This window comes from Edwardsiella piscicida, assembly GCF_001896205.1.
Taxonomy (GTDB): Bacteria; Pseudomonadota; Gammaproteobacteria; order Enterobacterales; family Enterobacteriaceae; genus Edwardsiella; species Edwardsiella piscicida.
This window is the reverse complement of the sequence record NZ_MPNU01000001.1, coordinates 1,064,289-1,179,631: the sequence shown is the minus strand read 5'-3', so window position 1 is coordinate 1,179,631 and position 115,343 is coordinate 1,064,289. Positions and strand designations below refer to the sequence as shown.

General features: G+C 61.9%; 91 protein-coding genes and 1 pseudogene (2 of these 92 cut by a window edge). 45 read left to right on the top strand and 47 right to left on the bottom strand.

Going from position 1 to position 115,343, the window contains the following annotated elements; genetic code table 11:
- Positions 1 to 235: the 3' end of a 2-dehydropantoate 2-reductase gene (gene panE, locus BRD58_RS05330; RefSeq protein ID WP_012847848.1), read on the top strand. It extends 683 nt beyond the left edge of the window; only the last 235 of its 918 coding nucleotides appear in the window; the start codon falls outside the window, past its left edge; it ends in the stop codon at positions 233 to 235.
- Positions 195 to 788 carry a protein deglycase YajL gene (gene yajL, locus BRD58_RS05325; RefSeq protein WP_012847847.1) on the top strand — a complete coding sequence of 198 codons (594 nt, stop codon included), beginning with the start codon at positions 195 to 197 and terminating at the stop codon, positions 786 to 788. The genes panE and yajL overlap by 41 nt, the downstream gene beginning before the upstream one ends.
- A gap of 45 nt (positions 789 to 833) precedes the next feature.
- On the opposite strand, the gene thiI is transcribed toward yajL, so the two are convergent.
- A complete protein-coding gene (gene thiI, locus BRD58_RS05320; RefSeq protein ID WP_069578322.1) occupies positions 834 to 2,282 on the bottom strand; it encodes a tRNA uracil 4-sulfurtransferase ThiI in 1,449 nt (482 codons plus the stop codon).
- Between the two features lie 213 nt (positions 2,283 to 2,495).
- Between thiI and xseB the strand changes: the two genes are divergently transcribed.
- The 3 genes from xseB (at position 2,496) to dxs (ending at position 5,588) form a co-directional block, all read left to right on the top strand.
- Complete coding sequence (gene xseB, locus BRD58_RS05315; RefSeq protein WP_012847845.1) at positions 2,496 to 2,738, top strand: exodeoxyribonuclease VII small subunit; 243 nt, start codon at positions 2,496 to 2,498, stop codon at positions 2,736 to 2,738.
- Between the two features lie 3 nt (positions 2,739 to 2,741).
- Entirely contained in the window at positions 2,742 to 3,647 is a 906-nt protein-coding gene (gene ispA, locus BRD58_RS05310) for a (2E,6E)-farnesyl diphosphate synthase (RefSeq protein WP_012847844.1), read from the top strand.
- A 75-nt stretch (positions 3,648 to 3,722) separates the two neighbouring features.
- Positions 3,723 to 5,588, top strand: coding sequence for a 1-deoxy-D-xylulose-5-phosphate synthase (dxs, locus tag BRD58_RS05305; protein ID WP_012847843.1), 1,866 nt, complete (start codon positions 3,723 to 3,725; stop codon positions 5,586 to 5,588).
- A gap of 80 nt (positions 5,589 to 5,668) precedes the next feature.
- On the opposite strand, the gene pgpA is transcribed toward dxs, so the two are convergent.
- From pgpA to nrdR, 6 genes are all read right to left on the bottom strand, one after another.
- Complete coding sequence (gene pgpA, locus BRD58_RS05300; RefSeq protein WP_015461114.1) at positions 5,669 to 6,169, bottom strand: phosphatidylglycerophosphatase A; 501 nt, start codon at positions 6,167 to 6,169, stop codon at positions 5,669 to 5,671.
- A gap of 1 nt (position 6,170) precedes the next feature.
- Entirely contained in the window at positions 6,171 to 7,142 is a 972-nt protein-coding gene (gene thiL, locus BRD58_RS05295) for a thiamine-phosphate kinase (RefSeq protein ID WP_012847841.1), read from the bottom strand.
- Positions 7,143 to 7,251: 109 nt separating this feature from the next.
- Positions 7,252 to 7,671: a transcription antitermination factor NusB gene (nusB, locus tag BRD58_RS05290; protein ID WP_012847840.1), complete on the bottom strand. Its 420-nt coding sequence runs from the start codon at positions 7,669 to 7,671 to the stop codon at positions 7,252 to 7,254.
- A gap of 21 nt (positions 7,672 to 7,692) precedes the next feature.
- Entirely contained in the window at positions 7,693 to 8,163 is a 471-nt protein-coding gene (gene ribH / locus BRD58_RS05285; protein WP_012847839.1) for a 6,7-dimethyl-8-ribityllumazine synthase, read from the bottom strand.
- A 155-nt stretch (positions 8,164 to 8,318) separates the two neighbouring features.
- Complete coding sequence (gene ribD, locus BRD58_RS05280; RefSeq protein WP_012847838.1) at positions 8,319 to 9,440, bottom strand: bifunctional diaminohydroxyphosphoribosylaminopyrimidine deaminase/5-amino-6-(5-phosphoribosylamino)uracil reductase RibD; 1,122 nt, start codon at positions 9,438 to 9,440, stop codon at positions 8,319 to 8,321.
- Positions 9,441 to 9,462: 22 nt separating this feature from the next.
- On the bottom strand, positions 9,463 to 9,912 hold the full coding sequence (gene nrdR, locus BRD58_RS05275; protein WP_012847837.1) for a transcriptional regulator NrdR: 450 nt from the start codon (positions 9,910 to 9,912) through the stop codon (positions 9,463 to 9,465).
- A gap of 361 nt (positions 9,913 to 10,273) precedes the next feature.
- Between nrdR and BRD58_RS05270 the strand changes: the two genes are divergently transcribed.
- The 3 genes from BRD58_RS05270 (at position 10,274) to BRD58_RS05260 (ending at position 15,074) form a co-directional block, all read left to right on the top strand.
- Positions 10,274 to 11,458 (top strand): MalY/PatB family protein, encoded by a 1,185-nt coding sequence (locus BRD58_RS05270; protein WP_015461113.1) that lies wholly within the window; start codon positions 10,274 to 10,276, stop codon positions 11,456 to 11,458.
- 70 nt (positions 11,459 to 11,528) lie between these two features.
- Complete coding sequence (locus BRD58_RS05265; protein WP_225857583.1) at positions 11,529 to 12,953, top strand: APC family permease; 1,425 nt, start codon at positions 11,529 to 11,531, stop codon at positions 12,951 to 12,953.
- A gap of 69 nt (positions 12,954 to 13,022) precedes the next feature.
- Positions 13,023 to 15,074 (top strand): oxidoreductase, encoded by a 2,052-nt coding sequence (locus tag BRD58_RS05260; RefSeq protein WP_073381907.1) that lies wholly within the window; start codon positions 13,023 to 13,025, stop codon positions 15,072 to 15,074.
- A 78-nt stretch (positions 15,075 to 15,152) separates the two neighbouring features.
- Here BRD58_RS05260 and BRD58_RS05255 read toward each other — a convergent pair whose 3' ends face one another.
- Positions 15,153 to 17,219, bottom strand: coding sequence for an NAD(P)/FAD-dependent oxidoreductase (locus tag BRD58_RS05255; protein ID WP_073381901.1), 2,067 nt, complete (start codon positions 17,217 to 17,219; stop codon positions 15,153 to 15,155).
- A gap of 374 nt (positions 17,220 to 17,593) precedes the next feature.
- On the opposite strand from BRD58_RS05255, the gene BRD58_RS05250 reads away from it, so the two are divergent.
- From BRD58_RS05250 to BRD58_RS05225, 6 genes are all read left to right on the top strand, one after another.
- Positions 17,594 to 18,343 carry an SDR family NAD(P)-dependent oxidoreductase gene (locus BRD58_RS05250; RefSeq protein WP_069578318.1) on the top strand — a complete coding sequence of 250 codons (750 nt, stop codon included), beginning with the start codon at positions 17,594 to 17,596 and terminating at the stop codon, positions 18,341 to 18,343.
- Positions 18,344 to 18,369: 26 nt separating this feature from the next.
- Positions 18,370 to 19,116: an SDR family NAD(P)-dependent oxidoreductase gene (locus BRD58_RS05245; protein ID WP_015461109.1), complete on the top strand. Its 747-nt coding sequence runs from the start codon at positions 18,370 to 18,372 to the stop codon at positions 19,114 to 19,116.
- Between the two features lie 23 nt (positions 19,117 to 19,139).
- Complete coding sequence (locus tag BRD58_RS05240; RefSeq protein WP_069578317.1) at positions 19,140 to 19,856, top strand: EthD family reductase; 717 nt, start codon at positions 19,140 to 19,142, stop codon at positions 19,854 to 19,856.
- Positions 19,853 to 20,536: an EthD family reductase gene (locus BRD58_RS05235; protein WP_069578316.1), complete on the top strand. Its 684-nt coding sequence runs from the start codon at positions 19,853 to 19,855 to the stop codon at positions 20,534 to 20,536. Before BRD58_RS05240 ends, BRD58_RS05235 begins: the two co-directional genes overlap by 4 nt.
- A gap of 37 nt (positions 20,537 to 20,573) precedes the next feature.
- Positions 20,574 to 21,782 carry an OFA family MFS transporter gene (locus tag BRD58_RS05230; protein ID WP_069578315.1) on the top strand — a complete coding sequence of 403 codons (1,209 nt, stop codon included), beginning with the start codon at positions 20,574 to 20,576 and terminating at the stop codon, positions 21,780 to 21,782.
- A gap of 400 nt (positions 21,783 to 22,182) precedes the next feature.
- A complete protein-coding gene (locus tag BRD58_RS05225) occupies positions 22,183 to 23,328 on the top strand; it encodes a sigma-54 interaction domain-containing protein (protein ID WP_236721573.1) in 1,146 nt (381 codons plus the stop codon).
- A gap of 50 nt (positions 23,329 to 23,378) precedes the next feature.
- Here BRD58_RS05225 and secF read toward each other — a convergent pair whose 3' ends face one another.
- The 5 genes from secF to queA all read right to left on the bottom strand — a co-directional run bounded on the left by secF (position 23,379) and on the right by queA (position 29,075).
- Entirely contained in the window at positions 23,379 to 24,347 is a 969-nt protein-coding gene (gene secF / locus BRD58_RS05220) for a protein translocase subunit SecF (RefSeq protein WP_012847826.1), read from the bottom strand.
- Between the two features lie 11 nt (positions 24,348 to 24,358).
- Complete coding sequence (gene secD / locus BRD58_RS05215; RefSeq protein WP_071890259.1) at positions 24,359 to 26,215, bottom strand: protein translocase subunit SecD; 1,857 nt, start codon at positions 26,213 to 26,215, stop codon at positions 24,359 to 24,361.
- A 27-nt stretch (positions 26,216 to 26,242) separates the two neighbouring features.
- Positions 26,243 to 26,575: a preprotein translocase subunit YajC gene (gene yajC, locus BRD58_RS05210; protein WP_012847824.1), complete on the bottom strand. Its 333-nt coding sequence runs from the start codon at positions 26,573 to 26,575 to the stop codon at positions 26,243 to 26,245.
- A gap of 140 nt (positions 26,576 to 26,715) precedes the next feature.
- Positions 26,716 to 27,855: a tRNA guanosine(34) transglycosylase Tgt gene (tgt, locus tag BRD58_RS05205; protein ID WP_012847823.1), complete on the bottom strand. Its 1,140-nt coding sequence runs from the start codon at positions 27,853 to 27,855 to the stop codon at positions 26,716 to 26,718.
- Positions 27,856 to 28,001: 146 nt separating this feature from the next.
- Positions 28,002 to 29,075, bottom strand: a complete 1,074-nt coding sequence (gene queA, locus BRD58_RS05200) for a tRNA preQ1(34) S-adenosylmethionine ribosyltransferase-isomerase QueA (RefSeq protein ID WP_073381896.1) — start codon at positions 29,073 to 29,075, stop codon at positions 28,002 to 28,004.
- Positions 29,076 to 29,320: 245 nt separating this feature from the next.
- Here queA and BRD58_RS05195 point away from each other — a divergent pair, with 245 nt between their 5' ends.
- Together BRD58_RS05195 and BRD58_RS05190 are read left to right on the top strand one after the other, a co-directional pair.
- A complete protein-coding gene (locus BRD58_RS05195; protein WP_073381892.1) occupies positions 29,321 to 29,902 on the top strand; it encodes an ACP phosphodiesterase in 582 nt (193 codons plus the stop codon).
- Between the two features lie 260 nt (positions 29,903 to 30,162).
- The gene (locus BRD58_RS05190; protein WP_012847820.1) at positions 30,163 to 30,765 is read left to right on the top strand and encodes a peroxiredoxin C; all 603 of its coding nucleotides are present in this window, start codon (positions 30,163 to 30,165) and stop codon (positions 30,763 to 30,765) included.
- A 54-nt stretch (positions 30,766 to 30,819) separates the two neighbouring features.
- Here the strand turns inward: BRD58_RS05190 and malZ are convergent, their stop codons facing one another.
- Positions 30,820 to 32,610: a maltodextrin glucosidase gene (gene malZ, locus BRD58_RS05185; RefSeq protein WP_073381888.1), complete on the bottom strand. Its 1,791-nt coding sequence runs from the start codon at positions 32,608 to 32,610 to the stop codon at positions 30,820 to 30,822.
- Positions 32,611 to 32,897: 287 nt separating this feature from the next.
- Here malZ and BRD58_RS05180 point away from each other — a divergent pair, with 287 nt between their 5' ends.
- Both BRD58_RS05180 and BRD58_RS05175 read left to right on the top strand, forming a co-directional pair.
- A complete protein-coding gene (locus BRD58_RS05180) occupies positions 32,898 to 34,175 on the top strand; it encodes a mechanosensitive ion channel family protein (RefSeq protein ID WP_041692718.1) in 1,278 nt (425 codons plus the stop codon).
- 131 nt (positions 34,176 to 34,306) lie between these two features.
- Entirely contained in the window at positions 34,307 to 34,573 is a 267-nt protein-coding gene (locus BRD58_RS05175; RefSeq protein ID WP_012847817.1) for a hypothetical protein, read from the top strand.
- 86 nt (positions 34,574 to 34,659) lie between these two features.
- Here the strand turns inward: BRD58_RS05175 and proY are convergent, their stop codons facing one another.
- From proY to BRD58_RS05160, 3 genes are all read right to left on the bottom strand, one after another.
- Positions 34,660 to 36,057 carry a proline-specific permease ProY gene (gene proY / locus BRD58_RS05170; RefSeq protein ID WP_012847816.1) on the bottom strand — a complete coding sequence of 466 codons (1,398 nt, stop codon included), beginning with the start codon at positions 36,055 to 36,057 and terminating at the stop codon, positions 34,660 to 34,662.
- A gap of 138 nt (positions 36,058 to 36,195) precedes the next feature.
- Entirely contained in the window at positions 36,196 to 37,503 is a 1,308-nt protein-coding gene (brnQ, locus tag BRD58_RS05165; protein ID WP_015461100.1) for a branched-chain amino acid transport system II carrier protein, read from the bottom strand.
- A 678-nt stretch (positions 37,504 to 38,181) separates the two neighbouring features.
- Positions 38,182 to 40,407 carry an EAL domain-containing protein gene (locus BRD58_RS05160; protein WP_073381884.1) on the bottom strand — a complete coding sequence of 742 codons (2,226 nt, stop codon included), beginning with the start codon at positions 40,405 to 40,407 and terminating at the stop codon, positions 38,182 to 38,184.
- Between the two features lie 361 nt (positions 40,408 to 40,768).
- Between BRD58_RS05160 and BRD58_RS05155 the strand changes: the two genes are divergently transcribed.
- The 5 genes from BRD58_RS05155 to BRD58_RS05130 all read left to right on the top strand — a co-directional run bounded on the left by BRD58_RS05155 (position 40,769) and on the right by BRD58_RS05130 (position 49,100).
- A complete protein-coding gene (locus BRD58_RS05155) occupies positions 40,769 to 40,948 on the top strand; it encodes a YfgG family protein (RefSeq protein ID WP_225857575.1) in 180 nt (59 codons plus the stop codon).
- Between the two features lie 128 nt (positions 40,949 to 41,076).
- On the top strand, positions 41,077 to 42,528 hold the full coding sequence (locus BRD58_RS05150) for a magnesium transporter MgtE N-terminal domain-containing protein (protein WP_012847811.1): 1,452 nt from the start codon (positions 41,077 to 41,079) through the stop codon (positions 42,526 to 42,528).
- 177 nt (positions 42,529 to 42,705) lie between these two features.
- The gene (locus BRD58_RS05145; protein ID WP_073381880.1) at positions 42,706 to 45,735 is read left to right on the top strand and encodes a diguanylate cyclase domain-containing protein; all 3,030 of its coding nucleotides are present in this window, start codon (positions 42,706 to 42,708) and stop codon (positions 45,733 to 45,735) included.
- A gap of 33 nt (positions 45,736 to 45,768) precedes the next feature.
- Entirely contained in the window at positions 45,769 to 47,121 is a 1,353-nt protein-coding gene (gene yegD, locus BRD58_RS05140; protein WP_012847809.1) for a molecular chaperone, read from the top strand.
- Between the two features lie 611 nt (positions 47,122 to 47,732).
- Positions 47,733 to 49,100, top strand: a complete 1,368-nt coding sequence (locus tag BRD58_RS05130; RefSeq protein ID WP_012847807.1) for an APC family permease — start codon at positions 47,733 to 47,735, stop codon at positions 49,098 to 49,100.
- 112 nt (positions 49,101 to 49,212) lie between these two features.
- On the opposite strand, the gene BRD58_RS05125 is transcribed toward BRD58_RS05130, so the two are convergent.
- Both BRD58_RS05125 and BRD58_RS05120 read right to left on the bottom strand, forming a co-directional pair.
- Positions 49,213 to 49,641 (bottom strand): TOBE domain-containing protein, encoded by a 429-nt coding sequence (locus tag BRD58_RS05125; protein WP_012847806.1) that lies wholly within the window; start codon positions 49,639 to 49,641, stop codon positions 49,213 to 49,215.
- 103 nt (positions 49,642 to 49,744) lie between these two features.
- Positions 49,745 to 50,032, bottom strand: a complete 288-nt coding sequence (locus BRD58_RS05120) for a DUF2623 family protein (protein ID WP_012847805.1) — start codon at positions 50,030 to 50,032, stop codon at positions 49,745 to 49,747.
- A 176-nt stretch (positions 50,033 to 50,208) separates the two neighbouring features.
- Here BRD58_RS05120 and BRD58_RS05115 point away from each other — a divergent pair, with 176 nt between their 5' ends.
- Complete coding sequence (locus BRD58_RS05115) at positions 50,209 to 50,412, top strand: hypothetical protein (RefSeq protein ID WP_005296746.1); 204 nt, start codon at positions 50,209 to 50,211, stop codon at positions 50,410 to 50,412.
- A gap of 216 nt (positions 50,413 to 50,628) precedes the next feature.
- Here BRD58_RS05115 and yjjG read toward each other — a convergent pair whose 3' ends face one another.
- Positions 50,629 to 51,303, bottom strand: coding sequence for a pyrimidine 5'-nucleotidase (yjjG, locus tag BRD58_RS05110; RefSeq protein ID WP_012847804.1), 675 nt, complete (start codon positions 51,301 to 51,303; stop codon positions 50,629 to 50,631).
- A 609-nt stretch (positions 51,304 to 51,912) separates the two neighbouring features.
- Here yjjG and BRD58_RS05105 point away from each other — a divergent pair.
- Positions 51,913 to 52,227 carry a hypothetical protein gene (locus BRD58_RS05105; RefSeq protein WP_012847802.1) on the top strand — a complete coding sequence of 105 codons (315 nt, stop codon included), beginning with the start codon at positions 51,913 to 51,915 and terminating at the stop codon, positions 52,225 to 52,227.
- On the opposite strand, the gene BRD58_RS05100 is transcribed toward BRD58_RS05105, so the two are convergent.
- Genes BRD58_RS05100 through BRD58_RS05090 form a run of 3 tightly spaced genes read right to left on the bottom strand, consistent with a single transcriptional unit; the run spans position 52,224 to position 55,342 of the window.
- Entirely contained in the window at positions 52,224 to 54,224 is a 2,001-nt protein-coding gene (locus BRD58_RS05100; RefSeq protein WP_069578304.1) for an FUSC family protein, read from the bottom strand. The two genes, BRD58_RS05105 and BRD58_RS05100, sit on opposite strands and share 4 nt — an antisense overlap.
- A 14-nt stretch (positions 54,225 to 54,238) precedes the next feature.
- The gene (locus BRD58_RS05095; protein ID WP_015461095.1) at positions 54,239 to 55,096 is read right to left on the bottom strand and encodes an efflux RND transporter periplasmic adaptor subunit; all 858 of its coding nucleotides are present in this window, start codon (positions 55,094 to 55,096) and stop codon (positions 54,239 to 54,241) included.
- 6 nt (positions 55,097 to 55,102) lie between these two features.
- Entirely contained in the window at positions 55,103 to 55,342 is a 240-nt protein-coding gene (locus tag BRD58_RS05090; protein ID WP_015461094.1) for a DUF1656 domain-containing protein, read from the bottom strand.
- 314 nt (positions 55,343 to 55,656) lie between these two features.
- On the opposite strand from BRD58_RS05090, the gene BRD58_RS05085 reads away from it, so the two are divergent.
- The 5 genes from BRD58_RS05085 to BRD58_RS05065 all read left to right on the top strand — a co-directional run bounded on the left by BRD58_RS05085 (position 55,657) and on the right by BRD58_RS05065 (position 61,556).
- Complete coding sequence (locus BRD58_RS05085) at positions 55,657 to 56,814, top strand: N-acetylneuraminate epimerase (protein ID WP_012847797.1); 1,158 nt, start codon at positions 55,657 to 55,659, stop codon at positions 56,812 to 56,814.
- Between the two features lie 112 nt (positions 56,815 to 56,926).
- Positions 56,927 to 57,622, top strand: a complete 696-nt coding sequence (locus BRD58_RS05080) for an oligogalacturonate-specific porin KdgM family protein (RefSeq protein WP_012847796.1) — start codon at positions 56,927 to 56,929, stop codon at positions 57,620 to 57,622.
- 357 nt (positions 57,623 to 57,979) lie between these two features.
- Entirely contained in the window at positions 57,980 to 59,461 is a 1,482-nt protein-coding gene (locus BRD58_RS05075) for a sodium:solute symporter (RefSeq protein ID WP_012847795.1), read from the top strand.
- A 143-nt stretch (positions 59,462 to 59,604) separates the two neighbouring features.
- The gene (locus tag BRD58_RS05070) at positions 59,605 to 60,495 is read left to right on the top strand and encodes a MurR/RpiR family transcriptional regulator (RefSeq protein WP_012847794.1); all 891 of its coding nucleotides are present in this window, start codon (positions 59,605 to 59,607) and stop codon (positions 60,493 to 60,495) included.
- Between the two features lie 170 nt (positions 60,496 to 60,665).
- On the top strand, positions 60,666 to 61,556 hold the full coding sequence (locus BRD58_RS05065) for a dihydrodipicolinate synthase family protein (RefSeq protein ID WP_012847793.1): 891 nt from the start codon (positions 60,666 to 60,668) through the stop codon (positions 61,554 to 61,556).
- A 12-nt stretch (positions 61,557 to 61,568) separates the two neighbouring features.
- On the opposite strand, the gene BRD58_RS05060 is transcribed toward BRD58_RS05065, so the two are convergent.
- From BRD58_RS05060 to BRD58_RS05040, 5 genes are all read right to left on the bottom strand, one after another.
- On the bottom strand, positions 61,569 to 62,213 hold the full coding sequence (locus BRD58_RS05060; RefSeq protein ID WP_173790604.1) for a YoaK family protein: 645 nt from the start codon (positions 62,211 to 62,213) through the stop codon (positions 61,569 to 61,571).
- A 126-nt stretch (positions 62,214 to 62,339) separates the two neighbouring features.
- The gene (locus BRD58_RS05055) at positions 62,340 to 62,960 is read right to left on the bottom strand and encodes an ABC transporter ATP-binding protein (protein ID WP_012847791.1); all 621 of its coding nucleotides are present in this window, start codon (positions 62,958 to 62,960) and stop codon (positions 62,340 to 62,342) included.
- On the bottom strand, positions 62,947 to 63,735 hold the full coding sequence (locus BRD58_RS05050) for an ABC transporter permease (protein WP_073381876.1): 789 nt from the start codon (positions 63,733 to 63,735) through the stop codon (positions 62,947 to 62,949). Before BRD58_RS05050 ends, BRD58_RS05055 begins: the two co-directional genes overlap by 14 nt.
- Positions 63,736 to 63,741: 6 nt before the next feature.
- Complete coding sequence (modA, locus tag BRD58_RS05045; protein ID WP_034168624.1) at positions 63,742 to 64,488, bottom strand: molybdate ABC transporter substrate-binding protein; 747 nt, start codon at positions 64,486 to 64,488, stop codon at positions 63,742 to 63,744.
- A 230-nt stretch (positions 64,489 to 64,718) separates the two neighbouring features.
- Entirely contained in the window at positions 64,719 to 64,964 is a 246-nt protein-coding gene (locus BRD58_RS05040) for a DinI-like family protein (protein ID WP_012847788.1), read from the bottom strand.
- A 457-nt stretch (positions 64,965 to 65,421) separates the two neighbouring features.
- Between BRD58_RS05040 and cuyB the strand changes: the two genes are divergently transcribed.
- On the top strand, positions 65,422 to 66,141 hold the full coding sequence (gene cuyB, locus BRD58_RS05035; RefSeq protein WP_034168623.1) for a cysteate racemase: 720 nt from the start codon (positions 65,422 to 65,424) through the stop codon (positions 66,139 to 66,141).
- A gap of 76 nt (positions 66,142 to 66,217) precedes the next feature.
- On the top strand, positions 66,218 to 67,519 hold the full coding sequence (locus tag BRD58_RS05030) for an anaerobic C4-dicarboxylate transporter (RefSeq protein ID WP_012847785.1): 1,302 nt from the start codon (positions 66,218 to 66,220) through the stop codon (positions 67,517 to 67,519).
- Between the two features lie 42 nt (positions 67,520 to 67,561).
- Here the strand turns inward: BRD58_RS05030 and hypT are convergent, their stop codons facing one another.
- Positions 67,562 to 68,488 (bottom strand): hypochlorite stress DNA-binding transcriptional regulator HypT, encoded by a 927-nt coding sequence (gene hypT, locus BRD58_RS05025; RefSeq protein ID WP_012847784.1) that lies wholly within the window; start codon positions 68,486 to 68,488, stop codon positions 67,562 to 67,564.
- A gap of 193 nt (positions 68,489 to 68,681) precedes the next feature.
- On the opposite strand from hypT, the gene murQ reads away from it, so the two are divergent.
- Entirely contained in the window at positions 68,682 to 69,590 is a 909-nt protein-coding gene (murQ, locus tag BRD58_RS05020) for an N-acetylmuramic acid 6-phosphate etherase (RefSeq protein ID WP_015461089.1), read from the top strand.
- A 45-nt stretch (positions 69,591 to 69,635) separates the two neighbouring features.
- Here the strand turns inward: murQ and BRD58_RS05015 are convergent, their stop codons facing one another.
- Together BRD58_RS05015 and nfsB are read right to left on the bottom strand one after the other, a co-directional pair.
- Positions 69,636 to 70,124, bottom strand: coding sequence for a hypothetical protein (locus BRD58_RS05015; RefSeq protein ID WP_012847782.1), 489 nt, complete (start codon positions 70,122 to 70,124; stop codon positions 69,636 to 69,638).
- 173 nt (positions 70,125 to 70,297) lie between these two features.
- Positions 70,298 to 70,951 (bottom strand): oxygen-insensitive NAD(P)H nitroreductase, encoded by a 654-nt coding sequence (nfsB, locus tag BRD58_RS05010; protein WP_073381873.1) that lies wholly within the window; start codon positions 70,949 to 70,951, stop codon positions 70,298 to 70,300.
- A gap of 219 nt (positions 70,952 to 71,170) precedes the next feature.
- Here nfsB and BRD58_RS05005 point away from each other — a divergent pair, with 219 nt between their 5' ends.
- Positions 71,171 to 71,998, top strand: coding sequence for a helix-turn-helix transcriptional regulator (locus BRD58_RS05005; protein ID WP_012847780.1), 828 nt, complete (start codon positions 71,171 to 71,173; stop codon positions 71,996 to 71,998).
- Positions 71,999 to 72,015: 17 nt separating this feature from the next.
- Here the strand turns inward: BRD58_RS05005 and BRD58_RS05000 are convergent, their stop codons facing one another.
- The 5 genes from BRD58_RS05000 to BRD58_RS04980 all read right to left on the bottom strand — a co-directional run bounded on the left by BRD58_RS05000 (position 72,016) and on the right by BRD58_RS04980 (position 83,440).
- Complete coding sequence (locus tag BRD58_RS05000) at positions 72,016 to 72,891, bottom strand: [formate-C-acetyltransferase]-activating enzyme (protein ID WP_073381870.1); 876 nt, start codon at positions 72,889 to 72,891, stop codon at positions 72,016 to 72,018.
- A complete protein-coding gene (locus BRD58_RS04995; RefSeq protein WP_073381867.1) occupies positions 72,857 to 75,154 on the bottom strand; it encodes a formate C-acetyltransferase in 2,298 nt (765 codons plus the stop codon). The genes BRD58_RS05000 and BRD58_RS04995 overlap by 35 nt, the downstream gene beginning before the upstream one ends.
- Positions 75,155 to 75,375: 221 nt before the next feature.
- Positions 75,376 to 76,539, bottom strand: a complete 1,164-nt coding sequence (locus BRD58_RS04990) for a serine hydrolase (protein WP_012847777.1) — start codon at positions 76,537 to 76,539, stop codon at positions 75,376 to 75,378.
- Positions 76,540 to 76,876: 337 nt separating this feature from the next.
- On the bottom strand, positions 76,877 to 81,718 hold the full coding sequence (locus BRD58_RS04985) for a hemagglutinin repeat-containing protein (protein ID WP_073381864.1): 4,842 nt from the start codon (positions 81,716 to 81,718) through the stop codon (positions 76,877 to 76,879).
- A gap of 42 nt (positions 81,719 to 81,760) precedes the next feature.
- The gene (locus BRD58_RS04980) at positions 81,761 to 83,440 is read right to left on the bottom strand and encodes a ShlB/FhaC/HecB family hemolysin secretion/activation protein (RefSeq protein WP_073381859.1); all 1,680 of its coding nucleotides are present in this window, start codon (positions 83,438 to 83,440) and stop codon (positions 81,761 to 81,763) included.
- A gap of 560 nt (positions 83,441 to 84,000) precedes the next feature.
- Between BRD58_RS04980 and BRD58_RS04975 the strand changes: the two genes are divergently transcribed.
- From BRD58_RS04975 to BRD58_RS04950, 6 genes are all read left to right on the top strand, one after another.
- Positions 84,001 to 84,411: a hypothetical protein gene (locus BRD58_RS04975; RefSeq protein ID WP_012847773.1), complete on the top strand. Its 411-nt coding sequence runs from the start codon at positions 84,001 to 84,003 to the stop codon at positions 84,409 to 84,411.
- 156 nt (positions 84,412 to 84,567) lie between these two features.
- A complete protein-coding gene (locus BRD58_RS04970; protein ID WP_073381855.1) occupies positions 84,568 to 85,665 on the top strand; it encodes an ABC transporter ATP-binding protein in 1,098 nt (365 codons plus the stop codon).
- A gap of 30 nt (positions 85,666 to 85,695) precedes the next feature.
- The gene (locus BRD58_RS04965) at positions 85,696 to 86,970 is read left to right on the top strand and encodes an ABC transporter substrate-binding protein (RefSeq protein WP_015461082.1); all 1,275 of its coding nucleotides are present in this window, start codon (positions 85,696 to 85,698) and stop codon (positions 86,968 to 86,970) included.
- A 12-nt stretch (positions 86,971 to 86,982) separates the two neighbouring features.
- Positions 86,983 to 87,876, top strand: coding sequence for a carbohydrate ABC transporter permease (locus BRD58_RS04960; protein ID WP_015461081.1), 894 nt, complete (start codon positions 86,983 to 86,985; stop codon positions 87,874 to 87,876).
- Positions 87,873 to 88,721, top strand: coding sequence for a carbohydrate ABC transporter permease (locus BRD58_RS04955; RefSeq protein ID WP_012847769.1), 849 nt, complete (start codon positions 87,873 to 87,875; stop codon positions 88,719 to 88,721). The genes BRD58_RS04960 and BRD58_RS04955 overlap by 4 nt, the downstream gene beginning before the upstream one ends.
- Entirely contained in the window at positions 88,721 to 89,635 is a 915-nt protein-coding gene (locus tag BRD58_RS04950; protein WP_073381852.1) for a metallophosphoesterase, read from the top strand. Before BRD58_RS04955 ends, BRD58_RS04950 begins: the two co-directional genes overlap by 1 nt.
- A gap of 188 nt (positions 89,636 to 89,823) precedes the next feature.
- On the opposite strand, the gene traT is transcribed toward BRD58_RS04950, so the two are convergent.
- The gene (gene traT / locus BRD58_RS04945) at positions 89,824 to 90,561 is read right to left on the bottom strand and encodes a complement resistance protein TraT (protein WP_015461079.1); all 738 of its coding nucleotides are present in this window, start codon (positions 90,559 to 90,561) and stop codon (positions 89,824 to 89,826) included.
- A 951-nt stretch (positions 90,562 to 91,512) separates the two neighbouring features.
- Between traT and BRD58_RS04940 the strand changes: the two genes are divergently transcribed.
- The 3 genes from BRD58_RS04940 to BRD58_RS04920 all read left to right on the top strand — a co-directional run bounded on the left by BRD58_RS04940 (position 91,513) and on the right by BRD58_RS04920 (position 94,899).
- On the top strand, positions 91,513 to 92,274 hold the full coding sequence (locus tag BRD58_RS04940) for a substrate-binding domain-containing protein (RefSeq protein ID WP_073381847.1): 762 nt from the start codon (positions 91,513 to 91,515) through the stop codon (positions 92,272 to 92,274).
- Positions 92,275 to 92,806: 532 nt separating this feature from the next.
- Complete coding sequence (locus BRD58_RS04930) at positions 92,807 to 93,907, top strand: glycerol dehydrogenase (protein ID WP_015461077.1); 1,101 nt, start codon at positions 92,807 to 92,809, stop codon at positions 93,905 to 93,907.
- A 356-nt stretch (positions 93,908 to 94,263) separates the two neighbouring features.
- Positions 94,264 to 94,899, top strand: a complete 636-nt coding sequence (locus BRD58_RS04920) for a hypothetical protein (RefSeq protein ID WP_073381844.1) — start codon at positions 94,264 to 94,266, stop codon at positions 94,897 to 94,899.
- Positions 94,900 to 94,933: 34 nt separating this feature from the next.
- Here BRD58_RS04920 and pflB read toward each other — a convergent pair whose 3' ends face one another.
- The 5 genes and pseudogenes from pflB to tdcA form a co-directional block, all read right to left on the bottom strand.
- Entirely contained in the window at positions 94,934 to 97,228 is a 2,295-nt protein-coding gene (pflB, locus tag BRD58_RS04915) for a formate C-acetyltransferase (protein ID WP_012847762.1), read from the bottom strand.
- 32 nt (positions 97,229 to 97,260) lie between these two features.
- The gene (gene tdcD / locus BRD58_RS04910; protein ID WP_069578291.1) at positions 97,261 to 98,469 is read right to left on the bottom strand and encodes a propionate kinase; all 1,209 of its coding nucleotides are present in this window, start codon (positions 98,467 to 98,469) and stop codon (positions 97,261 to 97,263) included.
- Between the two features lie 29 nt (positions 98,470 to 98,498).
- Positions 98,499 to 99,830 carry a threonine/serine transporter TdcC gene (gene tdcC, locus BRD58_RS04905; RefSeq protein WP_015461075.1) on the bottom strand — a complete coding sequence of 444 codons (1,332 nt, stop codon included), beginning with the start codon at positions 99,828 to 99,830 and terminating at the stop codon, positions 98,499 to 98,501.
- A gap of 21 nt (positions 99,831 to 99,851) precedes the next feature.
- Positions 99,852 to 100,840 (bottom strand): annotated as a pseudogene (gene tdcB / locus BRD58_RS04900) (bifunctional threonine ammonia-lyase/L-serine ammonia-lyase TdcB).
- Positions 100,841 to 100,936: 96 nt separating this feature from the next.
- Positions 100,937 to 101,878 carry a transcriptional regulator TdcA gene (tdcA, locus tag BRD58_RS04895; RefSeq protein ID WP_015461074.1) on the bottom strand — a complete coding sequence of 314 codons (942 nt, stop codon included), beginning with the start codon at positions 101,876 to 101,878 and terminating at the stop codon, positions 100,937 to 100,939.
- Between the two features lie 903 nt (positions 101,879 to 102,781).
- Between tdcA and katG the strand changes: the two genes are divergently transcribed.
- Positions 102,782 to 104,956, top strand: a complete 2,175-nt coding sequence (gene katG, locus BRD58_RS04890) for a catalase/peroxidase HPI (RefSeq protein WP_073381840.1) — start codon at positions 102,782 to 102,784, stop codon at positions 104,954 to 104,956.
- 129 nt (positions 104,957 to 105,085) lie between these two features.
- Here katG and eseJ read toward each other — a convergent pair whose 3' ends face one another.
- Positions 105,086 to 109,165 carry a type III secretion system effector EseJ gene (gene eseJ, locus BRD58_RS04885; RefSeq protein WP_073381836.1) on the bottom strand — a complete coding sequence of 1,360 codons (4,080 nt, stop codon included), beginning with the start codon at positions 109,163 to 109,165 and terminating at the stop codon, positions 105,086 to 105,088.
- Between the two features lie 625 nt (positions 109,166 to 109,790).
- On the opposite strand from eseJ, the gene BRD58_RS04880 reads away from it, so the two are divergent.
- Complete coding sequence (locus BRD58_RS04880) at positions 109,791 to 110,420, top strand: two component system response regulator (protein ID WP_196796971.1); 630 nt, start codon at positions 109,791 to 109,793, stop codon at positions 110,418 to 110,420.
- Here the strand turns inward: BRD58_RS04880 and BRD58_RS04875 are convergent.
- The 4 genes in view from BRD58_RS04875 to sctT are tightly spaced (at most 11 nt apart) and all read right to left on the bottom strand, a layout consistent with a single transcriptional unit that may run on beyond the window.
- The gene (locus tag BRD58_RS04875) at positions 110,417 to 113,152 is read right to left on the bottom strand and encodes a two component system sensor kinase (protein WP_034168269.1); all 2,736 of its coding nucleotides are present in this window, start codon (positions 113,150 to 113,152) and stop codon (positions 110,417 to 110,419) included. The genes BRD58_RS04880 and BRD58_RS04875 overlap by 4 nt on opposite strands.
- Positions 113,153 to 113,163: 11 nt before the next feature.
- On the bottom strand, positions 113,164 to 113,814 hold the full coding sequence (locus BRD58_RS04870) for a lytic transglycosylase domain-containing protein (protein ID WP_015461070.1): 651 nt from the start codon (positions 113,812 to 113,814) through the stop codon (positions 113,164 to 113,166).
- A complete protein-coding gene (locus BRD58_RS04865) occupies positions 113,807 to 114,865 on the bottom strand; it encodes an EscU/YscU/HrcU family type III secretion system export apparatus switch protein (RefSeq protein ID WP_012847748.1) in 1,059 nt (352 codons plus the stop codon). Before BRD58_RS04865 ends, BRD58_RS04870 begins: the two co-directional genes overlap by 8 nt.
- Positions 114,862 to 115,343, bottom strand: partial view of a type III secretion system export apparatus subunit SctT gene (gene sctT / locus BRD58_RS04860; RefSeq protein ID WP_015683273.1) — the 3' portion only. The gene runs 298 nt beyond the window's last position; the window shows 482 of its 780 coding nt (coding positions 299-780); its start codon lies beyond the right edge, outside the window; the stop codon is at positions 114,862 to 114,864. The genes BRD58_RS04865 and sctT overlap by 4 nt, the downstream gene beginning before the upstream one ends.

Here is a 115,343-nt window from a genome sequence, read left to right as displayed (position 1 = left end):
GCACAGCTACGTGATGCAGGTGATTAACCTCACCGCCGATAACCACTCCTCGATGCTGCAGGACGTTCAGGCCCAGCGCCATACCGAAATCGACTACATCACTGGCCATCTGATCCGCTGTGGCCGTAGCCACGGCCTGGCGCTGCCGGAAAACCGTCAACTTTTTGATCTGATAAAACGAAAGGAACAAACCTATGAGCGTATCGGCCTTGGTGTGTCTGGCACCTGGCAGTGAAGAGACCGAAGTGGTCACCACCCACGATCTGCTGGTGCGCGCCGGTATTCGCGTCGTCAGCGCCAGCGCCGCGCCGGACGGCAGCCGGGAGATCGTCTGCTCGCGCGGCGTGCGCCTGCTGGCGGACACGACGCTGGTTCAGGTGGCCGATGAGCCCTTCGATGCGCTGATCCTGCCCGGTGGCGTGGCCGGCGCCGAGTGCCTGCGCGATAGCGATCTGGTGATCGAAAAGATCCGCCAGATGCATCTGGAGGGGCGCCTGATCGCCGCCATCTGCGCCGCCCCAGCGCTGATCCTACAGCACCACAACCTGTTTCCCATCGCCAACATGACCGGCTATCCCGGTATGAAATCGGCCATTCCGGCGGAGAAGTGGATGGATAAGCGGGCCTACTATGACGAGCGGGTACGCCTGCTGACCAGCCAAGGGCCGGGCACCAGTATCGATTTTGCACTGAAGATCATTGATATTCTGCTGGGCAGAGAGAACGCGGCCGCCGTCGCGGCGCAGCTGGTCACCGCCGCCGGCATTCATCAGTATCAGGATGCCTGACGCGATGCGCAGGGGCCGCCGCGGCGGCCCCTGTGGGAACGGCGTTTACGGGCGGTAAACGCGTACGTTATCGTAGCCCTGCTCTTTCAGATACAGCGCCTGCAGGCGACTCATCACCCCGCGATCGCAGTACAGTACATAACTGCGGCGCTGATCCAGATCGCCGAAGGCGTTGGCCAGCTTATAGAACGGCAGACAGATCACCTCGCTGTCCGCCAGCTGAAGCGGTTTTGCCTCCTGCTCATCCGGCGCGCGGATATCCAGCACCACATCGCCCTGCTCCAGCGACGCGATGGTCTCGACCTCCACCACCTCGGCCTCGGTCTGACGCGCGATATCGCGGATATCCAGCGTCTGCGCCTCATCGACCACCCGCTCCAGGATCGCGAAATCGAAGTGGGTCTCCTCCGCCTCGATCTTCGCCTTCACCGCTTTCACGGTCGGGCTCTTCGAGATCACCCCGCAGAACTCCGGCATGGTCTTGGCGAAGTCCTCGGTACCGATCTGGCGCGCCAGGCGGATGATATGCTCTTTGTCGTGGGCGATCAGCGGGCGCAGCACCAGCGTATCGCTCACGCCGTCGATCAGGCGCAGGTTGGTCAAGGTCTGACTGGAGACCTGTCCCAGCGCCTCCCCGGTCACCAGCGCCTGAATGCCGTAGCGCTCGGCGACCCGCGACGCGGCGCGCACCATCATGCGCTTCAGCACCACGCCCATCTGGCCGTCGTCCACCTTCTCCAGGATCTCGCCGACCACCGGTGCAAAGTCGATGGCGACAAAGCGCACCCGGTGGGAGCTGCCGAACCGGTTCCACAGGTAGTGCGCCACCTGCTTCACGCCGATCTCATGCGCCGAACCGCCCAGATTAAAGAAGCAGTAGTGCACCCGGCAACCGCGGCGCATCAGCATGTAGCTGGAAACCCCGGAGTCAAAGCCGCCGGAGATCAGCGACAGCACATCTTCCTGGGTGCCGATGGGGTAGCCCCCCTGGCCTTCAAAGCGACCGCGCACCAGCAGCAGGCGATCGTCTTCAATCTCCAGATTCACCGTCACCTCCGGGTGGTTCAGACGAACCCGGGCGCTGGGAATATTCTGATTCAGGCCGCCGCCGACATAGCGCTCCACCTCAATCGAGGTGAACGCATGCTTGCCGCGGCGCTTAACGCGCACGCAGAAGGTTTTATCTTCCAGCTGCTCGCGGTACATCGCCAGCGTCTGCTCAAAGATGTCGTGCATGTCGGTGTAAGGATGATCCTCCACCTCTAAAATGTGATGAATACCCGGGATCCGGGTTAAGGCATCGCGAACCAGGTCGCGGCGGCTTTCCTCTTTGGCCCGAACTTCGATATGATCCCAATGGCGCGTTACCGCCACATCTTCAACCAACGGTTTCAACACGTTGCGGATATTCCCGGTCAGGATTTTAATAAAGCGCAGACGTACGGACTGGCTTTTAATGGTGATTTCCGGGAATAATTTAATGATAAACTTCATGGCGGTCGTGGCTAATAGTCGTCGAGATATGCGTTAAAAGGGCTTACACTGCACGGGCGCGCTTTCTGTCGAATGCGGCGCCGTGCCGAGCACAGGGCGCGCAGTATACCACTAAGTTAGCCAAAACGGTGCGAACATGTACATCAGCAGATGCAGAATCTTGTCGCGCCACGGACCCGTCCACCGTTTTGCCAGCAACCAAGTAAAGAGAATATGGCCAAGAAAGCACCCGCCGCACCGGCATTTGAACAGGCACTTAGCGAACTGGAACAGATAGTGGTACGCCTCGAGTCCGGCGATCTGCCGCTGGAGGAGGCGCTCAGCGAGTTCGAGCGCGGCGTCGGCCTGGCCCGCCAGGGACAGCAGACCCTGCAGCAGGCAGAACAGCGCGTTAAGATCCTGCTCAGCGACGATCAGGATGCCCCGCTCTCGCCTTTCAATGCGGAACAAGAGTAAGCCATGGCATCTTTTGAACAACAGATGAAAACCTGCCGCCAGCGGGCGGATGCGGCGCTGATCCAGGCGCTGGACACCCTGCCCTTTGCCGACGGACCGCTGGTGGGCGCCATGCGCTACGGCGCCCTGCTGGGCGGCAAGCGCCTGCGCCCCTATCTGGTGTACGCCACCGGTGGCCTGTTTGGCTGCTCGCCGACGGCGCTGGACGCGCCGGCCGCCGCCGTGGAATGCATTCACGCCTACTCGCTGCTGCACGACGATCTGCCCGCGATGGACGATGACGATCTGCGCCGCGGCCAGCCGACCTGCCATATCAAGTTTGGCGAGGCCCATGCCATACTGGCCGGCGACGCGCTGCAGACCCTGGCCTTTTCCATTCTGGCCGACGGCCCGATGCCCGGCGTTGCCGATCGCGACCGCCTACAGATGCTGAGCGAGCTGGCCCACGCCAGCGGCGTCGCCGGCATGTGCGGCGGCCAGGCGCTCGATCTGGAGGCCGAGGGGCGACACGTCGCGCTGGCGGCGCTGGAGCAGATCCATCGCCATAAAACCGGGGCGCTGATCCGCTGCGCGGTGCGCATGGGGGCCCTGGCCGGCGGCGATGCGGGACGGCGCGCCCTCCCGGCCCTCGACCGCTACGCCGCCGCCATCGGCCTGGCGTTCCAGGTACAGGATGACATTTTGGACGTGGTGGGCGACAGCAGCAAAACCGGCAAGCGCCAGGGGGCGGATCAGCAGCTGGACAAGAGCACCTATCCAGCCCTGCTCGGCCTGGATCAGGCCCGGCAGAAGGCCGCGACGCTGCTGGATGAAGCGCTGCAGGCGTTGGCAGAGCTTGAACAACGCCACAACCTGGATACGCAGGCGCTAAAATCCTTAGCCAGTTTTATCGTTGAGCGCGATAATTAACGCCATAATAACAATCTCCGTCGGCCCGTGCGCTCGGCGGGCGTTGTCACACGAATACGCAGACATGAGCCGCTAATGAGTTTTGATATTGCCAAATACCCAACGCTGGCGCTGGTGCAGGATCCCGACGATCTGCGCCTGTTGCCCAAAGAGAGTTTGCCGACGCTGTGCGATGAGCTGCGCCAGTATCTGCTGAACAGCGTCAGCCGCTCCAGCGGGCACTTCGCCTCCGGCCTGGGGGCCGTCGAGCTGACCGTGGCACTGCACTATGTCTATAACACGCCGTTCGACTCGCTGATCTGGGACGTGGGGCATCAGGCCTACCCGCACAAGATCCTGACCGGACGGCGCGACCGCATTGCCACCATCCGCCAAAAGGGCGGGCTGCACCCGTTCCCCTGGCGAGACGAGAGCGAATATGACGTGCTGAGCGTCGGCCACTCGTCGACCTCCATCAGCGCCGGGCTGGGCATGGCCGTCGCCGCCGAGCGCGAAGGGCTGAGCCGCCGTACCGTCTGCGTCATCGGCGATGGCGCCATGACCGCGGGGATGGCCTTTGAGGCCATGAACCACGCCGGCGATATCAAGGCCGACATGCTGGTGGTGCTGAACGACAATGAAATGTCGATCTCCGAAAACGTCGGCGCCCTGAACAACCACCTGGCCCAGCTGCTGTCCGGCAAGCTGTACGCCAGCCTGCGCGAAGGCGGCAAGAAAGTCCTGTCCGGGCTGCCGCCGATCAAAGAGCTGGTCAAGCGTACCGAAGAGCACCTCAAAGGCATGGTGGTGCCGGGCACCCTGTTTGAAGAGCTGGGCTTTAACTACATCGGCCCGGTGGATGGCCATGATGTGCAGGCGCTGGTCGCCACCCTGAAAAACATGCGTGGCCTGAAAGGCCCGCAGCTACTGCACATCATGACCAAGAAGGGTAAGGGCTACGCGCCGGCGGAAAAGGATCCCATCAGCTGGCACGCGGTCCCCAAGTTCGACCCCGCCTCCGGAACCCTGCCCAAAAGCAGCGGAACCCTGCCGACCTACTCCAAGATTTTCGGCGATTGGCTGTGTGAAACGGCGCTCAATGATGAAAAGCTGATGGGGATCACCCCGGCGATGCGCGAGGGCTCCGGGATGGTGCGCTTCTCCCGCGAATACCCGCAGCAGTTCTTCGACGTCGCGATCGCCGAACAGCACGCCGTCACCTTTGGCGCCGGGCTGGCCATTGGCGGCTATCACCCGGTGGTCGCAATTTACTCCAGTTTCCTGCAGCGGGCCTACGATCAGGTGATCCACGACGTCGCCATCCAGCGGCTACCGGTGCTGTTCGCCATCGACCGCGGCGGGATCGTCGGCGCTGACGGGCAGACCCACCAAGGGGCCTTTGATCTCTCGTTCCTGCGCTGTATCCCCCATCTGGTGATCATGACGCCGAGCGATGAGAACGAATGCCGCCAGATGCTGCAGACCGGCTATGAATACCGCGAAGGGCCCTCGGCGGTGCGCTATCCGCGCGGCACCGGTACCGGCGCGCCGCTGACGCCGCCGCAGGCCCTGCCGATCGGCAAAGGCGTGCTGCGCCGCCGCGGCGAGCGCATCGCTATCCTCAACTTCGGCACCCTGCTGCCGCAGGCGCTGGAGGCCGCCGAGCGCCTGAACGCCAGCGTCGCCGATATGCGCTTTGTTAAACCGCTGGATGACGCGCTGGTGCGCAGCCTGGCTGAGCAGCACGACTACCTGGTCACCCTGGAGGAGAACGCCGTCATGGGCGGCGCCGGCAGCGGCGTCAATGAGCTGCTGATGCAGCTGCGCCTGCCGCGACCGGTGCTTAATATCGGTCTGCCAGACAGCTTTGTTCCCCAGGGCAGTCAGGAGGAGATCCGCCGCGATCTGCGGCTGGACGCCGACGGCATCCTCGCGCAGCTGGAGACCTGGCTGGCGCGTTAACGCCCGCCGCTACCCGACAAAAAAGGGGCCGCGCTGCGGCCCCTTTTTTATGTCATCCAACGCCCCGCGTCAGAGCGGACTCAGCGTATTCCATAGTACCCGGCCAGCCACAGCAGCAGCGCCGACAGCACCCCGGCGACGATATCATCGACCATAATGCCCCAGCCGCCGTGCACGTTGCGGTCAAACCAGCGGATGGGCCAGGGTTTCCACATGTCCAGCACCCGAAAGATCACCAGCCCAGCCAGCACCCAGCGCCACTCCAGCGCCGGCACCGCCATCAGGGTGATCCACATACCGATAAACTCATCCCACACGATGCTACCGTGATCATGCACTCCCATATCACGCGCGGTGCGGTGGCACAGGTAGGTGCCGAGCGCAATGCTTAGCAGCAGAACCACGATATACAGCGACAGCGGCAGCTGTACTAACAGCAGCCAGAACGGGATGGCGGCGATCGATCCCATGGTGCCGGGCACCAGCGGGCTCAGCCCGCTGCCAAACCCGGTCGCCAGCAGGTGCCAGGGATTCCCCATGCGCAGGCGCGCCTTGGCCGCCCGCTGCTGTTGCTTCGTCATCTTAGCCAAAGTGATCGAACCCCTGTATATCCAGCGTCACCTGACGATCCCCGCGCCACAGGCATACGCCCTCTGACGCCGGCGCCATCTGCCCGATGCAGGTATAGCGGCATCCCAGCTGGGCGAGCGCCATATCCAGCGCGCCGCGGTACATCTCCGGCACGGTGAAGCACAGTTCATAGTCTTCGCCGCCGCCCAGCGCCCAGTTCTGACAGGTTTCCGCATCGACGTGGCGCATCAGCTCCGCCGACAGCGGCAGCTTATCCAGGTACAGGTGAGCCCCGCAGTCGCTGGCCTTAAGGATGTGGCCCAGATCGGCGATCAGCCCGTCGGAAATATCGATGGCGGCGCTGGCCAGATCGCGCAGCGCCTGCCCCTGCAGCACCCGCGGCTGCGGGCGCAGGTGGCGCCCGAGCAGATACCGCCGATCGGCCTCATCGGCCACCGTCAGACGCGCTTGCAGCAGCGCCAGCCCCGCGGCGCTGTCGCCCAGCGTCCCGGTGACATAGATCCAGTCGCCCACCCGCGCGCCGCTGCGCTGCAGCGCCCGACCGGCCGGCACCAATCCCTGCACGGTATAGGTCAGACACAGCGGGCCGCGGGTCGTATCTCCCCCGATCAGCTGCATACCGTAGTAGTCTAACTGCTCAAACAGGGCATCGCTGAAGGCCTGCAGCCAGGGTTCATCCACCGCGGGCAGGGTCAGCGCCAGCGACACCCAGGCCGGATCGGCGCCCATCGCCGCCAAATCGCTAATGTTTACCGCCAGGGATTTATAGCCGAGATCGGCCGGATCAATCTCCGGCAAAAAGTGAATGCCGCTGACCAGCGTATCGCTGCTGACGGCCACCCACTGTTTTTCCGACACCGACAGCAGCGCACAGTCATCGCCGATACCGCGCTGAACATCGTGTCGCGGGGTGCACCGACGGTTAAAGTAACGGGCTATCAGATCAAATTCACCGTGTGCCATAGCTTGTTTCCTGCGCTCGGGCCGGTCGCACAGCCGAAAAAAAGGCCGGAGAACCGGCCTGTTGCGTAGCTGTCAGGCCCCATAAGGCCGGGCGGACGACCCGCGATGATTATTTACGGTTCGGACGCACCTGCGGTGCAACCTTATCCAATACGCCGTTGACAAACTTGTGGCTGTCTTCGGCGCCAAAGGTTTTTGCCAGCTCAATGCCTTCATTGATGGCCACTTTATAAGGGACATCCTGACGCTTGCTCAGCTCATAGATGGACACGCGCAGGATAGCTCTCTCAACCTGTCCCAGCTCCTCCAGCTGACGTGACAGCACGGGTGCCATCAGGCCATCCAGATAGTCCGCATTGCTTGCCACACCGGACAGCAGCTCACGGAAATAGTTAACGTCAACATCTTTCACGTCCTGCTCTGACAGAAACTGGTATTCGACATCGGCGATGTCGTTTTTAGAGATCTGCCAAGAGTAGAGTGCCTGGACAGCACACTCACGGGCGCGGCGACGGGCAGCAGGTTTCACGGAATTCCCCTTACTAATAAATCAGGCTTTAATGGCTTTAAGTACATTGATCATTTCGAGCGCGGTCAGCGCGGCTTCCGCACCTTTGTTACCCGCTTTGGTCCCAGCACGATCAATGGCTTGTTCGATAGTTTCGGTGGTCAGCACGCCAAAGGCGACCGGTACGTCGGTATTCAGCGCAACGCTGGCCAGACCGGAGCTGCACTCACCGGCAACGAATTCAAAATGGGCGGTGCCGCCGCGGATCACGGTGCCCAGCGCCACGACGGCGTCGTAACGGCCAGAGGACGCCAGCGCGCGGACGGTCAACGGCAGCTCATAGGCGCCCGGCACCCACACTACGGTAATATTTTCGTCAGAAACCTGACCAATACGCTTCAGCGCGTCGATCGCCCCTTCCAGCAAACTGTCATTGATGAAATGGTTAAAGCGCGCGATCGCGATGGCAACACGCGCTTGGGGAGCAGCAACAACGCCTTGAATCGTTTTCATACGGTTTCCTTAACATACGTCAGTTATATACCCCGCAGGGGGGCGGATTCTATCATACTCTTTGCGCTTCTGCTCAGATCCATTGTCATTTCGGCGGCCGCGCCCCGCCGGACGCGACGTCAGCGCTCACGCGCTGCCGGGCGGGATGACGCCGCCTAGACCATGCGCAGCGTCAGACGCAAATCGTTGCCGACCCGAGTGACGTCGCTAAACGTCAGGGCCGGGGCATCGCCCAGGCGATCCAGCCCAGGCAGGTGACACAGTCCGCGCGCCGCATCGCCCAACAGCGTCGGCGCCAGATAAACAATCAGCTCATCGACCAGTCCAGCCTGCAGCAGGGCACCGGCCAGGCGTGGCCCGGCTTCGACCCACACGCTGTTCAGCTGCATTTTACCCAGCTGCATCATCAGCAGCACCAGATCCAGCCCCTCGCCGTGGCGCGGTACCGCCAGCTGGCTCACCGACGACGGCCAGGCCTGCGTATCGGGATCAACCCGCGCCAGCAGGGTCTCTCCGGGCTGTGTAATCAGCCGATGCTGCGGCGTTACCCGGTTATGGCTGTCCACGATCACCCGCAGCGGCTGGCGCAGGTGCTCCTGCGGATACAGGCGCTGAGTCGCTTCATCCAGCGACGCCCAGCGCACCGTCAGCGCCGGATCGTCCGCCAGCACCGTCGCGCTGCTGCTTAAAATCGCCGAGCTCTGCGCCCGGTAGCGCTGGACGTCGGCGCGGGCGGCGGCAGAGGTGATCCACTGGCTTTCGCCGGAGGCCATCGCGGTACGCCCGTCAAGCGATGCGCCCAGCTTCAGCTGTACATAGGGAAAACCGGTGCGCATTCGCTTCAGAAAGCCTTTATTGATGGCTTCAGCCTCGGCCAGCATCACGCCGTGGCGCACGCTAATCCCCGCCTGCTGCAGGCGGTATAGCCCCCGGCCGGCCACATGGGGGTTTGGGTCTTGCATCGCCGCGACCACCCGGCTAACGCCGGCGGCCACCAGCGCGTCGGCACAGGGGGGCGTACGGCCATGGTGGCTGCACGGCTCCAGAGTGACATAGGCCGTCGCACCGCGGGCCAGCTCGCCGGCCATCCGCAGCGCGTGAACCTCCGCATGGGGCTCACCGGCGCGCAGATGAAACCCTTCGCCCACGATGCGATCGTCGCGCACCAGTACGCAGCCGACGTTAGGGTTAGGGGTGGTAGTAAAACGGCCACGGCGCGCCAGCTCAAAGGCGCGCGCCATGTAAAATTCATCGGAATGGGCTGCAGACATCATCATCACGGTTCCTACGCTGAACGCGCTACTCCTGCAAACGGGCGATCTCTTCGCCAAACTCTCGCACATCCTCAAAGCTGCGATAGACGGAGGCAAAGCGGATGTAGGCCACCTTATCGAGCTTCTTCAGCGCATCCATCACCAGATTGCCGACCATCTTGGTCGCGACCTCACGCTCGCCGGTGGCGCGCAGCTGGGATTTAATATGGCTGATGGCCATCTCGACATCGTCGGATTTCACCGGGCGCTTCTCCAGCGCTTTCAGCATGCCGCTGCGCAGCTTCTCCTCGTTGAAGGGCTCCCGCACACCGTTGCTCTTGACCACCCGGGGCATCACCAGTTCGGCCACTTCAAAGGTGGTAAATCGTTCATTGCAAACCAGACACTGGCGACGGCGGCGCACCTGTGAGCCATCGCCCACCAGACGCGAATCAATGACCTTGGTATCGACAGCGGAACAAAACGGACAGTGCATAACTCTTCCTGGACGGCTTCGGGGTCGCCATAGTGTACCCTCAACCTCGCCGACAACAAAGGGAGACGGCCCTTCGATTGCCGGGAAAATCACACAACCGCACGATAAAACGCATATTTCGCCGGACATATCCCCGGGATCGCGCTCAGCGAGCCCAGGATATTCCACCGGCGCACGCCGCGGGGAAAATAGCCTGGTATCTGCCGGCGTCGCTAATAAGATTCACTTTAATGAATATTCTTTTTATTCGCATATAAATAAAAAATTCATTCCGCCCGACACTGGTTAATTATTGAGCAGGAATTCACATCTCTGCGCCCTTGGCGAACTTTATAATAATAAAAAAGGAGATCATTTATTTATGGAACAGAATACATTTATAGAAAAATACTTTACGCCGCGTCGGCACACCGACAGCGTGAAATGGGACGGTTTACAGGAGAAATTCGGCGATGACGATCTGCTCGCCATGTGGGTTGCCGATATGGACTATCGCTCTCCTGACGCCGTCACCGATGCCCTGCTTCAGCGGGTGCAGCACGGCGTATTCGGCTACAGCCAAATACCCGAGGCGTATTTTCAGGCGTTTATACAGTGGCAGCAGCAGCGGCACCGCTACCCTGTCCAGCGCGCGTGGCTGCGCTATACGCCCGGCGTCGTCACCGGCCTGTACTGGCTGATCAACGCCTTCTCCCGCCCCGGCGACGCCGTGATGGTCAATACCCCGGTGTACTATCCGTTTTTACAGGCGATCCGCGACTGCGGGCGTACGCTGATCACCTCCGATCTGATCAACCATCAGGGGTATTACAGCATGGACTTCGCCGATATGGCGGAGAAGATCGCCGCTAACCGGGTACGGCTGTTTATTCTCTGCTCACCCCACAACCCGGTGGGGCGGGTCTGGCAAGAGCAGGAGCTGGCGCAGCTGCTGGCGCTGTGCGAACAGCATAACGTGCTGGTCATCTCCGATGAAATCCATCAGGATCTGGTGCTCGACGGTCAGCACCAGCCGAGCGCCACCGTTGACGACGGCGCATTTCGAGCGCGCATTCTCACCTTCGCCGCCGCCTCCAAAACCTTCAATCTCGCCGGGCTCAAGAACGCCTTCCTGATCGTTGAGCACCCCGCGCTGCGGGAGACCTTTGATGACTATGCCAGGCGCGTGGCCCACACCACCAACGGCAGTCTGCTGGGGTACTACGCCATCGCCGCCGCCTACCGTCACGGCGCCGACTGGCTGCAGCAGGTGCTCTCGATCATTCGCAGCAACTATGACTATATCGACACCGCTCTGCGCCGGGCGCTGCCCCTGATCCAGATTTCGCCGCTGCAGGGAACCTACCTGATGTGGATCGATCTGCGCGCCTACTGCAGCGACGAGGCGCTGCCGCAGCTGATCCAGCAGCGGGGGCGGCTGGCCGTCGACTATGGCGCCTGGTTTGGCGACGCAGGGCGCGGTTTTATCCGCCTGAATATCGCCACCTCGCCAGAGTATATTCGTCAGGCGGTCGACAATATCATCATGGCGCTGAAATCGTCCTAATATCGTCCCTCTCCGCCGCCGCGCGCTGCGCGCCGGGGCGGAGTCACCACCCATACATAGCGAGCGCGCGGTGAAAAACGACATCACTCGCCGCCGCTTTCCCCTGACCCGGCGTCAGCTGTCCCGGGTGCAGAGCCACGGATCGCCTGCGCAAAGGACTGACATCATGAGCACCAAAGAGCTAAAACGGGTATTGGGTCGCTCCGACTTAATGGGGATCGCCGTCGGCCAGATTATCGGCGCGGGGATCATGTCGCTAACCGGCGTGGCCATCGCCATGACCGGCCGATCGGCCAATTTCGCCTTTCTCATCTCCACGTTATTCGTCATCGCGGCGGCCATTCCGCTGGTCTTCGTCAACAGCTGCCTGCGTCTACGCGGCGGGGCCTACACCCAGACCAGCCTCTTTATCGGCGCAAAATGGTCCGGTCTGTACATCATCCAGTACGCCATCGGCTGTATCTCCATCTCGCTGTTTACCATCTCGCTGGCGCAGTATCTCCACCCTTTCCTGCCCATCTTCAGTGAAAAGGGCATCGCCATCGTCGTGCTGACGCTGTTCTTCATCATCAACTACTTTGGGGTGGCCAACGCCGCCCGGGTGCAAAAGCTGATGGTGCTGTGTCTGCTCAGCGCCCTGCTTCTGTTTACCGTCTTCGGCCTGTTTAAAATCCAGCCGGGCTTCTTCAGTCCGCCGGACTTTCTCACCCACGGCATGCTTGGCCTGCTGCAGACCGCGGCGCTGCTGGTATTCGCCACCGGCGGGGCCGAGGTCATCGTCGACGTCAGCGGCGAAGCCAAAAACCCCAAGCGCGACATCCCGCTGGTGGTGATTGTCTCCACGCTCACGGTCGCCCTGTTGTATTGCCTGATGTGCACCGTAGCCTCCGGCGTCCTGCCCGTGCCTGACGTCGCCGACAAGTCATTAATTTTGGTGGCTGAAGCGATCCTTCCCCGCCCGCTGTTCATCTACTTTGTCATCTGCGGTGCTATTTTCGCCCTGGCCACGACCCTCAACGCCAAAATCAGCACCTGCACCAAACCTATCCTGCAGGCCTGCGACGACGGGTGGTTCCCCCGGCGACTGGCCTACCTGCATCCCCGCTACAAAACGCCGGTCTATCTGCTGATGATTTTCTACCTGATTGGGCTGATACCGATCCTGTTTGACTTCAGCATGGGCACCATCGCCAGCGTGGTGCTGCTGCTGGCCTACAGCTTTAAGATCGTGCTCGCCTATAAAGTGCTGGATCTGCCCAAGCTGTTTCCCCAGCAGTATGCCGAGTCGCCATACCGGGTCTCTCCCCTGGCGCTCCGCTGGCTGATCGCCCTCTCGGTGTCCGGCATTACCTTTCAATGCTACCTGCTGCTCTCCCGCGCCAGCGCTTTTCAGCTGTGGGGACTCGCGAGCGTCGTCGTTTTCGGCATTCTCTACTGCCACTGGCGCTATCCTCATATCGCCCACGCAATCGAAGCCAGCCATGAGAACGAGTAACCGCTACCGCCGGGCAGGCTCCGACTCAGGCGCCATATCCCCACGATGCCACCTCACCGGAGGGCCGTCATGCCATACCCGCTGATCTTCTCCCCGCTGGCGCTGACGCCGCACTGTACGCTGAAAAATCGTCTGATTAAAAGCGGCCAGTCCACCTGGCTGTGGAATCAGGACGGTAGCGCTCAGAATAGCCGCGCCGCCGATCTGTATGAAAACATCGCCCGCGGTGGCGCCGCCGCCATCGTTTTGGGCGGCTGCGCCATCGAGGAGACGCCGGGGATCTACCTGGGTCTCTGGGATGACCGGTTTATTCCCGGCCTGCGCCACCTGGCGCAGCGGGTACAGCGCCACGGCTGCAAGCTGTTTGCTCAGTTCCACCACTCCGGGCCGGCGGCCTGGCCACGCCTGGGCGCGCCGCCCATCTCGTCATCAACCCTGAGCATCGACGAGATCCCGATGAAACCGCCGCTGGCCAACCCCTGTCAGGGCATGACGTTGGCACAGATCCGCTTCCGCCAGCGACAGATCGTCGACGCCTGCGTCCGCGCCGATCGCGGCGGGCTGGACGGCATGGAGATCCACGCGGCCCACGGCTACCTGCTAAACAGCTTCCTCAGCCGGGTATGGAACCGACGCCAGGACGAATATGGCTGTCAAAACGTGGAAAACCGCACCCGTATCGTGCGCGAGATCCTGTACGCCACCCGCCTGCGCTGCCGCCCCGAGTTCGTGCTGGGCGTGCGAATCAACGGGCGTGAATACGGCGCCGATGGGGCCATTACTATTGAAGAAGCGATGGAGAATGCCGCCGCGCTGGAGCAGGCCGGCGCCCAGTTCATCAACGTCGCCGGCTACGGCTACGGCAGCGCCCCTTTTCGCTACTGTCCCGACTACTTCCCTTATCCCGAGCCCGATAACTTTATGCAGCCCTATATGGCCAGCTGGCACGACAAAGGGCTATGGACCGACTCTGCGCGCCAGATCCGCAACGTGGTTAGCGTACCGGTGATCACCGCAGGAAGAATGGACGAAGATCGGGCGGAGCGCATCCTGCGCGACGGCGATGCCGATCTCATCGGCCTGGGGCGAACGCTGTGGGCCGATCCCGACTTCCCACAAAAGGTGCGCCAGGGGCGTCCTGAGGACGTCATGCGCTGCACCCGCTGCGCCAGCTGCGAAGATCCGGTCACCCAGCCGCGGATCTGCCGGGTCAACCCTTCGCTGGGCCGTGAGCGCGAGCTGGCTATCCAGCCTGCGGCCCAGCCTAAGCGCGTCATGATCATCGGCGCGGGTCCCGCCGGGATGGAGGCGGCACGGGTGGCGGCGCTGCGCGGTCATCGGGTCACGCTGTACGATCGCGCCCCCGTGCTCGGTGGACGGATCCGCCTGGCGGCGATGATCAAAGGGTGCGACGTGGAAAACGTCCTCCCCCTCTATGATTGGCTCAGCACACAGTTGGCCAAATCCACGGTTACTCTACGCTTAGATGTCGAGGTAACCGAGGCGCTGGTGCAGCGCGAGCGGCCCGACGCCATCGTCATCGCCAGCAGCGGAGAGTATCCGCTGCCCGCCCTTCCCGGTATCGATCTACCCCACGTCCTGAGCATCAAACGGCTTGCCCAGCGCGCCGCGCTCCCCCTGCGCCTGCTCGGCCCCCGGCTGCTGGAACGTCTGACCCGCCTCTATCTGCCGGTAGGACAACGGGTGGTGGTGCTTGGCGGACAGATCGAGGGGCTGCAGGGCGCCGTATTTCTACGCAAGCGTGGGCGTACGGTCACCGTGGTAGAGTCCGGCGCGGAGGTGGGGAGCGGGATCCCGGAGCGCTATCTGCAGCGTTTACTGCCGTGGCTACAGCGTAAAGAGGTCACCCTGCTGACAGAAACGCGCGTCTTGTCAATTCAGCGTCATGAGGTCATCGTGTGCGACAAGCTAGGGCAGCGCCACACGCTTCCCTGCGATACGGTAATGGTGCTGATACCCCAAGCGCCTGCGCGAAAACTGGCGGACGCCCTCACCCCCCTTGTCGCGGAGCTGCACCAGATTGGCTCGGCGCTGGGGGCAGAAAACGGGCTGCTGAAGCACGCCCTGCTCGACGGGCGGCGCATCGGCTGCACTCTGTAAGTCAATAAATATCCCCCGGCATCGCCGGGGGTCAACAGACAGAAAAAGGCGCCCACAGCGGACGCCGCTCTGCCATATTTACAGGAGCACGCCGACCTCCCGCCCCTGTGCCAGGGCATCGACGATCAGGCTGTGTCGAGCGCCGTTGATCGAGCCGATCGTATGTACCTCTATTCCACGCGCGCGCAGGGCATCGGCCAGTTCGGTCGCCGGGCTCTGCCGGGTCAGCACCAGCACCGAATGACAGGGCTCGCAGCGGGCGACGCCCGCCTCCGTGACGATATGAACACCCTCCCGATCAATGCGCTGCCAGCGTACGCCGGTATGCAGCGTGACCCGCGGATGCTGCCGCAGCCAGGCCAGCGCACGCTCCCGATAGCGGGGCGGTATCCCCTCGCCCAGCTGCGCCGAAGGCTCCAGTACGGTGACCCGTTTGCCGCGCTTGGCAAGAAAGACAGCCCCCTGGATACCCTCGATCTGCCCGCCGAGGATCACAACACGCGATCCCAGCGGCAGCGCGATCCGACTCAGCCGATTAAGCAGATCCGGACCAAACACGCGCAGCGGCCAGGCCGCCAGACGCGCCAGTGACTTGACCCCCCGGACATTCCAGCGCTGAATACCGGGAATATCCGGCAGCGCATAGTTACCCCCGGTCGCCACCACCACGGCATCCGGCTTTAGGGCGGCGACCGCTTCGACGCTCATGGACTGATTCAAGCGGATCTCAATGCCGGCGCCGCGCTGCACCTGACGCGTCAGATAGTGCAGCAGCGGCTGCACATCCTCGACCTCCGCCCCTTTGATCATCGCGGCCAGCCACAGCCGCCCCCCCAGGCGCGGCGCCGCGTCGCACAGCGTTACCTGATGACCGCGTAGCGCTGCCACCCGCGCGGCCTCCATTCCGGCGGGGCCAGCGCCGATCACCAGAATGTGCCTGGCCTGTACGGCCGGGTGAATGGCCAGCGCGTGCTCGCGACCCAGCGCCGGATTCACCCGACAGCGGCGCGCGGCGCGCGGGGGATCCTCACAGGTGGCGCAGCGGTTACAGCGCACGATATCGAGAGACCGCCCCTCCCGCAGCTTATTGGGAAAGGCCGGATCGGCCCACAGCATACGGCCATAGGCGATGATATCCGCCTTCCCTTCCTGCAGCAGCCTCTCCCCGCGCTGCTCATCCATCCGCCCGACCGCCACCACCGGAATCCCGACGTGAGGCTTGATCGCCGCCGCACCAACGGCATAGAGCCCGTCATGCCGGTAGCGCGCCATATAGGGGCGCATCGCGGGCTCCGGCTCCGGATAGGGAAAATAGTCCGGCACATAGGTCATCGGTAGCGGACCAAACCCATAGCCGCTCACGCTGATATAGCAGGCGCCCGCCCGCTCCAGCGCCTGGGCTATCTGGATAGACTCCTCCAGCGTCATCGCCCCCTGCGCCATAAACTCCTCACCGTTAATGCGCACGCCGACCGGAAAATCCTCCCCCAGCCTGGCCTTGATACCCCGAATGATCTCCACCATCAGCCGGGTGCGGTTTTCAATGCTCTGGCAACCATACTCGTCCTCGCGCCGATTCCACACCCGGCTGAGAAAGCTTTGCAGAAAATAACCGTGGGCGCCGTGCACCTCGACCCCGTCGAACCCCGCCTGATAGGCGCGTACTGCCGCCGCAATATAGCGCTCGCGGTGCATGGCTATCTCATCCCGGGTGACGCCGCGGCTGGCATGCAGATAGGGGGCGGGCGAAGGCAGCGCCGCCTGCTCCAGCGCGGCGGCGCCAAAGGGAGGGCCGCCGTGCTCATCGCTTGGCGCCGAGGGACCGGTGTGGTGAAACTGACAAAACACCACGCAGTCGTGGCGGTGCAGGGCCTCCACCAGCCGTCTCATCCCGGCGATATACCGATCGTCAAACAGCGCGCCGTAGACCCCGCCGGGGTGGGCCGGATACCACAGGATCCCGGCGATCACGATCATCCCCGCGCCGCCCTGGGCAATGCTTTCGTAAAAATCCACCACCCGATCGCTCATCGCATACTCCTCTCCCCAGTACATCGTGGACTGCGGTGACTTCATGATGCGGTTTTTCAGCGACAGCGTGGGCGTCAGCGCCAGCGGTGAGAGCAGATGTGTGTAGTCGGCCATGGAATTCCCCTTACGGTAAACAGCGGGCGATATGGGTGCCGCCCAGCGCGGACAGCGGTAAGACGAATGCAATATGTACGCCACGCCAGCGGGGCCGCCCCCTCTCGTACGCCGGCCCCGCGGACCACCGCCGCACCCGGCGCCGGCGCAAACGCCCAAGCGTTGCGTTTTGACCAGTAGCCGCTCGACAAATATGGACGTTTTTAGACATACAGAGCAAAAATCCGCTCCTCTTCTTACCCGCCATCGCCGCCGTCGGCGGCGCCTCACGCCATAGCCCGGCTGGTACAGACCTTGCTTACCGTGTACGGCGGGCTCCGCAGCGGCGCAGACGCGCCGCCGGAATCCCGCGCTTACCGCACAGGAGGTGTGCTATGTCGCGTTTTGCAGGGAAGGTCGCCATTGTCTCCGGCGGCGCACAGGGCATTGGCAAAGCGATCGTCTGCGGCCTGCTGCAGGAGGGCGCCGAGGCGGTGGTGATCGCCGACTGGCAGCCGGAGGCGCTCGCCGACGCACAGGCAACGCTGGGAGAACGGGTGCTCGCCGTTCCGACGGACGTCAGTCGTCAGCGGGACGTCGCGCAGCTGATCGCGCTGACGCTGGAGCGCTACGGCCATATCGATCTGCTGTTCAACAACGCCGGAATCTGCCGTTACAACCTGTTTTTAGAAGAGAGCGAGCAAAGCTGGGAAACCACCTTCAACGTCAACGTCAAGGGCATGTTTCTGCTGGGCCAGGCCGTCGCCCGCGCCATGGTGGAGCGCGGCACCCGTGGCGCCATCGTCAATACGGCCTCGATCGCCTGTGAGTTAGTCTCCCCCACCACCGCCGCCTACGCCGCGTCCAAGGGCGCGGTGATGCAGTTAACCCGGGTCATGGCGCTGGAGCTGGCCCAGCATGGCATTCGCGTGAATGCCTTTGGCCCGGGCGCCACGCGAACCGACATGACCGCGCAAAGCCGCGCGAATCCGCAGCGCAGGGCCATGTTCATGTCCAAGCTGGTGGATCAGCGCTACGGCGAGCCGGACGAGATCGCCGCCGTGGCGCTGTTCCTGGCCAGCGACGAAGCCAGCTTTATCAACGGCGCGTGCTATTACGTCGACGGCGGCTACCGCGTTCAGTAGCCCCCTACGCTGAGGAGAGTCATCTCATGACACGCTTTAACGACAAGATTGTGCTGGTCACCGGCGGCGCCAGCGGGCTGGGGGAAAACCTGGTTCGGCGCCTGGCAGACGAAGGCGCCCGAATCGCCATCGCCGATAGCGATGCGCTGGCGACGCAGGCGCTGTGCGATAGCCTGCCCGAGCGCGCCTTTCCCTTCCCCTGCGACGTCAGCGATCGGGCCGCGGTCATCCGCATGGTCAGCGACGTGGTCGCACATTTTGGCCGCATCGATATTCTGTTTAACCACGCCGGCATCGGCATTTTTACCCCATTGATGGAGATCACCGAGGCGGCGTGGCGCAGGGTTATCGACATCAATCTGAACGGCTGCTTTTGGGTCGGGCAGGCGGTGGCCCGCGAAATGATACGCCTGGGGATCCGCGGCACCATCGTCAACACGGCGTCGATAGGCGCTCTGCGCGCCACGCCATACTCCGCCGCCTATGGCCCCAGCAAAGCCGGCGTTGTACAGCTGACCCGCCTGATGTCGCTGGAGCTGGCCCCCCACGGCATTCGGGTCAACGCCGTATGTCCCGGATCCGCCATTACGCCGCTGACCGAAGCCACGCGCAGCAACCCCGAGAAGTACCAGCGCATGCTGCAAAAGTACAGCGTTGGCCGCTTCGCCCATCCAGAGGAGATCACCGCCGTGATGCTGTTTCTCGCCTCGGATCGCGCCGCCTATGTCCACGGTGATAGCTACATCGTTGACAGCGGCTATACCACCCACTGACCCTCAACGATGGAGATCGCATCATGATTACACGCATGGGGATCGTTTCGCGGCGGCAGGATCTCAGCCGTGAACAGTTTCTTCACCACTGGCGTGAGGTACACGCCCCGATCGTCTGTGCCATGACGGGGATCCGCCGCTACCAGCAAAACCGGGTCGTCGATTGCCGCCAACACGGTATCCAATTCGCCCACGATGAGCATGAAACGCTAAAAGCCGACGGTTTTTCCGAACTGTGGTTTGACGATTTGCACGCCATGCAGCGCGGAATAACCTCGCAAGCGGAGGCTGCCCAGGCCGATCTGGCCCGGTTTACTCAGGTATGTCCCGTGGTGATCTTACTCAAGCATGAAGTCGTCACCTTACCCAGCCCCGCCGCCGGGATTAAACGCATCACCTTCCTGCGTCGTCGACCCGAGATAAGCGCAGAGCAGTTTCAAAACGCGTGGTTTGGCCCTCATGCCGAGATGGTCAAACGCATGCCCGGCGTCATCGGCTATAACCAGAACATTATTCTGGATCGTCTGGTGGATGGCGTATCCGCGCCGTATGACGACTACCCCTATGACGGCGTTGTTGAGCTCTGGTTTGCCGATCTGGCCAGTCTGGAAGCCAGCTTTGCCTCACCGACCTATGCACAGATCGCCGCCCACGGACAGACCTTTATTGCCAGCATGACCACCTTCCTCGTTGAAACCGCGCCTATCGCAGGCAGCGCGTCACAGGAGAGCGCCACATGATCACCAGTTGGGAATTGCTCATGCGCAGCCCCCCGTCAACACCCGAAACGCGTCCCCTTGCCGGACAAGATCCGGCCAGCGCGGCGCCGTCGTACCCGACGCTACGTCGTCTGGTGCGCCATCGCGTGATAGACACCGCGCAGCGCGGCGTCGACTTTCCACGCTGTCCCGTCGATGCCAATCTTTTTATAGAAATGGCGTGCGATGATCTGTTTCAGCTGATGCAGGCTTACGACGATCCGGTACGGCAATCCCTCATGGGTGAGATCGATCCGGCCCAGCCGCCAATCCGCCTGATCACGCTCAAGAACAACATCATCCCCACGCCAGCCCCTCTTCCCCCACGCCTCAAACGCATCTCTTTTATTCAGCGGCGCCCGGAGATGTCCCCCGAACGGTTCCGCCATGAGTGGTGGGATATCCACGGTGATTATCTCCGTCGTTTTCAGGGAGTACGGGGCTATCAGCAAAGCCTGATCCTGGGGCGCAGCGTCGCAGGACGTCCCTGCGCCTACGATGAGGTCGCCATTGACGGCATTGTCGAACTCTACTTCGACGATCTGGCGGCCCTGGAGGCCGATTTCGCTTCCGAAGCCGGACAGCGGGCGCAGCGCCATGCCCACAGCTTCCTGCAGGCCGTCTCGACCTATCTCGTAGAGCAGGAGCGGATCATTCCCTAACCGGATTCACCGTATGACACACTGACAGGGAGGTGCTATGCAACGCTGGCTTATTTTACTGGCCTCAGGGGTTATTCTGTGCCAAGTGTCCTATATCAATATCTGGAGTCTGTTCCAGCAGCCGCTGCTGGCCTATATCCCCGGCGCCACCATCTCCCAGATCGTGCTGGTCTATTCGCTTCTGCTGATCTTTATTGGCCTTACGGCGCCCTTCGCCGGGCGCATGATGGACAGATTCGGGCCGCGTATCGTCATCAGCGCGGGCTGCGCGCTGTGGGCGCTGGCCTGGTATCTGGCCTCCTTCGCCACCCAAATGTGGCACCTGTATCTCACCGCGGGGATCCTGGCGGGAATTGCCGATGGCTTTATCTACACCAACTGCGTGGTCAACGTAGTGCGCTGGTTTCCGGATAAAAAGGGGCTGGCCGGCGGTGCGATCGTCGCCTTTGCGTCGCTGGGGCCCTTCCTCTGGAAGCCGATCGCCATGGCCTACTTCGACCCGAGCCACCCCACCGCATTCTATGCGCTGTCGGCCCTGATCTTCCTGCTGACCATGGTGCTGCTGGCGCTGTTTCTCTCCGCGCCCCCCGCCGGCTATCAGCCGCCGGGGAGACGACGAGAGGATACCCCAGCCCCCCTCGGCGGCCCCGAGATCCCCCCCCGGGGCATGGTGCGTGACCCGGCGTTCTACGTGGTGTTCCCCACCTTTAGCCTGGCCGTCGGCTCCGGCGCGGTGATGGTAGGCCACTCGGTCGCTATTGCGGTCAATCAGCTAGGGCTGGACGTGGCCGATGCCGCCTCAACGGTCACCGTCTTCGCCTTTTTCAATCTGGCCGGACGCCTGCTCTGGGGAGCGCTCTCTGACCGCTTCGGCCGGTTTGCCTGTCAGGCCGCCATCTTTGCCCTCTACTGCCTCGGCGCCCTGGCGCTGATGCGCGCCGACACCCGACTGCTCTTTATGGGCGGCTGTGCCACCTTCGCCCTATGCTGGGGCGGCTCCTACGCCGTCTATCCGGCCATGATCTCCGAGCTGTGGGGCAGTAAGCATCTGGGCGTCAACTACGGCATTCTGTACCTGCTGGGACCGGCAAGCGGCAGCCTGATTTTTCCGCGCATTGCGGCGCAGGCCTACGAACGCTCCGGCTCCTATGCCCAGGCCTACTACGCCATCATCGTTATCGCCCTGATCAGCATTGCCGGTATGCTATGGCTGCAAAAGCGGCAGCGGATCCCCGTGATTGAATAGACCGTTGGTATATATTCAACATATTGTATTTTATTATAAAATTTATGATCGTCCGCTGTGCGGCGGCGATCATAAAGCGACCCAAAAGCGCTACTGCTCCACCCGACGCCTTTGCTACTCTGCTGTCCAGGATACTTTCCTGGAGCAGACCCTATGCCTGATACCGCCGCCGACCGCGCCCTCAGCGCCTGTAAAAACGCGGCGGAGCTATCGCCGCTGCTGACCGATAGCCTGCTGTGCGAATGGCTGGCGCAGATGAACGCCCTGGGCGCCGGCATCGCGATTATGCGCCCCGATTTACGCCTGCTTCATACGGTGGGCGCCGACTTTCCGCCCGCTGTATGGCAAAGCGGAGGCGATCGCCGCGAGCGCCGCCGCCCAAATTACGCCCGCGCACCCGGTGGCCTGGCTCAGCCCGGCGGAGCATCCCCCTCACGATCTGCAGGATCAGGCCAGCTATGCCTGGCTTCACACGCCGTCGACGGGGGAGAGCGCCTATATTCTGTTAGTTCTGCTGCCCGCATCCCTGTACTCGCCGGTGTTTTTACTGATGATGCACCACTTTCGCCGCCGTCTCTCCCCATCGGGCGCCGTCGCCCTTCCCGCCCCTCCGCTCGACCAAGGCGAGCCGGCGCGGCAGGATGGGCTGATCGGCCAAGCGCCGGCCTTTCTACGCGCCTGGCGCACCATGCTGCGCGTTGCGGGCGGCAGCAGCTCCATCATGCTAAGCGGCGAAAGCGGCACCGGCAAAGAGCTGTTCGCCCGCGCCATCCATCGCCACAGCCCACGCGCCGCCCGTCCATTTATCGCCATCAACTGCAGCGCCATCCCCAGCGGCCTGATCAGCAGCGAGCTCTTTGGCTACCGCGAAGGCGCCTTTACCGGTGCCCGACGCGGCGGCGCCAGCGGCCAATTTGAGGCCGCCCACGGCGGGACGCTGCTGCTGGATGAGATCGGTGAGCTGCCGCTCGATGCCCAGGCGATCCTGCTGCGCGTACTGGAGGAGCGCACGGTGGTACGTCTGGGCGATACCCGGGGGATCCCCATCGATGTGCGCATTATCACCGCCACCAACCGCGATCTGCGGCAAATGGTGCGCGAGCGTACCTTTCGCCAGGATCTCTACTATCGACTCAACGTCATTCCCATTGTGCTGCCGCCGCTGCGCCAGCGACCGCAGGATATCCCGCTGCTGGCCCACTTTTTTCTCGCCTCGCTGGGGGGCAGCCGCGTGACCGCCATCGAGGCGGAGGCCATGGCCCGCCTGTGCGCCTACCGCTGGCCGGGGAATATTCGTCAGCTACGCAACGTCATCGAGCGGGGGATTAACTTTACCGACGGCGCCACCCTGCGCTGCGGCGATCTGCCGCCCGAGCTCGACCAACCGGAGGAGGAGTCGACGTCGCCGGACAGCTATGCCGCCTGGGAGCGGCGCCAAATATGGACCCTGATGCAGCGCTACCGCGCGAATAAGACCCGCATCGCCCAGGCGCTGGGGATCTCTCGCAGTACGCTGTATAAAAAAATCCGCCATTACGGACTGTAATGGCGGATTGTTCCGTCTGCGTTGGCCGCCCTTAGCGGCCAACGCATCGCTTATGGCAGCAGCGAAGGCTGATCGGCGCCCTCTTTCTCCACTTTCTGCTGCAGCATGTGCTCACGCTTCATGCCCAGCTTCAGCGCCAGTGCCGAGGCGACATAGATAGACGACACGGTACCGATGGAGACCCCGATCAGCATGGTCAGCGAGAAGCCTTTCAGCATCGCGCCGCCAAAGACGTACAGACACAGCACCACCACCAGCGTGGTAGCGGAGGTCATGATGGTACGGCTCAGGGTCTGCGTCAGCGAAACGTTCACGATCTCATAAGGCGTACCGCGACGGATCTTGCGGAAGTTTTCGCGGATACGGTCAGAGACCACGATACTGTCGTTGAGCGAGTAGCCGATAACCGACATCAGCGATGCCACGATGGTCAGATCGATCTCGATGTGGAACAACGACAGCACCCCGAGCGTGATCACCACGTCGTGCGCCAGCGCCAGCACCGCACCGAGGGCCAGACGCCACTCGAAGCGAAAGCCGACGTAGATCAGGATACTGATCAGCGCCACCAGCAGCGCCATGCCGCCGGCCTGTGCCAGATCGCTGCCCACGCTCGGACCGACGAACTCGATACGCTTAACGGAAGCATTGCCATCGATGACCTGCTCGACCACCGCCACGACCCGGTTACCCAGCTCCTGACCCGCGTTGCCGCTAATCGGCGCCATGCGGATCATGATGTCGCGGCTGCTGCCGAAGTTCTGCACCACCGGCTCGTCAAAGCCTGACTTCACCAGAGCGGCACGCATCGCATTGAGATCCGGTGCTTTCTCCACCGTCAGCTCAATCACCGTCCCGCCGGTGAAGTCCAGGCCCCAGTTGAAGCCCTTCACGTACATCACCAGACAGGAAGCCAGCAGCAGCAGCCCGGAAAGCGTGAAGGCAACGTAATCCCAGCGCATAAAGTCAATGACCTTACGCCCATGGTTAAGTTGTTCAACGGTATAATCTTGTGCCATTCCCTAACCCCTTAGATAGACAGCTTGTTGATGCGCTTGCCGCCGTACAGCAGGTTGACAATGGCGCGGGTACCGACAATGGCGGTAAACATCGAGGTCGCCACACCGATAGCGGTGGTGATGGCAAAGCCCTTGATGGAGCCGGTGCCCACGGCGTACAGGATCACTGCGGTAATCAGCGTGGTCACGTTGGCATCGATAATACTGGAAAACGCGCCTTTATAGCCTTCATGGATCGCCTGCTGAACGGTTCGCCCGTTGCGCAGCTCCTCCTTGATACGCTCGTTTATCAGTACGTTGGCGTCAACCGCTACCGCAAGGGTTAGCACGATCCCCGCAATGCCCGGCATGGTCAGCGTGGCCCCCGGCAGCAGCGACATAATCCCGACGATCATCACCAGGTTAGCCAACAGCGCGGTGGTCGCGATCAGACCGAACTTCTTGTAGTACACCACCATGAAGATGATAGAGGCGACCAGGCCCCACAGGCAGGCTTCGAGCCCCTGCTCAATGTTCTGCATCCCCAGGGTTGGGCCGATAGTCCGCTCTTCCACGATCTGGATCGGTGCAATCAGCGCACCGGCGCGCAGCAGCAGAGAGAGCTGACGGGCCTCAGCCGGGTTATCAATGCCGGTAATCCGGAAGCTGTTACCCAGGCGCGACTGGATCGTCGCCACGTTGATCACCTCTTCCTGTTTCTCCAGGATCGGCTTGCCGCTGGCGTCTTTCTTGCCGCTGTCCTTATATTCCACAAACAGGGTCGCCATCGGCTTGCCGATATTGTCCTTGGTGAAGTTGGACATGGCGCTGCCGCCGGCGCTGTCGAGGGAGATGTTAACCTGCGGACGGTTAAACTCATCCTGGCTGGAGGTGGAGTCAGTGATGTGGTCACCGGTCAGGATCACCCGCTTGTACAGCACCACCGGGCGGCCGTCACGGGTATATTTGACCTCAGAGTCACCCGGTACGCGACCGCTGGCGGCGGCCTGCGCATCCACGTTGCTGTTGACCAGACGGAACTCCAGCGTCGCGGTCGCACCCAGAATCTCCTTGGCACGCGCCGTGTCCTGGATACCCGGCAGCTCAACCACGATACGATCGGCGCCCTGGCGCTGTACCAGCGGCTCGGCAACGCCCAGCTGGTTCACACGGTTACGCAGAATGTTGATGTTCTGCTGCACCGCATACTCACGGGCCTCACGCAGGCGATCGTCCGTCATCACCGCTTTCAGCGTCGTATCACCGGCGTTGCTGAAGACCAGATCGCGGTGGCGCGGAGAGAGGTAATTGCTGGCCGCATCGCGGGCGGCGGCGTCACGGAAGTTGATCTCCACGCCTCCGCTGGCGGGATCGGGCAGCTTACGAATGGTAGAGTAAGAAATGCCTTTGTCGCGCAGATCGCTGCGCAGGGTATCCATGGTCTGTTCCTGCAGCTTGCTCAGCGCAGTATCCATGTCCACCTGCATCAGGAAATGCACGCCGCCGCGCAGGTCAAGACCCAGCTTCATCGGCTCGGCGCCGACCATCGCCAGCCACTTCGGGGTAGCGGGTGCCAGGTTGAGTGCGACGACATATTTATCACCCAGCGTATCGACCAGCGCTTCGCGCGCCCGCAGCTGAATGTCGGTATCAGTAAAGCGTGCCAGAATGGCACCATTTTCCAGCGCAATGGATTTGCTGGGGATATGCTGTTTTTCAAGCACATCACGGACTTGGACCAGTGTTGACTCACTGGCGGCGACACCGCGCGCGCCAGTGATTTGAACAGCCGGATCCTCGCCATAAAGGTTAGGGAGCGCATACAGCAGACCGATGACCAGCGCCACGATCAGCATGATGTACTTCCACAAAGGATAACGGTTTAACACGGCAGTTCCCTTAGGGAAAATCGAAAATTACAGCGCTTTCATCGTACCTTTCGGCAGGACGGCGGTCACGAAGTCGCGTTTGATGATCACTTCGGTAGTGTCATTGAGCGCAATGGCGATATAGCCGGTGTCGGCCACTTTAACCACGCGGCCAATCAGACCACCGTTGGTCAGCACCTCATCACCCTTGCTGATGGAGTCCATCAGTTTTTTATGTTCCTTGGCACGTTTTTGCTGCGGGCGCAGGATCATAAAATAGAAAATCAGGCCGAATACGACCAGCATGATCACCAGAGAGTACGGACTGCCCTGCGCCGGAGCCCCTGCAGATGCAACAGCGTCAGAAATGAATAAACTCATCGAAATATCCCTCATTAATTACTATAGATAGCAACAACACACTGCCAAAGCACAGTAAGTGCATTAAACCGGTCGGGATCCATTTCCCAACCGGCCTAACCTTTCTACGCTGCCGCCCTTAACGCCGCACGACGGCGGGATCAGGACGCGGCGTCGGCTGCGCCCAGCGGCGGAACCGTACGACCTCGGCGACCATAAAAATCAGCCGCAAAGCGCTCTAATTTACCTTCCTCGATAGCCTGGCGTAAAGCCGCCATCAAACGCTGATAGTAACGCAGGTTGTGGATGGTGTTTAAACGGGCACCCAGAATTTCGTTACAACGGTCGAGATGATGCAAGTAGGCGCGGCTATAATTGCGACAGGTGTAACAATCGCACTCGGGATCCAGCGCAGTGGTATCCTCTTTGTATTTCGCATTGCGAATTTTTACCACCCCGCCGGTGACGAAAAGATGGCCGTTGCGCGCGTTGCGCGTCGGCATAACGCAGTCGAACATGTCGATACCGCGCCGCACCCCTTCCACCAGATCCTCCGGCTTGCCGACGCCCATCAGGTAACGCGGCTTATCCTGCGGGATCATCGGGCAGACATGCTCCAGAATACGGTGCATATCCTCTTTGGGCTCACCTACCGCCAGGCCGCCCACAGCGTAACCATCAAAGCCGATCTCTACCAGCCCTTTTAATGATACATCTCGTAAATCTTCGTAAACGCTGCCCTGAATGATTCCGAACAGCGCATTCTTGTTACCCAGCTCATCAAAACGCTGACGGCTGCGTTTAGCCCAGCGCAGCGACATCTCCATGGAGCGCTTGGCGTAGTCCCAGTCCGCCGGATAGGGGGTGCACTCATCGAAGATCATCACGATATCCGAGCCCAGGTCATACTGGATCTCCATCGATTTTTCCGGGCTCAGGAACACCGGAGAACCGTTGATCGGATTACGGAAGTAAACCCCCTCCTCCTTGATCTTACGCATCGCACCCAGGCTGAACACCTGGAAACCACCGGAGTCCGTCAGGATCGGCCCCGGCCACTGCATAAAGTCATGCAGATCGCCGTGCAGCTTCATGATCTCCTGGCCCGGGCGCAGCCACAGGTGGAAGGTATTACCCAGCAGGATCTGGGCGCCGGTCTGGGCCACCTCTTCCGGCGTCATGCCTTTTACCGTGCCGTAGGTCCCTACCGGCATAAACGCCGGCGTCTCAACGACGCCGCGTTCAAAAATCAGGCGGCCACGCCGTGCGCGTCCATCGGTGCTGACTAATTCGTACTTCACTCAAACCTCCGTCATCAGAAAAACAGTCTGATGGTGTCATGCCCTACCGGCGCACCCGACGCGGCGGGAAACCGGCCCCGACGGCGTTAGCCGCCGTAATCGGGCGAAAAATAGCCCGCCGCTTGCGCCGGCGGGCCGCGTAAAAATCAGGCTGAAACCACCTGCTCCTGTTCAGCCTGCGGGTTACGGGTAATATACATGGCATCCCCGTAGCTAAAGAAACGGTATTGCCGCGCCACCGCGTCGCAATAGGCGTCCAGCGTATGGCGATACCCGGCAAACGCGGAGACCAGCATGATCAGCGTGGACTCTGGCAGGTGGAAGTTGGTAATCAGAGCATCAATCACCTGATAGTGATAGCCCGGATAGATAAAGATTTGCGTATCGTCAAAGAAGGGCGCGATAAGCGCCTGCTTACTGGCCGCCGCCGCGCTCTCCAGCGAACGAACGGAGGTGGTGCCGACCGCGATCACCCGATTGCCGCGCGCCTTACAAGCCAGGACCGCATCGACCACCTCCTGCGGGACCTCCGCGTATTCGGAGTGCATGATGTGATCTTCAATGCTCTCAACCCGCACCGGCTGAAAGGTGCCTGCGCCGACGTGCAGGGTCACAAAGGCCATCTCGATCCCTTTGTCGCGCAGCCTGTCCAGCAACGGCTGATCGAAGTGCAGACCCGCGGTCGGCGCCGCCACGGCGCCGGGGCGTGAGCTGTACACGGTCTGATACAGTTCGCGATCCGCCTCGTCATCCGGGCGATCGATATAGGGCGGCAGCGGCATATGGCCGGCCGCATTGAGGATGGCCAACACATCGCGCGGATCGTCAAACCCCAGCTCAAACAGGGCATCGTGGCGGGCCAGCATGGTGGCACGAATATCCTCGTTATCCCCCAGCAGCAGCTCGGCGCCCGGCTTGGGTGCCTTGGACGCCCGCACGTGCGCCAGTACCCGGGCGCGATCCAGAACGCGCTCGACCAGCACCTCGACCTTACCACCGCTGGCCTTACGGCCAAACAGACGCGCCGGGATCACCCGGGTGTTGTTGAACACCAGCAGATCGCCCGGATTGAGCTTATCGACGATATCCGTGAACACCCCGTGCTCCCGCGCGCCCGTCGGACCATCCAGCGACAGCAGGCGACAGCCGCTGCGTTGTTCCTGGGGATAGCGGGCAATCAGTTCATCGGGCAGTTCAAAGGTAAAGTCGGACACACGCATGGTTTGGTTTCACTATATGATTGACGGTAATACGCAGAAGAAAAACGGCCTAGTCTAGAGCCGCCGACGAGAGGCTGCAACCGCAGATGCCGCCCGGCGGCAAATTAGGCGCTTTCCCGCGCGCGGCGGCGGCGGCGAGAACCACCGCAAGGTGGGGCTCCCAGGGCGACCGGGAGCACGACCGGCGGCGCGGCGCATCGGTGTAGGCTCTGGCTCTGCGCCGCGCGCTCCCGTATACTCAGCAGATGAATTTTCTCGCCCACCTTCATCTGGCCGCGCTGGCGGACAGTTCGCTGCTCGGTAACCTGCTGGCCGACTTTGTCCGCGGCGATCCCAAGCCTTACTATGATGCCGACGTCTGCGCCGGGATCCGTATGCACCGCCGCATCGACAGCATGACCGATAGCCTGCCGCAGGTCCGCGCCGCTCGTGCCTGGTTCGGCGACGACTATCGTCGCGTCGCCCCGATCACGCTGGATATCGTCTGGGACCATTTTCTGGCCCGCCACTGGTCAACGCTGGAGCCGCAGCGGCCGCTGCCTGACTTTATCGCCCAGGCCCGCGCCGCGATCCTGCCCCATCTCGCGGGGACCCCGCCGCGCTTTCGCACGCTGAATCAACACCTGTGGCAAGAGCGCTGGCTGCAGCGCTATGCCGAGCTGCCGTTTATCGCCAGGGTGCTCAGCGGCATGGCTCAGCGCCGTCCCCGGCTGGCGGCGCTGAGCGGATCGTTCGGCGATATCGAACGTCACTACCATCGTTTAGAGGCTCAGTTCTGGCAATTCTACCCCCAGATGATGCGCCAGGCGGGCGCCAAGGCGCTGTAGCGCCTGTGCAATATGTTCCCAAACGCGCATTTTCATAACAATATAGGCACATAAAGGGTGGCTAAAATCGTATTTTGCGCTATGGTTTTGACATCTCATCGTCGGTGATGGCCACTTTTTAGTCATTATCCGTAACAATTGATTGGCACTGACTATCATATTGATTGGCGCTTCACGCTTTATTTACAAACGACAACTTCGTATAGTTAACGCCAGATAAAGATTCGATAACCTACTGAATACTATTAACGGGAGTTATTATGGTCCTGGTTTCTCGTCAAGCCCCCGACTTTACCGCTGCCGCCGTGATGGGTAACGGTGAAATCGTTGATAAATTCAACTTCAAAGCGTTCACTCAGGGTAAACCGACCGTGGTTTTCTTCTGGCCGATGGACTTTACCTTCGTTTGCCCGTCTGAGCTGATCGCCTTCGATCACCGCTATAGCGAGTTCCAAGCGCGCGGCGTTGAAGTGGTCGGCGTCTCCATGGACTCCGAGTTTGTCCACAACGCCTGGCGTAAAACCCCGGTGGATAAGGGCGGTATCGGCGAAGTACAGTACCCGCTGGTTGCCGACGTTAAGCATGAAATCATGCGCGCTTACGGCATCGAACACCCGGAAGAGGGCGTAGCGCTGCGCGGATCTTTCCTGATCGACAAAGATGGCATCGTACGTCACCAGGTGGTCAACGATCTGCCGCTGGGTCGTAACGTTGATGAAATGCTGCGTATGGTCGACGCCATGCAGTTCCACGAAGAGCACGGCGACGTCTGCCCGGCGCAGTGGGAAAAGGGTAAAGCTGGCATGGGCGCCTCTCCGGACGGCGTTGCCAAGTACCTGACTGAAAACGCCGATAAACTGTAATCGTTTATTCTGCGCCAAAAAAAGCGACCCGCGGGTCGCTTTTTTTATGCCCGCTCACCCATTCAGCACCCACACGCTGGCGCTCTCTGCGGGGAGCCTCAGCGCCAAGGTCTCCGCCCCCGCCTCCAGCTGCCCGGCGCCGCACAGCGCGCGCCATGCCCCCGCCGGCAGCAGCGGCGTACAGGGCAGCGTCAGCGCACCCGCGCCGGCGCGCTGGATAGCCACCAGAATCGACTGCCGCGCCAGCCGGCGGATAAACAGCAGCGTCTCACCATCGGCATGAATTATCTGACAGCCGCCGCGGCGCAGCGCGGCGTGTCGGCGACGCATCTGCGCCAGCTGACGGCACAGGCTGAGCAGCGCGCCATCCCACTGCGCAGGCTCCCAGGGAAACGGCGCACGGCAGTAGGGATCGTTCTCCCCCGCCAGGCCAATTTCGTCGCCATAGTACAGGCAGGGAGCCCCTATCCAGGTAAACAGCCAGGTCAACGCCAGCATCATCCGCTGACGGTTTCCCCGTAGCAGGGTAATAAAACGGGCGGTATCGTGGCTATCCAGCTGGTTAAACTGGCACAGCTGCTGCGTCTGGCTCAGCCCGGCGCGGTATGACGCCATCCATTCAGCGCACTGGGCCGCGCTGAGCCGAATGGGTTGGTAGGCGACGTCCACGCCGGCGAGAAACGCGCGCAGCGGCAGGGCAAAGCCCATGTAGTTCATCGCACCGTCCTCTACCCCAGCCTGCAGCCAGCGGCGCGCGTCGCCAAAGTGCTCGCCCAGCACGTAGGCCTGGGGATTTTCGGCCTTAACCGCCCGGTACATCTCCGCCAGATGATGCAGATTACCCCGGGCACCGCCCCCTTCGCCCAGCATGTGGATGACGTCCAGCCGCCAGCCATCAATGGCATAGGGCGGACGCAGCCAATAGCGCATCACGCTGTCATCCGCCCGATAGATGCTGTCGACCACCCGTGGGCTGGCGTAGTCCAGCTTGGGCAGGGAGGCCTCGCCTTTCCAGCCCAGCGCCCGCCCGTCGGCGTCAAAGCTGTAGCGTTCACGCTGCGGCGACGCGGGGTGGTGACAGGCGCCATCCTCGCCGCGCCGCGGGCGATCGAACCAGCGGTGGGTATCTCCGGTATGATTGAATACGCCGTCCAGCAGCAGGCGGATACCCGCCTGGGCGGTGGCCTGCCGCAGCCGGATCAGCGCCGGATCGCCGCCCAGCCCCGCATCCACTCGATAATAGTCGGCGGTATCATATTTATGGTTGCTCGGCGCGCTGAAGATGGGGTTCAGATAGAGCGCGGTAACCCCCAGCGACCGTAGATAGGGCAGCCGTGCGGTGACGCCATCCAGATCGCCGCCGTAGAACGTGTGGGCATCCGCCGTCGCGTCCAGCGGCGTCGTCCAGTCGCGCCAGCCCGGGTGCGGCGCGTTCTCCGCCGCGGCGCCGCGGGCGAAGCGATCGGGAAAAATTTGGTAAAACACCTGATCGGCAACCCACTCGGGATAGGGCGACGGTACGCTGACGGCAAACTGCGCCTCCTGACCCGGCGGCGTCGCCTGCAGCCCCAAGGGCGTAAACCAGCGCTGGCGATCGGCCCACAGCAGCTTAAAACAGTAGCGCCGCAGCGGTTCGCCCTCCCGCAGCGAGAGGCGGGCCCGATAGCACACGCCCGCGCGGCGCCGTTGGCGGCGCATCGGCAGCAGCCACTCCTCATTGTCCGGTTCACAGCGCAGCAGTACCCGCTGCGGCAGATCCTCACCCGTCAGCAGCAGCGTCACCACCATATCGTCTCCGCGGCAACGCACATAGGGCGCGACCGGCAGGTGCCAGGCATTGAACATGATTCCCTTCCCTCATTCAGCAAGATACCGCGATCATGACACCGCCCAGCGTGGCCGCGCCTCCCCTGTCGCGCTATTTTAGGGGGATGAGCGCGGGGGATGAGGCGATACCCACATCCGTTTTTTTGTAAGTCAGTGTCAAATAAAGAGAAAACCGGTTGACTGCTCGCCTACAGCCGCTAGCCTATCACAGGGTTGCCCGCCCTCACCGCGCATCGACGCCGGGAGGGGCGCCGTGGCGCCCGTGACCACACGCAATGCATCACAAGAAAAATGAAGGAGCCTGCATGCAAAAAGTATTAATGCGCTGGCTGGAGCAGTTCGGTTTTGAGTTCACCCATGTGACCTCGCTGGTGATTGTTCTGGGACTGATTATTCTGACGGCGGCGATCATTCACCTGCTGCTGCACCGTCTGCTGCTCACCCGTCTACAGGCGCGCGGCCTGCAGAGTGAGAATATGTGGATTAAGGCGCTAACACAGCACAAGCTTTTCCACCGCCTGGCCTCGATGTTCCAGGGGATCATCGTCAATATTCAGGCCGTATTCTGGCTGCACCCCGGCACCGACGCCGGCTATGCGCTGATCGTCGCCGCCCAGCTGTGGATCCTGCTGTTCGCCCTGCTCTCCCTGTTCTCCCTGCTGGATATCCTGCTGGATCTCTCCCATCAGCTCTCCGTCGCCACGCAGCTGCCGCTGCGCGGCATCTTTCAGGGCACCAAGCTGCTGGCGGCGATCCTTATCGGCATCCTGATGATTTCGCTGCTGATGGGGCAGTCGCCGATCCTGCTGATCAGCGGCCTCGGCGCCATGGCGGCGGTATTGATGTTGGTGTTTAAAGATCCGATCCTGGGGCTGGTCGCCGGGATCCAGCTGTCGGCCAACGACATGCTGCACCTCGGCGACTGGCTGGAAATGCCCAAGTACGGCGCCGACGGGGCGGTCACCGACATCGGTCTGACCACCGTTAAGGTGCGTAACTGGGACAATACCATCACCACCATCCCCACCTATGCCCTGGTGTCCGACTCGTTTAAAAACTGGCGCGGCATGTCGGAGTCGGGCGGGCGCCGCATCAAGCGCAGCCTGAACATCGATACCACCAGCATTCGCTTTCTCAACGATGACGATCTGGCTCGACTGCGTCGCAGCGCGCTGCTGCAGCCCTATCTGCGCGACAAGAGCCTGGAGATTGCCAACGATAACCAGCGGCAGCATATCGATTTGGACTCGCCGCTCAACGGCCGTCGTATGACCAATCTGGGCACTCTCCGCGCCTATCTGCAGGCTTATCTGCAGCATCACCCCCGTATCCGCAAGGACATGACCCTGATGGTTCGTCAGCTTGCGCCGACGTCCGATGGCCTGCCCATCGAGATCTACGCCTTCACCAATACCGTTGTCTGGGCTGAGTATGAGGGGATTCAGGCCGATATCTTCGATCACACCTTTGCCGTCATCGAGCAGTTTGGCCTGCGGCTCCACCAGACGCCGACCGGTACGGACGTGCGCGCCATCGCGCAGCATCTGTCCCAAGACAGCGGGAGTAACCTTACCCTTAGCTGACAGTTGCCGACGCAGATGTTTCGTGCCGTAACAAAGCTCTCCCATCTCTCTCACGATATGAATACGGGGTTCACGCCCCGCCGTGGCTGGGATACAAAGACAACGCACGTTTTTAACCGGGAGAGTTTGCTTTGTTTACACGGCTACGCGCACATCTGCTGCCGCTGCTGTCGGCCCTGATCCTGGTGGGCTGCCTGCACGGCGCCAGCGGCAACGGCGTCTCGCCCGACAGCCTGCATGCCGCACAGCACTATGAAGAGATGATCAGTACCCTGCACGACGTCCGCGATGCGCTGCGCCAGCGCAGCAACGGTGCCTGGCGCGATGAACAGGAGGAGGCACCGGCCGATCCCCTTACCGGCGTAAGCGAAGTCCGCGCCCGCCGCCGCCCTCGCTGATACGACAGACGGAGCCCTTCTATAACGACAAACGGAGCCCTTAGGCTCCGTTTCTTTCTCTCGCGTTCAGCGGCGCGCGGCGCGTATCACTCCGCGTGCTCCGGCGGCAGCGACTGCGCCAGGTCCGGTGACGCCGGCTGACGAACAAAGCGATAGCCGATCAGCAGCGCCAAAATCCAGATGGCGCCGGCGTACAGCGATATCCGCGTATCCGGGAAATAGCCGATCAGCGCGATGATAAAGGCCAGAAACAGGATCCCCAGCAGAGAGGTATACACGCCGCCGCGCAGCGGGAAATCCAGCCCCTTGACCTGCTCCGGCGTCAGGCGACGACGAAAGGCGATCTGCGACAGCAGGATCATTATCCATACCCAAACCGTGGCAAAGGTCGCCAGGGAGGCGATCACCAAAAAGACATTCTGCGGCATGATGTAGTTCAGGTATACCGCCACCAGCAGCGCCAGCACCATCACCACGACCGTGACCCACGGAATGCCGTGGCGAGAGAGGCGGGCAAAGATACGCGGCGCATGTCCCTGCTGCGCCATACCGTGCAGCATGCGGCCCACGCCGAACACATCGCTGTTAATCGCCGACAGCGAGGCCGTGATCACCACAAAGTTCAGGATCCCGGCGGCGGTGGTAATCCCCAGGTGCTGGAAGGTCAGAACGAAGGGGCTGCCCTGGGTGCCGACCTCATTCCATGGATAGATGGACATGATCACAAACAGGGTGCCGACGTAAAACACCAGAATCCGCAGCGGCACCGAATTGATCGCCTTGGGGATCGCCGTCTTGGGATCGGCCGCCTCGCCGGCGGTGATGCCAATGATCTCAATCCCGCCATAGGCGAACATCACCAGCTGCAGCGACAGGATCATCCCCATCACACCGTGGCTGAAAAAGCCGCCGTTGCTCCACAGGTTATGAATGCCGGTCGGCTGACCGCCGTTGCCGATGCCCCAGATGATGATGCCAAAGCCCGCCAGAATCATCACCACGATGGTGGCGACCTTAAAGAAGGAGAACCAAAACTCCAGCTCGCCAAACACCCGCACGCTCATCAGGTTCACCGCGCCGATGATCAGCACCACGCTCAGCACCCAGATCCAGTGCGGCACCGCCGGGAACCACACCCCCATATAGATGCCGAACGCCGTCACGTCGGCGATCGCCACAATCAGGATCTCAAAGCAGTAGGTCCAGCCGGTGATATAGCCGGCCATCGGTCCCAGATAGTCCTGCGCATAGCGCGAAAAAGAGCTGGCCTGTGGGTTATTAACCGACATCTCACCCAGGGCACGCATGATGATAAACGCGACCACGCCGCCGATCAGATAGGCCAGCAGCACGCTGGGCCCCGCCATCTTAATGGCGTCGGCCGAACCGTAGAAAAGGCCGGTGCCAATCGCCGACCCCAACGCCATAAAGCGGATATGACGCGCATTGAGCCCCCGCTTTAGCTTATTGGCTTGTTGTTGCATGTGATGAGTTACCCATTCGCCTGTCAAAAAAAACACGGGCGCAGACGCCCGTGCTAAAAAACGCCGATGATTATAGAGTGGCCGCCGACGCAGTTCACGCCATCAACTGTAACAATTTCATGACGACCACGCTTTACATCATGACCGGGCGCGCCCCAGCAGGCGATCGTACAGGCCGGCCAGCGCCATCATGGCCAGCGACGGCGGCAGCCATGCCAGCCCCTGCTCCGCCAGCGGCAGATGCTGAACCCACGTAGGCAGGGACGTAACCATCCCCGCGCCGGTCAGCGCATCCAGAATGCCAAACAGCAGACTGACCGCCATCACCGGCACAAAGACCCGCGGCGCGCGGTGCCACCAGCGCAGGGTAAAGCTCAGCACCACCAGCGCAATACAGGGCGGATAAATGGCCGTCAGCACCGGGATCGAAATTTTGATAAGCAGGCTCAGCCCCAGGTTGGAGACCACCATGGAGAACAGACCCAGCATAAACACCAGCGTGCGGTAGCTCAGGGGCAGATGCTCGGCAAAGAATTCGGCACAGGCGCAGGTCAGACCGACCGCCGTCACCATACAGGCGATGAAGATCAGCGCCGCCAGGAAGATAGCCCCCATGTTGCCGAAGGTGTGCTGTACATAGGCGTGCAGGATCACCGCTCCGTTCTGGGCATCCGGCACCAGTACGCCGCTGTCGGACCCCAGCTTAAACAGGCTCAGGTACACCAGCGTCAGCCCCAGACCGGCGATCAGACCGGCCCAAATGGTATAGCGCGTCAGCAGGCGGGCATCGCTGACCCCGCGCGAGCGGGCGGCGTTGACGATGACGATGCCAAACACCATGGCACCCAGCGTATCCATGGTCAGATAACCGTTAACAAAGCCCGTGGAGAACGGAATCTGGCGATACACCTCGGTCGCCGGAACCAAGCTGCCCGCGGGCCAGATCAGCGCGGCGATCCCCAGGATCGCCAGCGCGGCAATCTTCAGCGGCGCCAGGAAGTGGCCCACCGTATCCAGCAGTTTTCCCGGGTACAGCGAAATCACGACCACCAGCGCAAAATAGATCACGCTATAGCCCAGCAGCGGCCACGTTCCCTCGCCGGTCAGCGGAGCGATCCCGACCTCAAAGGAGACGGTGGTGGTACGCGGAATGGCGAACAGCGGTCCCACCGCCAGATAGGCGACTGTCGCCAGCAGCAGACCGGCGCGGCGGCCCAGCGGCGAGCTGAGGGCGTCGATGCCACCCCCGACCTTAGCCAGCGCCACCACGGTCGCCACCGGCAAACCGACGGCGGTGATCAGGAAGCCCAGCGCGGCAATCCAGACATGTTCGCCAGACTGCAGTCCCACCATCGGTGGGAAAATAATATTGCCCGCGCCGACAAACAGCGCAAAGGTCATAAAACCCAGCGCCAGGATATCTCTAGAGGTTAAACGATGCGTCATAATATGATGTCGTGATGCCTTAATTCTTAGGATATATCCGCTGTCCACAGCGCGCGGCGGCCCGGCGGCGCGCAGCGGTTGGGAAGCGTCACTATTTGGTATCGCGGGGGAAAAATCCTTGCGGATGGCAACAGAGATCACTCTCACTACTCTGGGGGAGCTTACCTCAGAATCGCGTCAGGGCGGCATTTGCCCAGGTCCTTAACCGCATTTACATCCACACATACCACGCCGCGGGGAAACCGTGCACGCGCTCCAGTGCGGAGCCGCACAGCCCTGCCGCGCCTTGACGGCGACGGCATTCACGATCCCCATGCACGACAGGCGTAATATGGCGACAGCGGTGATAAGTAAACACGTTACCGCCGGTAAAAGACAAGTATTAAATTCAACTGCGGAATCATTCTCCATATAAATACACCAGTTTAGATAATGATTTGGAGTTATTGGAGTATGACCAGAGATAAATTGCCCCCATCGCTGGTGTACCCTGCGGGCGTTAGCGCAAAAAAACGCCGCCGAAAAGCATTTTCCTCTGTATAGCCCGGCGGGACACATCGCGTGGTCAGCACCCAGAAAATCGTGAAAGAGTCGACCCGTTAAAGACGAAGAATCAAGCTGATAACTGTCGATAGTCATCACTTTTCCCCGTTGCAAATAAAATAGCGTAATAAACCGCTATTCTTTTGCTGTCTCCGCCGCGGGCAAGAGCGCGCTCAGCGGGATCGGTACCCCGGCCAGGCGCCCCTGAATGGCGTCGACCCCCAGCTGCTTCAGGCGCGCGCGCTGGGCCTCGCTATCCACCCCCCGGGCCACGACCGTCTGGCGTCGAAGATGGGCAACCTGACACAGCGCCGTGACGATATACTGCTCCGCGCTGTCGGCGCCCAGGCGGCGGCTCAGCGCGGGCGTCATTTGCAGGATGTCGGCATCCAGGCTCTCCGGCTGGCCGCCGGCGTGAACAAAGTCTATGCCGCTCAGGGCGACGTGACACCCCAGCGCACGCAGCGCACTCAGCGCCGACGGCGCAGGCGCCAGCGCCGCCAGCTGGTCCGCCCGAAAGGTCAGGATCAGCTGCCAGGGCTCAATGCGGTACTGCCCCAGCACGCTCTCCAGCAGCGCCGGCAGCGTCGGCGGACTCAGACCGGCGCAGGAGAGCGGAATGGCCACCCGGATCCCGGGCAGCTGCGCCCGGTGCCGCTCGATAAAGGCGAGCGTATGGGTCAAGACCCAGCGGTCGAGCGCGGCCGTCAGGCCAAACTCCTCGGCGATCGGCAAAAAGCTCTCCGGGCTCAGGAGGCCCCCCTGCTCATCGACCATCTTCAGCAGGATCTCCTGATAGCTTTCGCCGCGAAAGCCGTCGATGGGCTGCACCGACAGGATAAAGCGATCGTTTTCCAACGCGCGTTGCAGGGTTCTCAGCAGGCTGGCCTTACGGCCAATCCCCTGCTGCAGACGGCGCTGATTCAGCGCTAGGCTCTCCAGCCGCCCGCTGTCCAGCGACTGCTCCGCCATCGCGCTCAGCTCGCCGATCAGGCTATACAGCGCCTCGACCGTTCCCGGAACGCCGCAGTAGCTCAGCCCCAGCTGCCGCTGCAGCGGCAGCCCATTCCACTGCAGGCGAAAGGCGTGCGCCACCTGCTCCAGATGGCGCAGCGTCTGCTGCGCGCGCTCGGGCTCCAGGCGGATCAGCAGATCATAGCCGGGCAGATGGTACACCCGCTCATCGGCGTGCAGCGCCGCCCGAAACGCGGCCGCCAGACGCTGCTTATAGCTCAGGCGGACCTGCATGCCATAGGTTCGGCACAGGGTATCCAGGCTGGCGATGCGGACGAAGCACAGCACCGAGCGGCCATAGCGCTGCAGATCCTGCTCCAGACAGCCGACGTTGGGCAGCTGCACCACCGGATCGATCATCGCCGCCCGGCGCATATGGCGATACAGACGGCGCTGCCGGCCATTGATCGCCGCCATCAGGATCACCGTCAGGGTAAACACGATCAGCATGGCCGTAATAAAGCAGATATTGCGGCTCAGATCGTCCAGTTCGACATAGCCTTCGTAGTTGAGCAGCAGGATGATCACCGCCACCGACCAGACCAGCGTACTCAGCAGATAGCCATAGCGCATGGCGCCAAAAATCATCACCGGCAGCAGCAGGATCAACGTATAGTCGGTAAACAGAATGCTGCCCTGCGCCTGCGCGCGGATGCACAGCAGGGCGATCATCACGGCAACGACGCCGCCCCAGAGATAGGGCTCCCACCCCGCGGCGTCGCTCGTTTGCTCCCGCCGGCAGCGGCGGCGCATCACCTGCCAGTAGCGCGGGCGGCGCAGCAGACGCAGCAGGTGATAATAGAGCGGGGCGCCCACCAGCGCGCCCAGCACCATCCCCTGATAGTTGGTCAGCGTACTCATCGAAAAGGGGAGCCGTTCGGCAAAGAAGGGATGCCCGGAAAACATCCCCATGGTGACCGCTATCTGGGTCAACAGAATGAACAGCAGAGGAAACATCCCCGCCAGCCAGAACAGGCGCGGCAGCATCAGACGGGGTTTGGCCAGCCCGGCGCGCCAGCGGTGCCCGGCCTGCTGGGTATATCCCCACCAGCAGAGCAGCAGCGTCAGGCTGAAGGGCAGCCCAACCGCCAGCAGCGGCGTCATGCCATAGGCGAGATAGAGCGTCGCCAGCGTCACGATCACGATCGGCGCCAGCATACGGCTACCGTACAGGAAACTCAGCGCCAGCGCGGCGGCGGGCAGCAGGGCGATAAGGTACGCCTGCCCGTTTGGCAGGATCACCCGCGGTGAGTACAAAATACTGAGTGGAATAACCAGCAGGGCGAACAGCAACGGTTCTCCCCAGCGGGACCAGCCCGATATGGTGCGACGCTTATCTGCTTTCATGGAAACGACTTAATCACTGCCCTTATCGCTCATCGCTACTCGCCGACAGACGCGAATAGCGCACCCTGTCACGCCCCGATCGCCCTATTTAGTCACCCTGCGATGGTATCACGAAAAGCGCGGCAGAAAAATGTGCCCGCCGCCCCCGGAGACAGCGGCGAAACCCCACGCGCACCCGGCATCTGCGCAAGAATCATCAATATTTTTTATGTAATAGTGCTCATCATCATATCCAGATCGCGCTCGCCGGGAGAAAATACCGACATCCTCGGCCATTGACGCCCGCCCGTTACTGTGCCTAAATCACCCTATAATTCCGAATAAGAGACCCTACGTTTTAATGATGATGATGACCCACAAGATGAAACGACGAACCAACATACGCATGACCCGGATCGTATTGCTGATAAGCTTCATCATTCTGTTTGGCCGCCTGCTGTATGCCTCTATCGGCGCGCTGAACCATCACCGCAGTCAACAGAACACCTCCGTAGAACAATCGCAGCCCCTGACCCCGAGCGACGCCGACCGCCGCCGCTGAGCGTTCCCGCACGCCCCCGCGATCTCCCCGTTGCGTCCCCCGGCGGCGGAACCGATAATGGCGGATCGCCGCCGTCCGTCGAACGCCCATTAACCCCATTGACAAACCATCACAAGGATTGAGCCACGATGTCCGCCACCGTTACCCTCAGCGCAGAGCAGCGTGCGCAGACGCGTACGCGTATTCTGCAGATCCTGCTGACGGAGCAGGCCGTTAGCGATGGTCTGCTCGGTCGTCTGGACGATCCCCAGCTGCTCAACGATCCGCAGCTGCTGGATGACAGCGCCGAGATCCGGCAGGCGGCACGCACGCTGCCTGCCGACGATCTCAGCGATATCCTCTGCGCCCTGCCCTGCGATCGGCGCCTGGCGCTCTGGTCGCAGCTGAGCCAAGGCCAACAGGCGCAGGTGCTGGCCAACGGCGATCCCTGCCTATGGCCAGAGCTGACGGCCACCCTGAGCGACAAGGCCCTGCTGCAAACCCTGCAGTCCCTGCCGCTGGAGCGCCGCATCACGCTCGGTCGCCAGCTGCCGCAGCCCCTGACCGGACGCATGCTCACCCTGATGGAGGGCGAGCAGCGCAGCCGCGCGCGCACCCTGCTGAGCTACGCGCTGCACAGCGTCGGCGCCCAGATGACGCTGGATACGGACACCCGCAGCGTACGTCAGGATATGGCCCTGCTGCTGCTGCTGCAGTGGCTACGCCAGCGGCCGCCGCTGCCCGGCGGCAGCGATCGGCTGTTCGTCACCGACGGCAACGGCCGCCTGTGCGGCGAATTGCCCCTGACCACCCTGCTGGCCGCCGCGCCGGACGGCCGCGTCGCCGATATCATGCTGCCGCCGCCCCAGAGCCTGCATCCCGACGACGATGCGCTCGACGCCGCCGCCGTGCTGATACGCGAGCGGCGCGCCTGCGTCCCGGTCACCGACGATAAGGGCATGCTGCTGGGGCAGTTTAACCTGATCCAGGCGGCGCAGTGCCTGCAGCGCCACCACGAGCAGCGCCTGTTCCGCCTGGCCGGCCTGCATCAAGATGAAGACCTGTTCGCCCCGATCACCCGCAGCCTGCGCGCCCGAGCGCTCCCGCTGGCGGGGATCTGCGCGCTGGCGCTGCCCGCCGCCCTGCTCAGCGCCGGCCTCAGCCCGCTGCTGGGCCACTGGCCGATGCTGGCCCTGCTGCTACCCCTGCTGATGCTCCTGTGCGCCAACGGCGCATGGCAGAGCGCCGCCGTTGCCCAACGGGCCCTCAACCGGCGACACCTGCTGCGCGCCAACGCGGCGCCGATCGTGGTGCGTGAGCTGGGCGTCGCGCTGCTGGAGGGGCTGTTCATCGGCAGCCTGCTCGGCGTTGTCGGCGGGCTCTACTACCAGGATGCGCAGATAGGCAGCCTGGTGGTGCTGATCGCCGTCGTGACCATGATGCTGTCCGCTCTGCTTGGCGTTCAGCTGCCGCGCCTGCTGGCCTGGCTAGGGGGGCGACAGCGGCAGGCCAGCATGGCGCTGATCGGCACCCTGAGCGGCAGCCTCGCCTGCCTGCTGCTGCTGCTGCTGGCCCGGCTGTTTTTAGGGGGCATCGCGTAGCGCGACGCCGGCCGGGAGAGGCAGAGCGTCGCCTCCGGTTTTAATCGACTAAGGTCTAGGTTTTACCGCGGCGCCAGCGCCCGACACTATACTGAGAAAAATCGTTTCACGGCCTCCGCTGCGACACTTCCACCGGCCGTGCGTTGGATACACTTTTGGGCAATCAGGGGCAGTTATATGGCAAGCAATTCTCCGTGTATCCGCGATGAGGTACACCCTGCCCCGTGGCAGCTGATGCTGTTTGCCGTCGTAAACGCGCTGCTGGCGCTGGTAAGCCTATTGCTGATCCGCGGCGATGCGGTGCTGCCCTCGCTGTGGCTGCCGACGGCGGCAACCGCCGCGATCCTGTTTCACTGCCGGCGACGAGACTGGCCCCGTCTGGTGGGCATTTCCCTGCTCACCAGCCTGCTGCCGCTGATCCTGTTCCCCACCGCTTTTCCTCCGCTGCACTATGGAATCTGCCACGCCCTGATCGATCAGCTGCAGGCGCTGCTCTGCGCGCTGGCGCTGCGCCGCTGCCTACACGGAAGCCACCCCCTGGGCAGCCTGCTTCAGTGGGCTTACTTTATCCTGATCGCCGTGCTGGCCATTCCACTGCTGTGCGCAGTCCTGGCGGCGGGCGTCGCCACGCTATGGTACCGAGACGCCTTCCTCAGCGGCGCCGGGTTCGCCTTTATGTCTGACGCGCTGGGAATGCTGGCGCTCACGCCGCTCGGGCTGCTGGCCAGGCCGCCCGGTGGACTGAGGCGCATCATCCCCCTGCAGACGTTCCCTATTCTGTTGATAACATTGGTAAGCGGTTACTATGCGCTGCCGCTGCTGCCGTACCCTTTTACCTTTATTCTTATTCCACTGCTGTGGGCCGCCGTCGCGCTGCCGCTGTGGCCGGCGTTCCTGATTTTTTGCTGCACGGCGCTGCTGCTGTGCGCCCAAATGAACGGTCACGCCGTCGCCATCGCCGGCGAAAGCCCCCTGCTGCTGTATATGCCGATCCTGCTGGTGCTGCTGCCGGCCCATGCCATCGCCATTCAGACCCATGCCTACCGCCGCGAGAGCCAACGTCTGGCGGAGAACGAAACCCGGCTGCGCAACGTCATGGAGTATTCCGCTATCGGTACGGCCCTGATCGACCTGCGCGGGCGCTGGATACAGTTCAACCCGGCGCTGTGCCGCATGCTGGGCTACGAGGCGGCGATCCTGCAGCATCTGCGCTACCGCAGCCTGATCTACCCGCCGGACAGGCTGAGCGATAAACGCCAGCTGGCCGACCTGTTGGCCGGCCATCTCGACAGCTATACCCTGGAAAAGCGCTACGTGCACCGCAGCGGGCGCATTATCTGGACGCTGCTGACCGTCTCGCTGGTGCGTTCGCCGCAGGCGGAGGCGCTCTACTTCGTGGCGCAGATGAAAGAGATTAACGACATCAAAAACAATGAGCGCCAAAAGCAGCGACTGCTGGATACCCTGCATCAAGAGCGTGAGCGCTTACACATCACGCTGAGCGCCATTGGCGAGGCGGTGATCAGCACCGATCCCCAGCAGATAATCCGCTTCATGAACCCCAGCGCAGAGAAGATGACCGGCTGGGCGCCAACCCGGGCGATCGGACGCCCTCTTGAACAGATCGTGACCCTGCAGGACAGCGTCAGCGGCGCCGCCTTCTCGGTGCTGCGCCCCCCGAACAACGAGGGCGACGGCGGGGAGAACGACTGCCTGCGCCTGGTCAGCCGCAGTGGGCAACGCTACGAGGTACAGAGCCGGGTCGCCGAACTCCGCCACAGCGACGGCGTACTGATGGGCTATGTCGTGGTTTTTCAAGACGTCAGCGAGACGCGAACCCTGCTGCGCCAGCTCTCCTACAGCGCGCTGCACGACCCGTTGACCGGTCTGCCAAACCGAGTCAGCTTCGAACAGGCCCTGCGCCGCGCGCTGCGCTCCGCCATCGAATCGCAGCGGTATCACGTCTTGGTCTTCCTCGACCTCGATTACTTTAAGGCCATCAACGACAGCGCGGGCCACGCCGCCGGCGATGTCCTGCTGCAAAACATCGCCCAGATGATGCGCTCCCTGCTGCGCCCCCAGGATATTCTGGCCCGCCTGGGGGGCGATGAGTTTGCCATGATCCTCAGCGACTGCGATATCGCCCAGGGAAAGCGCATGGTCGATCAGCTGATCCACGAGATCGCCGCCTATCGCTTTTACTGGCAGGGGGGGCTGTATCGCATTGGCGCCAGCGCGGGCCTGACCCTTCTGTGGCACCGCAACGCCCTCGCCGATGAGGCGATCAACCAGGCCGACGCCGCCTGCTACATGGCCAAGCGCAGCGGACGCGGGCAGGCGTTCTGCCACCAGGGCGACCGGCTCCCCAGCGGTTCTCTCGGCGTACATGAGCCGGATGCCGCCCAGCTCAGCGAGCTGTTGGCGGCGCAGCGCATTACCCTGCTGCTGCGCGCCGTCTGTCCACGTAGCGCTCCCCAGCAGATCCTGTTTTATCTGCTGGACCCCGAAGCGCGCCGCCCAGACGGCTCACCGTTCAGCGCCTCCGCGCTGGCGACCGCCTGCCTGCGCTATCAGCGTCAGCAGGATGTCGAGCGCTGGCTGTTCAGCCAGCTACTGATCCGCCACGCCCGCGCCTTGAGCCAACAGCCGCTGGCGCTGGCCGTTTCGCTCTCCACCGCCAGCCTGTGTCAGCCAACGTTTGTCAGCTGGCTGTGCGACACGCTGCGCAGCTCCCCGCTGCCCGCCCGCCAGCTGCTGCTGCGCCTGGAGGAGAGCGCGCTGATCGAACACCAGGCACAAACCGCCCCGGCGCTGAGCGCCCTGCATCACTGCGGCTGTCGGCTGATTGCCGAAGGCTTCGAACGCCGTCTGGAGAATATCGCCCGCCTGGAGCACAGCCCGGTGGAGTACCTGCTCGCCAGCAACGAACTGGTTGCGCAGGCCCACGCCAACCGTATGGACGAGGTCATGCTGTCGCTGCTGCACACCCAGGCCCGCAGCTGCGGCCTGCAAACCATCGCCGGCCCCGCCGAGCTGCCGGCGACGCTGGCCACCCTGAACCTGCTGGGTATCGATCTGCTGTTTGGCAGCAGTGTACATCCCACGCTCACGCTGCCCCAGCTGCTGAAACAGCTGAGCGGCGGGTCGACGCCCGCGACGGCGGCCGACGACAGCGCCCCCATTGCCGAGGACGCCGCAATGCAGTAAAGTCGCCGCCCTTCACCGGCATGGGAAACAACGATGTATATTGGTTTTGACTATGGTACCGCCAACTGTTCTGTGGCGGTCATGGACGGCGAGCAGATCCGTATGCTGCCGCTGGAGCAAGATTCACCCTACCTTCCGTCAATGCTGTGCGCACCGACGCGCGATGCGGTCAGCGAATGCTTACACCGGCACTGGCACATCCCCACCGGCAGCGACGAGAATCAGCGCCTACTGCAGCGCGCCGTCGCCGCTAATCGCGAAGAGGATATTCACGTCGATGCGGACAGCCTGCAGTTTGGCCTACAGGCGCTGCACAGCTACAACCGCGACCCGCAGGATGTGTACTTTGTAAAGTCGCCGAAGTCATTTCTGGGCGCCAACGGCCTTAAAGAGCAGCAGATAGCCCTGTTTGAAGATTTGGTCTGCGCCATGATGGCGCACATTCGACGCCGGGGCGAAGCCGCGCTGCAGCGCCCCATCGACCAGGCCGTCATCGGCCGCCCGGTCAACTTTCAGGGCAGCGGCGGCGATGACGCCAACGCGCAGGCCCAGGGAATACTGGAGCGCGCCGCGCGCCGCGCCGGACTGCGTGAGGTGACGTTTGAGTTCGAGCCGGTCGCCGCCGGACTGGACTTTGAGGCGACCCTATGCGACGAGCGGCGGGTGCTGGTGGTCGATATCGGCGGCGGGACCACCGACTGCTCCGTCCTGCTGATGGGGCCGCGCTGGCGCGCCATGCAGGATCGCAGCCAAAGCCTGCTGGGCCACAGCGGCTGCCGCATCGGCGGTAACGATCTCGACATCATGCTGGCCTTTCGTCAGCTGATGCCGCTGCTGGGCGCCGGCAGCAGTACCCTCAAGGGGATCGCCCTGCCGTCGCTGCCCTACTGGAATGCCGTCGCCATCAACGATGTTCCGGCGCAGAGTGACTTTTACAGCGCGGCCAATGGACGACTGCTGCGCGAACTGGTGCGCGACGCCAGCCAGCCGCAGCAGGTAGAGCGCCTGCTGCAGGTCTATCGCGATCGCCTGAGCTACCGGCTGGTACGCTGCGCCGAAGAGGGGAAAATCGCCCTGTCGCAGCAGCCCCACTGCCGCGTCGCGCTGGATTTCATTGCGTCGGGGCTGGAGACGACCCTGCACGACGACGCGCTGGCGGCCGCCATTACCCAGCCGCTGGCGCGGATTCAGGAGCAGGTCAGCGCGGCGCTGGCGGTCAGCGCCATCACGCCGGACGTGATCTATCTGACCGGCGGCAGCGCCCGCTCCCCGCTGATCCGTCGCGCCCTGGCGCAGCAGCTGCCCGGCATCCCGCTGGCCGGCGGCGACGACTTCGGCTCGGTGACCGCCGGGCTGGCGCGCGCGGCGCAGCGGCGCTACGGCTAACCCTTTCCCGCCGCCGATCTCGGCGGCGGAAATCCGCCACGCTAATGGTGTTTTATGTCAATTTGTTTCAGATGAACCGATTAAACGCGACCATCCGTACCTTTAGCGCGATCGAATAAAATAAATTAAATATAAAACAACAGGTTAATAAGCACCCCGCCGGACAAAAAATAAATTTAATAAATCGCATTCATCGCTTGTCATCCCCGATTGAGTGCGGCAAAATACGCGCCCTGCGAATAGCCGATGTTTTACGTTGTGTCATTAAGTAAAGACCAATGGACGTCGGTTATTTTTTTGTATCGCAGAAAATCAAAGTAGATGACTGAGGCCGGCCTTCGACCGGACATGATAATAGCTATTTATGCGGCTCCCCCGCATGTTGACTGAGGAAATCTAGATGGGGCAATCATTCGCTTTCGCACCGGGCTTCACCGGTATGCGCTGCAGCAGCAGCGACTATGGGGCAGGCGCGCCGTTTTCCGCACGCGCTTCTTTATCCCATCCCCTCTTTGAATATCCTGCATACCGCTTCACACGAAGTTTTCCTGTGACCTCTCCGCTTTGCGCTTCATCAAATCAAAACGTCGAGAGCATGGGAGGACTGCGTCATGGCTGCTAATTCCGCCGCTTCACAAAACCGCGTTCAGCTGCGCAAGACCCTGACCCTGGTACAGGTGGTCATGATGGGCCTGGCGTACCTGCAGCCGATGACGATCTTTGATACCTTCGGTATCGTCAGTGGACTGACCAACGGTCACGTTGCCACCTCTTATGCTATTGCGCTGATTGCCATCCTGTTTACGGCGATCAGCTACGGAAAGCTGGTTAAACGCTTCCCGTCCGCCGGCTCGGCCTATACCTACGCGCAGAAGGCGATCAGCCCGCACGTCGGTTTTATGGTGGGCTGGTCTTCCCTGCTTGATTATCTGTTTATGCCGATGATCAATATCCTGCTGGCCAAAATTTACCTGGAAGCGATTTTCCCCGGCGTCCCGTCGTGGATTTTCGTCATGGCGCTGGTCACCATGATGACGCTGTTCAACCTGCGCGGCATTAACCTGGTCGCCAACCTGAACACCGGCATCGTGATCGTGCAGGTCGCTATCATGATCATCTTCCTCGGCCTGGTGGTGCACGGCATCACGCAGGGCGAAGGCGCAGGCACCCTGCTCAGCAGCCGTCCGTTTGTCTCAGAGGATGCCCACCTGATCCCGATGATCACCGGGGCCACCATACTCTGCTTCTCGTTCCTCGGCTTCGACGGCATCAGCTCCCTGTCGGAAGAGACCCCGGACGCCGGGCGCGTTATCCCGAAGGCCATCTTCCTGACGGCGCTGATCGGCGGCATCATCTTTATCGTGGTCTCCTACTTCCTGCAGCTGTACTTCCCGGATATCTCCCGCTTTAAGGATCCGGATGCCTCGCAGCCGGAGATCATGCTGTACGTGGCCGGTAAATTCTTCCAGTCCATCATCCTGGTCTTCTCCTGCGTGACGGTGCTGGCCTCCGGGATGGCGGCGCACGCCGGGGTGTCCCGTCTGATGTACGTGATGGGCCGCGACGGGGTGTTCCCGGAGCGTTTCTTCGGCTACATTCATCCCAAGTGGCGTACGCCGGCCTTTAACGTCCTGCTGGTCGGGGCCATCGCGCTGTCTGCGGTCTCCTTTGACCTGGTCACGGCAACCGCGCTGATTAACTTCGGTGCGCTGGTGGCCTTTACCTTCGTCAACCTGTCGGTTATCTCGCAGTTCTATATTCGCGAGCGCCGCAACCGCACGCTGAAGGAGACCTTCTCCTACCTGATCCTGCCGCTGATCGGCGCGGCAACCGTCGGGGTGCTGTGGATGAACCTGGAGGCCAGCTCCATGACGCTGGGCCTGGTATGGGCGGCCATCGGCCTCGGCTATCTGGCCGTGCTGACCCGTCGCTTCCGTCAGCCGCCGCCGCAGTATCAGGATGCAGAGGCCGCACAGTAAAGCCGCTTACGCTCATCATCGCTGCGTAAACCGTAAAAAAAACGCCCCTCGGGGCGTAATGCCAGTCAGTTGCTTAACTGACTGGCTTTTTTTATCTGCGGCGAACGCCGTGCTACTGGCGCACCGCCAGCAGCACGCTGGAGGCTTTCACCAGCGCAATCACCCGGCTACCGGCGCGCAGATCCATGCTGTCCGCGCTCTCGTTGGTCACGATCGAGACCAGCGTCAGACCGCTGTCGCTCTTCAGCTCGACGGTGGTATTCACCGCCCCATGCTGCAGCGCCATGACCTCGCAGGGGAACTGATTGCGCGCCGAAAACGTCAGACCGCAGGTTTCCGAAGCCAACATCACCCACGGCGCCTTGATCAGCGCGATGGCCTCTTTACCCTGCGCCAGCCCCATGGCGTCGCGACTGGCGCTGGTGACGACCGCCACCAGCTTTTCCCCGCCGCTCAGCGTCAGCTCAACCTCATCATTCACCGCCCCTTCCGCCAAGGCTGAAACGGTTCCCTGCAACTGATTGCGGGCTGATACGGTCATTTTTTTCTCCTATCCGATCGTGAATACCGATAATGAATGTCGATATAGCCTAACAGAGTCACCGGTATTGATGCGCCGTCATTGCAGCAGAGTACGATCTGGATCAGATTCGTTCATAACCGGTGTAGTAATAGCGCTGCAGCTGGCTATCCTCGCCGCTGAGAAAAAACTCGGCGATGGCGTCGCGATCCAGGCCATACAGCCGGGCCAGCTCGCCGGCGCGGCAGGCGGCCATATAGCGATTATCGATACGCTTGGCAAAGCTGTAGGCGAACCCGCACACATAGCCACGCCGGTAGTCAAAGCAGCGCCGCTGCATCTCGCCGGCGCCGCAGGGCTCGTAGCACTTTACGCCGTCCATTACCCCATCGCCAAAGTGGTTCTTTCCCATGCTCTCCCCCGATCCGCGCGACCATTCGCTATATATCTAAATATATAACGAATGAGGGATCGGATGCCATCCCCGAAAAGGAGCCGAGAATACTACTATCGCTACTCCACGCTGCGCCCAGAAATCGGTATAATCGGCGCCGGTCTATCACCTATCCATCAACACGAGGTATTTCTATGGCAGACGAATTTGACAACGCCAGCGCGCTGGAAGAACTGGAACGCGATCTGGCGCTGGCCAACCGTCACAAACCCAGCATGGCGCCTACCGGGTATTGCTACAACTGTCACGCACCGATCCCGACGGGGAACTTCTGCGACAGCGACTGCTGCGAAGACTGGCAAAAAGTGCAGTGGGCCAAATCCCAGCGCCAGCGCTAACTCCCGCACTCTCTTCCCGCGCACAACGCCGTCGATACCCATCGCGGCGCCCGCTTCGCTGACCTGCGGCATCATTCGGCAGGCTGCTCGTACACCTCCCCGTTTGGGACTCCCCGCGCCATACGCACGGCGATCGGCTATTGCCTATTGCCGCGCCGGCGTCCGCGCATCCCCATGGCTCGCCGCCTCCCGCCGGAGACGGCGCCGCGGGCGCCATCAGGCCAGCAAAATCTGCTGCAGCTCGCGCAGCGATCCGACCTGGTAGCTGGGCGTGATCCCCTGCGGAGCCGGCTCATCGCGGGTATTCAGCCAGCAGGTATCGATACCGGCATTAATCCCGCCCAGAATATCGGAGTGCGGATTATCCCCCACCATCAGGATCTGCTCACGCGGGGGATTATCCATCAGGGCAAAGGCATGTTCGAAGATCGCCACGTCCGGCTTGGCGACCCCGACCTCCTCCGAGACCACCAGGGTCGCGAAGGCATCGCTCAGGCCAGTGCGCTGCAGACGCTCATTCTGCATGGCGGTAAAGCCGTTGGTGATGATGCCCATCCGCACCCGCCCCCGCAGGGAGAGCACCAGTTCACGGGCGCCCGGCAGCGGCTCGCAGATCTCGGTCATCGCCTGAACAAAGGCATCGTTAATCGCGCAGGCCGTCATATTGAGGCGCTGGGCCCATCCCTCAAACCGAACCTCCTGCAGCCGACGCGAGGTGATCCGCCCCTCCTGGTAATCCACCCACAGCGGCTGATTTACCGCCTCATAGGCCTGGTAATCCTCCACGCTGAAATCGACGTTAAAGCGGGAAAACATCAGGCGTAGCCCTTGATAGGCATCAAAGCGGAACAGCGTTTCATCCGCATCAAACAAAATCCAACTGTATTTCATCTCGCTCACTTTCCACTCAACTTCACCTGCGCGCCCCACGCCGCGGCATGCGACGGCGAAGAGGGCATGAAAATAACGCGCTGGCCCGGCGTCGTGTGACGCGATACGCAGGCAGCATCCCCCCCCGCGACCCGCGTACCCGGGCGCAAAAAACGCGGGCTATTGTGCCACAGAATGGGCAGAGCGCCTTACGCAACGCGAAAAAACGCCGCCGATGCCGGCGCGGTGGGCACATCCCTCGCGCCGCGCGGCCAATAGGGCTAATTTCGTTTAAATCGACACGTTCCCCCAAAAAAACGCCGCCATCCCCGCACGGCATGCTGGCAATCGCGGTCCTGATAGCGGGTCGTGCGAAAAATCCTAACGTTTTTCTACAGCCATTTGTTTTTATTGAGAGTTTTCTTTAGAAAAGCGCCTTGACGCTGCCGCCGCAATCTTGCTATACAGGCGCCGGCACCCTTTTGGGCTATGCTCTTTTTATCGCGATGTTATGTGGAACACGACCGCTGCATGCCCTCTGGCCACGCGTCTGTCGCCGCTGGCAGGCCAACCACAACGGGCATACCGCGGCCCTTTAAGGACAAAAACAGTCAATACCAGGATAGATCTATGGCCACCCGAAGATGGCACACGCCCGGAAACCCGGGCTCGGACAGCGGGCCACGTCTGCGTTCGCTAATCGATCAAATTGCAGAAAAACAGCGGTATGTACCGCCACCGCCGCGCTACCGCCTGCTGGTTTCGCTGCTCAGCGTCAGTGAAGAGATGCGCGACTTTTGCGCCCTGCACCGCATCAGCATCAGCGATGCCCCCTGTCTACAGGTGATGTTTGTCGGTGAAAAAGCCGATCTGCAGCTGCTTATTCGCTGTTTCCTGCCGCAGGAGCGGCAGGAGGCGTGCCTCAACGCGCTATATCTGGCTTAGTCCATCGCCATCTGCAGCTGACTCAGCGCACAGTATAAGCGCCAGATCACCCCGGCCAGATCGCGGGCGCTGGGGTTAGGATGGGCGGCGAGCAGCTCACTCATGCGCGCCAGCTGCGCCAGCGTGTGCGTCAGGTGCGCCTGCTGGACCCCCTCTTCGCTGATAATGCCATGCAGGCCCTGCAGACAGAGATCCCGCACGCGCTCCAGCGGGTCGCCGCGCGCCTCCCAGTTACGCAGCTGCCAGACGACGTGCGTACAGTTCAGCAGCACCATGCCCCAGCGCAGCAGCCAGCGGCGCGCCAAGGCATCCCGGCTTTGGTTCAGCTGGCTGATACGGTGATAGATCAGCGATTCATACTGCGCCTCGCTGCTGCGGGGGTGGGCTACCAGCTGCTCAACAAAGTCCCGACGCATCGCCCGAATAATACGCTGGCCTTTACGCCGATCGGAGCTGGGGTGAAGGATCTGAAACGCCAGCGCGGCCAGCAGCACGCCGCCGATCTTAGCGATGCTGCCGTTCAGCACGCTGGCATAGTCGTACTGCGGCGGATTGGTCACCATCAGAAACGATCCCATAAATACGATAATCTGCCCCCACAGCGCCGCGTGGCGAACGCTTTGCAGCTTCAGCAGCTGCATGGTCAACAGGATCGGCGCCAGGATCAGACAGAAAACCCAGAAGTCATTTATCTGGATCATCAGGCCAAACTTCAGCAAAAAGCAGAAGATTGACAGCATGATCATCGCCTTAAACAGCGTCATCAGGCTGCTCATCGGCGAGGCTGATGCGGAGTACAGCACGCAGGTTACGGCGGCGATCGCCAGCGCCGAGGCGCCGCTGTCCCATTGGGTCTCAATCCAGAATGCGCAGCCCAGCACCAGGGTACAGAAGGTTCGCAGCGCATTGTAGGCCGCCTCCAGCGTATCGGTATGCAGCGCCAGCGGCGGCGTGGCCGGCGGGGTCAGCGCCGCGCTCTCGCTGTCGCGCTGGGCCAGCCGCTGCAGCCAGCGCTCGCTGCCGAGGTACAGACGGACAAAGCGCTGTACCTGACGGACAAAGGCCTGCAGGCGCACCCGTGACGTTGGGCTCGCGTACAGCGACGCCAGCAGGCGCGCCGTACGGTAGGGGTCGCACGCCGGCTGCCGCAGGGCCTCGACGATCTGCGTCAGCACCGCCTCCAGCGCGGGCGGCGCATCGGGCCAGTGCTGCCGCATACGGCGGACAATGGCGATGGCGCTGGTCATGCGCAGCTGCTGGTGCAGCAGATAGTTTAGTACGTGATTATTGCGGCGAAAGTGGTAGTGGCTCCAGAAGGCCTGGATACGCAGCAGATTCAAGGTGAGGATCTCGCGGATCACCGACTCATGGGCCGTGCGCAGATCGCTGCCCGGCGCAGGCGCCCACAGCATCAGCGCATGATCCAGCAAGCGCTGATGCATGCGCCGCAGCGACGTCAGCAGCGTGGCGCCGTCCGAGTCATTGGGCATGATCATCATCATCAGCGCGCCGCACAACAGGCCGGTGATCACCTCGCACACCCGCGCCTGAGCGATATCGAATATTTGCATCGTATCGCTGCTGTTCGGCGTAGTAAACGCGATGATCGCCGCCGTATAGCCCGCTAGCGCAAAGGCGTAGGCGAGGTTGTTCTGATAGTGGTTAGAGACGTACGTGCACAGCGCTATCCAGCCCGCGATGCAAAAGGTAAACAGCCAGGGTTCATTCAGGCACAGCCCGGCGATCATCATCGAGGCCAGCGCCCCCAGCAGGCTACCGATAATCCGGCCGATGCTCTTGCCGATCACCCCGCCCACCGTCGGAAAGCTGACCACCGCCGCCGAGGTAAAAGCCCAGTAGGGCTCATCCAGATCCAGGGCGAACGCGATCCACAGCGCCAGACACATCGCCAGAGTATTGCGCAGCGCGTAGCGCCACTGCCCCGCCGTCGCCTTTCCCCAGGGCAGCTGCTGCCACAGACCGCCGTTGCGCGTCATCGTTTCACTCCGCCCTAGGGTGTAATCGTAATGGTGCAGGTCATTCCCGATACCAGCAGCGTATCCGCCGCCACGCCGTCCAGGGCGATACGCACCGGCACGCGCTGCGCCAGACGCACCCAGGGCACGTTGGGCTTCACGTTCAGCAACATATCGGCGCCCGGCTCGGCGCTCTGATCGTCGATGGCGCGCCCAATGCTTTCAACCCGCCCCTGCAGCGGCGTATTGCCGTCATACAGCATGATATCGGCCCGCTCGCCGACCCGAATATGGCGCAGCTTGGTCTCTTCAAAGTACCCCATCACATAGAACGAATGGCGATCGATCAGCGCCACCAGCGGCGTACCGGCGTGGGCATAGTTGCCGACCCGGGTGCGCAGGTTGGTGATAAAGCCATCCGTCGGCGCCTCGATACGCACGTGGGCCAGATCCCACTCGGCCTGCGCCAGGCTCTCGCGGGCGACCTGATAGGCGGCCTGCATCGCCTTAACATTCAGCTGGGCGGTATCCAGCGACTCGGCGGAGATGGCATCCGCCGGCAGACGCCGTCGCCGCGCGGCCTCGTGCTGCGCCTTGTCCAGATCGCTCTGCGCCCGCATCAGCGCCGCGCTGGCCCGATCGCGGGCAATAATGAACGGCTGGCTATCCAGCGTGAACAGCAGCTGCCCCCGGGTCACCGCCTGATTATCGCGTACCGCCACGCGGGTGATGCGCCCCGAGACCTCCGGCGTCACGCTGACCAGCTCGGCGCGGACCTTACCGTCGCGGGTCCAGGGCGACTGCATGTAGTAGTTCCACAGCCATCCGCCGGCGCACAGGGCGACGGCACAGACGATCACGCTCAAAAAATATTTCAAGGAGTGCAGTTTCATCGAAGACTATCCGCAGATTAGCAAGGCAAACGCCAGGGTGATGCATATCACGAGAAGAGAGAGATCCAGCAGCGTGGGATGCCAGATATCGCCGCCGTAGATCTGGGCGCGCAGCAGGCGGTGAACGATAAGCCACAGCGGCAATCCCAGCGCCACCGCCTTAAACAGCGGAGGAAAGTACAGTGAAGCCCCAACGACCAGATCGGTCAGGGGGGAAAACGGGAAGATCGGCATGATCGTTAGCATCACCAGGGGTCTATTGCGATGCGCGGCATCGACAGACTAATAACATTAACCCAATATTAGCACGCGAAGTATAATTGGTGATGATTTTTCTGTGCCGATAAATCCGTTGGATGCGCTGCCCGATGGCGCTGCGCAATAAAGCAACGGATTCGTTTTTGAACTCTCTCACACTTCGCACAAAACCAGATTGAAGTGTAACTCCAAAGATCATTTTATAATGGAGCAATACTACAACAACGTCCTGTCATGTCCGTCGTCCACCTCGCGGGCAGAACGGCCACCGCGCCATGATACTTTAATCGCAAGGAGCTTATATGTCTGGGTTAACGCAGCCAGTCGTCCGTCTTCTGGCCGCCGTGATTTTATCTGCCTCGATTATTCCTGCCGGAAATGCGGAGATATTACCCGTACTGCCAACGCCGTTTAAAGGCGGCACCGGCGCCATTCTCAACAACACGATTTATATCGGGCTGGGCAGCGCCGATAAATCCTGGTATCGATTGGACTTAAGCGCCCAAGAAAAGCGCTGGGAGCCTATTGCCACATTTCCTGGTACAGCCCGGGATCAGGCGGTGACGCTGGCATTAAATAACAGCCTGTACGTGTTTGGCGGCAGCGGCAAAGCCACTGAGCACGATGGAACGCCCTCAGCATTAACCGATACCTATCGCTATATACCGCAGAATAATCAATGGCAAAAAATAGATGCGCATCCGCCGCGTGGCTTTGTCGGGCACGCCGCCGTCGCCCTCAACCGCACTCAGGGGCTATTTTTAGGCGGCGTCAACAAACAGATATTTGATGGTTACTTCCGAGACCTTCATCAAAATAAAGATGATAAGCAAGCCTCTGACCATATTATTCAGCGCTACTTTGATAAGCCGAGCGATGATTATTTCTTTAGTCGGGAGGCGCTGCTGTTTGACGCCGACGGCCAACGCTGGCAATCCCTCGGCGTTACTCCCTTTGCCGGAACGGCGGGATCGGCGCTGGTGCGCAGCGGCGAACGCATCACGCTGATCAACGGCGAGATCAAGCCGGGCCTGCGTACGGATCGGATCCACTATGCCACCTGGTCCCACGATCGGCTGCGCTGGACCGGCGAAGGCGCTCTGCCGCCGCCGCCGGGAGAGCCGATCCAGGAGGGGCTGGCCGGCGCCTACGCAGGCTACAGCCACGGAACCCTGCTGGTGGCGGGCGGCGCCAACTTCCCCGGGGCCCGGGCCAACTACCGCCAGCGGCACTATTACGCCCACCAAGGGCTTAACAAGCACTGGCAGCAGGCCATCTATGCCCAGCGGGGCGAACGCTGGCAGGCCATCGGCGAACTGCCTGTCCCGCTGGGCTATGGCGTCTCCGTCAGCGATGGCCAGCACCTCTACCTGATCGGCGGAGAGACGCTGCAGGGCAAGGCGGTCGATTCGGTCATCACGCTCAGCATGCGCGACGGTAAGCTGATCATCGAGCGCTGATGCGCCGCCGACGTCGATAACGATTACCCGTGCCGCGATCTTCTCTATCGCGGCTACGGCGAGCTGTACCTATAAATAATCAAAAACCACTCAATATCTCTGGGAATGACAAATGAAAAAGACCAACTCTATTATACCACTGGCGCTATCTCTCATTTTCTCTGCAATAAACGTGCAGGCCACGACCATCGACTTTCGCCATGAATACGCCGACTCCTCACGCATTAATAAGGATCGTATCGCCGTCATTCATAACTTTGCCAGCGGCGTAGGGTTTTACGTTGATGCCAGCGTAAAATCCGGTGGCGTGAATAGCGAGCAGGATAAATTTTTAAGCGATCTGGTAAGCAACGCCATTGAAATGGGGCTGAGCTATAGCCATAAGCTATCCGATAATATCACGCTGCAGCCCGGCATTATTTTTGAGAGCGGTACAGACATCGCTATCTATAAGCCTTACCTGAGGGCGCAATACAGCTTTGACAGCGGTATTTACATCGCCGGACGTTACCGTTTTGACTATGCGCGGAAAACGCAGGACGGCGCGCATGACGAACAGACGAATCGTCTGGATGGTTATCTTGGCTATCGCTTTAATGATTGGCGCGTTGAATATGATTATACTCAAATGTATAGCGACGCGCTTAAATATAATAATAAAAAGACCAATTATGAACACAACGTCGCCCTCTCTTACCGAATAAACCCGTCCTTTACCCCCTATGTCGAAGTCGGCAACGTCGCCGTCAACAGCAACAGCGATGCGCGCCAAACCCGCTATCGCGTCGGGCTTCAGTACAACTTTTAACGCCTCTGCGGGGCGCCGCCGCGCGCCCCGTTCACGGCGTGGACCGGGCTGCAATATCTAAATTCATCAATGGGAAAGTGTGCGCTGCACGACATAAGAGAGCGATTTTTGTACCACATTATGCGACGCCTCACACTTCCCTATTTTTTCGCTTGATGAAGCAACGCTCCGAAAAAATAATCATAACGGAGCAAAACACCAACAAGCGCGACTCTGCCCCAGGACGCAGAGCCGATGCAACGACCCTAACGGAGGACGGCGTGATGCACTATCCAGTATCCCCCCGCGGCGCGCGCACCCGCCGGGCTATCGCCGTCAGCGCCCTCCCTCTTACCTTACCCATGGCAGGAATTAAACATGCAGATTCATGACTTCGGATTCCTTAACTATGCCGTCCTGTTCGGCTACCTGCTGGCGATGATGCTGGTGGGGGTGTACTTTGCCAAGCGCCAGAAAACGGCGGATGACTACTTCCGCGGAGGCGGCCGCGTTCCCGGCTGGGCCGCCGGCGTCTCCGTCTTTGCCACCACCCTGAGCTCCATCACCTTTATGTCCATTCCGGCCAAGGCCTATACCTCGGACTGGACATTCATCATCGGCCAGTATCTGGCTATCGCCATTCTGCCGCTGGTGTTTTACTTCTACATTCCGTTTTTCCGTAAGCTGAAAATCACCTCGGCCTACGAGTATCTGGAGGCGCGCTTCGACGTCCGCAGCCGGCTGTTCGCCAGCCTCTCGTTCATGCTGTTCCACATCGGCCGCATCGCCATCATCACCTACCTGACCGTGCTGGCCCTGCGTCCCTTCCTGGCCATCGATCCGGTGGTTCTGGTGCTGCTGATCAGCATTCTGTGCATCATCTACACCTGGATGGGGGGGATTGAAGGCGTTATCTGGACCGACGTGATCCAGGGGCTGCTGCTCTCCGGCGGCGCCGTGCTGATCTTCATCATGATCTGTTGGAAGGTGAACGGCGGGATTAGCGAGATCTACAGCGTCACCGCCGCCGCCGATAAATTCTTCCCGGACAGCCAGTTTCAATGGAGCTGGACCAACAGTACCATCCCGGTGCTGATGATAGGCTTTCTGTTTGCCAACATTCAGCAATTTACCGCCAGCCAGGACGTCGTCCAGCGCTACATCGTGACCGACTCCATCGAGGAGACCAAGCGGACGCTGATCACCAACGCCAAGCTGGTGGCGATTATCCCCATTTTCTTCTTCGCCATCGGCTCCGCGCTGTTTGTCTACTATCAGCAGAACCCGCAGCTGCTGCCGAAGGGCTTTAACACCGGCGGGATCCTGCCGCTGTTCGTGGTCACCGAAATGCCCAGCGGCATCGCCGGACTGATCATCGCGGCCATTTTCGCGGCGGCCCAGTCCAGCATCTCCAGCAGCCTGAACAGCATCTCCAGCTGCTTTAACTCCGATATCTATGTGCGGCTCAGCCGTCAGGAGCGCAGCGCGCCGCAGAAGATGAAGATCGCCCGTCTGGTGATTATCCTCGCCGGCCTGTTGAGCAGCCTGGCCACCATTTGGCTGGTGCTCTCTAATGAATCAGAGATTTGGGATGCCTTCAACAGCCTGATCGGCCTGATGGGTGGCCCCATGACCGGCCTGTTTATGCTGGGGATCTTCTTTAAGCGCGCCAACGCCGGCAGCGCCTTCTGCGGGATCCTGGTCAGCATCGTCGCCGTGCTGCTGACGCGCTACGCCTCCGATCTCAACTTCTTCTTCTACGGCGTCGTCGGCGCCATGTCGGTCGTCGTGGTCGGCGTGATCGCCGCTCCGCTGTTTGCGCCGGCCAAGCAGGTGACGCTGGACCGCGAACGCGTCTGACGCGCCCCCTTCTCTCCCAGCCCGGTCCATGCCGGGCTGACTTTTTTTAAACGTGGTTATTTGCTACGCTTAACGTTCCATAGCCCAATTCCCATGCCGCCGCGCCGCTGGACGGTGCAGTTCATCAATCAAGGCGCCCTCTCATGAAGGACTCTCAGCAGATTCGCTTACAGCCCGGAAAAATCCTCGACACGCTCTCTGCCATGCAGAACAGTCTGACCCGCGTATCTCAACGGATTGCCGACTATATCCTGCGCACCCCGGCGCAGGTCACCCAGTTCTCCATCGCCCAGCTCGCTCAGGCCACGCAGTCCGGCGAAGCGACGGTGATCCGCTTTTGCCGCACCCTCGGCTATAAAGGATTTCAGGATTTCAAGCTGGACCTGGCGATTGAACTCGCCCGCAGCGACGCGGAGGAGACCCCGCTGCTCGATGCCGAAATCATCGACAGCGACGACGTGCCGACCATTGGCCGCAAGCTGCAGTCCGCCATCAACAGCGTCCTGTCAGAGACCCTGAACCTGCTGGACATGGCCCAGGTACAGGCGGCGGTCGATGCTATTCGTCAGGCCAACTACCTGTTTATCTGCGGCGTCGGCTCCTCTGGCATCACCGCCGAAGACATGAAAAACAAGCTGATGCGCATCGGCTATCGGGTTAACGGCACCAGCAATAACCACTTTATGTATATGCAGGCCTCGCTGCTGCAGCCGGGGGACGTCGCGATCGCCATCAGCCACTCCGGCGCCTCGCCGGAGACGGTACACGCGCTCAAGCTGGCGCAGGAGGCCGGCGCGCGCACCATTGCCCTGACCCACAATCTGGGTTCGGCGCTGATGCGCTATGCCGATATCAGCCTGATCAACGGCAATAAGCAGGGGAAGCTGCAGGGGGACTCCATCGGCACCAAGACCGCCCAGCTGTTCGTCCTGGATCTGCTGTACACCCTGCTGGTTCAGGCGGAGCCACAGCGCGTTACCGCGCAAAAGCTGCGGACGCTGAACGCGCTGCAGAGCGCTAAATCGCTGTCGTGAGCGGCCGCCCGCGCCTCGGCGGGCAAAAAAATGCAGAAGCTCACAGTTTGACGAAAATCTACCGTCGTCGCGCGCGACGACGGTTGCGGCACGCCGTATCACGCCCTAGAATGGAGCCAAACTCCATACAAGCAAAGTAAAAAACAAGATAACTCCAAAAGGATGCTAGCATGAAAAAGCTAACCGGTTTGATCGCTGCACCGCATACCCCGTTTAAGGCCGACGGCAGCGTTAACTACCCGGTCATCGACCGCATTGCCGAACACCTGATCGGCGATGGCGTCACCGGCGCCTATGTCTTGGGCACCACCGGTGAAGGTATTCAATGTTCGGTGGAAGAGCGCATGCGCATCGCCGAACGCTGGGTCGACGCCAGTCAGGGAAAGCTGGATCTGATCGTTCATACCGGCGCGCTGAGCATTGCCGACGCCGTGACGCTGGCGCGCCATGCCAACACCCTGGATATCATGGCGACCTCCGTGATCGGCCCCTGCTTCTTTAAACCGGGCAGCGTAGATGACCTGGTCGAGTACTGCCGCCTGGTGGCCGAGGCCGCGCCGGATAAAGGTTTTTATTACTATCACTCCAGCATGTCCGGCCTGAGCATCGACATGGAGCGCTTCCTGCAAAGTGCCTCCGGGCGCATTCCCAACCTGAGCGGCATGAAGTTCAACGCCAGCGATATGTATGAGTACCAGCGCTGCCTGCGGGTAGAGAACGGCCGCTTCGATATTCCGTTCGGCGTCGATGAGTTTATGCCCGCCGGGCTTGCCTGCGGCGCCACCAGCGCGGTCGGCAGCACCTATAACTACGCCGCGCCGCTCTATCTGCGCCTGATGGAGAGCTTCCGCCGCGGCGATATGCAGGATGTCGCCCGCTGCATGGATAAGGTGATCGCCATCATCCGAGTTCTGGTCGAATACGGCGGCGTCGCCGCGGGCAAGGTCGCCATGCAGCTGCACGGTATCGACGTCGGCGATCCGCGTCGCCCGCTGCGCCCGATGACGGCCCAGCAAAAGGCCGATGCGCTGGCCAAATTCCGCGCCGCCGAGTTCCTGTAAAGCACCGCGTCGTCAGCCCTCCGGCGCCCCGCCGAGGCGTCGGCTCAGTAGGGTGGCCGCCAGCAGCGGTATACACACCGCGATAAAACCGACCGCGCCAAAGCGGTCGGTCAGCGTTCCCCCCAGCAATGCGCCGCCGACAAACCCCATAATTCCGCAGAGCAGCGTCGCCCGGGCCGGGCGATCCGGCGCCGTCCGCCCCGCCGCCAGGCTATTGATCAGCGACGTCGACATCCCGGTGATGTAGGTCGAGTGTACCTTGGTGGTATGCAGGCTCTGGATCACGCCGTTCTGCAGCCCCAACGCCAGCGCCTGCAGCAGAATAAAGCCGCTGGGACAGCCCCAGCGCCAGAGTCCCACCCCCGACAGCATCAGCAGTAGCTGCAGCGACAGCAGCGGCGCAATGCGCCGCGTATCGCTGTCCGTCATCCGGCGCAGGCGCCAGCGACTCCCCCAATAGGTGCCCAGCAGGAAGCAGACCAGCGCCACGGCGCAGTAGCCCAACGTCAGCCAGCGCCCCTGCGCCAGGTAGATCATCGCCAGCACCGCATTCCCGGTGATATGGCCGGTAAAGGTGCCCAGCAGGACAAACGCGCCCGCATCGGCAAACCCGCCGACCAGCGTCAGCAGCAGCAATACCCGAATCCGATTATCCATCCCGCTCTCCCGCAGACCGTCCACACCGTCCACACCGTCCACACCGTCCACACCGTCCACACCGTCCACACCGTCCACACCGTCCACAGCATAGCCGATCGGCGTCCGGACGCCATCGCGAACGCGCTAGGTCAGCTGCCGCAGCTGCCCCGCCTGTAGCTGATAGCAGGCATCGGCCAGGGCGTCGACCTCGCGCGGCTCGTGGCTGACCAGCAGCAGCGTCATGGCACGCTGTCGCTGCACCCGACGCAGGCAGCCCCACAGCCGCCGACGCAGGGGCCAGTCCAGGCTGGAGAAGGGTTCATCCAATAGCAGCAGCGGCGGAGCGCTCACCAGGGCACGCGCCAGCGCGACCCGCTGCTGCTCGCCGCCGGACAGCTGCTGGGGATAGCGCTGCGCCAGATGATCCACCTCCAGCTCCCGGAGCAGCGACAGGCGATCCGCTGCGCAGCGCGGCCGTCCGGCCGCAAACTGCGCCAGCGCCAAATTTTGCTCTACGCTGAGAAACGGAAACAGATACAGCCGCTGATTCAGGTGGCGGCAGGGGCGACGCCAGGGCGGCAGCCCATCGATAGGACGCCCCGCCACACGCACGCTGCCCCGGTACGGCAGATGGCCGGCGACCGCCCGCAGCAGGGTGGTCTTGCCGCTGCCAGAGGCTCCGCAGACGGCGGTACAGCCCGCGGCGGCGGCGGACAGGCTGACGCCGCGCAGGATCGCGCAGTGCAGCGCATCAATATGCAGCATATTTTCCCTTTTCCTTCGGCGGGCGCACGCCGTGCAGCAGCAGCAGCAGGGCAAACGCCAGCAGGATCAACAGCAGGGCACAGCCGACCGCGGCAGAGAAGTCGCCGCCGGCGATATTCAGATACACGGCGATCGGCAGGGTCTCCGTTTTCATCCGCGTCGCGCCCGCCAGCATCAGCGTGGCGCCAAACTCCCCCAGCGCCCGCGACAGGGCCAGCACCGCCCCGCTGACCAGGGCGCGCCACACCAGCGGGATCTCCACCAGCAGAAAGGTCGCCAGCGGCGCCAGCCCCAGATTATGGGCGGTCTCCAGCCAGGCGCGATCGATGCTGGCCAAGGCGGCGCCGGCGCTGCGCAGCAAAATGGCCGTGGCAACATAGGTCTGGGCGATGACGATCCCCAGCGGGGAAAAGAGCCGCTGCGCCAGTCCAGGCAACCAGCCCCCCAGCGGCCCCTGATGTCCCAGCAGCAGCAGCAGGCCGATGCCGGTCACCAGCGGCGGCGTCACCATCGGCAAATCGAGCAGCAGATTAAGCCAGCGTTTTCCCGGCAGCGGGACCCGCACCATCGCCCAGGCCGCCGGCAGCGCAATCAGGCAGGCCAGCGCCAGCGACAGCAGCGCCGTCGACAGGGAGAGCCCCAGCGCGAAACGGATCTCCGGATCGCGCAGCAGCGCCTCCAGCATGGCAATATCGATCTGCCCCAGCAGAGCGGCCAGCGAACCGACGATCAGTGCCAGCAGCAGCAGCAGGGGCAGCAGCGCCAGCGCGCGCACCGGACGCTACTTCGCCAGCGGCAAATAGCCGCGATCGGTAAACGCGCGGATCCCCTGGGGCGAGGCGAAATACTCCGCCAGCGCCCGTGCCGCCGCGGCCTGATCGCTACCCTGCAGCACCGCTATCGTCGCCACCTCCTGCGGCACCCCGGGCGGCGTCGGCAGTAGGCGCAGCCGATCGCGGTGGCGCATGGCATCCGCCCGGCCGATCACCGCGGCATCCACGTCGCCGTTGAGCACATACAGCAGCAGCTGTTTAATCGTCGTCGCCTGAACCACCACCCTGCTGCGCAGCGCCTGACCGTATCCGCTGGCCTCCAGCAGCGCATCGCCGCTGCGTCCCAGCGCGATGGCGTGCGGATCGCCCATCCCGATCCTCAGCGGGCTTTGCGCCAGCTGCGCCAGCGTCTCCACCTGGGCGCCGGTATCCCGTCGCACCACCATCACCGGCGTATGCAGCACCAGCGGCGCAGAGAAACTCACCCGCCCCTGAGCGCGCAGGCGCTCGACATAGTCGGCCGAACCGGGCAGAAACAGATCGCCGGCGTGCGTCAGGTTAATTCGCGTCAGCAGCTGTCCCGAGCCGCCGTACTCCACCGTCACCCGGTGGCCACTCTGCTTTTCAAAGGCGCTGACCACCGCCTCTACCGGCTCCCGCAGGCCGGCGCCGGCGTACAGATGCAGCTCTGCCGCGGCGGCCAGTGCCCCCCAGCCCCACAGCAACGCTATCCCTAACCCCGCACTCCACTTCATGTTCACTCCATCGTCCTCGGTCGCACCAATCGTTATATATATAAATATATTACGATAGCCCGACAACGGCCAAAGGCGGGCAACGTGATCGCACTCGGTCTTTTTATTTTGGGAGAGGTGCTAGGGGGCGGATGGGAGCGACCTGGCGACGGTCAGTGGAGGGGGATGGGGGGCGCTGCGCGGCAGCGCTGGGAGCGATAGCGCCGCTCCCTACGAGATCACGCGGGCGATCAGCTGCGCCAGTGGCCGTGCTGCAGCACATCCTGCTGCAGCTCATGGAGCACGATACGCACTTCCTCATTATCGTGAAAGCCCTCTGCCGTGAACGTCGTTTCATCGCCGTCATGCACGATCAGCAGACTGCTCTCCGGGTAAACCTCTTTCACCCGCGCTCCCAGCTCTGCAACGTAGGCGTCATACTCCGTGGCGGAAAGGTGTGCAATGCTGGTATCAGCGATACTGATTTTAATATCCATGACAGACTCCTCACATTAAGGGCGGATGGTAAACGGACCGTCATGAGTGTAAGAGCTCGCCTAAGACAATGCAACGCATTCATCCTGCTGAGCCATAAGCATTATTTTATGCCGTTCTCCGCTATCGCGTCCGCCGCGGCGCAGCGATCGCGCCCCGGCGACGGCCCCCGCGTAGGGCCCGCAAATTATGCACCATTTGCATATACCACCCCTTTTTCGCATGACGCCACCGCGATCCATTAAGCAATGAAAGCCTATTAAAACCGCATATTGATAGGAACAAGCCCCCTATTACACCATCATTGGCATACCACAATATGCGTAATTTGCATTAATCCGCGCTTTATTGCATTTCCACCGAAGGCGCTTTGCCGCCTAGCATGCAGTCAAGACGCCATGACGTGCCCCGGCACGCCCTGGTCGTGGAGAGCGTACTCAGTCAATCGGGGGAAACAGCGTGAAAGGGTTAATTGGCGTATTGGGCGGCATGGGGCCAGCCGCCACCGTAGATATGTTCAATAAGTTCGTCACTTTTACCAGCGCGAGCAGCGATCAGCAGCATATTCCGCTGCTGATCTCCTCCATTCCGGATATCCCAGACAGAACCGCCGCGCTGATGCAGGAGGGCCACTCACCGCTGCCGGCGATGCGCGACTATTTACAGCGCCTGGAGCAGGCCGGCGCCGAGTGCATCGTGATCCCCTGTAATACCGCCCACTTTTGGTTTGATGAGCTGCGCCAGTCCTGTCACGTCGAACTGCTCAACATCGTCGAGGCGACCCTGAACGAGGTGTGCGCCAGCGGGCAGCACCACATCGGCCTGCTGGCCACCAACGCCACGCTGTATATGGGTCTGTATCAGCAGGCCATCGAGGCGCAGGGCCTGCGCTGCATCGCCCCCGATCGCGAGGGGCAGGAGCAGGTAATGGAAAGCATCTACGCCCTCAAGGCCGGCGATGCCGAGCATGCCCGCAGGCTCATGGAGCGGCAGGCCGACGCGCTGTTCGCCCGCGGGGCGCAGATCATCGTACTGGGCTGTACCGAGGTACCGGTGATCCTGGCCGAAGCGCAAAGGGCGCAGCCGGAACGCTATATCGAATCGACGGGTGCGCTGGTGCGGGCCGGCATCCGCTGGTATGAAAAACGCGTCGGAAAAACCGACCTCCTGACGCAATAACCCGCATCGGCGGCGGCCGCCACCCTCTTCTTCATTCTTACCGCTAAACGGCATTGCACTGCCTCTGGAGGCCTTTATGGTATGGCTAGAAATCATCGTTGTTCTGGGCGCAATCTTCTTTGGGATCCGCATGGGGGGGATCGGCATCGGCCTGTGCGGCGGGCTGGGGCTGGCCATCCTGACCCTTGGCCTTGGCCTGCCCATCGGCTCTGCGCCGGTAGACGTGATCCTGATTATTATGACCGTTGTCGTTGCCGCCTCAGCGCTGCAGGCCGCGGGGGGGATGGACTATCTGGTGCGCCTGGCTGGCACCTTCATGCGCCGTAATCCGCGCTATATCAATATCATCGCGCCTATCATCACCTGGTCCATGACCATTATGGCCGGCACCGGCTTCATCGTGTTCTCCACGCTGCCGGTCATTGCCGAGGTCGCCAAAGACTCCGGTATCCGCCCCTCGCGCACCCTGGCCGGCTCCGTCGTCGCCTCGCAGATCGCCATCTCCGGCTCCCCGATCAGCGCCGCCATGGCCGCCATGCTGACCATCATGGAGGGGAATGGCATCACCTTTATTCAGGTGATGGCGATCTGTCTGCCCGCCTCGTTCGTCGCCGCGATGGTCGCCGCGCTGATCGCCTCGCGCCAGGGGTGTGAACTGCAGGATGACGAGGTGTACCTGGCGCGTCTGCAGAAAGGGCTGGTCAGCAAATACCAGGAGAAGCAGAACGTCGATACGCCGCAGGCCAAGCGCGCCGTCGCCCTGTTTCTGCTGGCGACCGTCGCCATCGTGATCCTGGCGGCCTTCCCGCAGCTGCGTCCCGGCTTTGATATCGGCAAACCGATGGGCACCCGCGATATCATCATCATCTGCATGCTCTCCTGCACCTGCCTTATGGTGCCGCTGTGTAAAACCAACGGCGATGCGATAGTGATGACGCCCACGTTTCGCTCCGGCATGAGCTCGCTGGCGGTGATCCTGGGGATCGTGACGCTGGGCACCACCTTTGTCGACGCCCATATGGATCAGATCAAGTTCATCGCCGGCGACGTCCTGCGCGCCTACCCGATGCTGCTGGCGCTGGTGCTGTTTCTGACCTGTGCGCTGCTCTATTCGCAGGGCGCCACCACGCCGCTGATCATTCCGCTGGCCATCGCGCTCGACGTTCCCATTTGGGCCATACTGGCATCCTATGTCGCCGTCACCGGCGTCTTCGTGCTGCCGACCTATCCGACCTCGCTGGCGGCGATGGAGTTTGACACCACCGGCTCCACGCGGGTGGGTAAGTACATCGTCAACCATCCCTTTATGCTGCCGGGGCTGGGGGGGATCGCCGCGGGCGTCGCCTTCGGCTTCCTCATCGCGCCGCTGGTAGTCTGAGTACGCCCCGCTACGCTGCACCGGCTCCGCCCCAGGGCGGAGCTATTCCATCTCCCCCGCCCTGGCGCTGAACAGCTCGCCCAGAAGCTGCCAGAAACGCTCCATGCTCTGACTCATCCGGGTATCCAGGCGGTAGGCATAGGCATCGATCGGGATCAGCAGGGCCTGACTGTCGAGGGCGACCAAACGCCCCTGCGCCAGCTCCTGACGAATGCCGTAGCCCGGCAGCCAGGCGATCCCCGAGCCATCCAGCGCCACCTGCTTTAGCAGCTCACTCATCGACGAGACGAAGACGGTACGAAAATTCAGCGACGTATCGCGCGCCAGCACCCGGTTAACCTGCCGCCCCATGTAGGAGTTGGCGGTGTAATTCAGCAGCGGTGCCTCGGCCTGATCCAGCCGGTACAGCGGCTGACCATCCCGATCGGCGGCGCACACCGGAAACAGCTGAGAGGAGAAGAGATGAATGTGAGCAAACGGCGTCTGAAGCAGATTATCGTCATGATAGGAAAAGATAAAGTCGCTCTTTCCCTCGCGCAGCGTATCGACGGCCCGGTCCACGTCGATGGCCTCGACCGTATAGCTGAACGGCGCCGGCAGCTGCTTCACCAGCGAGGGCAGCAGCCCCAGCGACAGGGAGTGGGCCGCCGCAATCGCGATCCGCTGCTGGGCCGGATCCCCCCCCGATCGCAGCTCGGCCAGATTGCTCTCCAGCTGCTGCAGCAGGCTGCGCACCTGCGAATGAAAAATTTTCCCCTGCTCGGTCAGCTGCAGCGGCGATATGCTGCGGTCAAACAGCACGACGCCGCAGGCTTGCTCCAGCGACTGAATACGGCGGCTAAACGCAGACTGGGAGACATTGCGCCGCATGGCGGCCTGGGAAAAATTGCGACACCCCTCCAGCGTTAAAAAATCGTACAGCCATTTGGTTTCAATATTATGCCCCTGCCCATTGCCGACCCGCTCCATGCCCTTTCTCCGCCGCCATCGCGATTGCTCCGCCGCCGCGCCGCGCGCGCCGGCCCCGAAACCTGCGCCGATTATAACCCGACGCGGCGCGTTATCATGTGCGATAACGCTGACCTCTCCCAACGGTGCTATGCTGTGTCACCGCGGCGCCGGCCGTCTGCGCCGCGCTACCTACAGCCAGAAAGAGGATGCCATGAGCCTGAACCTTGACGCCATGATGACCGAACGCCGTAACCCGGCCAGCGCCGCCATCGATACCCTGTCCACCCTGGACATTCTGACCCTGATCAACGCCGAGGACAGTAAGGTCGCCCCGGCCATTGCGCGTATCCTGCCGCAGATAGCCCAGGCGGTGGATGCCGTCAGCGCCGCCTTTGCGCGTCAGGGACGGCTGATCTACTGCGGCGCCGGCACCTCGGGGCGCCTGGGGATCCTGGACGCCAGCGAGTGTCCCCCCACCTTTGGCACCCCGGCGGAGCAGGTGATCGGCGTGATCGCCGGCGGACAGCGGGCTATTTTGCAGGCGGTAGAGAATGCGGAGGACAACCCGCAGGCGGCGCAGGACGATCTGCAGCGCCTGGCGCTGTCGTCCCGCGACGTGGTGGTCGGTATCGCCGCCAGCGGGCGCACCCCCTATGTCCTGGGCGCCCTGCGCTACGCCCGCGACGTCGGGGCGACCACCGTTGCGCTGAGCTGTAACCCGGACAGCCCGATGGCGCCGCTGGCCGATATCCTCCTGACGCCGATCGTCGGCCCCGAGGTGATTACCGGATCCTCGCGGATGAAGGCGGGAACGGCGCAGAAAATGATCCTGAATATGCTGAGCAGCGCGGCGATGATCCGCAGCGGAAAGGTCTATGGCAACCTGATGGTGGACGTAGAGGCGACCAACGCCAAGCTGGTTGAGCGCCAAATCCGTATTGTGATGGAGGCCGGAGAGTGCGATCGCGCCACCGCCGTCGCAGCGCTGGAGCACAGCCAGCGGCAGTGTAAAACCGCCATCGTGATGGTGCTGACCGGCCTGTCGGCCGCCGAGGCGCAGGCGCTGCTCGACCGACACCGGGGCTTTATCCGCCCGGCGCTGAATGAGCGCTCGGCCTGAATCCACGCGCAGCCCGCGCCGCAGACGCCGGCGCGGACCGAGAGACTACTGCAGCCAGGCGCGGATAATCCGCCCCAAGGCCTCGATATCGCTATACAGATGATCGTTTCCGGCAACGCAGCGGCACTGCGCCGTCTCACCCACCAGCTGGGCCAACGCCGCATAGGATCCGAAGGGATCGGCCTCCTGCTGGATAATCAGCACCCGCTGGCGGGCGGTCAGCGCCTGCAGCGCCCGGCGCTGCTCCTCGTTATACAGGGAGAGCGCCACGCCGATGAAGACGGTCTGGCGCCCCTGCAGCGCCGGCGTCAGAACACAGGCCAGCGTACCGATAGACTTGGCCAGCAGCAGGTCGCACTGGCCGTGCGGCATATGCGCCAGCTCGGCCTGCAGATCAAACGCCGCCTGTGGCTGCTGCCAGGCGGCGAAACGGTGCACCTGCAGATCCAGCGCAGGCACGTGCAGCGCGTGTGCCACCTCGGCTATCCACTCTTGGGTTGCGGGCACCTTGCCCGGAATTGCGATCGCTTTCATTGGTCTTCCCCTTATCCCATCAGACGCCTCGACGAGGCGCTATTCTCTCCGTTATAGCGCGATTGTCTGTCGCTGTCCTCTCGGTGGGGGAAATGTCTGACAAAAAGGCGCAGCGACGAAAATGTCACCCGGGGCGCCCGCTCCCCACGGCGGCAGGGGCGGGGAAAGGCGTCTCAGCACTCGGTCAGGATCGCTGACAGCGGCAGGCGGGACTTGGGCAGCGCGGCGTTAAAGTCCTCTGCGCTGCGGTAGCCCAGCGCCACCAGCGCCACGCTGGTCAGCCCCTGCTGCGGCAGGTCGAATTCGGCATCCAGCGCGACGCTGTCAAACCCTTCGATCGGCACGGCGTCGATATTCAGCGCCGCCAGCCCCAGCAAAAAGTTCCCCAGGTTAAGGTAGACCTGCTTGGCCATCCACTGCCCGGCATCCTGCAGCGTATCGCGGTGCAGGGAGGCAAAGTAGGCGCGTCCTTTATGCTGCGCCTCCATCGCCTGCGGCGTCGCAAAGCGGCCATCGGCCTGCTCCTGCAGCAGCAGACGCTGCAGATAGGCTTCATCTATCTCCGTTTTCGCGCAGAAGACCACGACGTGCGATGCCTCCAGCACCTTACGTCGGTTGAACTCATAGGTGCCCACCGTCGCGTTGGCAACGCGCGCCTTACCGGCATCGCTGCCCGCCAGAATAAAGTGCCACGGCTGGGAGTTGGTGCTGGAGGGGCTCAAGCGCAGCAGCGCCTTGACGCTGTCGAGATCGCCGCGGCTGATTTTCCGCTCGGCGTCAAAAACCTTGGTTGAGTAGCGCGATAGCGCCGCTGAAATGATATCCATCGAGAGACTCCTGCTGGTTGAACGAATGATGACCCCCTGGCGCCCTGATCCGCCGCGGGATGGCGTTCAGACTATCCTGTTTATTCCGCCGCCAGCAAGGACAATCCTGGCGGTCATCCTCCTGCCACGGCGGGCTTGCCTCCCGCCGTGGCGCAACGGATAATCAGCGAGGATCCGGTCGGTCCCCCGTCCACCGGCGTGTGCCCATGGAGAAAGCCGATGTCTCTGGAGATAGCCCCGACGCTTGCCCGCCTGCGGGAGGCAAGCCTGGCGCTGGGAGAGGTTCTGTTCGCCAGCGCCCTCGCGGCGCCCGCGCAGGCGCCGCGCCTGGAGATCGTCATCGCCGGGAGCCTGCTGCGCCGCGATGAGCACGGGCGCGCCTATCGCCAGCGGTGCGGCGATGTGCTCTACCTGCCCAGCGGGGAACAGCGTCAGATCACGGGCGACGAGGAGGCTACGCTGCTGAGTCTGCTGTTTGCCAAGCAGCGGATCGTCCTGACCCTGTGGCAGTGGGATGGTGCGCAGCTCCAGCGTCGGCAGCAGACCCAGATCGCCCGACGCGGGCCGCGCACCGGCACCTTTCTGCTGCAGGCGCTGAATGAACAGGCCATGCAGCCCGCCGCCCAGGCGACCGCGCGCCTGACCGTCAGCGCGCTGCTCAGCCACTGTAGCGACCTGCTGGCGGGCCACCTGCGCACCGCGCCGCACCGCCAGGCGCTGTTAAACGCCATTCGCGACTATATCGACGACCACTACATGGACGCCCTGAGCCGCGACGCCGTCGCCCGGCGCTTTCACATTACGCCCAACTACCTCTCACAGCTGTTTCAGCGCGCCGACGGCGGCGGCTTTAACCACTATCTGAATCACGTTCGCCTTGAACAGGCCAAGACGCTGCTCAAAGAGTATGAGATGACCATCAAGGCGATCGCCCACGCCTGCGGCTACGACGACAGTAACTACTTTTGCCGCCTGTTCCGCCAGCGTACCGAACGCACGCCGAGCGAATATCGCCGCCAGTACCACAGCCAGAGCCCTTCACCATAGCGGTGGCGCCGCGCCGATTAGCCGCCGATCCTCACTCGATAGCCCGCTGCCTCGGCCATGGCCTGCAGCGGGGCTATCTGCGCCGACGTCGGCGCCGGCGTCGCCTGCATCGCCCAGCGCTGGCCGAGCAGCCGGTACTTGCCTTCGCCGTAGCGGTGAAACGGCAGCAGGTGCAGCTCGTCGATCCCCAGCGGCGCCAGCGCCTCAAGCGCCCGCCGCAGATTCTCCTGCGATAGGGTATAGCCGGGGATCAGCGGCAGCCGCGGGATCACCCGGATCCCGCGCTGACGCAGCAGGCGCAGGTTATCCAGCGCCCGCGGCAGATTCAGGCGCAGCAGCTGCGCCGAGCGCTCGGCATCCATGATCTTGAGATCGAACAGCACCTCATCGCACAGGCTGGCCAACGGCAGCAGCCGCGAGGCGGGCCCATCCCCCGCCGTCTCCAGCGCGCAGTGCACGCCCAGCCGACGCAGGCGCGTCAGAAAGCGGGTGGCGAAGGCCGCCTGCAGCAGCACCTCGCCGCCGGAGAGCGTCACCCCGCCGCCGGAGCTGCGGAAAAAGACGGCGTCCTTCATCACCTCCGCCTCCAGCTGCGCCAGGGTAACGGTCCGGCCAATACGCTCCATGGCGCCAGAGGGACACTCATCGGCGTCGTTCAGACAGGGGGTACAGTGCAGACACCGCTGCTCGCGGCGCACCGTCTGCGGCGCGGGGGAGATCGACTCCGGGTTGGCGCACCACGGACAGCGGTGCGGACAGCCCTTAAAAAAGACCACGCTGCGGATCCCGTGCCCGTCGTTCAGCGAATAGCGCTGTACGTTGAAGATGCACGCCGTCTCCCCGGCGGCGCGGGCCGCCTCACAGCTGGTGGGCGGTACGGCGGATGATGTCATCCTGGATCTCCTGCGACAGCTCAACGAAAAAGGCGCTGTAGCCCGCGACGCGCACCACCAGCCCGGCGTACTCCTGCGGGCGTCGCTGCGCCGCGCGCAGGGTCTCGGCGCTGACCACGTTAAACTGGATATGCTGCAGCTTCAGTTTGCTGAAGGCGTGCAGAAAATCGGCCAGCTTATTCAGCCCCGCCTCGCCCGCCAGCGTCGCCGGGGTAAACTTCACGTTCAGCAGCGTACCGTTGGAGAGCAGGTAGTTATCCAGTTTACTGACCGACTTGAGCACCGCCGTCGGCCCCTGACTGTCCTGACCGAGCATCGGTGACAGGCCGCCGTCGGCCAGCTGCTCGCCGGCCAGCCGCCCGTCCGGAGTCGCCCCGACCACCGCCCCCAGGGGAATGTGCGCAGAGACAGTGTAGGAGCCGGGCGTAAACTGTCCACCGCGCGGATTCCGGTATTTTTCCACCTCTTTACAGTAAAAACGCAGCAGATCGGCGCTGATATCGTCCACACTATCGATATCGTTACCGTATTTCTCGAAGCGGTTGATCAGCCGGGCGCGGATCTGCGCGCCGTCGGGCGTCGCGAAGTTGGCCTTCAGCTGCGCCAGCAGCTGATCAAAGCTGAGGCGCCGCTGCTCAAACACCATGCCGCGCAGGGCGTGCAGCGAATCGCTCAGGTTGGCGATACCGATCCCCTGCACCCCGGAAAAATTGTAGCGGGCGCCGCCGTCGGTGATATCGCGGCCCTTGTCGAGACAGTCGCTGATAAAGGCGGAGAGCAGCGGCACCGGCGCCCAGTCACGGTGGCCGATATCGCAGATATTACTGCCCTCGACCATCAGCCGAATATAGTGGCGGATGCGTTCGCGGATCTGCGCCAGCAAATCCGCGTAGCTCAGGGCGGTATTACCCTCGTTATCCAGCAGCACCAGCTCCATCACCTTGAGCAGGTTAAACATGGCGATATCGTGCAGCCCGTAGGTCTTGCCGGGAATCGAGAGCTCGACGCAGCCGACCACCGCATAGTCCCGGGCATCCTCTAGCGACACGCCGCGGTTGAGGAAGGCCGGCACCACCACCTCGTCGTTGAAGATTTGCGGAATACCGGTGCCGAGGCGAATGGTTTCGGCACTCTTGAGCAGAAACGCCCGATCGATCAGCTCGTTGATGCGCACTCCCAGGTTGGGCTGCGGCAGGCAAACATCCTGGTACGCCGCCAGACAGGCGAAGGAGAGCGGGTTGACCGCGCTGCGCCCGGTGGCGCTCAGGCCGCCCAGCAGGGCAGTATAGCCGGTCGGGAAACCGGCAAAATAGCGCGCGCTGCCGCTGGAGCGCAGCAGCACCACATCGTTACACTTCACCCACAGCGCCGCCAGCAGCGTCTGCAGCTGCGACGCGCTCTCGCCCTGCGCCAGAGAGGCCTGATAAAACGGCAGCATATACTGGTCAAAGCGCCCCAGGGACAGCGAGCTGGCGTTGGACTCATACTGCAGGATCACGTTGAAGTACCAGAACAGCTGGCAGGCCTGACGGAAATCCTGCGGTGCCTCGCTGGCATTATGGCGCGATATCGCCGCGATCTGCAGCAGCTCCGCGCGCCGCATCGCGTCGCCGCACGCGGCGGCCATCGCCTCCGCCAGCGTCGCATAGCGCAGAATATGGCGCTGCGCCGCCCGCATCACCAGCAGCGCGGCCCGGTAAAAGTCGCTGTGCGGCGCCCGGCGGCAATGCGCATCCAGGCGGGCGATCAGCGCCGACAGGCCGTGCTGCAGCAGGTGCGGGTAGTCAATAATGATATGCCCCTGCCCTTTATCGGTCTGGTTGATGCTAAAGATCTGGCTGGCGGCGGCGCACCGCACCGCCTCCGTCATCTGCGCGTTGATAAAGTCCTTCATCGAGCGCCCCGCCCAGTAAGGATAGAGCGTCTCGCGGTACAGGCGTTTATCCTGCTCGTCGATCTCAAAGCGATCCTGCGGCCGCTGGGAAAAGGTCTCCAGCTCCGCCAGCAGCCAGTAGGGGTCCATCTCCGGGGAGATGATGCCGGCGCGCGGCTGCACGGTGCGGTTGCCGACCAGGATCTCATCCTCGCGGATGGCGATCGCCACGTTATCCAGAATATGGGCGGTCGCCAGGGCGCGGCGCACGATCACCGGCTCCCCCTCCGTCTGCCGGTGGCTGGCGGTATACAGCAGCGCCCGCTCCAGAGAGATAGCCCGAGGCTGGGCGAACAGCGCGGCCTTTAAACGCGGGATACGGTTTGGCATAGCGATCTCCTTGCAGACGGATGCAGATACGGCACGCCCGCGGGTGCGGGCAATCTGCGCTCACAATAGGCAATCGGCGCGCGCGCCGACAGGAGAGAAAAGCCTCATTTACTGGATTTTTGTATGCTGCTGGTAAAAATGGGATCTGCCTCAACTATTGGCATATTGGCAGCGGCGGCGGTGACCGCCGCGCAGACCACGGTGGTCTCGTCTATGCCCCTTCAGCCGATCTTAATCGCGATATAGTCCTCCAGACGGGAGAACCAGCCGGCCTCGGCGACCGGGGAGAGCGTGCGCAGCGCATAGCTGCCGATCTTCCTACCGCCGTACAGGTAGTCCACCTGCCCGACGACCTCGCCCTTGGCCAGCGGCGCCTTCAGATAGTCATGGCTCAGGGTGTACTCCACCTTCACGTCGCGCAGTTCGCCCTTCGGCAGGGTGTAGTAAATATTCTGCGGGTTGCCCAGCGCCACGGTCTGCTGCTGGCCATAGCGCACCTGCTGACGGGTCACCGCGCTATCGCTGGCCGCCAGCTGCACGGTCTCAAAGTTACGCTCGCCCCACAGCAGCAGTTTCTTTGCCTGCTGCTCTCGTCCTCGGCTGCTGTCGGCCCCCATCACCACGGCGATCAGACGCTGGCCGCGGGCGTCAACGCTGGTGGCCACCAGATTGAAGCCGGCGCTGGCGGTGTGGCCGGTCTTCATCCCGTCCACGTGCAGATCCTGATCCCACAGCAGCCCGTTACGGTTGTTCTGGGTCACCCCGTTCCAGCTCAGGCTCTTTTCCGCATAAAAATGGTAGTAGGGCTGCTCATGGGTAATGATGGCGCGGGCCAGCAGCGCCAGATCGCGCGCGCTGCTGTACTGCCCGGGCGCATCCAGGCCGTGCACCGTTTCAAAGTGGGTATTCTGCAGGTGCAGCGCGCTGACGTCGGCGTTCATCTGGCGGACAAAATCGGCCTGATCCCCGCTGACATAGTCAGACAGGGCAACGCAGGCGTCGTTGCCGGAGTCAATGATGATCCCGCGGATCAGATCGCTGACCGTCGCGCGATCCCCCGGCTTGAGGAACATCAGCGACGATCCCTTAAACAGCGGATTGCGGGTCGCCCAGGCGTCGTCGCCGATCGACACGCGATCGTTTAGCCCGATCCGTCCCTGATCCAGCGCCTGTTCCACCACGTAGTTGGTCATCAGCTTGGTCAGGCTGGCCGGGTTACGCCGGGCATCCGGGTTGCCGGCGGCCAGGATCTGGCCGGTCTGGGCATCCATCAGTACCCAGGATGCGGCATCGATATGGGGCGGCACCAGAGGAAAGGCCATCTGTGCCTGGGCGGCGCCGGCAAGCAGTAAGAGGGCCAGCGGGATTTTGGCAACTGTATTCAAAGCGTTTCCTCATTCAGATATCGACGTTGCGCGCGGGCATCTGTCATGCCGCGCCGCCCGCCCGCGCAGAGGGGGGAAGGCGCGGCTATTCTTAACAAAAGCCGCTCGCCATAGCGTCAATAAATGTAAAAAAAACAATTCAGTCGGTGATATTTGTAATAAAAACCGCGGAGAGGCGTACGCAATGCTAATAATGCAAAAAAATAATAATGTCCGGAGCGCACGCGGTGTGCGCGCCGGACGAACGCCGCGCGAATAAGAAAAACGGCGGCCCGTAGGCCGCCGCTGATGGCGGATAGCGTCGCCGCTATCCGGTGTACCCTGTGCCGCTGACGGCTTACTGTTTGCTGTGAACCCCGCTCTGGCTGCTCTCCGGATGGCTCTCCGTCGAGACGCTCAGGGGCAGTTCGCCCTGAGTGACCAGCTTGTTGGCCACCTCCGTCAATCCACCGACGCTCAGCGGAAGCGCGCCTTTACCGCTGCCCTGATAACGGTGTCCCGCCAGATCGCGCTGCACTACGCGGCTGCCGCTCAGATCGACCTTCCCCGCCGCGCTCTCGATCGTCGCGCCGGTCAGGTCGGTCTCCCCGTTCACCCGCAGCGTAACCCCCTGCTGGCCGGCGATTCCGGACTGCTGCGTCACCGCTAGGTTATCGACTCGCTTGCCCTCGGCCTGCAGCGATCCCTGCGCACCGGGTGCACCGGTCAGCGATGATTTCACCCCGTTACCGGCGCTGCGCGCCGCGCGATCCCACAGCGCCCCCTGCGGCTTCTCACCGGTCAGCGTCTCCGGCAGCGTCACCGTCTCGTTCGCCTTGTTAAAGCCGACGCTGCCGGTGGTGTCCTGGCGTTTATCCAAACGGCGTACAGCACCGTTATATTCGTCGCTCACCTTATCGCTGACCTTGTCGATGGCGCCCTCCAGCTTACTCTGTACCTTGCCGGCGAGGTGCGGCGTCGCGATTTTGGACAGCTTCGCCGTCTTGCTGGCCCCCTCATCATTGCTGTGGCTGAAGGTCAGCCCGGCGTTAACCTGCGTACTGCGCTCGCTGTCCTGACGGCTCTCCAGACGCAGATCGCCGCCCACCTCGCCGCCGATGCGCTGCGCATCGACCCGCGCGCCGGCCAGCGACGTATCCCCTTGGCTGGATAGCGTGACCTGGTTATCGGCATGGATTTGGCTGTTTTGCTGCGTCGTCTGCGTCTGCCGATCGACCGCCACCTTCAGCCCCGTATTCAGGGTATGGCGATTCTGCCGGCTGGCCGGATCGGCCTGCCCCTGCGCGTCCTTGCTCACGCTCTGACGACCGGACAGACCGCCCGAGGCATCGACGCCCCAATTGTTTTTCTCTTGGCCGCTGCTGGCCGACTCCAGCACGATCCCGCCCTGCTGCGCGTTCAGCGCTACATCGTGCCCCGTGACCTGCGCCCCCTGCAGATGCAGCGCATCGCTATCCTGCGCGCCGGCGCTCAGGGTGACGTTGGCACCGCTAACGCGCGCGCCTTGCGCCGTGCTCTGCTGCTCATGCTGCATCGCCACCTTGGCTTTGGCCCCCACCGAGCCTCCCCGGCTATTGGCGCTGTCGCTGCTGCCGCTGCTTGCGCCGCCGCTCAGCTCGCCAGACCACACGCTGCCCTGCTGGCTGCGCGCTGAGTTCGCCTGACGCAGATCCAGCTTTTCTCCGGCCTTGAGGGTAACGTCCCCTTGGCTGCTGACCTCTGTGCCCTGCAGCGTCAGGGAGCCTGCGCTGTTCAGGGTCACACCGCCGTCGGCGCGGACCTGCGCCGTATGCGCCTGCGTTTCACTCTGCTGGCCGTTATCCTGCCCGCCGCCCAGCGCCGCGCTGCCGCTGTTGCTGCCGCTCATATCGCCGCTGAGACGGGCGTGGGCATCATAGCCGGCGTGGCTGACGCTGTGGCTGTCCGTCGCCTGCTCCAGCTGCAGATCGCCGCCGCTGTTGAGCTGTACCTTGCCATGACCGCCGTCCAGCGCCGTTCCCTGATAGCGCCCCTCCTGTCCCAGCTGAATATCAATGCCGTTCGCCGCCTGCACCTTACCAGCCTGTGCCGTCACGGACTGCGCCTGGCCGCTGCGATTCTCGCCCTGTCCACGGGCAGCACCGCCGATATCCTTGCCGGTCGTGGTGTAGACGCGCAGGCTCGCACCGCCGTTAACGTCGTCCGTCTGACCACGATGGCTGTCGCTGGCGGCGTCAAAGCGGTGGCTATCTGCCCGCAGGCTGACCCCGCCGTCGGTCGCCCGGTACTGCGTCCCCCGGTCATGCACCTCGTCGCGCGCCGTAACCTGAATGGCACCCGCCTGGATCTGGGTGGTCTGCGCCTGGGTATCGCTGCTGCTCTGCGTATGGGTGCCCCCGTCGGCGGCGACATCGATCCCCAGATTCGGCTTGCCGATGGTACCAATCTCATTAACTACGCCGTTGGCATCCAGGCTGGCGCCTTTCTTCACCGCCCCTTCCAGCGGGCGGGTCACCGCGCTGTAGTCGACGCTAACGCCCGCTTCGCCGTGAACCTGGGTACGTTGGCTGCGGCTGCTATCGCGGTTATTGGCCTCCAAATGCTCTACGCTGGCGGCCTGCTCCCGGTAGACGCCACCGGCCTGGTGGTGCGCCCCCTGCTGCGTCAGCTTATCCGTCGCCGTAATGGTCAGATTACCGCTGACGCTGCTGCTGCTGCCCTGCGCCCGCACCTGCTCGTTTTGCGTATCGCTGTGGCTGTAGTGTCCCTCATAGCCGCTGCCGGCCTTATCGATGCCGGCGGTGTAGTACGCTCCGCCCCCCGCCTGCGTCTGGCTGGTATGGCTGGTTTTGCTCTCCTCGGCGCTCACGAAGGCGACGTTCTTACCGCTGATCTGTGCATCGCCCGCATCGGCCTGCAGGTGCGCGCCGCTAAACACCACGTCATCTCCCGCCGTCACCTCTACGCTGCCGCCGCGGAGCTGGCTGCCCCGGTGCGTCACGCTGCGACTCTCCTCCTGCTGAGCGGTGTGCTCAATGCCTACCCCGGCGCGATACTGTTTATCCCCCTGCGCCTTGGCGTACGCCGTCACCTGCAGCGAGGTACTCTCTTTCTCCAGCGTATCCACGCCGGCCGCCGCCGCGACATCGACCCGGCCCCCGGCCTGCAGCGCCAGCTTGCCGTCGCTCTCCACCCGGCTGCCGTTGACCTGAATATCGCGGGCGCTCTCCACCCGCAGGTTCACGTCCGACGCCAGCTGACTGCCGCGCACCTGGTCATGGCTCTCGGTGCGCTTCTCCGAGGCGGTAGTGATGTTAAAGGCGCCGCCGCGGCGGCTGTTATCCTGCTCATGGGTCGTGTTCACCACCCGATCGATGATCACATCGCCGCGCTGGGACTGCACCACGCCGCCGCGCCCGCCGTGCGCTCGGCTGCCGCTGATCGTCACATCCTGCCCGGCGGAGATCGTCAGCTGGCCGCCGCTCTCGACCTCGCTGGCCTGGCTGCGCTCTTGGCTATGATTGTTGTCTCGCTCACCGCCGCCGCCGATCCCGCCCCAGTAGGTGTGGTTGTCGATCTCCGTCTTACGGTTGGCGACGTTCTGCACCGTCAGGTTAACCTTCCCGGCCGCCGCGATCCCGGCGTCGTTATCCGCCCGGATCTGCGCCGCCTGGGCGCTGAGATCGCCGCCGGCCTCCAGGCTCAGATCGTGCCCGGCGCGCAGGCGCGTCTGATGCAGGCGCTCCTCGCTGCTGCGCTGACTCCAGCGCCCGCTGTTCAGCGCGGCGCCCTCGTTGCGCTTATACCCCGTCAGCTGATGCTCATCGCGCTCTTGTATACCGCTCAGCGCCACGTCCCCCTTCGCCTTCAGGCGCAGATCGTGGCCGGCGCTGACCTCGCTGCCCTGCAGCCGCAGATCGCCGTGCGTCGCACTGAGGCTGGCGTTATGACGGGCGTCGATACGCCCCGCCACCGCACGCTGCTGGCTGTCGCTGCGCGTTTCATCGTGCTGCCAAGAGTAGAACCAGCGGTTATCGGTCTGCTTCTGCTCCTGCGTCAGCGAGGCGCCATCCAGCAGCACCTCCCCGCCGGCGATCGTCACATCATCGCCGCTGATATCCGTGGCGGTCAGGTGGGTGCTCTGCGCCGCCACCAGGGTCAGGTTCTTGCCGCTAAGCACCGTGCGCCGATAGCTCTGCTCCCGGCGGCTATCGCTGACGTTGATCCCACCGCGGTAGTTCTGGTAGTTATCCTTCCCCTCCCGCTGCTCATCGCGCTGGGACAGGGTGCCCTCGGCGCGCAGCGTGCCCGCCTGCAGCGAGATATCACCGCCGCGCAGCTCCGCGGACTGCAGGGTCAGACGATCCTTCGCCGCGACCGAAATATCCTGATCCGCGTGCAGCGTACCCGCCAGCTTCACCCCGCTGCCGGCGGCGGTGTTGATGATGCGGATGCGCCCGGCCTGCATACTGCCCAGGTAGTAGCTGTCTAGCGCCGTGCCATTGACCCCCGCATCGATCTGGCGGAGATCGCGCGTCAGGCGATTATTGCCGCTGACGGCGTTGATCTCGCGGGCGCTGACCGCACCGACGCTCTCAATGCGCGGCGCCACCAGATCCAGCACGCTGTTCGTCGACAGCCCACCCGTGCCGATCTGCAGACGGTTATCATTGTTCAGGGTCGAATAGGCGCTGAGCGCCCCGCCTTCCACCAGCGGATTCCCCACCACCAGCGCTGAGCGGGTCGTATTGATAAAGCCGCAGCCGTCGCAGGTGATGCCGTTGGGGTTAGCCAGCACATAGTCCGCCGCCATGCCGAACACCTCTTGCTGCCCCAGCAGCAGCGAGGGATTACGACTGATCACCTCGTTTAGGATCACGCTGGCGCTCTGTCCGTGCAGATTCGGGTTGGCCGCCAGCGCGCCGGCCAGCTGAGACTCGCCCCCCGTCAGGGCGTTGTTGAACACCGCGCCGGGGCGGTTAACGTTAAAATCCTGATACTGGTTATGGGACAGCCCCCGGTCCGTCGGCGTGACGATATTGACTACCTGGGCACCGCTGGGCGCCGTCGCCACGCCGGGGCCCAGCGCGCCGCCGTCCGGCACAATATTGCCGGCAAAGCTGCTGCAGGCGACAAAGGAGATGGCGATGATGGTCGCCAAGCGCCCCGCCGAAGAGAGTTTAAAATGTTGATATGCCATAGAGGTTACCTCATATCAGCGCCCGCGGGCGCCGAAGCCGAGTTAAAAGGAATAAGAAAATCGTGTTAATAGCTGGGTCGATTGACTCGGAAAGTTATTATTTGAAATCGCCCTGGCGCGCCCGACCTCAATATCAAGCTGCGCGGAGGTGCTACTCAGCGTTACGCCGGCAACGGCGCCTACGCCACTCTGCCATCCCTGATCTCCCGCGTTCGACAGCACGCGGCCCACGTCCAGACCGATGCGCGGCGTCACGGTGAACGCCCGCCAGCGCAGGGGACGCGACAGCGTGTTCTGCCAATACCACCCGTTATCCGCCGACAGCGTGCCCCGCTTGAATCCACGCACGGCGCTGCGCTCCGTGAGGCTGACCCACTCAACGCCCGGCAGCGGATCCCGACTGTATTGCCCATACCACTGGGCGTTGAACAGATAGACATCGTCGGCCAGCGTAACCCGCTGACTCACACCGGCGGAGAGCTTCAGCTTGGTGTACTGCGCCTCGGCGCCGGTGCGCTGGCGCCCGCGATCGGCGCCCAAAATGGACAGCCCCCGCTCCACGCTGAGGTTGCCCGTGGCGACGCCGCCGGACAATATATGCAGGTGGCTGAGGCCCAGCTCCGCCACGCTCAGGGTCGGGCTGCTGACCCGCAGCAGATCATCCTGCAGATAGCTGCGGATGCGCTTATATGTCAGCTGAACGCCCAGCGTGTTGATTTGACGCTGACTGCGCTGCAGCACCGCATCGCCGCGCAGGCCATACTGACTGGCCTGTCCGTCCAGCAGGATGCGGATATGCGGCAGCGACTGATGCATCTGATAGTCCGAGAAGCTGGCGAAGCCGCTGAAGGTCAGGTCGCCGTAGGGCAGTGAGTAAAACAGCATGTAGGCACGGCTGTAGCGCGCCGAGGGCTGGGCCAGCGTGGTCGATGCGCTCAGGCTGACAAAGTCGGAGAGCCCCAGCGGGCTGTCCAGCGTTGCGCTGCCGCGCGCCACCCACTCCCCGGTGCTTTGCTGGCCGTAGTTGTCCAGCGAGCCGCTGACCTGCCAGGGGCGCTCCCGCCGGTTGTACAGGCGGATCACCGACCCGCCGACGCGCTCCCCGGGCAGAATATCCATGCTGACGTGGTTAGAGCGCAGCCGGTTGGCCTGATCCAGCCCCTGATCCAGAGAGGCCAGACGCAGCGGTTTACCGACCGCACCGGGAAACAGCCAGCGCCGATTCACCCCCCGATCGCCCCCCTCGATACGCTCGATAAACCCTTCGGTCACCCGCACGCCCAGCTCGCCGCGCGCATTGGGGCGTAAAAACTGGACCCGGGCGGTGATATAGCCCTTCTCCAGATACAGGGCGGTCAGCTGTTTCGCGAGATGATTGACGTCGCGGCTGCGGATACAGTGCGTCGGCAAGGGGTCCAGCGCCCGGAGATCGCGCAGGGATAACAGCGTGATCCCGGTTAAATAGACGCCGTCGATCGGCAGACAGGAGGTGTCCTCACGCAGTTGGGCCGGCGCGGCGGCGGAGGGGCGCGCCTGGCGCTGCTTCTCCAGACGCTGAAGGCTCTGCTGCTCCAGCAGTGAATTGACTTCGCGTGCGCTGTTCTGCAGCGCGCGCCGCGACTCATCGGTCGGCGTATTGTCCCAGAACGGCGCGGCGCTCGCGCCGCACGACATCCCCCAGAGCGTTACCCATAGCAGGCAGAAAGGCGTTTTTTTATTCATATTATTCCCCCGGGCGACGGCAAACTGTCGGTGGAGTTATCGTTATCTTCCCTGCATGGAACGGCGAAAAAACATCGTAAAGTTAATCCTTTCTAATCTGTTTTTAAGATTAATCTCAATTTGTAATATAAATCAATACAAATCTAATCAAATTGATAATTACATCGCTATCCATCCGTCTATTTTGCGAAACATTGTGCTGCGCCGCTCGCCGTGGATATAGGCAATGGATTGCGTTCAAAGAATGAATCATAAGTAATTTGATTTAGGAAAGACGAAATAGGCTGAATATCATCAAAAGAAGGCTGGTGCGCTATTTGCCGTGCTCGCTTGCGCCCTGAAATACGGGGATATTTTGGGGCACTAGCCCGGCGGCGCAGCGCCGAATACGACGCCAGAGAAATAAGCGTCCGCGGTGCGGGAGACGCTCTCCGCTTATTCCCTTATGTCAGTGTGATATGACGACGGGTAACCCTACAAAGGATGCGCTAATCTTGATAACAGATCCGTGACGGATACCGTCATCAACCAGTATATTCATATTCTCAAGGAGAGTTATCATGGTTCAGTCAGCTACGCTGTCAGCACCCGGAGCCTATTCCGCTGCGGGAGAAGCGCTGCCCGACGCCGCATCGGCTATCGTGCTGCGGGTGGTCGATCGCGACGACGCGCTCAATCTGATGCGCACCCTCGTCTTTCCGGTCAGCGAAAGTCAGGAGCAGGTCAGCCGGGCCCTGCAGCGTAATCCGCAGGCCATCGAACAGTGGCTGGCACATTTTAACAGCGGCTTTGCCGAAAATCTGCAGTGCTGGCTGGAGCAGTATATTCTGGTGGTTCCCCACGTCCGCGAAAACCTGCCGGCGGTGCAAAGCCATCTGGTGCGCCTGCTGAGCGCCCTGCAGCTCACCTACCGCCCCGGCGCCATCGTGCCGCTGACCCAGTGGGTCGATATGCTGGAGGCTCGCGCCTAATCCCCTCTCCACCCGGCGCCAGGGGAGCGCCTCCCCGCGTCGACAGAGCGCCCCCGTGCGGGCGCTCTACCGTCATCACCGCGTTATATTCCCTTCATGAAACTGACATGCTCCGCTGGCAGGCTTAAGCCACGCCTTTCCTGACGAGCTAACGCCATGAGCTACCTGACGCTGCACCATATTCATAAAGCCTGGGGAGATAAAACCGCCCTGCGCGACATCAGCTTCTCCGTCCGCGAAGGGGAGTTTGTCGCCCTTCTCGGCCCGTCGGGCTGTGGAAAAACCACCCTGCTGCGCACCCTGGCCGGCCTGGATCAGGCCGATAGCGGCACCATCCGCCTGCGCGGCGAGCCGGTGGAACACCTGCCGCCGGCGCAGCGTCAGCTGTCGATGGTGTTCCAATCCTACGCCCTGTTTCCCCACCTCAGCGTCCGTGAAAACCTGCTGTTCGGACTGCGGGCGCGCCATGAGGAGAAACGTCACTTCGCCAGCCGCCTGGCCGAGGTCAGCGCCCTGCTGGAGCTGGATACCCTGCTCGATCGCCTGCCCGCGCAGCTCTCCGGCGGGCAGCAGCAGCGGGTCGCCCTGGGGCGGGCCGTCATCGCCCGCCGCCGACTGTGTCTGATGGATGAGCCGCTCTCCAATCTGGACGCCCGGCTGCGCCAGACCATGCGCCGCGAGATCCGTACCCTGCAGCAGCGCCTGGGGCTGACGGTGCTGTACGTCACCCACGATCAGCTGGAGGCCATGAGCATGGCCGATCGCGTCATCCTGCTGCACGAGGGGGCCATCGTCCAGCACGACAGTCCGGAAAACCTCTATCACGATCCCGCCAGCAGCTTTGCCGCCCGATTTATCGGCGCACCGCCGATGAATCTGCTGCCCCTGCGCCGCCGCAGCGGCTGGCATTGCCTGGGCCACCAGCCCATCTGCGCCGATGATGGCCAGACGGCGCTGACGCTGGGGCTGCGCGCCGAAAACCTGACCCTGACCGCCCTGGGCGCCGGTAAAGCCGACGCCCGGATCAGCGCCGTCGAATATATGGGCGCCGATACCTGGCTGCAGTGTGCGCTGGCGTGCGGCGGCGAGCTCACCGTCAGCATGAGCGGGCTGCGCCGCGTCAGCCCCGGCAGCGCCGTCGGCCTAAGCTGGCCGCGCCAGGCCCAGTATCTATTTCACCGTGACAGCGGTGCGCGCTGCCGCGACGCTGAACAGCCGTTTTTACCCCGGGTTGCCCTTCACGCCGCCCATTGATCCGTTCTCTGCTCTCATAAGGAAAATGTCATGCGACGATCTCTGCCCCGGTACGCCGCGGCCAGCCTACTGGCCCTGACCGCCTGCGTAGCCAGCGCGGCCCCGGTGACCCTCCAGATGTACTACCCCATCGCCGTCGGCGGCAAGGTTAGCCAGACCGTCGACGCCCTGGTCGCCGACTTTGAACAGCAGCATCCCGACATCCGCATTCAGCCGGTCTACACCGGCGACTATGCCACCACGGTCACTAAGGCACTGACCGCCTTTCGCGGCGGCAACCCGCCCCAGCTGGCGGTGATCGGCGATATCGAGGTCTACTCGCTGAAGGAGGCCGGCGCCATCGCTCCCATCAGCGATCTGGTCGATGACGCGGCGGGACAGGCCTGGCTGGACAGCTTCTATCCGGCCTTTATTCGCCGTATCGACGGCAAGGTCTACGGCATCCCGTTTCAACGCTCTACCGTCGTGCTGTATTGGAATAAACAGGCGTTCGCCCAGGCGGGGCTGGATCCCGAGCACCCGCCCCAGAGCTGGCGAGAGGTGGAGTCGTTTGGCCGCCGCCTGACCCTGCGCGAAGGTAATCAGGTGCGCCAGTGGGGAATAGAGATCCCGTCAACGCCGATAGGCTACTGGACCTTCCAGGCTATCGCCGCCACCAACGGGGGGACGCTGGACAACCGCCGCGGCACCGCCGTCACCTTTGATACCGCCGCCAACCGAGAGGCGCTCAGCTGGCTGCACGATCTGGCACGACAGCACGCCATCTCACCGCCGGGCGCCATTCACTGGGGCTCGACGCCGCAGGACTTTATCGATGGCAAGACGGCGATGATGGTGACCACCACCGGCAACCTGGCGACGGTGCGCGATAGCGCCAAATTCCCCTTCGGCGTCGCCATGCTGCCGGCCAATACCGGGCGCGGCAGCCCCACCGGCGGCGGCAACCTGTACCTGTTCAGCCAGGCAAGCGCGGCGCAGCGCCAGGCGGCCCTGCGCTTTATCCGCTGGCTCTCCGCCCCGGCGCAGGCGGCGCGCTGGAGCATCGCCACCGGCTATGTCGCCACCTCGCCGGCCGCCTGGCAGACCGAGGCCATGCAGCGCTATGTACAGCAGTTCCCCCAGGCCACGGTCGCCCGCGATCAGCTCCAATACTCCCAGCCGGAGCTCTCCACCTACCGCAGCGTACAGGTGCAGGAGTTGCTCAACCGGGCCGTCGAAGCCGCCGTCACCGGCGGGAAAAGCCCCCAGCAGGCCCTTGCTGACGCCCAGCGCCAGGCCGATCGCCTGCTGCAGCGCTACCCGTAAACGGAGCGGCGGATGATGAATACCCACGTTTCGCCGGCCCGCCGCGCTGGACTGCAGCGCCAGGTATACGGCTATCTTCTGCTGTTGCCGGCGCTGGTGCCGCTGGTGCTGTTTACCCACTACCCCGCGCTGGCTGCGCTGCGCGATAGCCTGCTCAGCGCCGCCCCCGGCGGCGGCGCCACGCTAGAGCACTATCGCACCCTGTGGCAGGACGATACCTTTATACAGTCGCTGTACAACAACCTGCGCTACGCCCTGCTGACCATTCCGCTGGCGGTGGGACTGGCGCTGGCCATGGCGCTGGCGGTCAATCGCCGCGCCCGCGGCAGCGCGCTCATCCGCACGGCCTTTTTTCTGCCGTCGCTGCTGCCGATGGTCGCTATCGCCAACCTGTGGCTGTTTTTCTATACGCCGCAGCTGGGGCTGCTCAACCGCGCGCTGGCGCTGCTGGGCTGCGCCCCGCTGAACTGGCTGGGCGATCCCGATAGCGCCCTGTACTGCCTGATGGCGGTTTCGGTATGGCGCGAAGCGGGCTTCTTTATGATCTTCTATCTGGCGGCGCTGCAGCAGATCGATCCGCGCCTGAGCGAAGCGGCCGCCATCGAAGGCGCCTCGCGGCTGACCTTCTTTCGGCGGGTGCAGTGGCCCCTGCTGATGCCCACCACCCTATTTGTGCTGATCAACGCCTCCATGAATGCCTTTCGCCTGGCGGATCAGGTGATCGCCATGACCAACGGCGGGCCGGACAATAGCACCAGCCTACTGCTGTTCTATATCTACCGCACCGCGTTCAGCTATTGGGATCTGCCCTATGCGGCCGCGATGACCGTCGTCCTGCTGGCGATCCTCGCCACGCTGACGCTGATGAAATTCACCCTGCTGGACAGGAGAGCCTGGTACCAATGAGCACCCTCACGCTGCCGTTATCCTACCGCCCGCGGGCATATGCGCTGGGCCGCCGCGCCGTCACGCTGCTGATCTGGATCGGCGCCCTGCTCTGGCTGCTGCCGGTGCTGGTCGCCGCCTGGGTCGCCCTGCACCCGGCGGCCGAACAGAGCAGTTTCTCGCCGAGCGCCCCCCTGACGCTGGAGAACTTTCGCGCCGCCTGGCACGCGGCCCCCTTTGGCCGTTATTTCATCAATACGGCCCTGCAGGTCTCCCTGATCGTCAGCGTCCAGCTGCTGCTGGCCACGCTGGCGGCCTGGGCCCTGGTGCGGATGGCGCCGCGCGGCGCCGGGCTGCTGTTTGCCCTGATCCTGCTACAGCTGATGATCAGTCCGGATGTCCTGATCCTGAACAACTACCAGACCATCAGCGCCCTTGGGCTGCGTGACACCCTGTGGGGCATCGCGCTACCCTACTTTGCCTCGGCGTTCGCGATCTTCCTGCTGCGCCAGACCTTTAAGGGGATCCCGCTGGCGCTGGAGGAGGCGGCCATCATCGAGGGTGCCAGCCGAGCCTGCATTCTGTGGCGCATTTACGTCCCGCTGGCGACGCCGGTCTACGTCGCCTTTACCCTGGTGTCCGTCAGCTTTCACTGGAATGACTTTCTCTGGCCTCTGGTGATCACCGACTCCCTGCACGCCCGCCCGCTCACCGTCGGCCTGCAGCTCTTTTCCGCTCCCGAGCAGGGCATACAGTGGGCGCTGATCGGCGCCGCAACCCTGATGACGACCCTGCCGCTGCTGCTGTTATTCCTGCTGTGCCAGCGCCGTTTTGTGCAATCCTTTATGCGCGCGGGGATCCGCTGATGCGCCGCGATGCGATGCCCCCCCTGCTCAGTCAGCCCCAGCGACGGCGCCTAGGGCTGGCCGCCGCGCTATACCGACCGCCATCGATCCAGCTCCGCGCGGGAGAGCCCCTGCGCTTCGGCCTGTTGGCCGATCCCCAATACGCCGACGCGCCCCCCGACGGGGAGCGCTATTATCGCCACAGTCTGCATAAGCTTGATCGCGCCATCGCCAGCGTTAACCGACAGCCGCTGGCCTTTGTCGCCACGCTGGGCGATCTGGTCGATCGCCACTGGCGCGACTATCCCGCGCTGCTGGCCCGCTACCGCGCCCTGCGCCATCCCCATCTGATCGTCAGCGGTAACCACGACGCCGTCGCGCTTGCCGCTCACCTGAGCGCGGCGCAGCCGCCCCTCGCCCTGCCCAAGCACTATTACGCCGTGACGCTGCCGGGCATACGGCTGTTAATCCTGGATGGCAATGACCTCAGCCTGTGCGCCGCGGGCGACGATCTGCGCCGGGCGCAGCGCCTGCTGGCGCAGCTGGTCCAGCGCGGAGCGACGCAGGCGCAGCCCTGGAATGGCGCCCTCGGCGCGTCCCAGCTAACCTGGCTGCACCGGCAGCTGAACGCGGCGCGGCGGCGGGCGGAAACGGTTCTGGTCTTCTGCCACTTCCCCCTGGCGCAGGAAACCCGCCACAGCCTGTGGAACCACGCCGTCGTCAGTCAGCTGCTGTGCCATTATCGGGTGCGCGCCTGCTTCAGCGGGCACGATCACCGCGGAGGCTATCTGCGCCGGGATCACACCGACTTCATCACCCTGTGCGGCATGGTCGACGGCGCCGACGCCGCGCCTTTCGCCATCGCAGAGCTGAACGGGACTCGCCTGACGCTGCGCGGATTCGGCCCGGAGCCCAGCCGACGGCTAACGCTGTGAGCACAGACTACGGAGGGCTTGCGGTAAGCCGAGAGCGGGGGCAGCGGCGCGGTTGGGCGACCAAGGCGCCGCCTGGGAAAGGGGGAGACGAACGAGAGAAAAGCGCGGGGCGATAGCGTGGGGGGGAGATGCCGCCCGCGGCGGCCCACCGATCCCCACGGGCAGGATCGACGGGCCCCACGGCGCGCTTACAGAATGCTGGCGATGGATTTGGCCAGCTGCGCTTCCAGCGCTGGGCGTGCCTGATCAAACTTCAGATTGACCTGATTGGCGCTGGAGACAATACGCGTCTGATAGCGATGCTGGTTACCCTGCATGCTGCTGGTCTGTACCTTGGCACCGGACGTTCCCTGACGCAGGGCCGCCACATTGTCGGTCTGCACCTTGGCCGTCGTACGCTCGGCAATCTGCACGTCGGTGACCATGGTATAATTGACATCCTCGACCATCGCATCCGCCGCCAGCCCGATCAGGCCCGCCGCTAACCCAACCCCCAGGGTCGCCCCGGCAGAGGCGGTATTATAGGCGGTGATACCGGCTCCCAGCGCGGCCCCCGTGGCCGCCCCCTGATACCCCTGGCTCAGCAGCCCCTGCGCCTCGCGCAGATCCATCCGATCGGCCCGCAGCACGTTGGCCTGTACCCAGTAGTAGGCCTGGTCGGGGTTGGAGACCAGCTGATAGCCTTTAGCCCGAATATCTTCGGCAATTTGCGCCTGCAGATTATCCAGCGTTTTATCCGAGGTATTTTTCACCTGCAAATATACGGTTTTCTGAGACGACGGCTCCAGCCAAATGGTTTCGCTCATCTGGGTTTTTACCTCCAGATTACGCTTCTTAATCGCCGTACTTACTGCGCCGCAGCCGGACAGCAGCAGACAAAAGGAGATCAGGCCGGCAATAGCGGCATTTTTATAATGGCGGTTCATATAAATATACTCATTCAGAGGTAGAAAAAGAGAAATAACCGGCGCCGCGTTGCTGGCGTTTCACAGTGCGGCGATTATAGCGATGCAGATTATTTTAATGCAAATGGCGACATTATTTATAAACGCGATTCAGGAGTATTCCTACGCAAGGTTAAATCGCAGCTAAACGGGGTGTTCGCGAAATAACCACGCCTTGCTCAGGCCACGTGGAGCAAGGCCTCACGGGATGACACCCAGATTATCCCCGGCGGCGCGGGGTAATTAACACGAATGGAGTAGATCTCATGCAAATATAATGGAAACAAATCATCCTGTCTTTTGTATAACAAGAGGATACATATCGCGAATACCCATTCACCGCCCTGATAAATAATAACGCGCGTCATCAACTAAGCCCCGGCGCCCTCATCAGAAAGAGGCAATAGACAATGTCAGGCAGGCCCCCAATGGAAGATGCACGCGGAGTACAGGGAAAACAGGGCCCCGCGATGCCCAGAGTGCCCCCCCGACATCGACGGGCAACGCCGCGTAGGCGCATCGATAATCGTCGCGTAATGAACGCCATTGCCTCCGTGTTCAGGACGGGTTGCTGATGCCATGCGCGAAAGGCGACGGGTATCGCTCCGTCAATCACGGCCCACGCCGCTTACCGGAAGTGGCGTGATGCTGAGATTGTCGAACGCTTCGGGCAACACGGGTTACCTACCGGCAAGGCGCCGGAGGCTTAGGCTATCCTCGAACGTTATTCGACTGACGCCGTGCAATAGCCCGCTGGCGAGTTATATAAAATATAATTCCCATATACATTCTATTTATCTATCTAATAAACAATTTATATACTTATTTTTTATGAATTATTAAATGTTAAAAGCTTAACGTTTTCGTGATAACGCATCAGAATACGGCTAAAACACTTATCATCTCTCCTCGCCAAAAATGAGAGGAATACTTATGAAAAAAGTTCTAGCCACGATGATTTTTGCATTTTCTTCAGCCGCATTTGCCGACATTCATTTATATGGACCCGGTGGCCCCCACGTCGCCTTACAGGCGGCAGCGGCACAGTATACCCAAAAAACTGGGGTGCCGATTACCGTACACTACGGCCCTCAGGCAACGTGGAATGATGCAGCAAAGAAGAATGCGGATATCCTATTTGGTGCCTCAGAGCAATCGGCCTTGGCCATCGTGCGCGATCATCAGAATAACTTCAGTGAGAAAGATATTCAGCCGCTGTATTTACGGCAGAGCATCCTGCTGGTAAAAAAAGGAAATCCTAAAAATATCAAGGGAGTTGAAGACCTCTCTCGCCCCGGGATTGGGATTATCGTAAACGATGGCGGTGGTACGAGTAATACCTCTGGCACGGGTGTATGGGAAGATATCGCGGGGCGTAAAGGGGATATTAAGACCGTTATCGGCATACGGCAAAATATTATCCTCTTTGCGCCCAATAGCGGGAGCGCCCGTAAGGCTCTGGAAGAGCAGCCTCAAGCCGATGTTTGGATAACCTGGGCGGATTGGGCTATCAGTAATCCAGGAATCGGTGATGTCGTTAAGATTGAACCAGACTATATAATATGGCGCGATATGAATATTACAGTCCGTAAGGACTCAGATGAAGAAACTCGCCAATTTTCCGCCTGGCTGCGCTCCGATGAAGCCCTTCCGATATTTATAAAATACGGTTGGTTGAGATCCGCCGCGTCTTAAGCGGAACAACCTCCTGTCTGCATGTCGCGCCGATCCCCAAAGACGCTGTCATAGCATGCGTTACGGTCATTGCTGCGGGTGACGTATGGCAAACTACACAGAGCAGATCCGCGCTAAGATTGGGGAAACGATGGCATCGCGACGCCCAGGGCACAGAATCCGGCATTCACTGGAGACGCAGCGTAAGCGCACGGCAATGAACGCCATTGTCGTCGTGCTCAGGACGGGTTGCTGATGCCATGCGCGAAAGGCGACGGGTATCGCTCCGTCAATCACGGCCCACGCCGCTTACCGGAAGTGGCGTGATGCTGAGATTGTCGAACGCTTCGGGCAAAATGGGGGCTTGCCGGCGAAAGGTCGGACGCGATTGATTGGCCACGGTGGTCGATAGATAGTTGCATGACAACATCGTCGCTTGCTGGCGCAAAAAAGGGGCCGTAACCTGACTATCTGATCCATACTCAACGACAGCGTGGCCTTCGCCCGGCGGAGCGCCTTTAGCAGACTTTATCTTCTCGACAGGAGCGTAACGATGTTAAAAGTCATCCAATCACCGTCCAAGTATATTCAGGGGCCCGGCGCGCTGCACGCCATCGGGCAGTATGCCCGACTGCTGGCCGACAGCCAGTTTGTTATCGCCGACGACGTTGTCATGGGGCTGACCCGCGAGACGGTGGCGAGCAGCCTGAAACAGGCCGACGTCGAAGGGCACTTTGTCCGCTTTGGCGGCGAGTGCAGCCGTAGCGAGATCGATCGCCTGGGCCGTGAGCTGAAGCGTCTGGGCTGCCGGGGGGTGATCGGCATCGGCGGCGGCAAGACGCTGGATACCGCGAAGGCGCTGGCCCACTATCAGGCGCTGCCGGTGCTGATCGTCCCGACCATTGCCTCTACGGACGCGCCGACCAGCGCGCTGTCGGTGATCTACAGCGACCAGGGCGAGTTTGAAGAGTATCTGATTTACCCGACCAACCCGGATATGGTGCTGATGGATACGGCGATCATCGCCAAGGCGCCGGTACGCCTGCTGGTCGCCGGTATGGGCGATGCCCTCTCCACCTATTTTGAAGCGCAGGCCTGCGTGGATGCCCACGCGATCAGCATGGCCGGCGGAGAGTCGACCCGAGCGGCGCTGGCGCTGGCGCACCTGTGCTATCAGACGCTGCTGGAGGAGGGATACAAGGCCAAGCTGGCGGTCGAGGCCGGCGTCGCGACGCCGGCGGTGGACAACATTGTCGAAGCCAATACCTATTTGAGCGGGCTGGGCTTTGAAAGCGCCGGGCTGGCGGCGGCGCATGCCATCCACAACGGGCTAACGGTGCTGGAGGAGTGCCACGCGATGTACCACGGGGAGAAGGTGGCCTTTGGCACTCTGTGCCAGCTGGTGCTGCAAAACAGCAGCAGTGAGCAGATTGAAACCGTGCTCGACTTCTGCGTCCAGGTGGGGCTGCCGGTCACGCTGGCGCAGCTGGGCATCAAGGATGGCCCGCAGCTAAACGATAAGATCATGGCCGTAGCCGAGGCCAGCTGCGCCAAGGGGGAGACCATTCACAATATGCCGTTCAGCGTGACGGCGCCGCAGGTGTATGCCGCGATCCTGGCCGCCGATCGGCTGGGGCGGGCCTGGCTAGCCTAACCGCGCGGCACGGGGCGTCCTGCGCCCCGTGCCCTTTTCCAAAACACCGCCCTCCCCCTGCCCCGGCCGCGAATACCGTTGGCGATAGCACCGCCGAGGCGCCATACGCCATACGCCATACGCCATACGCCATACGCCATACGCCATACGCCATACGCCATACGCCATACGCGACGATTATCGATAAAATAATAACGCCGTCACGCGCGATTAAGCGCCAAAGACAAATATTTAAAATAAATAAAAATACAGAAGCCATAAGATATATACATGGCTTTTTTTGCGCCATCCGGCCGCTCGATACACTGCATTATCTTTTTCTCTCCAGCGCCGAATTAAATAAAAAAGAGAACGAGATGAAATTAAAGGCATCAATTGTCGATATATTCCTTTTTATTATAATATTAACGATTGGCACTCTCTCCCGGCTTAATCTTCTGCCCGACGATACAACCGCGGTTGCCGCCCTCATACAGCGCATTGAGTTTACCCAGGGTATTTGGCTGGTATTTGGCGCCCTGTTTACCCTGCAGTGGTGCAGAAAAAACGCACTGAGCGCGACCGACAGACACTTCTGGCTGTGGGTTGCCCTGTGGTGGCTGCTCCTGCTTGGCCGCCACATGAGCTGGGGACGGATCGCGTTTCCCGCGGGCCCGGCGCTGCTCTATCGGGCCATCCCGCTCCTCCTGATCATGGCGCTGGCGATCCCCCTCTGCTTTCGCTCACTGCGCGGCGCCATCGCCGAACGGGCCCGACGCCATCCCGTCCCGCTCTGGACGCTGGGCGCGGTGATCGGCGCATTCATCCTCGCCGACGCCGTCGAGCACCAGCGCGCGTATGTCGCCTTTTTACAGCCGGAAAACCGCTATAAGGAGCTGATCGAAGAGATGTTTGAGTGCCCGTTTATGCTCGGCCTCTTCCAGATAACCCGCACCCTGATCGCTGCCGAACGCCGTGTGCTGCGCCAAACGGTTAAAAACGGGCCGCCCTAATGCGCGGCCCGTGGGGAGATAACGCCCGCTCCCGTTAAAACGTGCGGGTAAAGGTGCGGGAAATCACATCCTGCTGCTGCTCGCGGGTGAGCGCATTGAAACGCACCGCATAGCCGGAGACCCGGATGGTCAGGTTCGGGTAGTTTTCCGGGTGCGCTATCGCATCCAGCAGCATATCGCGGTTCATCACGTTCACATTGAGGTGCTGACCGCCCTCTACCGCCTCTCGGTGGTGGAAGTAGCCGTCCAGTAGGCCGACCAGGTTATCCTTGCGCACCGTCTCCTCCTTGCCCAGCGCCTGCGGCACGATGGAGAAGGTATAGGAGATACCGTCTTTGGCATAGGTAAAGGGCAGCTTGGCCACGGAGGTCAGCGAGGCCACGGCCCCCTTACGGTCGCGCCCGTGCATCGGGTTAGCCCCCGGGGCAAACGGCGTCCCGGCGCGGCGACCGTCCGGCGTATTGCCGGTCTTTTTCCCGTAGACCACGTTAGAGGTAATGGTCAGGATCGACTGGGTCGGCACCGCGTGCCGGTAGGTTGGCAGCGCCCGGATCTTCTTCATAAAGCGCTCGACCAGATCGCAGGCGATACGGTCTACCCGATCGTCGTTGTTGCCGTACTGCGGGTAGTCCCCCTCAATGGCGAAGTCCACGGCCAGCCCCTGCTCGTCACGGATCGGCGTCACCCGCGCGTACTTAATCGCGGACAGGGAGTCCACCGCCACCGACAGCCCCGCGATGCCGCAGGCCATGGTGCGGTAGACATCGCGATCATGCAGCGCCATCAGCGCCGCCTCATAGCTGTATTTGTCGTGCATGTAGTGAATCAGATTCAGCGCGCTGATGTACTGCACCGCCAGCCAGTCCATAAAGCGATCGAGGCTTTCGATCACCGTCTCATACTCCAGCACCGTGTCCATCAGAGGCGCGGTTTTCGGCCCCACCTGGATCTTCAGCTTCTCGTCCACGCCGCCGTTGATCGCGTACAGCAGAGTCTTGGCCAGGTTCGCGCGGGCGCCAAAGAACTGCATCTGTTTGCCGATCACCATCGGGCTGACGCAGCAGGCGATGCCATAGTCATCGCTGTTAAAGTCCGGGCGCATCAGATCATCGTTTTCATACTGCAGCGACGAGGTCAGAATAGAGAGATGCGCGGCATACTTTTTAAAGCTGATCGGCAGCGCCTCTGACCACAGGATGGTCAGGTTCGGCTCCGGCGCCGGTCCCATGGTATGCAGCGTATGCAGATAGCGATATGAACTGCGGGTCACCAGCGTGCGACCATCCAGCCCCATTCCGCCGATCACCTCCGTCGCCCAGATAGGATCGCCGGAGAACAGCGAGTCAAACTCCGGCGTGCGCAAAAAGCGCACCATGCGGATCTTCATGATGAAGTGGTCGATCAGCTCCTGCGCCTGGGTCTCCGTCAGCGCCCCGGCCTGCAGATCGCGTTCGATATAGATATCCAGGAAGGTGGCGGTGCGCCCCAGCGACATGGCGCCGCCGTTCTGTGACTTCACGGCGGCCAGATAGGCGAAGTACAGCCACTGTATCGCCTCCTGCGCACTGCGCGCCGGGCGGGAGATATCGTAGCCGTAGTCGGCGGCCATCTCTTGGATCTGCAGCAGCGCCCGCCGCTGTTCTGCCAGCTCCTCACGCAGGCGGATCACCCCCTCCAGATCGTCGCCGCGCTCCAGCGCCGGCTGCAGATCGGCGAACTGCAGCTCGCGCTCGCGCACCAGATAAGCGATACCGTACAGCGGCACCCGGCGATAGTCGCCGATGATACGCCCGCGGCCATAGCCGTCCGGCAGACCGGTCAAAATCCCCGACTTGCGGCAGCGCAGCATCTCCGGCGAGTAGACGTCGAAGACCCCCTGGTTATGGGTTTTGCGCAGGTCGCTGAACAGATACTCGAACGCCGGGTCCATCTCCCGCCCATAGGCGTTAAACGAGCTGCGGATCATGTTGATGCCGCCAAACGGATGCAGCGCGCGCTTCAGGGGAGCGTCCGTCTGCAACCCGACGATGGTCTCCAGCTCCCGCGCGATATAGCCCGGCCCGTGAGACGTAATGGTCGTCGCGACGTTAGTATCAAAATCGACCGGCGCATGGGTCGCATTCTCGATGCGGATCCCCTCCATCACCTTTTGCCATAGTGCCGTTGTCGCAGGCGTCGCTGGCGCCAGAAAAGATTCATCGCCGGTATAAGGCGTATAGTTATTCTGAATAAAGTCACGAACGTTTATTTCGTTTTTCCATTCAGTACCTATAAAGCCATACCAGGCCTCGGCATATGCGCGATCGCCGGTATTAATATCAACCTTCATGGAAATACTCTCTTTAGATAACAATGAATAAATTATGCGTATTCAATCGATGGCATTATTTTTCCTAGACGCAGTGCGTCCAGAGCAATCATTCTCTCCTCATCGGTAGGGATCACTGCGCAAATAACGGCGGAGTCCTCACCGGATATAATTCTTTCGCCTGCGCTGCCGGGCAGATTATTTTTATCCGGCGCCAGCGTAATACCGAATACGGATAAATGTTCCAGCACCATCCGCCGGATCAGCGCCGAATTCTCGCCGATCCCGCCGGTAAAGATAATGCCGTCCAAACGCCGCAGCGAGGCGGCGTGTCCGCCGATATGGCGCGCAATGCGGTGAACAAAGGTGCGTATCGCCAAATCGGCCCGCTGATGTCCCTCTCGCTGCGCCCGCTCCAAGACCCGCAGATCCGACGACAGCCCGGAGATCCCCAGCAGCCCCGACTCGGTATTCACCATCTGCTCCAGATCGGCGATCGACTGGCCGGTCTGGCTGGCGATCCAGGCCAGTGCCCCAAAGTCGACGTCGCCGCTGCGGGTGCCCATCATCAGCCCCTCCAGCGGCGTCATCCCCATGGAGGTATCGACGCTGCGTCCGTTGCGCACCGCGCAGATAGAGGCGCCATTGCCCAGGTGCGCAATCACCAGGCCGGAGTCCGCCTCAGAGAGCCCCAGCAGATGATGGGCGCGCTGCGACACATAGCGGTGCGAGGTGCCGTGAAACCCGTAGCGCCGCACGCCATACTCCTGCGCATAGCGGTATGGCAGGGCGTACAGCCAGGCCTCCGGCGCCAGCGTCTGATGAAAGCTGGTATCAAACACCGCAACCTGGGTCACCCCGGGGAACAGATGCCTGGCGGAGACCATGCCGCTCAGGTTGGCGTAGTTGTGCAGCGGCGCCAGCGGAGAGATCCGGCGAATCTTCTCCATCACCTCATCATCCACGATCGCCGACTGCTGGAACAGATTGCCGCCGTGCGCGACGCGGTGGCCGATTAAGGCCACGCTGTCGATCAGGCTGCGCTTCTCCAGCTCGGCGCAGATGGCGGCCAGCGCAGGTTCATAGCCCCGCTGCGCCAGCGCGACCGGCGCCGCGCCATTCACCGACAGCGTCGCGCTGCCGCTATTGATGCCTTCGGCGATGCCGGCCAGCAGCACCTCACAGCGCTGTGCGTCCAGCACGGAAAACTTAATCGAAGACGATCCGCTGTTTATCACCAGCACGACTGGATACTCATGCATTTTATGACTCCCATCGTCCGCTCGCCGAATTACATCAGCTGATAAACAATATTCAGGATGGTCAGCAGGCCGATAATCGTGACGAAATAGTTAGACGCCTTGCCTTTGTATTTCGCCAGCGCAGGAACTCGCCATACCGCATACATCGGCAGCAGACACAGCAGCGCAGCAATAATAGGCGCACCCATGGCACCGATCAGGTCCAGAATATTCGGGTTGATATACGCGATCACCCAGGTAGAGCCCATAATGATGACCATGCTTATCATATTGAGCTTCTTCATCGGCGCCTGCGACTTCTCTCCATGGTAGCCAAATTTAATGATCAAACCGTTCAACCCCTCCAGGGTTCCCAGGTAATGACCAAAGAACGATTTAAAAATAGCCACCAGGGCGATAATCGAGGCGCCATACTCCAGAACGGTGGCATAGGTAGATTTACCGCTGCCCAGTGAGCTGAAGTGGTTGGCCAGATAGGAGAGAATGGGAATGTTCTGCTGTTTAGCCTGCGCCATATCCTGCGGCGACAGGGTAAAGAGGCAGCTAAAGGCAAAGAACATCACCACCACCACCATCAGCACGCTGGCGCGCGAAATGATCTTCGCACACTTTTGCTCGGTATATTCCCGGCCAAAGTCCGCCTCATACTCTTCGCGTTTGGAGACTACAAACGACGAAACAATGGGGGAGAAGTTGAAGGAGAACACCATAATCGCGATCCCCAGCCAGACGGTTACCAGAATGCCATGGCTGCCGAACAGGCTCAGGCTGTGCATATCGAAGCTGGTAAAGATGTCACTCGTCCAGTAGGGGATCAGCGACAGGGAGATCAGCACCAGGCAGGTAATGAAGGGAAAGACCAGATATCCCATTACCTTAACCATTAAATCCTTGCCGAAGTAGATAAAAAACGCCATGACCAGCAGGATAGCCAGCGCCACCACGCCGCGGTTAATGGCCGGCAGCAGCAGCTGATGCTGCCAGAAGGCAATAAACGTATTGGTGATGGTCACGCCGTAGATCCACAGCAACGGACAGATGGCAAAAAAATACAGGAAGGTGATCACCACGCCGCCGACATGGCCGAAGTGCTGATCGACGGTATCGGTAATATTATCCGATATGCTGCGCCCGGACAGGCACAGACGGGCCAACGCGCGATGGCAAAAGAACGCGATGGGAAAGGCAAGAATAAGCATGAAAATGATCGGCAACAGCCCGCCGATACCGGCGCTGATCGGGAAGAACAAAACGCCGGCCCCGATCGCTGTACCGAACAACCCTAAAACCCAGCGTGTATCCGTTTTGCGCCAAGTGGTCACCTTGGCCTGACCCGCAACGACACTGTCAGTGCTACTCATATCTTATCCTCACATAAAAAATCAGGCGTCTACCAGCCCGGTAATTTGCGAAACACGGGAGAGGTCAATATTCCCACCGGAGATGATGCTGACGCTTTTACGCCCTTTAATATACTGATCGAGCTTTCCACTCAGCAGTGCGGCAGAGGCTAAGGCACCGGCCCCTTCGGTAATCACCTTATTACGCTGGATCAGCGCCACCATGCTGGCCCGGATCTCCTCTTCGCTGACCAGAACCATGTCGTCAACCAGCTCGCGGGCAATCTCAAAGGTCAGGTTTCCTGGACGCGAAACATCGCAGCCGTCGGCCAGCGTACCGCTCGTACGATGGGTCGCGATCTCCCCGGCGTAATAGGATGCCGCCATACCGTGTACGTTTTCCGACTGCACGCCGATGATACGGATGGTCGGGTTAATCGATTTAATCGCAATCGCGATACCGGCAATCAGCCCACCGCCGCCGACCGGTACAATAACATTATCGACATCATAGAGATCTTCTAAAATCTCCAGACCGATGGTTCCCTGACCAGCAATCACCATCGGATCATCGTAAGGTGGAATAAATATCCGCCCTTCCATCTCGACGATCTCACTCACCTTGCTAATGGTGTCGTTGAAGTTATTGCCATACAGCACGACCTCCGCCGAATAGTCGCAGGTGGCCGCGACCTTGGATTTGGGCGCACAGGTCGGCATGACGACTTTACCGTCGATCCCCAGCATGGCGCAGGAGAGTGAAACTCCCTGGGCATGGTTACCGGCGGAGCAGGCCACCACCCCCTTGCGGCGTTCGCTCTCCGTCAGGGAGCTCAGCTTATTGAACGCACCGCGAATTTTAAACGAACCGGTACGCTGCATATTTTCAAACTTCAAAAATATTTCGCCCTTACAGCGTTCGCTAAGATAATTAGAGCGCGGCATCCCTGTTTTATATATTTTTCCGGAGAGTCTTTTTTTGCTGCTTGAATATCATCAATGCTAACGGGAAGATCATATGTAATATGCATGCTATCCTCTCTACAGGAGTAATTTATATTCAAAGCCAACGACAATACTGATCCTGCGGGTATTTTTTAATTACCCACACTCACTCATCTCATGTGCTACTGCTCGGCGGCGACCGGCTGTTTATATTTGGCACACTGGCTTGGACAATACTGCTTAGCCAACTCTACCAACAGCAGCGCGGATTTTTTAATCTTATAGTTTTTTGACCAAATCGCGGCATAGTGTGCGATCGGCAGCGCATCCTCAATCGCCAGGGTCATAAACTGATTTGAGCCGAAGGGGGTCGTCATATCGCAGGGGATCACGGTAAGGAAATTCGCATTGAGCACTAGATTATAGATCGTGACGACTGAGTCGGTTTTTATGATATTCGCAGTGTCAATCTGATGCTTATTCAAAATGCTGAGCAGCTGTTTATAATACCCCATATCGGTTTGCGGCAGCACCCACTGCTCATGCCGTAGGGCGTCCAGCGTCAGCGGGCCACTGCCGCTTCGCGATTTATTGGCGACGACCACAAACTCTGAATCAAACAGCGGTTCAACGTGCAGATCCTGCAGCTGCATATCATCACTCAGCGTACCGATGGCAAAGTCCAAACGCCCATCGCGGATCGCCGGGAAAAAGGACGAAAGCTGAGCTTCAAACATCGACACCTGCGCGCTGGGAAATACGCTTTTAAATGTCTTAATCATCTGGGACAGAAAGGTAAAGCCGATCAGGGATGGAAAGCCAAAGGCGACATCGGCGACGCTACTACAGCTCAGACTATTGATCTCACTGACCATATTCTTCATTTCACGGGTGATTGACTCGGAATAGTTCAGCAGCACCTGCCCCGCGCTGGTCAGCGTGACGCCGGTATTTTTACGAATGATAACCTCGATACCAAAATAGTCTTCCATCTCGCTGATGGTCTTGCTTACCGCCGGTTGAGAAATCCCCAAACGCTTGGCCGCAGCCCCAATTGAGCCGCTTCTGATGACCTCCTGAAAGACCACAAGGTGTTGCGTTTTGGGTAGAATAAACGTGTTCATGTTCATTAGCACTTATTCTCTCAGCGGGTGGTAGTGAACTCTACTAAATAGGGTTATGGGGGGATGTGTTATTGCTCACAGTTTATAAAGAGCAATATTTCCATTTGATATTTACCCTATGTGTTTCATACAGATAAATAAAAATAACCTATTTTTTCATGACCGCAGTCAAGAAAAAAAGAGAGAATAACCTTATGTTATGGCGATAATTTAAGCACCACGAAAAAAGCGATTTTTTAAACCGTAAAGAAGCTAAAAACGCATTTATGCAGGTAAATAAAAATATTCCATCCGAATGCTATCGATACCATGGCAGCAACCCCGCGGGAATGCTCTGTCCGCGCCCCTCGCCGAACGCCAGGCGCCGCCCAGCCCGCACGGATAAAAAAATCATTACCACTAATAAAATCAATAAAACAAACACAAAACACCTCCTTTTACCATTTATTCCATAAATGAAACCATAAAACACGCCAAATAACAGAACCTATCCCTATCATCACCAACAGAGGCAGCATGACGTCATAGATCGTCCTAAAAATCGCCAACGTCCTGGCCGCTTTTATGGCTATCATCGGATAAACGGTCCTATCGGCCCAACGTCGCACGACGCGCCGCCGGCGATGCACCGATCCCGTCCCTGCGCCTCCCCGCAGGGGCTAACAATCAAAAATCATTGCGCAGGGGAACTCATCGACGCGCTTAAATAACAGGAAATAACAATCAACTTATGAAGATTAATCGATTTTCCCTATTTCAGAAATTGAGCGCGCAGACCGGACAAAAAACCATTAGCACGTATAATCGTTAAGGACTAAAACGAATGCAGCGATCCATCACGCAATGCATTATCCGCAGTAATGGCCTGAACAGTACTCCACAAATTTACTGAAGGTGCGATAAATGGGAAATAACAACGAATTTTCTAGCGGTAAATGCCCCGTCATGCACGGCGGTATGACCTCCGCGGGCATGGCCAGTAAGGATTGGTGGCCGAATGCCCTGAATCTGGACATTCTGCATCAGCACGATACCAAAACAAACCCAATGGGGCAGCAGTTTAACTACCGAGAAGCCCTGAAGCAGCTGGATGTCCAGGCGCTGAAAGACGATCTGCGTGCGCTGATGACCGACAGCCAGCCCTGGTGGCCGGCCGACTGGGGTCACTACGGTGGTCTGATGGTTCGTATGGCCTGGCACTCCGCCGGCTCCTACCGCATCGCGGATGGCCGCGGCGGCGCAGGCACCGGCAACCAACGCTTCGCGCCTCTCAACTCCTGGCCTGATAACGTCAACCTGGATAAGGCGCGTCGCCTGCTGTGGCCGATTAAAAAGAAATATGGCAACAAAATCAGCTGGGCGGATCTGATCGTGCTGGCCGGCACCATGGCCTATGAGTCCATGGGGCTGAAAACCTTTGGCTTCGCCTTTGGCCGTGAAGATATCTGGCATCCGGAAATCGATACCTACTGGGGTTCAGAAAAAGAGTGGCTGGCGCCGAGCGGCAGCGAAGGCAGCCGCTACTCCGGCGAGCGCGATCTGGAAAACCCGCTGGCCGCGGTCATGATGGGCCTGATCTACGTTAACCCGGAAGGGGTGGACGGTCATCCGGATCCGCAGAAAACCGCCAACGACGTGCGCGTCACGTTCGCCCGTATGGCGATGAACGATGAAGAAACCGTCGCCCTGACCGCCGGCGGCCACACCGTGGGTAAATGCCACGGCAACGGCAGCGCCGCCAACCTGGGCGCGGCACCGGAAGGCGCCGATCTGCAGGAGCAAGGGCTCGGCTGGAACAACCACACCACCCGCGGTATTGGCCGTGATACGGTCAGCAGCGGGATCGAAGGGGCATGGACCAGCAAGCCGACCCAGTGGGATAACGGCTACTTCGACATGCTGCTGGGCCATGAGTGGACCCTGACCAAGAGCCCGGCGGGCGCCTGGCAGTGGGTGCCGATCCAGATTGCTGAAGAAGACAAGCCGGTCGACGTGGAAGACCCGTCCATCCGCCTACTGCCGATCATGACCGATGCCGATATGGCGATGAAGGTCGATCCGGCCTACCGTCAGATCGCCGAGCGTTTCCGTCAGGATCCCGCCTACTTCTCCGACGTCTTTGCCCGCGCCTGGTTCAAGCTGACCCACCGCGATCTGGGGCCGAAGTCACGCTATTTCGGGCCGGACGTGCCGCAGGAAGCGCTGATTTGGCAGGATCCGGTTCCCGCCGGCCGCAGCGAGTATGACGTTGCCGCCGTCAAGGCGAAGATCGCCGCCAGCGGCCTGAGCATCGCCGACATGGTGAGCACCGCCTGGGACAGCGCCCGCACCTTCCGCGGCTCGGACAAACGCGGCGGGGCCAACGGCGCCCGTATCCGTCTGGCACCGCAGAACACCTGGGAAGGCAACGAGCCGGCCCGCCTGGCTAAGGTACTGGCCGTGCTGGAGCCGATTGCCGCCGAGTTTAACGTCAGCGTCGCGGATGTGATCGTCCTCGCCGGTAACCTGGGGATCGAGCAGGCTGCCAAGGCCGCCGGCGTCGCTATCGAGGTGCCGTTTGCGCCGGGACGCGGCGATGCGACCCAGGCGATGACCGACGAAGCCTCCTTCGAGGTTCTGGAGCCGCTGGCCGATGGCTTCCGCAACTGGCTGAAGAAAGACTACGTCGTCACGGCCGAAGAGCTGCTGCTGGATCGCGCTCAGCTGATGCGCCTGACCGCCTGTGAAATGACGGTGCTGATCGGTGGGATGCGCGTGCTGGGCGCCAACTATGGCGGCAGCAAGGTCGGGGTCTTCACCGACCGCATCGGTGTCCTGAGCAATGACTTCTTCGTCAACCTGACGGATATGTCTTACACCTGGAAACCAGCCGCCAGCAACCTGTATGAAATCCGCGAACGCGCTAACGGTGCGCTGAAGTGGACCGCCAGCCGGGTCGACTTGGTCTTTGGCTCTAACTCTATACTGCGTGCCTATGCCGAAGTCTACGCACAGGACGACAATAAAGAGAAGTTTGTCCGCGACTTCGTCGCCGCCTGGACCAAGGTCATGAACGCCGATCGCTACGATCTGCGCTAAGTCACGGTGCTACGCCGCCTGACGCGGCGGCGTAAATCCAGAAACACCCCTCGGCGATGCCGGGGGGTGTTTTTTTATACCGCCAACGCCGCTCAGCCGACGCGACCGCCCTGGTCGATCCCCAGCGCGCTATATCGCCGCCGCCGTCTCATGCCCGTTCAGCGGGCTGTGCTGCCACAGCGCCTGTTCTATCTCATCGCGGATCTGCTCCGCCTGCTGTACGCTAAGCCCCGCCTGTATGATGGCCTCCGCCTTCATGTTCAAGGGCAGGTGCGGCGCTGACTCCGACGCCGCCTGCTGCAGCGCAAGGTCAAACTGCTCACCGACCTCCTGAGGCGACAGCGAAGCGAACGCCGTCTGCTGACGCAGCGCGCTCGCCAAGGTATCCAGCCGCTGCGTCAGCTGCTGCTGCCCCTGGCGCTGCATCTCGTCGCGCGCGCTCGGGTCGCGCGCGTCGATCTGCGCCAGCGTTTTCGCCATCTGTATCCTCGCCTCCTCGCGCGCCTTTGCCAGGGCCTTCTCCAAGATGTCGCCGTTCATCTCCCGCTGAGTCCGCTGAGCCAGCTCAGGCATCAGCCAGGATACCATCGAGTTCCACAGGCTGCCGGTCGTCAGCGCCCCGCTGAGCAGCGCGGCCCCAATGGCGATAATCCCGGCGGGCAGGAGTCCCAGCGGCCCCAGCGCCAGAAGGCCCAGCGTTACGCCGCCGATCAGCAGCGGGCCAGCCACGCTGGCCGCGACCAGCAGCGCTCTCTGGGCGCCGCTGGCGTGTTTCCAGGTCAGGGACATATCCTGGAACATGCGCCCTATCACTCCCCGCTTCCCCGCCTCCGCGAGATCGCGGCCAATCGTTCCCGTACTGCGTAGCGCCTCCCGCTGCATGGCATACGCCGTCACGCGCTGAATACGCTCATTGATGCTGGCCGACGAGTCCAGCTGCATCCCACGGAGTACCGCATTGACGACCACGTTGGTCTGCCGCTGCTCGGCCACCTTATCCGCGATCCCCTTCTCTGCCTGCGCCTGAGCCGCCCCCACCGCAAACTGCAAAATGGAGGTCAGCACCACCGTTGCCACGCCGCCGCCAAACAGCGCCCCGCCGAGGCCGCCGGCCACCACGCCCCCGAGATTCTGACTCAGCACGCCCTTGACGCCGCCGACGGCGTAGGGGGCCCAGTCCGCCACGCTCAGCAGCATGATCAGGGCCGGCGGCATCGGCTTCGCGTCCGTCGCGCCCACCACCGGCTCACGCTTGCCAAACAGCGTATCCTGTATCACGCTGGTCGTCGTCCCCCGCTGCCAGGCCGTATGAAACATATCGCCGAGGAGCGTAGACGATCCCGTCGCGACCAGCGCGTGATAGGTATGATCCAAATTGCTGGAGAGATACGCCATCTCCTGCGGATACGCGCTGGCCCATGCCAGCAGCTGGCTCGGGGTAAATCCCAGCTCCGTCAACGCCTGGGCGGGATCGGTCGGCAGCTTGCGCAGCGCCTGCATCAACGCCAGAGAGGCCGCGACAATACCTTTTCCGCTCAATGCCAGCTGGTACTGCAGCAGTAAATCCCGCGGCTTATCCATGCGCGCCCCCAGCAGCGAGGAGACCTTGTCCCCCATCTGGGCGAGCAGCCAGCTGCTCCAGTAAATGTCCTTGGGGTAGCCACCGCCAGCGGGCCCATCGGCCCGCTGCCGCTCCTGCTGCAGCGCCAGGAGATCCACGCGAAAGGCGGCGCTGTTGCTGGCGATACGCTGCTCAAGCTGCGCCAATCGCGACGCGACGTCGCTCCCGCGCGCCGTTCCCTGTCGCAGCGCATCGCGCTGGCGCACCATCTCGTCGGTCTCCGCCGTCAGCGCTCTCAGGGCCGCGCTGCGCAGCTGATACACCTGCTGATTGATACTGGCCAGCGCGCCGTCAAACGGCCGGGCCGCCGCCGAGACATCCACCGCCAGCCGGGCAGACGCGGCCGTTTGCGCGGCCAGGGTATGCCCCAACGTATCCACGGCCGCCAGCGTCTTCCCACTATGCAGCAGCGCCGCGATCACCCGCCGCTCGGCGTTAATCTCCGTCAGCGCACGGCTCAGCACCCCATGAAGAGGCTCGGCGTCGGACAGTGGCGACGCCAGCGCGACGACGCTGTCCTGGTAGCGCTGCAGCAGTCTATCTCGCTGCTGGAAGAAGGCCTGATAGCCCTCGGGATCCGCCATAAACTGCGCCCGTAGCGTTCCCTGCGCGAGCGCCTGCGGGACGTTAACCCCCGCGTTCTGATGAAACTCACTATGATAATCAATTTGATGCTCCCACTGCAGGCACTCCGCGGCGATCGTCTGGGCCCGGGCCTGCGCGGCGGGGGCCAGTCGCTGATACGCCTGCAGCACGGCCTCGCTCACCGCGATATCCTCTTCGACGAACGTATCGTTATCCAACAGCAAGCGATCGCGGTTCACGGTGGCCGGGCCGCTGCGGGCACAGAGATACAGCAGGCCTTCCAACGCCGGGTCATCGGTCACGGGCACCGCCGCGCCAGCGCGATCCTCCGCGTCGGCGGCCTCGCCGAGCGACCCGCGCGGGGAAAAATAGTCCTCGATGGCGTCCAGCGCCTGGCTGCGCTGCTTCAAGGCGCTGAAGTAGTCCGGATTGCGCTTAATCTCATCCAGATCGCGTCGTAGGGTTTCCTGCGCCTGCTGATTGGCATCGCTGAGCAGCTGCAGGCACTGCAGGGTGCGATCGCGCTCCTGCAGCGTGGTGTGGCGCAGGGTACTCAGCTGAAAATAGCGCCCCCGATCGATAAGCAGGCTATCCGGCGCCGGCAGCGCCGCGTCATCGTCTCGCAGCGACGCGACGTGGGGATAAAAGGTCGCCAGCAGATGCTGGGCGACCGCCGTATCCGGCAGACTCACTCCGCTTTGCATCACCCGAGCGATCGCCTGGCGTAAACGGGCCGCGTCGGGGGCACCCGCCTCGCCCAGCGCCTGCTGAACCAGCGCTATCCACAGGCGATCGTCGTCGCCGATAGCGCCGTCGGACGCGCTATCGCCCAGCTGGGCGCTCACCTGCGCCAGACGATCCCGCCATACGCCCCGCTCGCCCGTGGGAGATTCACGCTGCGCGACCCCCTCCATCCGCAGCGCCAACGCGGCCAGGCGATCGGCCACATGCTGCGCCTGCGCGCGGATACGCTGTATCACCGGCGGCGCCTCCGGGCCACCCTCGATCCCCGCGCATTCGGTCAACACCGCCTGCAGCGCTTGGTGGGCCGCCTCCTGCGCCCTTTGCGCCTCGGCAATCGCGCTGCCAAGATCCTCCGCAGAGGCGAGCAGCGTCTCGCTCTGCTGCTGCACCTGGGTCAGCGTCGTACGCAGCGTCGCCAGCGCGTGATTCAGGGTCTCGATGCGGCGGGACAGCGCCTGGTAGGCCGGCTCGGTCGGCCCCCCGACCAGCATGTCCTTCACCCGGAACAGGAGATTGAACGTATAGCGCGGCATCTGCAGCAGCGAGCCGATCGCGATCGGCGCGGGCAGCAGGTCATCCAGTGCGTCGTCCCGCAGCGGCGCCGGCGGCGGTAGCGTCACCGTCGCATGCGGCGGCAGCAAATCGGGAATGCGACGCTCCGCCGACGGGCGCGTATCCGCCAGCGTCGGGAACAGGCGATGCGCGTCGGCCCAGGCGCGATCATCAATCTGCTCGAGCGGAAGGCGCAGCGCCTCATGGCCGTTGGCACTCAGGATCAGCGCCGATCCGTCATGGGGGGCCAAATGCGCACCCAGCGCCGTCGTCTGATGGGGTGATCCCTGCTCTTTTAACCAACAGAAAAACCGCAGCGGATCGCTAAACAGCGCCAGACGCTGCGGCGCCAGCAGAGAGGTATCGCTCAGATTGAGCTGTTCGAGCAGGCGGGTATCCCGATGGCGGCTAACCCGCTGCCCATCGATACTGAGCGTGAAATCCTGTGTCGTATCATCATAATCCACCGCCACCGCGCATTGGCTATCCGCGCGGCACAGCTGACGCAGCGCGGCGGCGCTCTCCAGCGCCGCAAGGCTATCATCCCCCTGATGCAGCAGCTGATGATACTGCGTTTCCGCCGCCGCGCGCCTATCGGCGGAACACAGCGCGGCCACGCGGCTAGCGCCGCGGGAAAGGCTCTCCGTTGACTCAGATCCCGCGGCGTTGCCGCTGAGCGCGGGGGATAACGTAAAAGCATTCACCATGGAGAGACCTCCCAATCGCATGACACAAGGCACCGGTCGTTCGCCGGAACATGGTGCGATTTTATCCGAACCGCTATTGGGAGGCTTTCGGGTATTGGCCTGAGGTTATCGGCATATAAAAATATTCCATTCTGAAATAATAACGTGAATAGAAAAATCCTAGACTCATGAATTTATTATTGTAATTCACTTTCTTTTTTACTTACCCTCGCGAATAAAACAACCATTCACGATTAAAAATAGCAGACTTACCCTCAGCAAAATGCTATCAATTAGCTCATTTTCGACATGATGATCCATACTCCAAAGGGCATTTACGGCGCGAAAAACATTGGCGCATCTCCCTGGAAACCTGCGAATATCCCAGCAAACACAGCAGTTTTGCTTGACCGTAACGCAGTTTATCCAAAATAATGCTGAAAAACCGTGGAATGAATAGATTAAAAATCTCACTCCGAAATTTGAATACCGACGAATTCAATACGCCAAAAGTGGTAGAAAAATCCTAGATACCAAAAAAAGGCGTTCAGCGAAGGTCTGGTTATTCAAATGCCCCGAGCGAGCTGTATGAAGTTTTCAGTGTGCCACTGATTCGGAGTACCCTTTAAATATGACTATTTCTATTTTGCCTCTGAACATTCTGATCGTTGAAGATCATGCCTTGCTAGCCGATGGCATCCGTAATCTCTTGGACAGCCAGCCCCGCTACCGGGTCGTGGGCGCCGTCTCGAATGGGCTGGCCGTTTATGAGGCCTGCCAGCGTCTCTCGCCCGATCTGGTCTTACTCGATCTGGGTCTGCCGGGCATGGACGGCGTTGACGTGATCCGTCAGCTGCGGCGTCGCTGGAGCGATATGCGTATCGTTGTCGTCACCGCCTCCTCTGAGGCGCGGCGCGGCAGCGAAGCCCTCGCCGCCGGCGCGCTCGCCTACGTCCTGAAGCAAAGCCCGCAGCAAACCCTGCTGGCGGCCATGCAGCATGCCTCGCTGGGGAAAACCTTTGTCGATCCCGCCCTCCGGCTGGACTCCCTGGTAGCCTCGTCCGATATGGCTCAGGAGCCGCCGCTGACCCTGCGCGAACGGCAAATTCTCAAGCTGGTCGCCGAGGGCAAGCGCAACCGGGATATCGCGGAGCTGCTGTCCATCAGCCTGAAAACCGTGGAGACCCACCGGCTCAACCTGATGCGCAAGCTGGATGCCCACAACGCGGCGGAGCTGAGCAACTGGGCCCGCCGCCTGGGGGTTCTGGAGTTTTAATCCGCCTCGAATTCACTGTGCACCAGGCGGGATAGGCTTTCCAGCGCCTTGTCTGGCATCGGCATCCCGCCCTCCAGCGCCTGCTCCCAACGCGCCGCCGCCTCATGCACCAGCGTCAGACCGCCCTGCCCGGCCAGCCCTTTTAGCGTATGCAGCGCCTGCCGCACCGCGGGGGCATCCTGCTGCGCGACCGCCTGCGTCAGCTGCGCCAGATAGTGCAAGACATCCTCCTGCAGACGCCGCCGCAGCGCGGGATCCTGTCCGAGCAGCGGTATCTCGCCCGCGCGGTTAGGCGACAGCTCGATCCCCCGGGTTAACTGGATATCGGCCGTGTACTCCAGGGCTCTGGAGAGCATCGCGGGGGTCACCGGCTTGGTGAGATACTCATTAAAACCAGCGTCCTGCAGCCGCTTGCGTTCGCCGGGCTGCGCATTGGCCGTCAGCGCGATGATCGGGCAGTCGGGGTCGAGCATTCCATTCACGCTATCCCGCCATAGATGCAGCGTTTCGTCGCCGGAGAGCCCCGGCATACGCATATCCATCAGGACTAAGTCAAACACGTGCCCGCGCCCCAGCACCAGCGCTTCAGAGCCGCTGGAGGCGGTATACACTTTGTGCCCCTGCTGGCGCAGCATGCGCCCGACGATATCCTGATTGGTATCGACATCGTCCACCACCAGTACCTGCAGCGACCAGGGCGATACCGGCATCTGCTCTCGCGCGCCGGTCGTCTGCGTTTCGCCATCCAAATGCTGCCGCAGGCGGCCGGGCAGGTAGCTCAGCTCCGGCGCGTCCAGATCGGGATTGTCGCCCGCCAGGGGGTGGTATCCCCAGGCCGACAGCTGTGGGTGCAGGCTGAGCGGCGCGACAATGCTGCCCTTATCCTCCGGCGGCGCGATGGGGACACTCCCGTTCGCCTCCAGCGGCAGCGCCAGGCGGAAACGGGCGCCGATCGCGCTTTTCTCGCAGGAGAGCTCGCCCCCCAGCAGGCGCGACAGGCTGCGGGCGATCGGCAGCCCCAGGCCGCTGCCGGCGATGTGGCAATCGACCTGATGAAATGCGGTAAAAATATCGTTGATCCGCGCGTCATCGATGCCCGGGCCGGTATCCTGCACCCGGAAACAGAGTCGATCCTGCTCGCTCCAGCCGTGCAGCACCACCTCGCCATGGGGGGTAAACTTGACCGCGTTGCCCAGCAGGTTGATCAAGATCTGGCGCAGGCGCAGCCCGTCGGTATACAGCGTCTGCGGAAACGACGGCGCCAGCAGGCAGTGTAGGGTCAATCCCTTCTCCAGCGCCGGCACCTGCACCGTCAGCATCGCCTGATCGATCAGCGGCAGCGGATCGAGGTACTCCGGGTTCACCACCATCTGTCCCGACTCAATGCGCGAGAAGTCCAGCAGGTTATTGATGATCTCCAGCAGATGGCGCGAACACTTAAGCCCGGTATCCAGCAAATCACGCTGCTCCGGCGTATTCTCACCGTTCTCCAGCAGCGTCAGCGCACCGATAATCCCATTCAACGGGGTGCGAATTTCATGGCTGATGCTGTTCAGGTGCTCGCTCTTATTGGCGCTGGCGCGCTCGGCCTGGCGCCGCGCCCGCTCCAGCTCTACCGTTCGTTCGGCGACCCGCGCCTCCAGCTGCGCATACTGCGCCTTGACCGCCGACAGCAGGCGATTATAGACCTGCGCAATGCGCCCCAGCTCATCCTCTCCCGCCACCACCAGGGGCGGCAGATCGGCCACCGCCACGTTGGGCGTCAGGCGCTGCATAATGCCGGCCAGCGTACGCCCCAGCGTGCGCTGCAGCACCAGGTACAAGAGCCCCACCAGCGCGACCAGCAGCAGCAGCGCCACCGGCAGATAGCGGTGCAATGCGGCGAACGCCGCGTCCGTAATCTGGCGGCTCGGCGTGAACAGCAGCAGCTTCCAGCCGACCGGGGCGACCTCGCGGCAGATGGAGAATACCTCGTCAAAATTACTCTCCATTTCGCGCTGGCACGTCGGCAGGCTCTGACTCAGCGCGGCGGACAGCGGAATGATCGGCTGCCCCTCCCGATCGAGCCAAACGATCGTTTCACCATCCGGGGTTTTCTCTACGGCGCTAAAGGAGGGATGCAGGTTGACCGTCATGCCGACCAGCGCACCGGTGAGCAAATCCCGCTTCGCCGCAATCACTCGCCAGTTTCCCCCGACGCTGCGATAAGGCTTACTCCAGATGATGTGATTGCCGACGGCCTGATCGCGCAGCGCCCGGATCTGTTCAATGTGCAGCGGGGTGTCGGTCGGCTGACCGCCGGCGCTGGACAGCACCACGCCGCCGTCCAGCAGGACGAAGGTATCCACCAGATTGCCCAGGCCGCCGCTGCCGTAGGCTTCGACAAAGGCCTTCGCGCGGCTGATGCGCGCCGCCGGATCCGGCGGCGCGGTCATATCGTGAATGTAGCGCGCCGTCAGGTAGTAGGCGCCAGAGGCGACGCCGTCGTCCAGGCGGTGCCAACAGCGCATCAGCGTATCCACGTCACGGCTGACATCCAGCAGCTCAGAGCTCAGCTCATAGACCGTTTCGGCCACGGTCGCCGTCAAACGGCGCTGCAGCGATGACTTGGTCTGCTCAAAGTTCAGCAGCAGCGTCACGCCGGTACTCAGCAGCCAGAACAGGGCAATAAATCCACTGAGGATCAGCGCCAGGCGGAACGAGAGGGAGGTGCGCCAGATATGACGGGACATAGGGGATTCCTTTATGTGCGGGAGGACGCCGAAGAGCCCGGAGATCCAGAGGTTAACAGGCGCCATAGCTGACCAAGGTTACCGACTCCTCCGGACGTATGCACCACCATTTCCGTCTGCGGCACCGCCGCCGCCGGTACCGTCGATCGTAGCTGACGATAGTATTCCAACACCCGCTGCACATAGCGCTGCGTTTCAGGATAGGGGGGAATCGTCCCCCCATAGCGCAGCACGGCGCCCTCACCGGCATTGTAGCCGGCCAGCGCCAAATCCAGCCGCCCATTGAAGCGACGCAGCAGCGTACTCAGATAGCGCGTACCGACCTCCAGATTATCGCGCGGATCCAGCAGCGCGAAGTGGCCGAAGCGGGCCGCCGTTTCCGGCATCACCTGCATCAGTCCTATCGCCCCTTTTTCCGATACCGTATCATAACGATAGGAGGATTCAACGGCCACCACCGCCTGGATCAGCCGCGGATCCAGCGCATGCTTCCCCGCCACCTGCCCAATCAGCGACGCATAGCCCGCGCCTCGGGATGTCGCCGGCGGCGGCGCCAGCGTAGACGCGACGCGCTCCTCTCCGCTCACCCGATACCATTTAAGCGGAGCACCAACGCAGCGCCAGGCCAGCAGCGCCAGCCCCAGCAGAACCCATTTACGCATCCTCCTCCTCCTCTTCTTCTGTCTCGTCGCGCAGCAGGCGCAGCAGCTGGGCGACCGCGACAAACAGCGCCTCCGGTACGTAATCACCCGGGCGGGTGGTCGCGATCAGCGCACGCGCCAGCGGAATATTCTCCACCACGGGAATGCGCCGCGCCTCCGCCAGCGCCACGATATGCCGCGCCCGCGCCCCGCGCCCATACTCCACCACCTGCGGCAGCGGCGTCTCCCCCTCGCAGTAGCGCAGGCAAACGGCAATGTGGGTCGGGTTGCGCACCACCACCGAAGCGCTGGAGACGCTATCGGCCAGGCTGCCGCTCTGGATCTCCCGGTGCAGCTCTCGGCGCCGCTGCTTGATCTCCGGGCTCCCCTCCGCGTTTTTAAACTCCTGCTTAATATCTTCATGCGACATCATCAGCTGCTTACGCAGATGGCGATACTGCATGCTGTAGTCGACGACGGCGAACAGCGCCGTGAGCAGCAGCAAGATCCCCCACATCCACAGGGTCATTTTGCTGGTGACCCACAGACCGGCCTCGGCGTCGGCGCGCACCAGCTGAGCGAATGATGCGGCATAACCGCGGATAAAATAGGTAAAGGTCAGGCCGAGGATCACGATTTTCAGCACCATCTTGCCCAGCTCGAACAGCTTGAGCAGGGAGACCATCTGCTTAGCGTTATTCAGTGGGTTGATCCGCTCGGCGGAGGGCATGATGGCCTTTGGCGCAAACAAAAAGCCGGTCTCCACCAGCCCGGTTAAGATCAGCGTCACGGCCAACAGCGCGGCCAGACTGAAGACAAAGCGAACCACCAGCGCGGCGGCCTTGCCGGTCAGCAGCGCGATGGCGTCGGGCAACGGGAGGTTCAGCGTGGCCAGCGTCGCATCGATGAAGCCCCCGATGGCCGCATACAGCGTCGGCCCCTCCGTCACCATCCAGAGCAGAATGACCGCCAGCTGTACGGTCGCGCTGATATCCTGGCTCTTGGCGACCTGCCCCTCCTCGCGCGCATCGCGCAGACGCTTCGCCGTGGGCTGTTCCGTTTTCTCGCTCATAGCGCCTCCGCTAGCTGGCGCAGCAGCCCGCCGTCAAAGCGGGTGAACAGCGCCTGCACCCCGTCCAAGGCAAAAGGCAGACTGATAATCAGCATCAGCAGCACCATCGCGCTCTTAATCGGCATCGATAGGGTAAAGACGTTTAGCTGCTGCACCGAGCGGTTAATAAAGCCGAGCGCCAGGTCGACGAGCACCATCATCACCATCGCCGGCATGGAAAAACTCAGCGCCAGGGTGTACAGCAGGTGCCACAGGTGCATCAGCAGGGGAATAAAGCCGCGGCCCCACAGCCAATACTGCCCCGGCGGCAAATCACCGTAGGATGAAAACAGGGCGGCCAACAGCGCGTGAAAACCGCCGCCCACGATAAACAGCACGCCGACCAACTGGGAAAACAGCACCCCCATCGGCGAGGACTGCTCGCCCAGCAGCGGGTTAAACAGCACGGCGATAGAGGCGCCGCGCATGGTATCGATAA

What these genes read in the sequence shown, in the direction of transcription:
- yajL (WP_012847847.1), top strand. Translation starts at nt 195, where the DNA reads ATGAGCGTATCGGCCTTGGTGTGTCTGGCACCTGGCAGTGAAGAGACC.
- thiI (WP_069578322.1), bottom strand. Translation starts at nt 2,282, where the DNA reads ATGAAGTTTATCATTAAATTATTCCCGGAAATCACCATTAAAAGCCAG.
- xseB (WP_012847845.1), top strand. Translation starts at nt 2,496, where the DNA reads ATGGCCAAGAAAGCACCCGCCGCACCGGCATTTGAACAGGCACTTAGC.
- ispA (WP_012847844.1), top strand. Translation starts at nt 2,742, where the DNA reads ATGGCATCTTTTGAACAACAGATGAAAACCTGCCGCCAGCGGGCGGAT.
- dxs (WP_012847843.1), top strand. Translation starts at nt 3,723, where the DNA reads ATGAGTTTTGATATTGCCAAATACCCAACGCTGGCGCTGGTGCAGGAT.
- pgpA (WP_015461114.1), bottom strand. Translation starts at nt 6,169, where the DNA reads ATGACGAAGCAACAGCAGCGGGCGGCCAAGGCGCGCCTGCGCATGGGG.
- thiL (WP_012847841.1), bottom strand. Translation starts at nt 7,142, where the DNA reads ATGGCACACGGTGAATTTGATCTGATAGCCCGTTACTTTAACCGTCGG.
- ribH (WP_012847839.1), bottom strand. Translation starts at nt 8,163, where the DNA reads ATGAAAACGATTCAAGGCGTTGTTGCTGCTCCCCAAGCGCGTGTTGCC.
- ribD (WP_012847838.1), bottom strand. Translation starts at nt 9,440, where the DNA reads ATGATGATGTCTGCAGCCCATTCCGATGAATTTTACATGGCGCGCGCC.
- nrdR (WP_012847837.1), bottom strand. Translation starts at nt 9,912, where the DNA reads ATGCACTGTCCGTTTTGTTCCGCTGTCGATACCAAGGTCATTGATTCG.
- BRD58_RS05270 (WP_015461113.1), top strand. Translation starts at nt 10,274, where the DNA reads ATGGAACAGAATACATTTATAGAAAAATACTTTACGCCGCGTCGGCAC.
- BRD58_RS05260 (WP_073381907.1), top strand. Translation starts at nt 13,023, where the DNA reads ATGCCATACCCGCTGATCTTCTCCCCGCTGGCGCTGACGCCGCACTGT.
- BRD58_RS05255 (WP_073381901.1), bottom strand. Translation starts at nt 17,219, where the DNA reads ATGGCCGACTACACACATCTGCTCTCACCGCTGGCGCTGACGCCCACG.
- BRD58_RS05250 (WP_069578318.1), top strand. Translation starts at nt 17,594, where the DNA reads ATGTCGCGTTTTGCAGGGAAGGTCGCCATTGTCTCCGGCGGCGCACAG.
- BRD58_RS05245 (WP_015461109.1), top strand. Translation starts at nt 18,370, where the DNA reads ATGACACGCTTTAACGACAAGATTGTGCTGGTCACCGGCGGCGCCAGC.
- BRD58_RS05240 (WP_069578317.1), top strand. Translation starts at nt 19,140, where the DNA reads ATGATTACACGCATGGGGATCGTTTCGCGGCGGCAGGATCTCAGCCGT.
- BRD58_RS05235 (WP_069578316.1), top strand. Translation starts at nt 19,853, where the DNA reads ATGATCACCAGTTGGGAATTGCTCATGCGCAGCCCCCCGTCAACACCC.
- BRD58_RS05230 (WP_069578315.1), top strand. Translation starts at nt 20,574, where the DNA reads ATGCAACGCTGGCTTATTTTACTGGCCTCAGGGGTTATTCTGTGCCAA.
- secF (WP_012847826.1), bottom strand. Translation starts at nt 24,347, where the DNA reads ATGGCACAAGATTATACCGTTGAACAACTTAACCATGGGCGTAAGGTC.
- yajC (WP_012847824.1), bottom strand. Translation starts at nt 26,575, where the DNA reads ATGAGTTTATTCATTTCTGACGCTGTTGCATCTGCAGGGGCTCCGGCG.
- queA (WP_073381896.1), bottom strand. Translation starts at nt 29,075, where the DNA reads ATGCGTGTGTCCGACTTTACCTTTGAACTGCCCGATGAACTGATTGCC.
- BRD58_RS05195 (WP_073381892.1), top strand. Translation starts at nt 29,321, where the DNA reads ATGAATTTTCTCGCCCACCTTCATCTGGCCGCGCTGGCGGACAGTTCG.
- BRD58_RS05190 (WP_012847820.1), top strand. Translation starts at nt 30,163, where the DNA reads ATGGTCCTGGTTTCTCGTCAAGCCCCCGACTTTACCGCTGCCGCCGTG.
- malZ (WP_073381888.1), bottom strand. Translation starts at nt 32,610, where the DNA reads ATGTTCAATGCCTGGCACCTGCCGGTCGCGCCCTATGTGCGTTGCCGC.
- BRD58_RS05180 (WP_041692718.1), top strand. Translation starts at nt 32,898, where the DNA reads ATGCAAAAAGTATTAATGCGCTGGCTGGAGCAGTTCGGTTTTGAGTTC.
- proY (WP_012847816.1), bottom strand. Translation starts at nt 36,057, where the DNA reads ATGCAACAACAAGCCAATAAGCTAAAGCGGGGGCTCAATGCGCGTCAT.
- brnQ (WP_015461100.1), bottom strand. Translation starts at nt 37,503, where the DNA reads ATGACGCATCGTTTAACCTCTAGAGATATCCTGGCGCTGGGTTTTATG.
- BRD58_RS05160 (WP_073381884.1), bottom strand. Translation starts at nt 40,407, where the DNA reads ATGAAAGCAGATAAGCGTCGCACCATATCGGGCTGGTCCCGCTGGGGA.
- BRD58_RS05155 (WP_225857575.1), top strand. Translation starts at nt 40,769, where the DNA reads ATGAAACGACGAACCAACATACGCATGACCCGGATCGTATTGCTGATA.
- BRD58_RS05150 (WP_012847811.1), top strand. Translation starts at nt 41,077, where the DNA reads ATGTCCGCCACCGTTACCCTCAGCGCAGAGCAGCGTGCGCAGACGCGT.
- BRD58_RS05145 (WP_073381880.1), top strand. Translation starts at nt 42,706, where the DNA reads ATGGCAAGCAATTCTCCGTGTATCCGCGATGAGGTACACCCTGCCCCG.
- yegD (WP_012847809.1), top strand. Translation starts at nt 45,769, where the DNA reads ATGTATATTGGTTTTGACTATGGTACCGCCAACTGTTCTGTGGCGGTC.
- BRD58_RS05130 (WP_012847807.1), top strand. Translation starts at nt 47,733, where the DNA reads ATGGCTGCTAATTCCGCCGCTTCACAAAACCGCGTTCAGCTGCGCAAG.
- BRD58_RS05125 (WP_012847806.1), bottom strand. Translation starts at nt 49,641, where the DNA reads ATGACCGTATCAGCCCGCAATCAGTTGCAGGGAACCGTTTCAGCCTTG.
- BRD58_RS05120 (WP_012847805.1), bottom strand. Translation starts at nt 50,032, where the DNA reads ATGGGAAAGAACCACTTTGGCGATGGGGTAATGGACGGCGTAAAGTGC.
- BRD58_RS05115 (WP_005296746.1), top strand. Translation starts at nt 50,209, where the DNA reads ATGGCAGACGAATTTGACAACGCCAGCGCGCTGGAAGAACTGGAACGC.
- yjjG (WP_012847804.1), bottom strand. Translation starts at nt 51,303, where the DNA reads ATGAAATACAGTTGGATTTTGTTTGATGCGGATGAAACGCTGTTCCGC.
- BRD58_RS05105 (WP_012847802.1), top strand. Translation starts at nt 51,913, where the DNA reads ATGGCCACCCGAAGATGGCACACGCCCGGAAACCCGGGCTCGGACAGC.
- BRD58_RS05100 (WP_069578304.1), bottom strand. Translation starts at nt 54,224, where the DNA reads ATGACGCGCAACGGCGGTCTGTGGCAGCAGCTGCCCTGGGGAAAGGCG.
- BRD58_RS05095 (WP_015461095.1), bottom strand. Translation starts at nt 55,096, where the DNA reads ATGAAACTGCACTCCTTGAAATATTTTTTGAGCGTGATCGTCTGTGCC.
- BRD58_RS05090 (WP_015461094.1), bottom strand. Translation starts at nt 55,342, where the DNA reads ATGCTAACGATCATGCCGATCTTCCCGTTTTCCCCCCTGACCGATCTG.
- BRD58_RS05085 (WP_012847797.1), top strand. Translation starts at nt 55,657, where the DNA reads ATGTCTGGGTTAACGCAGCCAGTCGTCCGTCTTCTGGCCGCCGTGATT.
- BRD58_RS05080 (WP_012847796.1), top strand. Translation starts at nt 56,927, where the DNA reads ATGAAAAAGACCAACTCTATTATACCACTGGCGCTATCTCTCATTTTC.
- BRD58_RS05075 (WP_012847795.1), top strand. Translation starts at nt 57,980, where the DNA reads ATGCAGATTCATGACTTCGGATTCCTTAACTATGCCGTCCTGTTCGGC.
- BRD58_RS05070 (WP_012847794.1), top strand. Translation starts at nt 59,605, where the DNA reads ATGAAGGACTCTCAGCAGATTCGCTTACAGCCCGGAAAAATCCTCGAC.
- BRD58_RS05065 (WP_012847793.1), top strand. Translation starts at nt 60,666, where the DNA reads ATGAAAAAGCTAACCGGTTTGATCGCTGCACCGCATACCCCGTTTAAG.
- BRD58_RS05060 (WP_173790604.1), bottom strand. Translation starts at nt 62,213, where the DNA reads ATGGATAATCGGATTCGGGTATTGCTGCTGCTGACGCTGGTCGGCGGG.
- BRD58_RS05055 (WP_012847791.1), bottom strand. Translation starts at nt 62,960, where the DNA reads ATGCTGCATATTGATGCGCTGCACTGCGCGATCCTGCGCGGCGTCAGC.
- modA (WP_034168624.1), bottom strand. Translation starts at nt 64,488, where the DNA reads ATGAAGTGGAGTGCGGGGTTAGGGATAGCGTTGCTGTGGGGCTGGGGG.
- BRD58_RS05040 (WP_012847788.1), bottom strand. Translation starts at nt 64,964, where the DNA reads ATGGATATTAAAATCAGTATCGCTGATACCAGCATTGCACACCTTTCC.
- BRD58_RS05030 (WP_012847785.1), top strand. Translation starts at nt 66,218, where the DNA reads ATGGTATGGCTAGAAATCATCGTTGTTCTGGGCGCAATCTTCTTTGGG.
- hypT (WP_012847784.1), bottom strand. Translation starts at nt 68,488, where the DNA reads ATGGAGCGGGTCGGCAATGGGCAGGGGCATAATATTGAAACCAAATGG.
- murQ (WP_015461089.1), top strand. Translation starts at nt 68,682, where the DNA reads ATGAGCCTGAACCTTGACGCCATGATGACCGAACGCCGTAACCCGGCC.
- BRD58_RS05015 (WP_012847782.1), bottom strand. Translation starts at nt 70,124, where the DNA reads ATGAAAGCGATCGCAATTCCGGGCAAGGTGCCCGCAACCCAAGAGTGG.
- nfsB (WP_073381873.1), bottom strand. Translation starts at nt 70,951, where the DNA reads ATGGATATCATTTCAGCGGCGCTATCGCGCTACTCAACCAAGGTTTTT.
- BRD58_RS05005 (WP_012847780.1), top strand. Translation starts at nt 71,171, where the DNA reads ATGTCTCTGGAGATAGCCCCGACGCTTGCCCGCCTGCGGGAGGCAAGC.
- BRD58_RS05000 (WP_073381870.1), bottom strand. Translation starts at nt 72,891, where the DNA reads ATGACATCATCCGCCGTACCGCCCACCAGCTGTGAGGCGGCCCGCGCC.
- BRD58_RS04995 (WP_073381867.1), bottom strand. Translation starts at nt 75,154, where the DNA reads ATGCCAAACCGTATCCCGCGTTTAAAGGCCGCGCTGTTCGCCCAGCCT.
- BRD58_RS04985 (WP_073381864.1), bottom strand. Translation starts at nt 81,718, where the DNA reads ATGGCATATCAACATTTTAAACTCTCTTCGGCGGGGCGCTTGGCGACC.
- BRD58_RS04980 (WP_073381859.1), bottom strand. Translation starts at nt 83,440, where the DNA reads ATGAATAAAAAAACGCCTTTCTGCCTGCTATGGGTAACGCTCTGGGGG.
- BRD58_RS04975 (WP_012847773.1), top strand. Translation starts at nt 84,001, where the DNA reads ATGGTTCAGTCAGCTACGCTGTCAGCACCCGGAGCCTATTCCGCTGCG.
- BRD58_RS04970 (WP_073381855.1), top strand. Translation starts at nt 84,568, where the DNA reads ATGAGCTACCTGACGCTGCACCATATTCATAAAGCCTGGGGAGATAAA.
- BRD58_RS04965 (WP_015461082.1), top strand. Translation starts at nt 85,696, where the DNA reads ATGCGACGATCTCTGCCCCGGTACGCCGCGGCCAGCCTACTGGCCCTG.
- BRD58_RS04960 (WP_015461081.1), top strand. Translation starts at nt 86,983, where the DNA reads ATGATGAATACCCACGTTTCGCCGGCCCGCCGCGCTGGACTGCAGCGC.
- BRD58_RS04955 (WP_012847769.1), top strand. Translation starts at nt 87,873, where the DNA reads ATGAGCACCCTCACGCTGCCGTTATCCTACCGCCCGCGGGCATATGCG.
- BRD58_RS04950 (WP_073381852.1), top strand. Translation starts at nt 88,721, where the DNA reads ATGCGCCGCGATGCGATGCCCCCCCTGCTCAGTCAGCCCCAGCGACGG.
- traT (WP_015461079.1), bottom strand. Translation starts at nt 90,561, where the DNA reads ATGAACCGCCATTATAAAAATGCCGCTATTGCCGGCCTGATCTCCTTT.
- BRD58_RS04940 (WP_073381847.1), top strand. Translation starts at nt 91,513, where the DNA reads ATGAAAAAAGTTCTAGCCACGATGATTTTTGCATTTTCTTCAGCCGCA.
- BRD58_RS04930 (WP_015461077.1), top strand. Translation starts at nt 92,807, where the DNA reads ATGTTAAAAGTCATCCAATCACCGTCCAAGTATATTCAGGGGCCCGGC.
- BRD58_RS04920 (WP_073381844.1), top strand. Translation starts at nt 94,264, where the DNA reads ATGAAATTAAAGGCATCAATTGTCGATATATTCCTTTTTATTATAATA.
- pflB (WP_012847762.1), bottom strand. Translation starts at nt 97,228, where the DNA reads ATGAAGGTTGATATTAATACCGGCGATCGCGCATATGCCGAGGCCTGG.
- tdcD (WP_069578291.1), bottom strand. Translation starts at nt 98,469, where the DNA reads ATGCATGAGTATCCAGTCGTGCTGGTGATAAACAGCGGATCGTCTTCG.
- tdcC (WP_015461075.1), bottom strand. Translation starts at nt 99,830, where the DNA reads ATGAGTAGCACTGACAGTGTCGTTGCGGGTCAGGCCAAGGTGACCACT.
- tdcA (WP_015461074.1), bottom strand. Translation starts at nt 101,878, where the DNA reads ATGAACACGTTTATTCTACCCAAAACGCAACACCTTGTGGTCTTTCAG.
- katG (WP_073381840.1), top strand. Translation starts at nt 102,782, where the DNA reads ATGGGAAATAACAACGAATTTTCTAGCGGTAAATGCCCCGTCATGCAC.
- eseJ (WP_073381836.1), bottom strand. Translation starts at nt 109,165, where the DNA reads ATGGTGAATGCTTTTACGTTATCCCCCGCGCTCAGCGGCAACGCCGCG.
- BRD58_RS04875 (WP_034168269.1), bottom strand. Translation starts at nt 113,152, where the DNA reads ATGTCCCGTCATATCTGGCGCACCTCCCTCTCGTTCCGCCTGGCGCTG.
- BRD58_RS04870 (WP_015461070.1), bottom strand. Translation starts at nt 113,814, where the DNA reads ATGCGTAAATGGGTTCTGCTGGGGCTGGCGCTGCTGGCCTGGCGCTGC.
- BRD58_RS04865 (WP_012847748.1), bottom strand. Translation starts at nt 114,865, where the DNA reads ATGAGCGAGAAAACGGAACAGCCCACGGCGAAGCGTCTGCGCGATGCG.